We start from the raw sequence: 115,343 nt of genomic DNA, 5'->3' as shown, positions 1-115,343 counted from the left end.
CTTCACGCGGACAGCTTTACCTATGAAGCATATAAGGTGCAGGAAAGAAGCAAGCATGGACTGTCCGCATTTGCTGAGACAAAGGACGGGTTTGTATGCGTAAGCGGAACGGCAAATACGCAGCTTTTACTGCGTGAAAACCTTCCGGTTGAGTACGAACCAATCGGCGCACCGGACGCGGGCGATGCAAAGGCAATGCCGGTTCCGCAGGGGACAGTTACAAGCGGTAAGATCATAGCGCCCAGTCCCGTAAATGTGATCCGCCTTGACGCGCTTGCTGATGAAACGGATGCAGGCAGTATCGTCTACGAATATTCTTTGGATAATAAGTCGTGGGCTTCCATCGACCTGAATGATAATGTTGCGCTCCCAAAGGCTGCAAAAGAAATATATTTGAGGGCAAAGGTGCCGGATGGAGCAAGGCTTGTTTCGTGGCATCTGGAAGGATTCACCGGCACGGAGAAAAATGTCGAGGTCAGGCTGGTGCAGCCGCCTGTAAACGTCGTTGCGGCAGACTATGGAAAATATTACGAAGACCCGGCGCAGCGGAATTATATCCTGACGTGGGAAAACACGAATCCCAAAACGGAAACCGTCCAGTGTGCGGTATTCTTCAGCGTATACAAAAATGGCAAGTTGGTTGCCGAAATACCTGAGGAGAACGGAACAAGCTGCCTGGACCCGGAGTATGCAGAAGGCGCGGCTTACGAAGTATCTGTAAAGCATATTTATGGCGAGGTGGATGGGAATACGGTCACACTTTATCCGCACGAGAGTCTTAAAACAGCAGCCGAAACGGTACGGATCCCACCGCCGGAAAAACTTGACGTGGTTGAATTTACGGCGAACGAATATGAGCAATCCCAATACCTGAACGACCTGTACGGCGGAAACTATACGTTCTCTACCGAACCGTCCCCGCCCAAAGGAGAACGGCTCCTCAACGAAAAGCTGCTCGGTAAGAATAAATACTGCGCGATTGGTTTTGAACCGATCAACTTCAATAACGGCAATTTCTTTATGGAACAGGCAGATTTTGTATATGCCGACCTTGGAAGCGCGAACCTGAATATTGTGCGGACATATAACGCGCAGTCTGAAATGACGGACGGCCCGTTTGGCGGAGGCTGGGACACGGATTTCGCGCAGCATTTGATCCTTTTCCAGGATGGATCTTACGGATATGTAAAAGCAAACGGCGCGACGGTATACTTCACGCCGAACGGCGACGGGACATATACAGGAAACGATGATGATTTTCTTAGTTTTGAAGTTGACAATATCAATCACGAGATCAGAATAGAGGAACCGCAGGGCAAGACAATGGTTTTCACAACAACCGGGCTTTTGAAATCCATTGTGACCGACGAAACGAACGTCACCAAAATTGAGCGCGATGGCAAGGGGCTTATGACCGCTGTAATTGCTCCATCAGGCGCGCGGCTTGGCGTTACGATGGACACGGGCGGCCATATTACGGAAATCACGCTGCCCGGCGGCGCGGTTATGCAGTACGAATACAGCGGAACCGACCTTGTGAGTTTCACGGATGCGGACGGGAATACGAAGCGGTACGTTTACGACGGTCAGCACCGGATGACGGAGTGGTACGACGGCAACGGCGTACAGCAGGTATTTAATGAATACGATGAAAAAGACCGTGTGGTATTCCAGACAGACGCGCAGGCCGGAGAGTATCATCTGGAATATTCCCCTGATCATACAATAACGACAGATGCGCAGGGGCAAAAGACAGAGGTTTGGTTTGACGATCAAAAACGCGTTATAAAGCAGGTGGATGCGAATGGAAACGAAACCCTGACTTCATATGACGAAGATGGGAATGTATCGGGTATTACACAAGCCGATGGAACATTGATTGCCTACGAATATGATGGCAACGGCAACAAAACAAAAGAAATCTCACCGGATGGCAGCTTTGTATCGTTTGTATATAACGAGGACAACCTGCCGGTAGAATTTACGGATAAGGCGGGAAATGTCACAAAATATGAATACGACCCCAACGGCAATCAGTCAAAGCAAATAAATCCTGATGGGAGCGTCGTGCAATTCCAGTATAACGCCTATGGCCAGAAGATACTCGAAATTGACGCAGTTGGAAATAAAACAGAATATAAATACGAGGGCGCAAACCTTGTAGAGACCATTGACGCAAAGGGCGGCGTGACAAAACTTGCATACGATCCTGCCGGGCACCTGACGTCGAAAATCGACGCATCCGGTATGGTAACGAAATATGAATACGACGCGGCGGGGAACAATACGAAGATCGTTTTTGCGGACGGGACGTTTATGGCCTACGAATACGACGGCGCGGGGAACCAGATTGCCGCCGTCAATCCGATGGGCGAAACGACGCGGATGGAATACGACGGCATGAACCAACTGGTCAGGACGATCCTGCCGGATGGGAGCGTGCAGCAAGCAGAGTACGACTTCAACGGGAATGTGAAGAAGGTAAGCAATGCGCTTGGAGAAACAGCCACATATGAGTACGACGCGAACGGCAACGCCATATCCCAGACGGATGCGGCAGGGAACCGGACAACATTTGAATATGATTCTATGAACCGCATGACCGCGCAGATAAACGCTGCGGGCGCAAGGACGGTTTATGTATACGATGAATTGACCGGTAAGCTGGCAAAAACGGTGGACGCGGACGGGAATGAGACGCAATTTCAGTATGACGCAAACGGCAATCAGGTAAAGCAAATAAACCCGGACGGCACAACGGTTACAACGGAATACGACAGCTTGAACCGTCCCGTGAAGACAACGGATGCAAACGGCGGCGTTTCCACAATCGAATATAACCCGGACAGCAGCATTGCCGCGACGATAGACGCAACGGGCGCGAAAACGACCTTTGCATACGACGCAAACGGCAATGTAACAAAAGAAACGGACGCGCTTGGAAACAGCAAATCGACCAAATACGACGCGGCAGGGAAGATCATCTCTGTCACCAACCAGAACGGCGGCGTGTTCCGCTACGAATACGATCAGGCAGGGCAGCTTGCAAAAACCATCGACCCGCTTGGCAACACGGAAGAATACGAATACGATCAGGCGGCAAACCTCATAAAGACGACAGATGTCCGCAAAAATTCCATGCGCTTTGAATATAACGAAAACGGTCAGCAGATGGGCGCTGTACTTAAAAACGGCGGGAAAACGCACACGGAATACGACGGGGCGGGGCGTGTCACAAAGCAGACGGATGCGCTTGGTAATTCGACGCAGTACGAGTATAATGCGAACGGTCAGGCCACCAAGGTTACGGACGCGCGCGGGAACTCTGTTACAATGGAGTACGATTCGCTCGGCAATACGGTCAAAACCACGGGGCCGAATGGCATATCGATTGAAAATGAATATGACGAAACGGGCAGGCTTTTAAAGAGCTCCAATGAACAGGGATTGATCACAGAATATACGTATGATTCCATGAACCGCGTGACCGCGCAGACGGTGAACGGCAAAACGACGGAATATGCCTATGACGGAAACGGCAATGTGAGACAGGTAACGGATGCGCAGGAGCATGAACTGGAACTGAAATACGATAAGGCAAACCGCCTGACGCATATCATTTATCCCGACGGGACTTCGGATCGGTATAAGTACGACGAGCTTGGTCGCGTCTCAACTCTTTTGCCGCGGCAGGGGATGCCCACGCAATATACCTATGACGCAGTAGGAAATATCCTGACGGAACAAAACGGAAACCGCATTGCAACATATGAGTACGACGCAATGGGCAATATGACGGCAAGGGTGAACCCCGACGGTTCAAAAATATCGTATGCCTATGACGCGGCGGGAAATATGGTATCGCAGACAGACGCGCTTGGCAATGTCACGCAGGTTTCTTACGATGCGATGGACTGGGCGGAAAAGATTGCCTATGCGGACGGTTCTTCGTATGAAAACAAATATGACCTTGGCGGGAACGTCATCCAGAAGACTGATGCGGAAAACGCAAAAACGACCTTTGAATACGACGCCGCCGGAAACGTGACGAAAACAACAGACGCGCTCGGAAATACTGTTTCGTATGAGTACGACGCGCTCGGGAGCCTCACAAAGGTAACGGATGCACTCAGCCATGCGACGGGGTACGAATACGATTCGCAGGGCAACCTCTTGAGCGAAACGGACGCGCTGGGGAACGTGAAGAAATATGAGTATACGCCGGAGGGGTGGCTTACAAAAATAACGAACCCGGACGGAACGGTCACGACGTATACCTACGACGATCTTGGACAGATGACGGGCGAGGATTATAACGGCGAAAAACAGGTGAGGCACACCTATAACGAGCTTGGTTTGGTGACCGAAATGACAGGGCCGGAGGGGACGAGCAAATACCAGTACGACGATAAATCCCAACTGATCTCTGTTACGGGCGCATCGGGTGATGTGGTCGGATATTCGTATGACGATTACGGGCGCAAGACAGAAATCACCTACCCGGACGGACGCAAGGTGTCCTACCGGTACGACGATATGGACCGGCTGGTCGAGGTGCGGGGGCTTGACGGCGGGAAAACCACCTATGAATACGACGCAAACGGAAACCGGATCAAAACAAAGGCAGGCGGTATCCAAACCGAATATGGCTATGACGCGATGAACCGCGTCGTATCTCAAAGGGCGAGCGGCGAAACGAATATTTCTTTTGCATACGAATATGACAAAAACGGATATATAACGGGAGAAACGCGCACAGAAGGCGAAACTGTTTATACGCGGGACTATGGCTACGATCCGCTCGGACAGCTCACTTCCTTCAAAGAAAATGACTACAGCGAAAAGTATACGTACGACGCGGCGGGGAACATGACACAGAAGGTCGCAAACGGCGTGAAGAGCGAGATGGCATACAATGCGGCGAACCAACTGACAAAGTTGACATCCGCGAATGGCGCGGTAAACTATACTTATGACGCGAACGGCAACCTGACCGCCAAAACGCTGAATGGGAAAACGAGCACATATGCCTACGACGCGGCAGGGAAGCTGACGGATTACCTTGGTTACGACGGATATGAAGAAAAGTATACGTACGACGCAGCGGGGAACCGGATCGAAAAGAAAAGCAAGGGAACCAGCGCGCGCAAGACTCTGGAGGAGCTTGCGGAACTGGGCGAAAAGCTGGAGACGGAAACGAGTGAGGCTGAAAACCCGGACGAGTGGATCACAACAGAATATGTGAACGACATCAACACAGAGAATGCGCAGGTACTGATGGAGCGCACGGGCGGCAGGACGGTCTCGTATGAATACGGGCTGGAACGCCTTTCGATGTACGCACAGGACGGGCTTGCGGAACGCAAGACAGACTATGTATATGATGGGCGCGGAAGCGTGGCGCAGGAAATATCGTACAACAATGCGTGGTATAACTACCTGCTGCCGTTCACGCAGGATACGCAGGTGGAAAGCCACCGCTATACGCCGTTTGGGGAACAGATGACAGGCAAGGCCACGGGCTTTGGCTATAACGGCGAATACTACAGCGCGGAGACAGGGCTGCAATACCTGCGGATGAGGTATTACGAGCCGGACATGATGCGGTTCAGTCAAAAAGATATCATCCAGATGCAGGGCGCAGGCTCGGCGGCAATGAACCGATACACTTATGCGGCGAATAATCCTGTCAATTTCAGCGATCCAAGTGGAATGTTCTTTGAACAAATTGGTGATTTTTTTGGCGCGATTGCTGAGGGAGCGGCATGGCTTGGCGGAAAGATCGTTGAGGGAGCGGGCTATGTAGCGGGAAGCGTTGTTGGCGTATTCAACAAGGACGCAGGGGATTATATCAAAAACGGCAGCAGGGCTTTGGGCAACCAGATAGCGGATGCGGGAAAATCTGCAAGAGCAACGCTGCGAAATTCCGGTGCGGCAAAGGATAAGGCGATCAGTACATTTGCGAAAAATATATCTAAAGGCAAAAGCGTTGGGTATTCTGCAAGCCAGGCGCGTTCGTCTTATAATGCGTATGTACAGCAGAAAAAGGCCGAAGAAAAACAGCGTAAGACAAGCGTTGTAAGGGATATCTTCCCCGGATATGGGGTAGAATATGATGGGGATCGAGTGGGAATCCGCTACAATGGACAATTTATAGAGATAACGAGTCCGGCGCAGGCACAGGCAATTAAGGCCTGCATGGATGATCTTGAAAAAGCACAAGCAAATAAGGAGCTGGAAAAAGCAAGAGCAAGTGTGTCTGGAAATAAGGCATTAGTGTCAGATGGCGTACTACTATTAGGTACAGGGAATGGCGTTGGAGTTACACCGAGCTATACTTTTGGAGATACTAAAGACAGCAAAGATTTGACACGCGAAAAACTTGACGCTCTTGGAAAGCAATATGGGGCAACGCAAAATGCAGATGGAACATACTCTTTATCAGATGTTGCTCAGGCATATATCTCGAAAAATGGCAGCGCAGGAACATTCCATATTGGAGCAGGAGTTTCCGGTTCCTTTGGTGGCCTAGGTGGTCAGGCAACAATTCAACTAACTTTTGATGGTTATGGTAATGTTGCCATACAGACAACGGTTGGAGGTGGTTTAGGTATAGCAGCCACTCCAAGCGGTTCCGCTTTTATATTTGCTGGTGGTACGAATGCCGATGGTTATGAAGCTCTTGAAGGTCCGGGGATTCAAGCTGGTGTCAGTGGTGGAGCAGGCTTAGCTGGTGGCGGAGAATATATATATGGATATGATCCCAATGATCCAGATAATAAAATCTATGAAGGCGGCGAAGGAATGTTTGGACTTGGTGGAGGAGCTGAAGGCCATGCTTTTATATCGAATACTGAAACATTAACAAAATTTAATATTACTGATATACCAGGAGTAAAGAATACCCTTGATATGATTGAATTTTTTGCTGTGAAATAGTTTATGAGGTGTAAGTAATGAAGAACAAAAAGATAATATTTGCTATACTAATATGCTTATTGATAATATCAACTATTTTATCTCTGTTTTTATGGAGCAACATAATTTCTGACGGTAAGAAAATTGAGCAAACAGGATTCGTTGATTTTAGGAGACCAATAGCTTTATCGAATAATTTTGATGTTGATTCACGTGAAAATATTTACTTTGCTTCTCAATCGTCACCAATTATACAGATTTTTGACAAAAATAGTAAATATTTGTACTCTTTGGACCTTAATGAAAAGTTGGATCATAATGTTTATGGAGCAAAATATGTAAGAATACTTGATGATGATTCAATCGAGGTTTATATTGTTCGCTCAAAAGAAATAGCTAAATTTAATAAATTAGGTTTTTTAGTTGATGAAAAGATAATTGAAACGGGTGAATTTACATCGCTTTTACACAGTGTAATCCCTTCAAATTTCAGGGTGGAGAAAAATGGAATTTCTTATTATGCAAATCCACAAAACAATTTTTTTAGTTCGATATATAAACAGGATGTAGAAAAAAATACATTGTTTTTTAAAACTCCGATCGAAGAAGTTCTATTTATGCTTTTTCGCATGATAGCAATATGTTTGCTAATCATTGTAATTATATTTAAATTAGTTGACTATTTACGAAGCAAGAAGTCTAAAAATCACAAATAGTTTGAGTATATGCGGTATCCAAACCGAATATGGCTATGACGCGCTGAACCGCGTCGTATCCCAAAGGACGAGCGGCGAAACGAATATTTCTTTTGCATACGAATATGACAAAAACGGATATATAACGGGAGAAACGCGAACAGAAGGCGAAACTGTTTATACGCGGGACTATGACTACGATCCGCTCGGACAGCTCACTTCCTTCAAAGAAAATGACTACAGCGAAAAGTATACGTACGACGCGGCGGGGAACATGACACAGAAGGTCGCAAATGGCGTGAAGAGCGAGATGGCATACAATGCGGCGAACCAACTGACAAAGTTGACATCCGCGAATGGCGCGGTAAACTATACTTATGACGCGAACGGCAACCTGACCGCCAAAACGCTGAATGGGAAAACGAGCACATATGCCTACGACGCGGCAGGGAAGCTGACGGATTACCTTGGTTACGACGGATATGAAGAAAAGTATACGTACGACGCAGCGGGGAACCGGATTGAAAAGAAAAGCAGGGGAACCAGTGCGCGCAAGACCCTGGAGGAGCTTGCGGAACTGGGCGAAAAGCTGGAGACGGAAACGAGTGAGGCTGAAAACCCGGACGAGTGGATCACAACAGAATATGTGAACGACATCAACGCCGGGAACGCGCTTGTGCTGATGGAGCGCACGGGCGGCAGGACGGTCTCGTATGAATACGGGCTGGAACGCCTTTCGATGTATGCACAGGAGGGGCTTGCGGAACGCAAGACGCAGTACGTGTACGATGGGCGCGGAAGCGTGGCGCAGGAAGTCAGCTACAACAATGCGTGGTACAACTACCTGCTGCCGTTCACGCAGGATACGCAGGTGGAAAGCCGCCGTTATACGCCGTTTGGGGAACAGATGACAGGCAAGGCCACGGGCTTTGGATATAACGGTGAATACTACAGCGCGGAGACGGGCGCGCAGTACCTGCAAATGCGGTATTACGAGCCGGAGATGATGCGGTTCTCGCAGAAGGACGTCATCCAGATGCAGGGCGCAGGAAGTGCAGCAATGAACCGGTATGCGTATGCGGCGAACAACCCCGTCAATTTCAGCGATCCAAGCGGGATGTTCTTTGAGCAGATTGGGGATTTCTTCGGGGCAATCGCGGAAGGAGCGGCATGGCTTGGCGGAAAGATCGTTGAGGGAGCGGGCTATGTAGCGGGAAGCGCCGTTGGCGTATTTAACAAGGATGCAGGGGATTATATTAAAAACAGCAGCAGGGCTTTGGGCAACCAGATAGCGGATGCCGGAAAATCTGCAAGAACAACGCTGCGAAATTCCGGTGCGGCAAAGGATAAGGCGATCAGTACCTTTGCTCGCAATATATCCAAAGGCAAAAGTGTTGGATATGCTGCAAGTAAGGCGCGCTCGTCTTACAATGCCTATATACAACAGAAAAAGGCGGAAGAAAAACAGCGAAAGACAAATGTTGTAAAGAATGCCTTCCCCGGATATGATGTGGCCTATGACGGGGACAAGGTTGGCATTATGTATAACGGCGCCTTTGTTGAGATAACAAGCCCTGAACAGGCGCAGGCAATAAAGGCTTGCATGGACGATTTAGAAAGAGAAAAGAAAAATCAGGAGCTTGAAAAGGCACGGGCTGACGTTGCAGCAAACAAAGCGGATGTTGTCTCTGGCCCTAATGGAAAAGAAATTGATTACAGCGGAAGCGACAAACCCAATATTAATATCTTTAATGGCACAATATTTGATTCTTCATCCAATAAGGGGTATTCGCAACCGGGGAAGATTAATACGGCCTTAGGATATGGTGATGTATATGAAGTATTGGGAAAAGCAGTAGTGGATATTAATACTAGTAAATCAAGGTTTGAATACAATGGTCAAGAATACTTATTTCAGCATTGGCAAGGTAATTATATGGCAAATCTGCCGAGCGTTATTTCAGGAACCAGCGTAGTTACAGGCATTGAAGCAGGAATATATAGAAATGGAGAAGGAACGCCTACTTGGGGATATGGACGAGCTGAACCGGAAGACAAAATGGATATGAATTTGACATTATTTGATAAAAATGGTAATTCTATTATCAATGTCGATAGTAGAAAAGCAAATAGCAATGTCCCTGTTGAGTGGCAATATGGTTATACGATCGATGGACATGTTCAGTACAGAGAAACATATTCGGTGACTACAATATCACATGATGACTTTGATTTTCTTAATGCACTCAAAAATGGTGTCACAGATGGGGTTGCGCAAGGAAATTTGGAATTTGGTAACGTGGTATATAATTCAAATACAGGAAAATACGATTTGACATATACTTACGACCCTTACGGATTAAATTAGCAAAAGTGAAAAATTTCTTTGAAAAGTAGGAGAAAAATGGCATGAAATATCTAAAAAAAATTATCTTCATTACTATTTCGGTTATCTGTTTTGTTGTTTTCTGCTCTTGTTCTCATTATCTATATAAAAATGAGAGATTAAAAGAAGATGTGGATATTGGAGCCGATAATATGGAAAACAAAATGACGACAGCCGAATCAAATAGTTATTCTGTTGATAATGACGGCTTTACTACAATGGAAGATGGACGTTATTTCGAGCCCGCGGAAATACGTATTGCACCTGAACTATCGGAGATGGAAGGGAAATCTTTAGCAGAAAAAAGATATTATATTGATAAAGATGTTGAAAAGTCTGACGGAAATAGGGTTTCAAATATTTCTGTTGAAATTGTTCCACATGAGTATACTCAAGATGAAAGCCTGTTGTTACGGGATAGTATTACTGCATCAATAAATTCGCAAATAGAGAAGATGGATGAAAAAGCGGAAGTATCAATATCAGGTACTGATACTGAGAAAGGATATGACTTATTTGTTTATATTATTACCTTGCCTGATATGGAAGCAAGAATGTATTATATTTTAGGAGATAAGAAGGTTTGCTTAGTAAATGCAAGTGCTTATACTGATAATAACCCGGAAATTATATTCGATTCTGCATTGGATATAGTAAACAGTTTCACTTGGAGTTAAGATTGGAAGTAAATGTATCGAAAAATGGCTGCATATTTCTCAACAAAATACTGAATCATACTGAAACGAAAAATTTGATTGCTATTATGAAATGTGAATGGAGGTGCTTTAAATGGGCGCAACATTTGTAGCAATTTTACTGATTATTGCTTTTGTTTTAATTACAAACGGAATAATTCGTACAATAGCGAAAAAAAAGACTCAATTTCCCAAAGTCAACACCACTTTGTGGACAATCATCGGTGCATTGGTTGGCTTTGTTCTTATGGGAGCTATTTTTGTTTTTTTAGGCCCTAATAATAATAATCAGGAGATATCGCAGATTGTTAATTTACCCATGGTTTATTTAGTTATTAGTATATTATTATCATTTTTAGGAGTTCTTTTATTTATCTATGGTATTAAAAAAGAAATTAAGACAGTAATTGCGTTAAGCTCCTCAGTATTTGGTATTACTGCTATAGCGTGGTTTTTCACCGCTATATCAAATTTATTGGTATAATTACTTGTAAGATATTTATAATAGAACTAATTTCATAGCAAGCAAAAGCCATTCTTCGGGATGGCCTTTTTATGTTATCCATAATTTACTACTGGATTTTTTTTATGTGATTCCGAGTTCGGACGGACATCGTCAGGGATTTAACAATGAACTTCTATATTCCCTATCCTATTGCGATGAAAGCAGCGGCAAACTGTAATGCAGCTTTGGCTTGCTCATAGTGATTTACAGTAAAACCAGAAAAATTTAGCTCAAATAACAATTCGCGTAAGGAGAGCCTGTATTCGCGTAATTCCGATGGAATTGAGAACGCATCATTATTCTCATTTCCATCGGCGGAGGAACAGCTTATAAAGAGACTGGATCGCAATCTTCTGTACGCTGCAATTTTAAAGCTGCCGGAAAAACAGGCGCATCGGTTGTATGCACATTACTTTTTGGGCCTCGGCATCAATCAAATTGCGAAACAGGAAGGGGTTGACCGAACCACTGTTTCACACTCAATCAAGAGAGCACTTGAAAATTTGAAAAAATTTTTAATACAAGGTGCCACGTTTTAGCCGTTTTTTCTCTTGGTTTATGAAGGGAGTTTTTTATCTCCCTGCACCTTGAAAAATAGACGTTCAGTAAAATGAACGGCTCATAACCAATAGCTTGAATACGTTGCTGTATCACGAGCGAAGCAGGGGACACGCCAGGACTACCTGCGCCATACGGCGTCATAAGGATCGCATCCAAGGTACGAGCGATAAATGTTGCTTCTGTAATCTCCACTTGGCAATGGGGAAACGCGATAACTGATACAGCCTATAATGATACTCCCGCATAGTCGAGGTTCAGTCCCAGAGTGCGGTTCGGTGAAATGGATGGTGGAATTCCAGTGATGATCTTTGCCAGGATCAGTTCAAGCTATTGCCCGTTCGCTATGGGGAGTAGTGTCAAATAATAGCGTTTAAAATATATGGGAGAAGCAGCGGATTATGAAACAAAACGGTTTGCCGGAATAAATCCGCTGCTTTTCTATTCATGATAGAAGTGTGGTGAATGGGCATGGAAAGGAAAGAACTGACTAAAGCCAGGAAAGCAGAATATAAAGTCATTATACAATTTACAGATAATAGTAAAGAGACAAATAATATCAAGCAAAATATTTTCAAAATTATATTCGATGGATACGAGAAAAGAATAAATTCCTCATGCTGATTTTTTGAGTAGTTAGGTTGTGCCTATTACAATTTATATGTAGCCATTATTAGAAAAAAGTAGAAGGAGCCAATGAGGATGGAACGGTTTGATAAAATACTACGTGTAATTATTTTGTACAGGGTATCAACCAAAGGGCAATTATATAAAACAAATTCCTTTGATATGTCCAAAGATGAGATTCCAATGCAAAAAGAAGCTTGTCATAAATTTTTGAAAACAAAGCCAAACTGGACGCTTATTGATGAGATGTATGAAAAAGGCATATCTGGAAGCAAAATATCTGCTGTCAATCGTGATGCGATCCAAAGCCTGAAAGAACGTGCGCTGAATAAGGAATTTGATGTGTTATTAGTCTGGAAATTTGATCGCCTTGGTCGAATTGAAAGTGAAACGCCACAATTATTGCGATGGTTTGTAGTGGAAGCCGGTATCCAGATGTGGAGCGTGAAAGAGGGGCAGCGTGTCTTTGAAACGAGTGCGGATACGCTTGTGAACTATATTACTTTTTGGCAGGCTGACACGGAGAGCAAAAATACTGCCATCCGAATAAAACAGCGTATGGAGCAACTGAAAGAACAAGGATTGTATACTGGTGGCCCGATTCCACTTGGGTTTAAAGCAGTTCACAAAGGGAGAATCAATAAGAAGGGACATCCAATTCCAGACTTGGTTCCAGATAAAGAGTTTGGAGAAGTGGTGAGAACGAGGATATTCTATCGTGTTTTTAAAATGGGATATGGAGCATATATCATTGAGCGGGAGCTGCGGGAAGCAGGAATAACCGGACCGGAAGGAAAACCAATCTCCGTCAGTTCTATCAAGCGTATCTTGCGAAATAAAAAATATAGATGCAGTATTATTGAGAAAGCAGTCTTTGATAAGGTACAGGATATTCTGAACCAACGTTCGGATGCAAAAAGCGAATCCCGACAAATCAATATGCAGGCACGGGCAAGCGCCTTATTATCCGGTAATATTTTTTGCGGACACTGTGGGCATAGATTATCATCAAATCTTGACCGCTCCAGTAAGAACGCGGAACCGAGAATACGGTATGTGTGCTATCATAAAACTCAAAAAAAGTGTAATTGTGATGGTCAGTCCACATATAAGGCAAATATTGTGGACGAAGCGATAGAAAATGCGGTACGCGATCTTTTATCAAAAATAAAGGATCGTCCTAAAGAGAGTGTCATCAAAATGAGATATGAATCAAAAATGAGAGGATTGAAAGTTAAGGGTACAGAATTACAACACATTATAATAGAAGAAAAAAATAAATTGGAGAAATTGCAATATGAAATAGTTAAGTGCTTATCCGGGGATAGCGTTTTTGATTCCAACGACCTCAGTAAATTGATTGGTGAGCAAAAGGAACGTATCAGTCATTATGATAAGAATTTACGGGAAGTGGAAAAAGAAATCGCAAATAAAGCGGTGGCAATGCAATCTATTCTGCCTGCTTATGATAGGTTCAAGGGCTGGGCTGAAGAATATGAAAGCCTACCCTTAGAACAGAAAAGAGCGGTTCTATGTGAGCTGGTTGCAAGAATTGAATTGAAAAGGGGATATGAGGTGAAAATCATATTTAATGTAGAATATGAACAGTTTTGCCGAGATATGGGTGATGATATAAAATTGCTGAAAAGCAGTTAACTTGTGCTCTAAAATAGGATATATTGTAAAATGCTACTTACTGAATAAATCGTGTAAGAAAAGGATGAAGAATAATGGTATTTCGTCATAGTACACATTGCTTAGAAATTGGAAAATATTATATATTTCAACAGAGTATTATATGTATTTCATGATGTAATAGAGTTGCGTTTATAAGGTTTAATGTAGCTCGCATGCTAGAGCATTCGGCTGTTAACCGAAGGGTCGTTGGTTCAAACCCAACCTGGGGAGCCATTTCCGGTGGCGATAGCTAAGGGGATCCACCTGTTCCCATTCCGAACACAGAAGTTAAGCCCTTAAACGCCTAAAGTACTGCACTGGCAACGGTGTGGGAGGATTGGTAGCTGCCGGATTCTATTTAAAAAGCCTATGGATCATATCCATAGGCTTTTTTTGTTAATGAACTCTTTCATGGCAATAAGAAAAGCGAATTTGGAAACATGCAGGCGTGGCCCAAAAAGGGGAACGCCTTTTTTTGTGCCGTACGAAGAAAATTTCGAGGCATCCTGCATCATGATAACGGTGAATGGGGGAAGCATCATCCATCCTTGCCGCTTATCAAAAACAGGTAGTTACAACATCAAAACAGGTAGTTACAACATCTGGCGAGACAAAAGGATATGAAAAGTGATATTTAATGAATAGGCAAATCTGCGAAGGAAGACGAGGGAACAAGTGTACATTATACAGCTGTAATAAAGGGCAGATATGGAGGTAACTGTCGTGGGATGGATATGGATCGGGATTCTTATTCTGGTGATCATGGTAGGAGTCGCGGTCAAAATCAGGCTGCGGCGGAAGCTGGACGATATCGACGGGCTGAACGGCGTGCATGTGCGCGACGAAAACAGGGCGGAGGAAAACGTGATCGGCACGCTCGGTGACGACAGGCCCAAGAAGGAATATAGGAAGAATAAAGAGTGATTTTACCAGCCGAAGCACGCAGCGGATCGACGGTAAGGCGCTGATCGTGATCAGGAATTATTGAGTAAAGAACGCACGAAGGAGAAAGGCAAACATGAAAAAGCGAGTGAAGCTGAAAGTTGTATTATCCCTGCTGCTGGCAGTGGCGATCATTGCGGGAACGCTGCCCATCGGCGCGTTGGCGGAAAACGCCGCTGCCGCAACCGCAGCGGAAACGCCCGTGGGCGAAACGGAGCCGGCGCAGGAGCCGGGCGGGGAAGAATCCGCCAGTCCTGTCGCCGGAGCGGCGGAGACGGGCGAACCGGCGGAGAGCGAAGCGCCGCAGCCGGCGGCAACACCCTCGGCCGCGCAGACAAGCGAGCCCGGGGCATCTTCTTCGCCTTCGGTTTCGCCCAAAGAGGAAACGGCGCAGCCCTCGGCTTCCCCCTCGCCATCTCCTTCGGCGGCGCTGGAAAGCTCCATCAGCGGCACGGTGTGGAACGACGTGAACGCAGCAGTATCGCGTGGGCGTTAAGGCGAGCGTGATAGGCGGCACGGAGTATCTCGTTCCCGTCAAGAGCATCCAGGCAGGCGCGGACAACAAATTCGACGCGGATTTCAGCGCGGAAGAAGCGGCCGCCTACAGCGATACGCTCACGCTGGGCGCGGGCAGCGCCTTAGAACAGATCGACGCGGGCATGCGCGGAAAAGAGCAGATTGCGCCCATGGCCGCGACGGGCGCGTATGTCGTCACGGGCGGCGCGACCGGCACATTCAATACGCTGCAGGACGCGGTGGACGCCTGCCCGACGGGATCGGCCTGCACCATCACGGTCATGGCAAACGATCCTAATATCGGTAATGGTATACTCGTAACAAGTAAGACTATCACCTTGAAATCCGGCTCGGGCGGGCCGTATACCTTGACGCAGACAAATCGTGCCTCCTCTATCAGTGACCGTGATGGCCTCCATTTTTATGTTAGTTTAGGCGGTAACCTAACACTCGAAAACATTACGCTATCAGGAGCGGGGTTGACGAGCGGAAGTGGTTATAATGGCGGAATAACTGTGGACGCCTCGAATGCTTCTCTAGTGATGAACTCAGGCGCGACAATTACAAAATGCTATAGTAATACAGGCGCAAATGATGATGCTACTGTGTTTGTGGGAAGCAAGGCCTCTTTAAAGATGAACGGCGGTACGATCAGTAATAACGTGAGCAACAGGCAGGCTGCTGTGTATAGTTGTGACGGTTCTTTCACGATGACAGGCGGTAACATTATAAATAATCAGTCGAGCGGTATTGGCGGCGGAGTATTGGTGGCTGGTGGAACAACGAGTTCTTTCACGATGACAGGCGGCCGGATCACGGGAAATAGCGCGAAAGAAGGCGGCGGAATATATCCAAAGCACCAGCACCCTCACGGGTTCGGTGAACATTACGACCGTGACGCGGACAGTGGCGGGCTTTTCCCCGCAGGACGCGTCCTACAGCTTTGCCGGCTGGAACACGGCGGCGGACGGCAGCGGCACGTCGTATACGGAAGGGCAGACGGTTTCCATTTCCGGCAGCCTGACGCTGTACGCGCAGTGGAAGCAGGAGCGCTATATTGTGTACAAGGACAGCGCGCCCACCACGCCCATCGGTTCGTACCACTTGATGGCGGACGCGGTGGCGGCGTGCCCTGCTACGGGAGTGGGATACACCATCGTAGCCACGGAAAACGACACGGACATGAACGATATGGCTGGCGGGACAGGTGATAGAGTGATCATCCAGCCAAACCAGAAGATCACGCTGAAATCCGATGCGGGCGGGCCGTATACCCTGACGCAGGCGAAGTCAGCAAGCGGGTCGCCGCGCTACAATCATTTCTTGGTTAGCGCAAACGCATCCCTGACACTGGAAGACGTCGTCTTGTCGGGCATAGGGCTGCCGGTATCGACAGGATACAGCCACTTTAACGGCGGCGTGGTAGTAAGCACCGATGGCAGCCTGACGATGAATCACGGGGCGGAGATCACAAAGTGCCTCAACGGCCCGAACATGGGCGGCGCCGTAAGCATGGGCAGAGGTTCCGCATTTACCATGAACGGCGGTACGATCAGCAACAATGTCGGCCTGGGGGAAGGCGTTATATTAGTCAGTGTGGAATGTAATTTCACGATGAATGGGGGCAGCATCACAGGCAACACGGCCCTAGCTAGCGGAACCGTACTCGTTATGGATGGAACAGGCTCCGCCTCTGCGAGATTCACCATGACGGGCGGCAGCATTACCAATAACCACGCGCAATTGGATGCGTGGGGCCAAGGCGGGAAAGGCGGCGCTGTGGAGCTCGATTACAGCGCCGGCTTAAATAACGGCGAATTCACCATGACGGGCGGCAGCATCACGAATAATACGGCGGACCTCGAGGGCGGCGGTATTTATACAGCGTTTTACGATTACGCAAACCCCGCCAGCACGAGCAAGTACTCGAACATCAGCATTACCGGAAGCGCGGTGGTGAGCGGGAATACAGCGCTTGCGGGCCCGGCGATCACGCCGCCGGTCAACGCGGCGGATTTCACGACGCGCGCCACAAAGCCGTTCCCCGGAACGCTGCTGGATAACTACAATATCAACTACGTTTTCCACCCGGTCGTCACCTACCGGGCGAACAACAGCTCGGGCGCGACGTATGCCGATCCGGCGACGTACCTGTCGGGCGACACGGCGACGGTTCTCACCTACGCGGCGACAGGGTTCACTGTGGATACCGGCTGGGTGTTCGACCACTGGGAGGTTACGGAGGCCGTCACGGGAACCACGGCGAGCGTCCTGCCGGGCGATACGTTCACCGTCAACTACAATACGACGGTGGACGCGGTATATGAGCGCAAGACACACGATGTGACGGTGAGCGCTTCGGCGGCAGGCCCTTACGCCGACCGGACGAAGGATTTTGATTTCACCGTGTACCTCACGGACGACACGGGAACGCCGCTTTCGGGAACGTTTGCCTATACGGGCGGGACGATTGCCGGGACGGGGGCTTCGGCCCCGGCGGGCGGCACGCTGACGCTGGGTTCCTCGGGCGAGGCGGCCTTCCAGCTGCGGCACGGGCAAACGGTGACCATAACGGGCGTGCCGTTCGGCTACCACGTGCGGGTGGCGGAAACGCCGGCTGCGGGATACGCTTTTTCGTTCCGCGATAACGAGGACGCGGGGCCGACCAGCGCGGCCGATACCGGCGCGCGGGCCATGTCCGACGCGGACAGGCGGTTTGATTTCACAAACACGCGGACGGGGGCTGTGCCCACCGGCGTGACGGAGGACAGCCAGGGCGGGCCCGGCCTGCTGGCCGTGGGGATCGTTGGGATCGCGGCGCTCGCGGCAGGGCTTTTGATCGCGCGGCGGCGCCGCCGCGGGGAGGCGCGCTGATATGAGCGGCGCGGCGGAGGAATATATAACATGGTGTTATTCCATGTTCATATACCAATCATTCAAAACGAATTAAAAAAAGGAGAAAAGAAAATGAAACGGACAAAGACATTAAAAGTTGTTCTGGCGCTGGCACTGGCAGTGGTATTGTGCCTGGGCAGCATGACCTCGGCGCTGGCGGCGCCGGTCACAGGCGGTACGGAAGGAACGCCCCTGCAGGCGGCGATCACCAAGGTGCTGGAAATGCCGGACGGCACGACCACGCCGACGGCAAGCTTTACCTTTGACGTAACCAAGGTGAGCGTAGACGGCCTCACGGCTGCGGCAGACCTGGCGACGATGCCTGCGCTCGGAACCGTCGCAAGCGCGACAACAGCGACGCAGACGATCAGCTTTACAGCGGCTGACGCAGGTACGAGCGCGGCGGGGCTCAAGACCGTAAGCAAGGAAACGCCGGAGAGTATGTGTACCAGATCACAGAGCAGGCGGGTACTTATACAACGGCGACAGGCGAAACGATGACGTATTCCGCAGGGGATTACGAGCTGCACGTATACGTAGCGAACGGCACGACGAGCCCGTACGTATCCGACCTCAGCGTGATCGTGACGACGCCGGGCTCGACCACAGGCGGCGTAGCGCCGGGCGCAAAGGTAGACCCGACGCCGGGCACGGGCGGACTTTCGTTCACCAACGTATTCTCGAAAAACAACAGCGGTACGAACCCGGAGGACGGCGCGATCCTCGTGAGCAAGACGGTAACGGGCGCGATGGGTAACACGACGACACTGTACTTCGATTTCACGCTGACGGTCAACAAATCCGCGGTAGAGGCGGGCACGCCCGTATACGATGTATACGTGCTGGACAGCGCGAATAACGTAATCACGTCCACCAATCACACCGCAAGCACGATCATGACGGACGGCAGCGGGCACGACTACTTCCAGGTCACGTCCGGAACGGCGGAGACGATCCACCTCAAACACGGGGAAAAGCTGTCGGTGCACAACGCGCTGGTCGGTTCGCACTACGACATATCCGAGGCGGCATCGACAGGCTATACGCCGAGCGTAGATGTGACGACGAACGGCGGAACGCCGGTTACGACGCCCGGAACGCTGAACACGGCGCTTGGCGTAACGGCAAACCTGGTAGGAGAGAACGCGAACAAGGCGGACTACACGAACGCTTACCAGACGGTTACCCCCACGGGGATCTCTGTAAACAACCTTCCGTTCATGCTGATGATCGCGATCGCGGCAGGCGCGCTGGTTGCCTTCGTAGCGGTGAAATCGCGCAGGAAAGCGGATTCCAGGAACTGAGAAAAGCAAAGCAGAAGCATTGGAACACAAGTAAGGAAAGCGGGCCTGCCGGGGGCGGGCCCGCAAAAGTAAGGTAACTGGGGGAGTCCCATATGGGCAAGGCGGAAAAGATCAGCAGGAAGATCGATTACCCGGTCGTGCGGGCTAAGGGTAATATGAAAAAGGAGAAGTGAGAATATATGGGCATCCTACGAAAAGTGTGGAATAAGAGGGCGGCGGCTTTCGCGCTGCTGGTATGCCTTTTGACGCTGGGGTTGTTTCAAACCGCGAATGCGGCGCCGGCGAGCGCCAACGTGACGTTCACGGTAGACCAGGCGTTTTCGCAGCCGGCGGCGTCCTCGGCGGCGGATACGTTTACCTACGAGCTGCGGCCGCTTGCGGCGAGCAATCCCATGCCGGCGGGCAGCGCGGGAGGGACGTATACCTTCAGCATTTCCGGGAACGGCAGCGCGTCGATCGGGCCGATGAGCTACACGAGCACGGGAACATACGGCTACGAGCTCAGGCAGGCGCCAGCGTCGCTGCAGGGATACACGTACGACGGCGAGGTATATACGGTGCAGGTCTATGTGACGAGCGCCACGAGGGCGGATGTGGTCATCTACCGGAGCGACGGAAGCAAAAGCAGCGACGCCAAATTTACGAACGTATACAAGCCGCTTGCCAGCGATCCGAGCCTGATGGTGGATCCGCCGGTGCAAAAGACGGTTGCGGGAACGCCGTCCAAGGACGGCACGTTCGTATTCAAGCTGGAGGCGGGCAATAAGAGCAACCCCATGCCGGCAGGCAGTAAGGACGGCGTGAAAACCATGACCATCGTGGGGAGCGGCTCGGAGGATTTCGGCACGTGGAGCTATACCGAGGCCGGCGTATATTACTATTCGATCTCCGAAGTGAATGTGGGGGAGGACGGATATGCGTACGATACGGGCGTGTATACCATCACGGATAACGTGCAGGACGTGGCCGGCCAGCTTGTTTTGACGCGCACCGTGACCAACGATGCGAACAAGCCCGTAACCTCCTGCGGCTTTATCAACCAGTATACCGCGCCGGTGGGAGGAACGATTGACAACGGAACGGGGCCAAAAACGGGCGACGATTCTCTGACGGAGCTTTACACCGCCGCTTTTGCCGCGGGGTGCGCGGGATGTATTGTATGCGTGCTGATCCTCGTTTACAGGAAACGCCGCAAAAGACAGCCCGGCATGGGCGCGTAACGGGCGCGGCGGCAGGATAGAGCGCACACCGAAATGGCCGGATTCTATTTAAAAAAGCCTATGATTTTCATCAAAGGCTTTTTTACGATTTTATATCCTTTATAATACCGATCAACATCCCGTTGGTCGCCGAACGTTTTTCGTCCAACTGATCGAAATTCCGGGAACCCATGGATATGGAAATAGGGGCGGGCAGCAAAGACCATGGCGATATCTTGCCCGTTATAACCGCCAGCGGAAAGCGGAAATGGTCAAGCAGCAGGCCGAGGCTGGGTAACGGAGACGAACGCAATATAAAAGGGCTGCATGAACAGCCCTTTTGTCGTTTGGCCTTACTCTTCGATCCCGACCCATTGCTGTTTCTGGTTGCTTTCAAAAATCTTTTCGCACAGGATCATTTCGTGCAGGCCGTCCTCAAAGGTGGCGTATTGCCCCTGGAAGTTCTTGTCTTCCATGCTGTGGTAGACTTCCTTGAAGCACTGCTTGAACGCGTCGGTAAAGCCTTCCAGGTGTCCCAAAGGATAAGCGACCTTGTCTGCGCTCCTGGGGTGGATGGTAGCCGGGCCTTTTTCCAAAAATTCCTTGGCGCCGTCACGGTTGCCGATCCACAGGTTGTTGCACTCTTCACTGTGCCATTCGGCCGATTTTTTATAGCCGCCCAGCAGTACGTCGATCGCAACGGACTTGCCGGCGATGACCTGCGAGAAGAAAGCGCTGCCTTTGGCGCCGTTTGAAAAACGGAACATGACGCTGGCGTTATCTTCGGTATCGATGGGAACATCCTCGTAATCTTCCGGGGAAAATTTTTCCGTTGAGAAAGCGAGCACCGTTTTCTTGGGCTTTTTCCTCGTCTTATGGATGGTGGAAAAATCTGCGCATACGGCGGTGATCTTCTGGCCGCTCATGAATTCCACGAGATCCATCCAGTGCGAACCGATATCGGCAATGACGCGGGTATTGCCTGAATCCTTGGAGCTCAAACGCCAGCTGTAGTCGGTTTCGTACAGCAGCCAGTCCTGCGTGTAGGAACCGCTGATGGAGAATACGTCGCCGATGTAACCGTCCTCCACCAGGTTTTTGAGGTGGTTGGTCATGGGATAAAAACGGTTGTGGAAGTTGATCGCGCCGACAAGCCCGGTCTCCTTTACCTTGGCAACCATCTTGCGCGCGTCTTCAATGCTCGTGGTCATGGGTTTTTCGCTCAATACGTTCACGCCGTGATCAAGAGCGTACATGGCGATATCGAAATGGGTGTTGTTGGGCGTGCAGATGTGGACTGCGTCCAGCTGCATTTCGTCGATCATGGTTTTGTAATCTTCAAAATAGGCAGGCACATTCAGCTCTTCCGCAGTTTCCTGCGCCATGAATTTATCGGCCAGCGCTACCACGTCGATGTTGCCTAAACGGCGCAGCGTTTCGATATGGACTTTGCCGATAAAACCTGTCCCGACGATACCGACCCTGAATATTTTTCTCATAATAAATGTCCTTTCTTTCTGCAGATATTCTAAAGTGCTTTGCAATTTGTTATATCCATTATATGACTAAGATTAAATTGTATCAAGGTTATGCGGCAGATTTCGGCCAATATTTAATATATAACAAAAAAAATGCCCTGATACGGCGATTTTTTTATTCCGCTTGACCTTTTTTTCAACATGAAATATGGTATAATACTGTTTGGAGGAAGTATGGCGTGAAGTGCAGTAAATGTGGAACGACAATGTATGAGCGGGCATCAAAGAAATCAATCAATGCCACCAAAGTATATATTTGTCCTAAATGCAATAAAATAATATATGTATGGCCGGACGGCGATGTCAAGGAAGAAAAATAGGCGGGATCACGCCTAAGCGTTGCCCTCCAGCACGCCTAAGTGCAGGACGGAAGCGCTTTCCTTAGAGAGGCCGGACAGGATATAACAATCGTCGGTATCGACACGGATATCAATTTCAAAATAGCGGCTTAAGTGCCGGGCTTCCTCCGCGCAGGAGCGCAGGGGAACCGAAACAACAGATGCATCGCGGCCGTGGTGTACGCTGTTGATTTTTTTGCGCCCGCTGCCGTGCATGAGGATAAAGCGCCCGCCGGGGACAAGCAGGCGGAACAGTTTTTCGGCGAACAGGGCCTTTTCAAGGAAATGAGGGTAGGCGTTATAGATGACCGCCGCATCGTAGCGTGAACCTTCGTTAAGGTCATAAAAATCTGCGTGGCGGACATGGATCCGTTCATCCATGTTTTTTCTTTGGGCAATTTCCGCCATGCGCGCCGAGAGGTCGATCGCATCGACTCGCTTTGGGCAATGCTCCAGCAAATAGGGGAACAGGATGCCCGTGCCGCAGCCGACGTCTAAGATGCGCGCGTGGCGGGGCAGTCCGGCTACGGCGAGCATGGAGCGGAGTTTCTCGCTGTTGGCGCAGTTATACTCGTCCCACGTATCGGCAAGCCTGTCAAAAAAATTCTGTATTTGCGTCCTAGTCTGCATGTATGCCTCCCATGTCCGTTTTAAATGAACAATCGTTCATTTTAGCAAATGCGCGGCAAGCCTTCGCCGGCCAGCCCGTAAAGCACGCGCGTGCCGCCAAGCGAAGTATGCAGCAGGACGGGCGCGTCCTTTTCGCGTGTCACAGTGCCGATGATTTGGGCATTTTCGCCGTATTTGCTGCTGCGCATCACTGCAAGCGCCTGTGCCGCGTCTTCTTTTGCTACCACGGCGACCATCTTTCCTTCGTTGCCCATGGTGTAAGGATCAAGGCCCAGTATGCCGCAAAACGCGAGCACCTCGTCCGAAATGGGGATGTCCGTTTCGTTGAGCTCGATGCAGCAGCGCGAAGCGCGGGCAAATTCATTGAGCACGGTGGCAAGCCCGCCGCGCGTCACGTCGCGCATGGCCCTTACCCGGATATCTTGCTCCAGCAGCCCCGCTACCATGCCGCCCAGGGGGGCGCAGTCGCTGGCGATGGAGTTTTCGATATTCATCCGCACGCTGAAAATGGCCGCGTGATGGTCGCCTAAGTTGCCGGACAGCAGGATTACATCGCCTTCACGGCAATTTGCCGCGCTGATATCCACGCCGTCGCGTACAAAGCCGACGCCCGCGGTGTTAATATACAGGCCGCCTTTGCCTTCGACGACCTTGGTATCCCCCGCGACGATCCCAACGCCGGCTTCCCGCGCGGTATCCGCCATGGAGCATACGATTTTTTGCAGGTCCCCGGTTTCCAGGCCCTGCTCTAAGATGAAGCCGCAGGTCAGGTATTTTGGCTGTGCGCCGCTCATCAGCAGGTCGTTCACCGTGCCGCATATACACAGCCTGCCGATATCGCCGCCGGGAAAAAAGAGCGGGTCAACGACAAAGCTGTCCGTGGTGAGCGCGAGGCGCCCCGCGCCGGGTACGACGGCGGAATCTTCCATGCGCGAAAGCACCGGATCGTCAAATGTTTTTGCGAAAACCTCATCGATCAGCCGGGAAGTCGCCTGCCCTCCGCTGCCGTGAGCCATTGTGATCTTCATAAGTATCTATCCCCTGTGGTTGATAAAGTATTGGTAACAGCTGCCTTCGGAAGAAACCATACAAGCGCCCAATGGGGCCTGCGGGCTGCACGTGGCGGCGAACGAAGGGCACTGGGAGGGAAGGATCTTCCCCGTCAGTACCTGTGCGCAATGGCACTGCGCATTGGTATGGTCGAGGGTAAGGCCTGCGCTGCCCGCGTCGTAGTGCATATATGCTTCCCTGAGCTTCATGCCGGAAGCGGGTATGAGGCCCATGCCGCGCCACGCAGCGTCGCATGGCGCAAAATATTTTGCAGTGACCTCCTGTGCCTTCCGGTTGCCGTGCGCCGTGACGACGGAAGGGTAGAGGTTCAAAACGCCGGGCCTGCCGCGGCGGATGACCAACGCATAGATCGACGCGAGCAGGCTTGCGCCCTCAAACCCCGCGACGGCAAAGGGGATGCGGTATGCCTGTGACAGGGCGTTGAATGCGTCGCTGCCTGTGATGACACTGACGTGGCCGGGCGCCAAAAAGCCGTCGATGGAGCCGGACTGGCGGCACACCCAACCGACCGCCGCGGGCATCGTCTTGAGGGCAGTGAGCAGGCGGATGTTGGATATGCCCCGCTTTTCCGCTTCCTCAAGGAGCAGGGCGTAAGCAGGTGTCGTCGTTTCAAAACCGACGGCGGCGAACACGAAGGTGGTATCCGGTTCGCTTTGTGCAAGGACGAGCATATCGGCGGGAGCGTAGACCATACGGACGTCCCCGCCGTCCGCGCGCGCGTCGCTGAGGCTTTCGCGCGTTCCGGGCACGCGCAGCATATCCCCAAAGGAAACGACCGCATATCCCGGTTTTCGCGTCAATGAAACCAAACGGTCGATGTAGTCTGTGACGGTGACGCACACAGGGCAGCCCGGGCCGGAGACCAGGCGGATCTTTTCAGACAGCATGCCCGGGATGCCGTTCCTTGCGATCTGGGCGGTATGCGTGCCGCACACCTCCATCAGGCGCATAGGCGGCCCGTCGTATTCTTTTAAAAAGCGTTTGATCTCGTCTAGGCTGGTCATAGGTTTTCGATCTCCGCAAACAATTCCTCCAGGGATTGGTGCTCCTCCTGCTTCAGCTTTTGCAGGATACAGCCCGCATGCACCAACACATAGTCGCCCGGCTTTGCTTCGACAAGCCCGGCGCGCGCTTTGACCAGGTTACCGTGAAAATCCACTGTGGCGGTCGTCCCTTCTACGGAAACGACCTTGCCGGAGGTGGCAACGCACATAAAAATCTCCCCTTACTGTTCTTTGTTCAGGGCGGCAAAATATGCCTGCCCAAGCGATATCCCACCGTCGTTACATGGAACGGCGGAATTGATGTATACTGAAAAGCCGTCCTGCCCGAGCAGGGAAACGCACTGCTTTAAAAGAAGCTCGTTTGCGAACACGCCGCCCGAAAGCGCGACGCGGTTTTCGCGCGTACCGGCACGGATCGCGCGGCAGACATCGAGCGTCACAGCGGCCACGGCCTGATGGAAGCCGAGCGCAAGCGCGCGGACGTCTGCATTGGGACGGGCGAGCGCCAGCGCGCGGATGAGCGGCAGGCGGTCTATGATAAATGCGCCGCCTTTTTCCACAAAGCCCAAGGGAAGCGGGTAGGGCGCAATGCCTTGCTGCTGTGCCGCATGCGCGCAATTTTCAAGGGCAATGGCACATTCGCCTTCATAACTATTATAACATTTGAGGTCAAGGAGCGCGCTCACTGCATCGAACAAGCGCCCCATACTGGAGCTTTGGGAAAGATTGGCCTGGGAGCGGAGCGCGCTGCCGACCGTTCCAAAGCGGCTGTCCGCGCTGGAAAGGCCGCAGGCGTGCAGGTGGCAGAGGGCGTTGAGCCCGGCGTCCTGCGCGATTGGATCGCCGCCTGTGAGCGCAATGGGCGCAAGATATCCCGCACGATGCATGGTATCCGCCCGGCAAAGCAGGAATTCGCCGCCCCACACGCTGCCGTCCGTACCGCAGCCCGTGCCGTCGAAGGCTACGCCGATGCACGAGGAAAGGCTGTGCTCCGCCATGACAGACAGGATATGCGCATGGTGGTGCTGTACATATACAAGCGGGATATTCCGCTCTTCCGCCATTTTTTGCGCGATGGCGGCGGAATGGTAGGCGGGATGCAGGTCGCACACGATTTTCTGCGGCCGTATGGAAAACAAATCCTCCATGTGCGCAAAGCTGTCGCGGTAGTTTTGCTGCACGCCGTATTGTTCCATATCGCCCAGGTATTGGCTGAGGTACGCCCGCTCGCCCGCTGCGAGGCAAAAGCAAGCCTTTAGGTCTCCGCCCGCCGCAAAAACAGGGGACGGCAGCGCATCCGGCAATAAAACAGGAAGGGGGACATAGCCCCGGCTGCGCCGCACCAGCTGCGCCTTTCCGCAGGCGACGCGCGCCACGGAATCGTCCAGCGGGACGCGTATTTCGCGGGTGTTGTAAAGTACGCCATCCAGGTAAGGCGAGGACAGCGACAACATATCCTTATCCCGCGTGATAATGGGCAGCGAAGAGATGTTGCCGCTCGTCATGACGAGCGGGCCGCAGGCATCGGTTAGGAGCTGGTGCAAAGGCGTGTACGGCAAAAAAGCGCCGAGCTTGCGGCTGTCGCCGCTGACCGGATCACAAAACATTTCCTTTGTCTTGTCAAGCAGTACGATGGGGCGGGCAGGGGACAAAAGAAGCGCCTGCTCGTCCGCGCTTACATGGCACATGCCGCGGATGGAGCCGATATCCGCAAACATCACGGCAAAGGGCTTTTGATCGCGCTGCTTTAACCGGCGCAGGCGCCTGACCGCCTTTTCGCTTGTGGGCAGGCAGGCAAACTGGTAGCCGCCGATCCCCTTTACGGCAAGCAACGCGCCGCTGTTTAAGAGATCGGCCGCGCGCGTAAGGGCGGCCTCTTTTTCGTATGCGCCTGTTTCATCGCGCAAGATAAGCTGCGGGCCGCAGTCGTGGCAGGAGATCGTCTGGGCGTGTTTCCTGCGCGTATCGCCGGTATATTCCTCCGCGCAGGCAGGACACATGGGGAAATCCGCCATCGTGGTCGTTTCGCGGTCGTACGGCAGGTCTTTGATGATGCTGTAGCGCGGGCCGCAGGCGGTACAGCTGGTGAACGGATAACGGTAGCGCCGGTTTTGCGGGTCGCTAAGCTCTGCATGGCATTTTTCGCACATGGGCAGGTCTGCGGGGACAAGCGGCGTTTGCGCCGCATCCGCATCGCTTTTGACGATACGGAACGTATCGAAAGCCTGCTCGGGCAGGGGGATGCATGTGACGCTGATCACCTGTGCAAAGGACGGCGCTTGTGACTGGAGGCGATGGACAAAGCTGTCCATCGCCTCCTTTTGCGCCGTTGCAATGATTTTTACGATACCGCCGCTGTTGCGCACGCTGCCTGTGATATGGAGCTGCTTTGCCAGCCGCGCAACGAACGGGCGAAACCCGATGCCCTGTACCATACCGAGCACCGTGATCCCAAGCGTCATATACTATTCTCCTTCAATGCTGTCGATCGCCATTTCCTTGCCGATCTCACTGGGCTCGCCCTGTGTGTTGCAGTGCGGGCACTCGAAATGGAAGGGTTTGCGCACAAAAAGCTCGTGGCAGTTGGGGCAGCGCAGCATGGCCTTGACGGGACGGACGGAAATTTCCGCGCCCTCGCAGATCGAGCCCTGCGCGGCCTCTTCAAAGTGCATGGCGATGCTGTCGCCGGAAAACCCGGAGCTCTCGCCGATTACCAGGTTGATCTTCGTTACTTTTTGATATCCTTTTGCTTTTGCCTCGTCTACGGCATGTTCTATGATATGGATCGCTTCATGGTATTCGTGCATATTTATTTTTCCTCCGTTTGCTCTTTTTGCGGCGCTGCTTCCTCGGCTCCAGAAACGCCCTGCGCGAAATTGTCTTCATATTTTTCGCCTGCGGGCTGCGGATAGGCCGTCAGCATGTGCAGGCACTTTTTGGGGCAGCTCTCTACGCAGCTTGCGCACTGGATGCATCCAAACCGCTCGATCGCCCAGTTTTTCTGGGCCCGGTCAACTGTAATAGCATCTGTAGGACACTTCCTCGCGCACAGCCCGCAGAAGATACAGTCGCCGATATCGATGCTGATTTGGCCGCGCGTACGCTCCGGATAGACGCGGGGCACGGCGGGATAGTTGCGCGTTGCCGGCTTGCTGAACAAATTGCGCATCACGGTTTTTGTGAAGTTCATGATATTCATATTGCGTTACCTCTCGGTGCAGCTGATGCACGGGTCGATCGTCAGGATGAGGATAGGCACGTCCGCCAGCTGGCAGCCCTTCAGTGTTTCCAACATCCCCGGCAGGTTGGCGAAGGTGGGGGTGCGCACGCGCACGCGCTCCAAAAACTTGGTGCCGTTGGCTTTGGAATAATAGATCGCCTCGCCGCGCGGCTGCTCGACGCGCATCATGAATTCGCCGTCCGGCATGCCTTTGATCGGGATGGCGACCTCGCCGTCCGGGATCTTTGCCGCTGCCTGGCGGATGATGTCTATGGACTGGTATATCTCGCGGATGCGCACGTCGCAGCGCGCATAGCTGTCGCCCACGTCGCTGGTGATAGGCTCAAAATCGATGTCCGGGTATGCCGCATAACCCATCTTACGCGTATCGAGGGCAATGCCGCTCGCGCGCATGAACGGGCCGACGGCGCCTAAGTCGTGCGCCTGCTCCTTTGTGAGGAAGCCCACGCCCTTTAAGCGGCTGGCCACGGCGTAGTCGTCTAAAAACGCGCGGCATACAGGCTTTAGCTCTGCTTCGATATCGTCAAAGACGACAAGGAACTGTTTTAGCATACCTGCGTCCATATCCTTGCGCTGCCCGCCGATCTTATTGACGGAAAAGATGACGCGGCCGCCCGTCGAATATTCAAACATATCGAGAATCTTCTCGCGCACGCGCCACGACTGCATGAACAGGCTCTCGTAACCGAAGGCGTCCGCCAGCAGTCCCAGCCACAAAAGGTGGCTGTGTATGCGGGACATTTCGCACCAGATGGTTCGCAGGTACTTTGCGCGGGGCGGGAGCTCCAGCTCCATGATGCGCTCGATGGATTCGCAGTAGCCCATGCCGTGCATAAAGCTGCAAATACCGCAGATACGCTCCGCTACATATACATATTCCTGGAAATCTTTTTTCTCCACCAGCTTTTCAAGGCCCCTGTGGACAAAACCGATGGAAGGGATCGCTTCTATGACCTTTTCGTCCTCAAGCACAAGATCCAGGTGGATCGGTTCCGGCAGGACTGGGTGCTGGGGACCGAAAGGTACGATGCTGCGTTTAGGCATTGTGCTGTTCCTCCTGCTATTTAAAAGGCGATTTGTCCTTGATCCGGTAGAGATTGCCCTCGTAATCCAGGGTGATCATCTTGATGTGGATCCCGAACAGGTCGTGGATTTCGTTTTCGTATAAAAACGCGGGTTCGTAGATGTTGCTGATGCTCATGACCTCTGTGCCCGGGCTGATGTGCATGCGCAAATTCTTTAAGTCGTACCCCTTGGCAAAGGAATAGGTGAGCTCGTACCCGCCTTCTACCTTTGTGGCGCAGATCTGCACCAGGCGGTATCCGCCGTATTTCAGATTCAGCACGTCGGACACGAGGCTGCCCGGCCCGATCTTTACTACCTTGTTTTCCATATCACGCCTCCCTTTCTTCTTCGTCCTGCATGGCCTTGCGCTTTTCATCGAGCAGGGCGACCGCCTTGACGACGCCGTCGATGATGGCCTCCGGCCGTGCGGCGCACCCGGGGACGTAGATATCGACGGGAATGGTGGTATCCACTCCGCCGATGATATTATAACATTCTTTGAAGATCCCGCCGTTGCACGCGCAGATGCCGACCGCCACGACGACCTTCGGCGAGGGCATCTGGGAATAGATCTGCTCGACCACGGGCTTGTTTTGGTCGTTGATCCCGCCGGTGATGAGGAAGATATCCGCATGCTTGGGATTCCCCGTGTTGATGACGCCGAACCGCTCCACGTCGTAGACGGGGGTCAGGCAGGCGAGCACTTCGATATCGCAGCCGTTACAGCTGGAACCGTCATAATGCAGCAGCCACGGCGATTTGGAAACATTGAACATTTGATATACCTCTTTATTATGTATCGCGCTATTTCACAAGCGCGAGGATCAGCAGGTTGGTGCACCCGGCGACCAGCGTCACGAGCCATGCGGATTTTAACATGCTCTGCCACTTGACGCGCGGGAATACGTTGTCGACCAGGATTTCCAGGAAATAGGCGACGGCGCACACGCCGACGGCGATGAGTACGCTCTGCCACGGGCTGTAGACGACGAACAGGCCGACAACGCCCAAAAGGAAGATGTTTTCGTACCAGTGGGCGATCTCCACTAAGCCGAGGATGTTGCCCGACAGCTCTGTCGTGATCCCCTTGACCATTTCCTGGTGCGCATGGTGCGACGTGCTTAGGTCAAAGGGCGATTTACGGAATTTGATCGTCAGGATATACAGGAAACCGCCGAAGATGCCCGGCAGGTACATGATCGCGGGCGTATCGCCGGCGGCGATCGTGGAAACGCCGAAGCTCCCGGTGGCGACGTAAAAGCCGATGGCCACCAAAAGAACCATGGGTTCGTACGTCATGACCTGCAAAAGCTCACGCTGCGCGGCCATGGCGCTGAACGGGGAATTGGTGGAGCAGGCCGACATGATAAAGAATATCTCGGCCAGCGTCAGGGCAAAGAACACGAGCAAAAGGTCGCCGCCCCAGAAAAAGAGCGCGCCTGTGAACACGACAAACAGCAAAAACCCGACGACCAGGAAATCCTGTACGCGGTTGACGACAAGGGCCTGCTTTTTGAACAGCTTGGCTACGTCGTAGATGGGCTGCATCAGCGGGGGGCCCTGCCTTCCCTGCATGCGCGCGGTGATCTTGCGGTCGGCGCCCTGCAAAAAAGCCCCTAAGAAGGGCGCGAGTATGATGTACAACAGCATCGTTACAACCTGCCAGTTCATTACGCCGCACCTCCGATCGTCAGGATCATTAATATGACCATCGCCGCTGTGGAAAGGATGAGCGAAAGGTTGAGGATTTTACGCTCGCCGAAGAGGTCGGTCATATACCAGTTGGTAAGGTACATTTGCTTTGGTTTGCCGAACGAATCGGTAAAGCTGCGGTCGTCGCCCGTATTGACGCCGCCCATGTAGGAATGGACGTAGGTGTTGTTTTTGCTGATGGGCAAAAAGCGCACCGCAATGGGCAGCAAGGCCATCAATATGAGCATCATGACCATGATGGTCAGGTTGCCCGGCCCGATAATGGCGGGCATGGTGATGTGGAACATCCCGGAGAGGAACGGTTCGATAAAATACGTGGACAACAGCGGAAAGGTGACACACAATACGACCATGATCACGCTGTGGCACAAAAGCGAAAACCATTCGCTTTTCTTGGTGATGTTTTTGATCGGTTTGGAATTGTGGTGCATCGAAACGAGCGTGCCCAGCCACTTCGTCCAATAAAAGAACGTGGTCGCGCTGCCAAAGATCAGGAAGATCACCAGCAGGATACTGTTGGAATCGACAAAGGCTTTGAGGGCCGCCCATTTGGAGATCAGCATGCCGAACGGGGCTAAGAACATACCCGCGATACCGATGATCATCACATAAGCGAGCCGCGGGAGCTTGACGATCAGCCCGTGCATATCTTCGATGTTGCGGCTTCCAAGGCTGTTTTCCACCGCGCCGACAGATAAGAACATCAGCGATTTGGAAACGGCATGGAAGATCATCAGCAGGACGCCCGCCCACACGGCTTCATACATACCCACGCCTGCGCAGGCCGTAATGAGGCCGAGGTTGGACACCGTGGAATAGGCAAGTACCTTTTTGCCGTCGCTTTGCGAGATGGCCAGCAGCGAGGTGGCAAAAAACGTAAAGCCGCCGATCGTCGTCACCATCAGCCCCCCAAGGTTCCCGTAGAGGGCGGGGGATAACCGCAGCAATAAAAAGACGCCGGCCTTTACCATCGTTGCGGAATGCAGCAGCGCGCTCGTAGGCGTAGGCGCGACCATCGCGCCCAAAAGCCAGCCCGAAAAGGGCAGCTGCGCACTTTTGGTGAGCCCTGCAAACGCCAGGAGGATGACCGGTATGATGGCATATGTGACATTGGAGCCCAAAAGAACGAGGCTTTGCAAATCAGCGATGTGCAGCTGCAGCGCGCAGTATACGATGGCGATGGCAAAGCCGAGGCCGCCGAGAAGGTTCATCCACAGGGCCTTGAAGGAATTTTTGACCGCTTCTTCCGTCTGGTTGTAGCCGATGAGCAGGAAGGAGCACAGGCTCGTGATCTCCCAGAAAAAGTACATCCATGTGAGGTTGTTGGAAAACACGAGGCCGAACATGGCGCCCAGGAATACGAAAAGCATGGCGAAGAAAAACGAACGCCTGTCCTTATATTCGGAGTGGTGCGCCTTGTAATCTTTCATGTAGCCCATGGCATAGACGCAGATCAGGCAGCCGACCACGCCGATAATGAGGCACATGATGATGGTCAGGTTATCTGAAAAAATGTGCGCTGCGGGCTGCACGTCGCCCTGGCCGCCGAGCTCCAGCCATGTGATGAGCAGCGTCTGGACAACGGAAAGGATCGCGCAGTAATATTTGCGGTATTTGAAGCTATAATAGCAGATGAGCGCCATGAGCAGCCACTCGATGACCAATATCAGCGTATCGAGGGAGTGGGTTTCCGGCAAATAGGACACGGTATGGCCAATGGAAAGGCTTTGCGCCACGAAATAGATGACCGCAGCCACGATGATACCGCAGAATACGAACAACGTATTCCTGCGCACGGGAGTCCCCCTGCGCATGAAGGCCAGCACGAGCGCCGCCGCAAAAGGAAATAAAATCAAAAATGCAATAATCGTCAAAAGATTGCCCCCTCAAAATCAGTGTAACGGTCCTTGCGATTTTACTGGAAAATGCCGCATACTTATCTGATTTTACTATAATATAATATCAAGCCGCCCGCCTGAAAAGAGCGCCAGGCCGCTGCGGCTCATCGATGGTTTTTGCGAAAACCATATTAATACTACTGCACAATACTTGCGATGTCAATTAAAGTTGCAATTAAATAGGAAGAAAAAATCACCCGAAGAAACGGGCGCTTTATTTGAACTTTTTGGGGGATCATTATATAATGAAAACCAGTGATCGTAATACGAAAAAAGGCAGGATAAGGATATGGCGTGGATCATCGTTTTGGTTGTATTGGCAATACTTATTATAGCGGGCGGGGCCTATGTGAAGAACCGCCGTTATGGGAAAAAGACGCGCGGGAGCATGCAGGGAACCTACTGCCCGAAAGCGCAAAAGGATGCGGACGGCGAAAAACCGTACGCGACGCAGGGGACGAAGCCGGAAAACATGGGCTTTGTGACGCGGCTTTGTGTGGACGGCAAGGAAGTCCCGGTGGATTCTTACAGGCGCGCAGTGCCCATAAACTTTGGCGAAGGGGACGAATACACACAGCTCGAGGGTATCGTTACCTTCCGCGGCAATAACTACAGGGACACGGCCAGCTATGGCAGAGCGGTGATCAGGGAAAGAAAGCTCGATCCCGATTATTGGCACATCAAGACAGGCTTCCTGGAAAAAAGCGACCTAAGCAAGGGCAAGGGTTCGGCCGTTTGGTCGGGCAGCGGATGGACAGGACAGCCGCTGATCGTGCGCTGGGACGAAAAGACGCGCAGGGTCATGAACCTTTACCCTGAAAAAAAGGAAAAGGACGGGCTTGTCGAGGCGATCTACGCGACGATGGACGGGAACGTTTATTTTATCGACATCGAGGACGGGACGCCTACGCGCGACACGCTTACGCTCGGCTTGCCCTTTAAAGGCGCCGGGGCGATCGACCCGCGCGGCATCCCCATGCTGTTCGCGGGCGCGGGGGATTCGTTGCCCGATTCTTACGGCGAGGCGGGATATGCGCGCGCCTTTTTCTGCAGCCTGACGAATTTTGATACGATGTACGAGCTGGGGGCAAAAGACCCCTTCTCGCCGCGCATCTTCCATGGGTATGACAGCTCCGCGCTGGTGCACGCGCAGACGGACACGCTTTTTTACCCGGGCGAGAACGCGGTCATCTATTCGATGAAGCTGAATACCAAATTCGACAACGAAACGGGCAAGCTCACGATCGATCCGTCGGAGATGGTCAAGTGGACGTACAACACAAACCGTACCTGCGAGGAAAGCTTCTGGTGGGGCATGGAGGATTCCGCCGTCATCTGGAAGCAGTATATGTACATCGCGGACAACGGCGGCAACATGATGTGCATGGATTTAAATACCATGCAGCTCGTGTGGACGCAGGATACGCTCGACGATACCAACGCCTCTCCCGTGTTCGAGGAGGAAGCGGACGGGAGCAAGTACCTGTATGTGGCGCCGTCGCTGCATTGGCAGAAAAACGCTTCCAGCAATACGGGAAAGATATCGATCTTCAAACTGAATGCGATCAACGGCGAGGTCGTATGGGAAAAACCGTACGACGTGCACACCGTATATGGCGTATCCGGCGGCGTGCAGGCAACACCCGTGCTGGGCAAGGGCAGCATTTCGGATTTGCTGGTCGTGCCGGTGGCGCGCATGCCGTATAAACCGAACGGGGTGCTGGTCGCCCTCGATAAGAAGACGGGCGAGGAGCGCTGGGTATTCGATATGAAGGCGTACGCGTGGAGCTCGCCTGTAGCGGTTTACGCACAGGACGGTACGGCGTATATCGTGCAGTGCGACAGCAAGGGCAATGTATACCTGATAGACGGCCTCACAGGTAAGGTATACGACAAGATCAACGTCGGTGCGAACGTGGAAGCGTCGCCCGCGGTATTTGAAAACACGATCGTGGTCGGTACGCGCGGCTCGCAGATCGTAGGGATTAAAATAAGGTAAGGAGAACAATATGGCAAAGTATTCTATTGGTATCGATTATGGCACGCTTTCCGGGCGCGCGCTGCTGGTCAATGTGGAAACGGGCGAAGAGATCGCGACGAGCGTATACGACTATCCGCACAAGGTGATGGACGAAGCGCTTCCCAGCGGGAAAAGGCTGGGCGTGGATTTCGCGCTGGAGCACCCGCGCGATTACCTCGATGTGATCGAAAAGACTGTGCCGGCTGTCCTTCGTGAAAGCGGCGTTTCGGCAGACGACATCATCGGCGTGGGCGTGGATTTTACATCTTGCACGGTGATGCCGGTCAAGGCGGACGGTACGCCCGTATGCTTCCTTCCCGGATTTGAGGACAACCCGCACGCGTATGTGAAGCTGTGGAAACACCACGCCGCGCAGGACAAGGCGAACAAATTGAACGAAATCGCCGCTGCGCGTGGGGAAAAGTGGCTGGCGCGCTATGGGAACAAAATATCTTCGGAATGGGTGATCCCCAAAATATGGCAGATACTCTCCGACGCGCCGGAGGTATACGAGGAGATGGATCGCTTCATTGAAGCGGCGGACTGGCTGGTGTGGCAGCTGACGGGAAAGGAAACGCGAAACTCGTGCTGCGCGGGTTATAAGGCGATCTGGCATAAACAGGACGGGTACCCGTCCAAAGAATTTTTTGCGGCGCTTGACCCGCGGCTGGAAAACGTGGTGGAGGAAAAGCTGGGCACGGATATTTTGCCGCTGGGAAGCCGCGCGGGCGGTATCACGGAAGAAATGGCGGCTAAGACGGGCCTGCGCGCAGGAACGCCTGTGGCTGTGGGCAATGTGGATGCGCATGTGTGCGTGCCTGCGGTAGGGATCGACGGCCCGGGCAAGATGCTCGCGATCATGGGCACATCGACATGCCATATCCTGATGTGTGAAAAAGAATGCAGCGTGCCGGGAATATGCGGTTATGTGGAAGACGGCGTGATGCCGGGGCTCGTCGGCTATGAGGCGGGACAGTCTTGCGTGGGCGACCATTTTGCATGGCTGGTAAAAAACTGTGTGCCGCCGCGTTATTTTGAAGAAGCGGAAAAGGAAGGGCTGGATATCCATGCGTACCTGCAAAAGAAGGCGGGCGAGCAGAAACCGGGCGAAAGCGGGCTGCTGGCGCTTGACTGGTGGAACGGCAACCGCAGCGTGCTGGTGGACGTCGACCTGACGGGGATGATGCTCGGCATGACGCTGACGACCAAGCCGGAGGAGATGTACCGTGCGTTGGTGGAGGCGACGGCATATGGAACGCGCAAGATCATCGAGAATTTCGAGGAGAACGGCGTGCCTGTGGATGAATTCTATGCATCCGGCGGGATCGCGGAAAAGAGCGCGTTTGCGATGCAGATTTATGCGGATATCATCAAAAAACCGATCAGGATATCGGGCAGCGCGCAAGGGCCGGCACTGGGAGCCGCGATCTTTGGCGCAGTGGCGGCAGGAAAAGAAAACGGCGGGTATGACAGCGTCTACGATGCGGCGCGCGCGATGGGTAAATTGAAGGACGCCGTCTATACGCCGAATGAGGAAAACACAAAGACATACGACAAGCTTTACGCGGAATATGACGTGCTGCACGATTATTTTGGCAGGGGCGGCAACGATGTGATGAAACGCTTGAAAGAGATCAAGAAAGGCGCCCAAAATGCTTGAAGGATTAAAGAGGGAAGTATATGAAGCGAATATGCTCCTCCCGAAATACGGACTGGTCACTTTTACATGGGGCAATGTGTCCGGTATCGACAGGGAAAAGGGCTTATTGGTGATCAAGCCGTCCGGTGTGGAATATGGAAAATTACGCGCCGAGGATATGGTGGTTGTGGATCTGGAGGGAACGGTCGTGGAAGGAACCTTGAATCCGTCCTCCGATACGGATACGCACATCGCGCTCTACAGAAATTTTGAAAGCATCGGCGGGATCACGCATACGCATTCGCGCTGGGCGACGGCATGGGCGCAGACGGGCAGGGGCCTGCCCGCGTATGGCACGACGCATGCGGATTATTTATATGGCGAGGTGCCGTGTACGCGCGCATTGACCGCAGAGGAAATCCAGGGCGAATATGAGCGGAACACGGGAATGGTCATCGTGGAGACGTTCCGGGGGGCTGGGATCGATCCGGCGATGATGAACGCGGTGCTCGTCAAAAGCCATGGGCCGTTCGTCTGGGCGGAGGACGCCGCCAAATCGGTGGAAAAAGCGGTTGTGCTCGACGAGGTGGCGATGATGGCGTTTGTGGGCGAAAGCATCATGGGCGGCGCGATGCCGCCGATGCCCGGCGAGCTGCTGGACAGGCATTACCTGCGCAAGCACGGGAAAAACGCTTATTACGGGCAACAAAGGAATAAAGATTGAAAAGAGGCTGCCATATGGCAGCCTCTTTTTTACTTTTTCAATTGTTTGGCGCGCCGCCGCATGAACGCGGGGATGAGCGCGTCGATGATCTTATAGCGGAGCATGGGGAAGGGCTTTGTTACTGTGTTGAAAAGCTTAAAGCACTTAAAATAAGCCCCCCAGCCTTCCTCCATCGGTAGATCCGCCCATGGCGTCATCTTAAGGTAACGGAGGAAATCGTTGGCGTATCTGTGCGTATTGCCCGCCCGCCACGGCCGTTCCTCGCCGAGGTAATGGACGATCGCCGGGTTTGCCTTGGCGTCGTCGTATTGCCGCTGCGTGATGTACGCAGCGGGAGCCGCGAGTTTTTGCAAGGTACGGTAGGGGTAAAAATCAAAGGTATTACAGTAGTTATACTGCGGGGGCAATGCACAGATCTCGCCGGAAAGCGAGCCGTTGATCGCGTCCTGGTCGGGGGCAAAAAGCTTTCCGCCGCGCTCCTTGTAAAAGGCAAGGATGCGCTTTCCCGTTTCCTCTTCGCGCCATTTCTTAAGGTCGATGAGCAGCACCCCCGAATTGAAATAAGGATTGCTGCCCATGCCGAGGGATTCGCGCCGGGAACGCGTGACCGTTGGTTCGATACAAGCGCCGACCACGCTCTTTCCCATATCCGTCTGCCACAGCGCCGAAAGGCTCGTGCGCACGATGGTATCCCCGTCGAGGTACAAAACGCGCTTTACTTCTGCGGGCAGGAGTTTATCCAGTATGAGGCGGGCGACAACGATGTTGCTCCAGCCGAGGGTATCGATATCAAAATCGAGGTGGTCGCGCACATCGCCGATCTCGATGATGGACAGGGAACGGCCGTATCGCTGTGCAAATTGCCCGAGCTTTTCCTTGTTTTCGCCGGTAATCCCCGACGATGCGATGTAAATGTGCACATCGGCAGCATCCCTGTTGTTTTCAAAAACAGAGCACATGGACGCAGCGACCTGCGGCACGAATTTATCGTCCGTCGTATAAAAAACATTCATGTCATTCGTCTCCAAATTCCAGCACGGCGGGATAATGGTTGGTGCGCTCTTCCTCGGGCGGCAGGGTCATATAGTCGCCGAATTGCAGCGTGAGGTGCGGATGGGGATCGCGCGGCATGCTGATCGTCGTATCTTCAAAGGGCATTTCCTGCGGCGGGAACAGATCGGACTTCAGAAAATACATTTTGTCCGGTGCCATGCCCGAAAAATCCGTCACATAGGTATCCTCAATGTCCTCATACATGCGGGCCGCCTTTAAGTAACGCCGGTACAAGGATTTTTTGGAAATACGGAACAGCTTTAATATACCGTGCACCGTATGCGCGGCGGCGGACGCAAGAGAGCGTTTGGCGCCGGTCAAAGTGTCCGGAAGCTTAACTTCTCCATAGTCGCGCATGACGCACATGCGCGCCCAAAACCATGCTTTTTTGATCTGCTTCGCCCGCTTCTTTTCGTCCATGGCGAGCACGTCGTAAGGAAAGATATCGAGGAATATCCCTGACGTATAGGTGCGGTTGGTGTCCGTCGCTTCCAAAAATACAGTCCCGCGTTTGGAAAGTTTGGCAAAGGGCAGGACATAACCGTCCGTGTTTTCGATGGTCAGCAGGTCGTATTTATCGCCCAGCTCATTCGGCGCGACGGACAGGAAACGTTCGTAGTCGCTGCGCAGCATGCATACGTCGATGTCGTCGTCCCATGGGATGAAACCCTGGTGGCGGACTGCGCCGATGGCCGTGCCGCCAAAGGCAAAATAAGGAATGCCGTACTTTGCGCAGATCGCCTTGAAATCTTTGAGGATGTCAAGGATCACGCCCTGGACCCGCTTTAAGGTCTGTGGATCATATTCGTGTGCCATATGGATAACCCCAATCTTTTTTGTTACAGAATGGTTTTATTATATGCTATTTAGATGTTGAATTCAAGAAAGGATGGGTTATTCAGCTGTTTGCGCCAGCGCGCGGGCGTTACGCCGAATTCCTTTTTGAATGCGCGGTGGAAATTGCTTAGATCGTGGAAGCCGGAGCCTTCGGCGACCTCTTGTATGGTGAGGGCTTTGTTCTTGAGCAGTGCGCACGCCTTTTTGAGGCGCATGTGCAGCAAAAGCTCGTTGAAGGAACGCCCGGTGTTTTTCTTGACCATGCGCTGCAACCCGCTTGTGCTGTAGTGGAATTTTTCCGCCGCAGAATTGAGTGTTGCGCTTTTAAAATGGTCGGTCATGTAATTGAGCACGCCGATCATGTCGCCGGACGTTTCTTCCGTCCCGCTGAACCCGAAATCGCTTAAGTGGAAGCGCAGAAGGCGCACGCACAGCCATTCAAACTGGATATTTAGCAGCCGCGCGGAATAATCGTCCTGCGACAGGCTGTCCAGGTACATCTGGTAGATCCAGCCGCGCAGGTCGCTGTCACCCGCGGTCTTGAAGTGCAGGTAACCGCCTTGGTGGTTACCGTAGATGATGTGCGCAAAAAACGCGGACAGCAGGTCGTTGTGATTGAGCAGCGACAAAAATACCGTGTCGAACGTCGAGCGGCGCGCAATGATGTGGAACACGATGCAGTCGTCCTCGAAGATGTCCATGCGGTGATAAGTGCCCGGCGCGTGCAAAAACAAATCCCCCTCGCCGATCTCGTAGGGCGTATCGTCGATGTATTCCGTGCAGCTGCCCTGGTAGACGTACACAAACTCGATGAATTCGTGGCTGTGGTTTTTGACGGGCATATAGCGCGGATGCAGCTGGATACTCACGTCCGCGCCGCCGGGGATCATGATGTCTTCCTCGAAGCGGTTGACGCTCTTGGAAAAATTCGCGTACAGCGTCGTTTTGTCTTCACGGAACGCGCGCACGTCAAAATCCCGTACCGTATCGATGGACAGGCCTTCGGAGAGCAGCGGGTCTAAATCCAGCCCCTGCTCGTAAAAATATTTGCATAGTTGTTCGTTTGGCGTAAGCGGAATATGTATCATCGCAACATCGCTCCTCGTAACCAATATACCACAAAAGTTGCCCCGATATGCAATATTTCATCTTTCTTTTTACTGATATGATGTAGACAGAAAGAAAAAAGGGAGGTTTCCACATGATCAAAAAAGCAAATACCGTAAAACTCAACGTAAAGCCGGTGTTTATCGCGCTGGTACACAAATATTTCTATGAGGGGCCGTGCCGCTTCGGCAAGGGCGACGCGCTTCAGCCCGGATATGACGCGATCATGGAACGCGAGATGTACAAGCAGTTCTGCGAGGACGTGAAAAACTATATGCCACAGGAGGTCAACATCTTAGAGCCCGTATATGTGGAGCGCTATGACGACTGGAACCAGGAAGACGAAATGTACGAAAAAATCATGGAGGACAATGACCGGACGGATCTTTATTTGTTCCGCACGTACATTGGCCGCAATGAGATCGTACTGGAAATCGCACAACGCACCAAAAAGCCTGCTGCGGTAGTCCCCACCGCGTGCTGCGAGGTACTCGCGCTTTCGGCCGCGCTTTCGAGCCGCGGCCTCGAATTCTACGCGGCGCGCACATGGCCGGAGCTGGCGACCGACCTGAAGGCGCTGCGCCTGCGCAAGGTGCTTCACAACACGAACGTACTTTTGAGCTCGCGCTTCAATTCGACGATGTCGTTTTCCAGCGTGGACACGTTCCGCTCCTTAGACGATGTGACGGCAAAGCTGGGCGTGAAATTCCGCTACAAGAACATCCACGAGCTGTTAGACCAGATGTCGCCGGCGGTTGAGGGCGGCAACCCCACCACGCCGGGCCGCGAAACGCCCGATTTGACGGAAGAGGATATGGCGGAAGTAAAACGCCTCGCGGACGAGATGACGCGCGATGCGAAGGAAGTACATGTAGACAGGGAATTTTTGGAGAAGTCGCTGATCGCGTATGTGACGGTCAAAAAGAACCTCGATATGGCGGACTGCAACGCGTTTACCGTGCCGTGCCCGGACGTATGCTCTACGCGGCGCATCAACGAACAGCAATTCACGTTTTGTATGACACATTCGCTCTTAAACGAGCAGGGCATCCCGTCGGCATGCGAATATGATATCAACGCGCTGCTTTCGATGATGCTGCTTACGGGCGTTTCGTATAAAGCGCCGTACATGGGAAACTGCGTACCGCTCCCGATGGAGAACGGCAAATTAAACCGCGACGCGGTCGAAAGCTCGTTCTTTGTACACGAGGAAGACTTGGACGCGATCGAAAAGCGCGGCGGGCTTAACGACCTTTACGTGGTCGAACATTCCGTGCCCAACCGCAAGATGCACGGCCTTGACGGGGAGCAGGCAGATTTCGCCATCCGCCACTTTGCATATGAGCAGGGCTTTGGCGCGGTGCTGCGCTACGATTTCAACAAGGACGTTGACCAAGTGATCACGATGGCGCGTTTTTCGCCCGACGTGAAAAAGCTGTTCGTGGGCAAGGGAACGATCGTTGGCGGCGGCGGTTATGATTACGACAACTGCAACACGGCGGTATACTTCAAGCCGCAAGACCAAAAGACGTTCTATGACGCGCAGAAATATGTGGGCAACCACATGCCCCTCGTATATGGCGACTATACGCAGGAGCTGAAACGGCTGGGCGAAATCTTAGGACTGGAAGTCATCGAGGCATAGGTAAAATGGACGTGAGCATCAAAGAAAGGCTTTTGCAATCAAAGGAGGCCGCTGCGCGCACAGCGGCGGCCATCCTTGCAAACAGTGCGCCGACAAAGGAGTTTTTGCACGAACACCTGCGGCAGTATTTGGAGCGTAAATTTATGCTGGAGGAAGGCGAATGTGCATCGGACGACATTGACGAGCTTTCAAAGGCGAGCATAGCAAAAAGCTTGAAGATCAGCAAGGAGCTTTTGAAGGAGGTCGACCTTGCGACCAGCTGCGAGGGAGCCACGTCCGCGACCATCAAGAAGGTACTGTTTTTTATGGCGGTGCAGCGGGAGCTTGGCATCAGGCTTTCGCCGGACGACATCGCGCAGGTAAGGACGCTTAAAGACCTGGCAGGACTGGTTTTGCCCGCGCTGTGCGCGAAGGGGTGAAGGAAATGGGCACAATGGAAGGTTGCAGGAAGGATTTCCCCATATTGGGGGAAAAGGTGTACGGGCGGCCGCTCGTATACCTCGATAATGCCGCGACGACGCATGCGCCGCGGCAGGTGCTCGATGCGGTGCGTGCCCATTATGAACACGAGCACGCCAATGTACACCGCGGCATCCATTACCTGAGCGAACGCGCAACGCAGAAGATGGAGGAGGCCCGCGGCGCGGTGGCGGCGTTTATCGGCGCGCACAGCAGCAGCGAGGTCATCTTTACGCGCGGCACGACGGACGCAATCAACATCGTCGCGGACGGCATACAGCCGGACGTCGGCGAGGGGGACGAGATCGCCGTATCCGTACTGGAACACCATTCCAACTTTGTGCCGTGGCAGCAGCTTTGCAAACGCAAAAACGCGAGGCTGCGCGTGATCCCCGCGCCGGACGGAGAGATCGACATGCAGGCATACCGCGGGATGCTTAAAGAACGGACGAAGCTGGTGGCGGTCACGCAGGTATCCAACCTGACAGGCACGGTCATGCCGCTTGCAGGGATCATTTCCCTGGCGCACGAAAAAGGTATCCCCGTTTTAGTGGACGGCGCACAGGGCGTAAGGCACGCGGGCACAGATGTGAGCGCGCTGGACTGCGATTTTTATTGCTTTTCCGGGCACAAGATGCTGGCGACGACAGGGATCGGCGTATTGTACGGGAAGCGGGAACAGCTCGAGCGGCTTATGCCCTCGCGCTTCGGCGGCGGCATGGTGGACGTGGTGACGGTGGGCAAGACGACGTTCGCGCCCCTGCCCGCGCGCCTGGAGGCGGGAACGCCCGATTTTGCGGGAACGGTCGCGCTCTGCGCGGCGGTGTCGTACATACAGCAGCTTGGACGCGAAGAGATCGGCAGGCGGGAAAGCGGGCTGCTCGCCTATGCGGAGCATAAGCTTGGACAAATCGAGGGCTTACATATCTTGGGACAACCGGTAAAAAGGGAAGGGGTACTTTCCTTTTGGATGCAGGGAGTCCATTCGTATGACATGGCAAGCATGCTCGACAAGCTGGGGATCGCGGTGCGCTCGGGCAGCCATTGCGCGCAGGTCGCGCTGCAAAGCTTTGGGCTTACGGAGGTGACGCGCGTCTCGCCCGCGTTTTATAACACGGAGGCGGAAATCGACACCTTGTGCACGGGTATTGAAAAATCGGCGGCGATGCTGCGCAAATGGGGAGGCAGGCTATGACGATCAGGGAAAAAGAACAACGATTTATCGACGATTTCAATGAGCTTGGAGACTGGTTTTTGCAGTATGAGTACCTGATCGAGATGATATGCGGCATGGCGGAGCTGCCCGAAGCATTGCGCACGGATGAAACGCGCGTGGCGGGCTGCCAGTCGGGCGTATGGCTCGCGATGGAATTTAAGGATGGCAGGGTGAGGATACGCGCGCACAGCGACGCGCTGATCATCCGGGGCATCCTCGCGGTGGTGGTATCGCTGCTTGACGGACGCACGCCGGAGGAGATCTGCGCCTATGAGATGCGTTTTATAGACGAGACGCCGCTCAAGGAACAGATGTCCACCGACCGTTTCCGCGGCATGGCGGCGGTGGTCTGCGAGATCAGGGAATTTGCGGCAAAACAACCAAAGTGAAGAATGGGAACAGGCATGGGAAAAGCTTGTTCCTTTTATTTTTTCATGGTATATTGTGAAGGAAAACAAGCATTGGTAAAAATAATACGGACAGGAGCTTTCGGGCAATGGGATTGAAACTGGAAACGATGTGTATCGTTTTGGATTCGGGCGATGCGGAGGAACTATCAGGGTTTTATGAAAAATTACTTGGCTGGAAACGGCAGGACTATACGCCCGGCGACGAATGGATCGTGGTGAACAGCGGCAAACGGGACGGGACGCCGGAGCTGATCTTCCAGCAGGCCGAGCATTATACGAAACCCGTATGGCCCGCCGCCGAAGGCCGGCAACAGCAAATGGTGCATCTGGATTTCCATGTTGACGACCTGGAGGAAGGCATAAGGCATGCGATCGCTTGCGGCGCGCAGCTCTCGCCCGTTCAATTAGAGGATGAATGGCGCGTGATGCTAGACCCCGCGGGACATCCTTTCTGCATCCTGCCCAAAAGATATCCGAACGCCGATTGAAGCTGAATGGTTAAAAAGCCGGCCTGGAAAACAGGCCGGCTTTTTATATGCTGTTGGGATCGAGCAGGGAGAGGGACAGGTTTTGTTTGCGCGCATACTCTACCGTGTAGCCGGTACCGCCAGCGGACTTGCCATCCGACAGTGCGACGAGGCAGCTCGCGTGGTCGACCATGAAGCGGTTGCGCGCGAGATAGCAGCCGTCGGTATAGCGCTGCTGCAAAGTGATGACCTTATGGGCGCGGGCAAGGATGGCATCGTACTTTTGAAGCGCCTGCTTTGGCCATCCCTTTGTTTGCGCGGCGTGGGGCAGCACGCAAACGAGCCGGACGGGACGGGCAAGCACAGCGTCGATCTCTAATACGTGGGAGGCAAACAGCATATCCGCGCCCTGCGCCATGCCGCAAAGGAACGTATCGCAGCGTTCGTCCAGTATCCGTGGGAGAAGGAGGTCCGTGAGCCGTGAACGTAGCCGCCGGCACCACGCTTCGTCCGTGAGGAGGGGAAGCTTGTGCGGGCGCGGGCCGCTGAAACAACAGGTCGTTTCTTTCTTAATGTTTATATCCATTTGATTCACCTCAATAATAGTATATCACATTTTGCTAGTTATAAACTAGCAAAATATTCCATGAGTTTAGCATAAAATGATATTGAGGGACATTGCATGGAAGATAGATTCAAATCCTATTTTAAACAAATTGGAAATAACATAAGAAAATATAGGAAAGCAAAACATTGGACGCAACAAGAGCTTGCCGATGAGGTTGGAATGAGCCGTGGCTATCTTAGCCAGATTGAGGCATCTACCAACAAGGCAATGTTAAGTGTCTATATGTTAATTGCGATTGCAGAGGCGCTTGATATTGCGCCAAGAGAGTTGCTATAAAAATAATAAAAACCGGCTTCCGAGGGGAGCCGGTTTTTTTGGTATCATTCTTTTTCTTCGGATTCGTATTTTTTTGCTTCGCTTGTTTCGCGCTCGCGTTCGCGGTGCTTTTCGATCTCTTCTTTAAGCTGCGCGCGCTCCCTGCTGTTTTCAGCCTCGTATGCGTCGCGCCCTTTGCGGATCTCGTTATTATGAACCGCAGAGCGGTGTCCTTGCTCGGTCATGGCGTATCTCTCCTTTAAGGAACGTTGGTTTTATACATAATACACGGATCGCATTGTTCCTAAACAGGCAAAAATTGAATTAACGTTAAACTAAAATGACTTGTCCGGAATAAACACGCCACGGGAGAAAATTGCGGCGGGTTAATGGGAAAGTCTGGAACATGCCCATGCATCGCACTTCCACGCACGCGGGGATCGGTACCTGTGCCGCCGTTTGCATATCGAATATTTTTCCAAAGTCTGTTATACTACCAATATGGAAATACACGGGAATATACAAGGGATCAGAAACAGCGTGCTTGCGGAAATGGAGCAGCTATACGAACATAAGATGGCGCCGCAGGAATTTGTGTCCGGGGAGCTGCTCTTTCATATGGCGCGTTTCACGCAGGAGCTCAATAAGGAGATATCCGTCTTTTTGTCGCGGGGCGGCAAGGTGATGGACGTTTCCGTCGGCGACAGCGGCAGCGTGAAAATGCCTTATATGCGTGCGCGGCGCAGCTTTTTGGGCCTAAACGGTATCCGCGCCCTGCATACGCATCCAAACGGCAGCCCCATGCTCTCGGATGTGGACATCGGGTCTTTGAAATCCTCAAAATTCGACGCGATGGCGGCGATCTCCGTAAAGGATGGGAGAGCGACGGCGATGACCGTCGGTTTTTTGGGCGATAAGCTGGACGAGGTGGAGATCGCCGGGCCGTTCAGGCCGGGGCGGATCCCGCAGCGCGCACTGATGAACGAGATCGCCCTGGCGACCCAGCGCATCAGTGCGCTGGCCGCGATGAAGGAGACGGGGGAAGAAACGGAGCGCGTGATGCTTTTGGGGCTCAACGCCCCCCCTGCAAGCATGGAAGAGCTGCGGCGGCTGGCGATTACGGCGGGTGCGGAAATCGTCGCCATCAAGACGCAGCAGCGCGAACGCGACCACGCGTATTACATCGGCAAGGGAAAGGCGCGGGACTTATCGCTTATGATCGCGGCGATGGACGTGGACACGGTGATCGTCAACGACGAGCTGACGCCGCTGGAAACGCGGAATTTAGAAGAAATGTTCGGCCTGAAGGTGGTCGACCGTACGACGCTGATCCTCGATATTTTTGCCAGGCGCGCCCGTACGCGCGAAGGCAGGTTGCAGGTGGAGCTGGCGCAGCTCAAATATGCGCTGCCGCGTTTGCAGGGAGAGGGAACGGCGCTTTCGCGCTTAGGCGGCGGGATCGGTACGCGCGGCCCGGGCGAAAAAAAGATCGAGGTAGACAGGCGGCGCATCCGCCGGCGTATTTTCGAGCTGACGCAGGAAGCGGAAAAGATCAGGGAGCAGCGGGAGCTGCGGCGCAACGCCCGCAGGGAAAAGGATGTGGCGGAAGTCGCGCTGGTCGGCTATACCAACGCGGGGAAATCCAGTATCTTAAATTACCTGACAGGCGCGGGCGTACTTGCGGAGGACAAACTGTTTGCAACGCTTGACCCGGTGACGCGCAAGGTCGATTTGGGCGAGGCGGGCGAAGTCGTGTTCACAGATACGGTGGGCTTCATCGAGAAGCTGCCGCACGACCTTGTGAGCGCGTTCCGCTCCACGCTGGAGGAAGTAAGGAACGCGGACGTGCTTTTGTGCGTGACAGATGCTGCGGGAGAGGATGCGTATGCGCAGATGGAAGTGGTGGACGAGGTGCTGCGCTCTTTGGAGGCGGACGACAAGCCGCGCATTACCGTGATGAACAAGAGCGACAAACTGGACGGGGACGTTCCCAAAAACGACGCGCATACGGTGTATGTTTCCGCGCGTACGGGCGCGGGGATGGACGAGCTGCTCGCGCGTGTCGCGTCACTTTTGCAGCCGCAGTTATACAGCTTCTGCGGAAGGATCGGCTATGAGCGCGGCGACCTGCTTGCGCTTGTAAGCAAGCACGGCAAGGATGTGCAGCTGGAATATGAACCGCGGCATATCGCCGTTACGGCAAAGCTGCCAAAGGACATCATCCGGCGCCTGGGCGGGGAAAAAGGACGCGGGCAAAGTTGCGGAAAACCATGATTTTTGATATGATAGAAGGGATAAGGAAAGGCGGAAAACGATGGAATTCAGGGAAGAGCTAAAGCATGGAAAAGTGAGCGCGCTAAAGGGCGTCCTCTGGACGCTCGCTATTGTGGCGGTCATCTTTTTCGGCCTGTTCGCCACAGCGTTCCTGCGTTTTTGGCTGGGCATCAACTGGCCGCAGTTCGTGCTGTACGGCGGCGTGGTGGTGATCGGCTTTTTCCTGATCAAATACCGCATGACGGATTATGTGTACGTCGTGCAAAAGGGCAAGGTATATTTCGGGCGCAAGGTGGGCGCGCGGGAAAAGGAGCTTTTCTCCATGCCTGTGCGCGATATCGCGGCTATGGGGCCGTATGCGGCGATGCAGGGGCGCATTGCGGGCAAAAAGCAGCGCAAATTCACGTTTTGTAAAAAGAGCGAAACGTTTGTGCTGGACGCGGGGGACGTCGCCATCCTTCTGAGCCCGACGCAGGAGCTGAAGGAAAGACTGGAGGACGGGTCATGAACACGCCTATTGTGGATATGCTGCATGAGGTCGCAGGAAAATCCGGGCCGCGTTTCTGTATGCCGGGGCACAAGGGAAAGCCCGGCTTTTTGCCGTCTGAAGTCAATTGTTATGATATCACGGAGCTGCCGGGCGCGGACAACCTGTATATGCCGCAGGGCGCGATCGCAAGGTCGCAGGAGCTGTATGCGGCATCGATCGGCGCGCGCGAAAGCTTCTTTTTGGTGAACGGAAGCTCTGGCGGCATCCATGCCGCGCTGCTGAGCGTGCTCGCGCCGGGGGATAAGGTGATCGCCGCGCGGGATTTCCATTTGAGCGCGGTGAACGCATTTGCGCTTGCGGGCGCAAAACCGGTGTTTGTGCATCCTTCCGCGCAGGATACGCAGCTGCCGTGCGTGGTGAGCGTAGAGGACATAAAGCGTGCGGTCGGCGCGCATCCGGACGCGAAGGCCGTTTACCTGACGTACCCCAACTATTATGGGATGTGCGTGGATTTAAACCGCATTTGCGCGATCGCCCATGACGCGGGGATGCAGGTGGTGTGCGACGCGGCGCACAGCGCGGCGTTCGATTTTTCAGAGTTGCTGCCCGTTTCGCCTGCGGCAGCGGGATGCGATATTTGGGTGGCGAGCTTGCACAAGACGCTCAAAGCGATGAACCAGTGCGCTGTGCTGTGCGTCGGTGAAAATGCAAAGATCGGGCACGAGACAGTGCAGGCGAGGCTGAACATGCTGCAGACCACGAGCCCGTCGTACGTGCTTTTGGGCTCGAGCGACTATGCGCTGGGCTATATGCGCGAGCACGGGAAGGCGGCGCTTGGCATGACGGTCAATCTGGTGGAGGACAATATGCGGCGCTTGGAGGCGCTGGGCGGATACCGCTGCGTTTTGCAGGACGTACCGCGCCTTGCGGGCGCTTTTGACCGGGACGTTCTGAAGCTGGTGATCGATGTGACGGATCGGGGGGTGAGCGGCTTTGCGGCGGCGCGGATATTGCACCAAAACGGGGTCGAGGTGGAAGCGGCGGATATTTCCAACATCGTGCTCATCTGCACGGTCGCGGACGGCGCGGAGGATTTTGACCTGTTGAAGATGGTGTTGAAAAATATCAAGGGTTCCAATTATAATATACGCGCTGGGGAGACGGCGGACGACCTCGCGGCGATATACGGCGCGCAGCCCGCGGCGGATATACGCGAGGCGGTGTTCGCGCAGCGCAGGCGAATGGAGCCGCGGGAAAGCGTGGGCTATATCGCGGCGGCGAGCGTGGGGGCATACCCGCCGGGCGTGCCGGTGATCGTACCTGGGGTTAAGGTCACGGAACGGATGATCGATTATTTGAACCGCTTGAAATACAGCGGCTACCAGCTTTTCGGCATGGACGGCGGCATCGAGGTCGCGTGTTTGTGAGCGGAAGGTAAGCATACAGAAAGGCAGAAAAGACGAGTTGAAGGGTTTATTTATTACGTTCGAGGGCGTGGACGGGTGCGGCAAGAGCACGCAGATGCGCTTTTTATCCGAATACCTGATGGAAAAGGGGATCGCGCCGGTGCTGACGCGCGAGCCGGGCGGGTGCAACATCGCGGAAAAGATACGCGATTTGGTACTGGATATTGAAAACAAGGAAATGTATGACCGGACGGAGGCGCTGCTTTACGCGGCAGCACGTGCGCAGCACGTGGGGGAAGTGGTGGGCCCCGCGGTAGAAAGCGGGAGGGTCGTCCTGTGCGACCGGTTCATCGATTCTTCGCTCGCCTACCAGGGCGTAGGGCGCGGCCTGGGAATCGAAGCGGTGATGGACATCAACTGCTTTGCCATGGGCGATTGCATGCCTGACAAGACCTTTTTCCTGGATTTCCCGCCGCACCTGGCCTTTGAGCGCATGAGCAAAAAGCGTGTGCACGACAGGCTGGAAACGCAGGAGGAGGAGTTTTATATCCTGCTTTACAACGGCTTTGTAAAGCTTGCGGAGATGTATCCCGAGCGGATCGTCCGCATCGACGCCTCGGGCAATAAGTTCGAGACGCAGGAGATCGTACGGGCAAAGATGGACGAAATTTTGAAGGAACGCGGCTTTTTTGTATGAACGAAGTATTTGAGAACGCAATCAAAACGGGAAAGATTGCGGGGGCATACCTGATCGCGGGGGCGTCGGCGCAGACGACGCTCGCGGAGATCGACGACTTCCTGATGCATGTATACTGCCGGACGCACAGCGCCTGCGGGACATGCCCGGGGTGCCTTAAGTATGCGCATAAAAACCATGCCGACGTGACGTATATCGAAGCAAAGGGCAGCATCAAGATCGACGATGTGCGCGCTGTCCCGGCGGAGGTTGCAAACAAGGCCTACGAGGGCGGCTATAAGGCGGTGGTGATCGCGCAGGCGGACACCATGACGCCGCAGGCGCAGAACGCTCTTTTGAAAGTGGTGGAGGAACCGCCGGAAAATACCGTATTCGTGATGGGGGCGCAAAATATCAAAAACATATTGCCTACCATATTGTCGCGGTGTATAATTTTAAAGACGCCGTTATCGAAAGAAGCGGCGGAAGAAAAGCTTAGGGAAGGGCAAAAACTGCCGACCCTGAAAGCGCGCGTACTCTCGGACGCGGCGGGTGGGGATTACCATCTGGCGCTTGCGTTTTTGCAGGATGGTTTTTTCGACGTGCGCGACGACATGATATTGGCCATCAATCGTCTGTGGACGGCAAAAAATATGGCGACGAGCGCGACGCTTGCCCTTTTCTTAAAGCATGAAACGGCAATATCGTTGTGCCTTGACGTGGCGCTGCGTTACATTGCGGATGTGCTGGTCTATAAGCATACCGGCGATGCGGGGCATATCGTCAACCAGGACAAGCTGCCAGAGATCGCGCAGCACGCACGCCTGAGCGACTACGTTCTGGTCAACACACAGGAAAAAATTTATGATTGCGTGGTAAAGCGCGCCCAGTGTGCGGGGCTCAATACGAAGCTCGCGCTGGAGAGCATGCTTTTTCATATATTGGAGGTAATTTTATGAGTTCAGTAATAGGAGTGCGATTCTCCGAAGTCGGGAAGATCTATTATTTCGATCCCGGCGACCTTGAGATAGAATCAGGCGATAAAGTGGTGGTGGAAACGGCACGCGGCGTCGAGTTTGGCGAAGTGGTGCTTTCCCCGCGGGAAATGACGGAAAAAGAGATCGGCAGGCCGCTGAAAAAAGTAGTCAGGAAAGCGGACGAAAAGGATTTCAGGAAGCTGGAAAAGAACAGGAAAAAGGAAAAAGAAGCGTTTGATATCTGCATGGAAAAGATAGCCAAGCACAAGATGCAGATGAAGCTGATCGACGTGGAGTATACCTTTGACGGAAGCAAGATCATTTTCTACTTTACGGCGGAAGGCCGCGTCGATTTCCGCGAGCTGGTCAAAGACCTGGCTTCAATCTTCAAAACGCGCATCGAGCTCCGGCAGATCGGCGTGCGCGACGAAGCCAAGAAGGTAGGCGGGCTGGGGCCGTGCGGGCGGCCGTGCTGCTGCAGCGCTTTTTTGGGGGACTTCCAGCCGGTATCCATCAAAATGGCCAAGGAACAGAGCCTGTCGCTGTCGCCGACCAAGATCAGCGGGCTGTGCGGGCGGCTGATGTGCTGCCTCAACTACGAGCAGGAGCATTACCACCAGATGCGCAAGAAGCTGCCGCGCGTGGGCGCGATGGTGACAACGTGCGACGGTGAAGCGTGCGTGGTCGATACGAACGCGCTGACCGAAAAAGTACGCGCCAAGCGCATATTGCCTGACGGCACGTTCGAGCTCAATGAATACGACCTTGCGGACATCAAGGTAAGCAGGAATAAGCAGGCGGGAGGCAAGGCGCGCCCCGAAGAAGAAGCCGTGATCGACGAGGAAATGAAAAAGCTGCTGAAAGACTAAAAAAGTGTTGCTTTTTTGCGATGAAATGTTAGAATAAGAGTGTTAATAATTATGGAGGTGAGCGAACATGGCATATAAAATTTCTGAAGGCTGCATTTCCTGCGGCGCTTGCGCGGCGGATTGCCCGGTTGACGCGATTTCCGATGGCGGCGAACGCTATGTGATCGATGCGGATACGTGCATCGACTGCGGCGCATGTGCTTCTACATGCCCGGTTGAAGCGATTTCCGAGGCGTAATCGAGGTCACAAAACGAGTAATGAAGAAATCTGCCCAAAAGCAGGTTTCTTTTTTATTGCCCGCGCGCGGCATGCTTTATGGTATAATAGGCGCATGGAACGAATCGACGATTTACAGCTGAAGGGGCTCCGGATCATACAGGACAGCGAGCTTTTCTGCTTTGGCACGGATGCGGTGCTGCTGGCGGATTTTGCTTCGCCCAAAAAAGGCGCGCGCATCGCAGACCTTGGCACGGGCACCGGGATATTGCCGCTGCTTTTGTACGGCAGGCAGCCGGATATCACGGTAGACGCCATCGAGATACAGGAAAAGCTGGCGGCGACCGCGCAAAGGAGCGTGGAATTAAATGGACTTGAGGGGCGTATCCGCATTGTGCAGGGGGATTTGAGGGACGCGCACCGGCTTCTTGGCAGCGATTATGACATGGTGGTCGTGAACCCGCCGTATGACAAGGCTACGGCAGCGATCCCGAGCATGGACGAGAGCCACCAGGCCGCAAGGTTTGAAACGAAGGTCACATGGGAAGAAATCTGTAAGGCGGCGGGCCGGCTGCTCCGCCCGGGCGGTAAGCTGTGCCTTATACACCGCGTATCGCGGATGGCGGAGATATTTGAAACGCTGCGCGCATGCAGGCTGGAGCCAAAGGAAATGCGGCTGATACACAGCCGCCTTGGAAGCGAGGCGGTATGTATGCTTTTAAGCGCGGCAAAGGACGGGCGGCCATCCCTTAAGGCGCTGCCGCCGCTCGTCGTACACGAAGCGGACGGGAGCGAAACAGCGGAGGTCAGGAAGATATACCACAGGAACGGGGAAGAATAGGCATGGGCGGAAAATTATCCATTGTAGCAACGCCGATCGGCAATCTGGGCGATATCACGCTGCGCGCGCTCAAGACGCTTGAGCAGGCGGATCTTGTCGCGGCGGAGGATACGCGCCATACGGTCAAGCTTTTGAACCATTTTGAGATCAAAAAAAAACTGGTGAGCTTCCATGAATACAGCAATGAAGCGCGCTATGGCGAGCTGGTCGGGGCGCTGCGCGAGGGAAAGCACATCGCGCTGGTATCGGATGCGGGAACGCCGGTGATTTCCGACCCGGGATATGGGCTTGTCAAAAGGTGTGTGGAAGAAGGGATCGAGGTGGAAAGCCTGCCGGGCGCGTGTGCGGCGGTCACGGCGGTGACGTTGTGCGGAATGGATTGTTCGCGGTTTTCCTTTTATGGATTTTTGAACACCAAGTCCGGGGTGCGCAAAAAGGAGCTGGGGGAGATACGGGACGCAGGCAAGCCGTGCGTTATATACGAAAGCCCCAACCGTATCGTAAAGACGTTAAAGGACATCTGCGAGGTATGCGGCAAGGACGTGCGGGTTTGCGCCTGCCGCGAGCTGACGAAGGTATATGAAGAGGTCGTGCGGGGCACGGCAAAGGAAGTCCTCGACGTGTTCGCCGACCGGGAGGCGGTGAAGGGCGAGTTTGTGTTGGTGGTGGGCGCGGCGCGGCATGTGCGGGAAGCGAGCGAAGAAGAGATCGTGCGCGCATTACAGGAGAGCCTTGCGCGCGGGATGACAAAAAAAGACGCCGCAGCTTATGTTGCGGCGCTTTTGGGCGTTCCAAAAAACAGAACGTACCAGATCCTCCTGGATTTATAGGAAAATACGGCTATTTTACCTGCTCCTGCATTTCTTCGATGCAGTGCGAGCATACGTTCCGCCCTTTGTAGACCTTTACGTCTTCCATACTGTCGCAGAAAATACAAGCGGGCTGATATTTTTTGAGTAAAATATAGTCGCCATCCACGAAAATTTCGACAGGGTCTTTGCAGTTGAAACCAAGTACTCGGCGCAGTTCAATGGGGAGTACGACTCTGCCGAGGGAGTCGAGTGGCCTTACGATTCCTGTAGATTTCATGTGTTTTACCTCCTATAACGAACGTGTTCATCTTAACAAATAAACAGGTTTTCGTCAATGTAAGTCTATGGTGGTTATGGGAAGGAAACCCTGTAAAAAAATGGCGGTTTTATCAAGAATTTGACGGTTATGAAATTGCTTTACAGAGCCAAAAATTTAATATATTAAATTGATTTTACTTGTATTTGCACGGGAAATGGTGTAGAGTGTTATATCATACTGACACACATAAGTTTATTGCGAGAGGGTAACATGAAAATAATTTGTTCAGCAGTATTCAGCGACCTGCCGCGGCAGGAGCTGCAGGACAGGACGGCAGTCATGATCGATGCGCTGCGTGCGTCCGCCACGATCATCACGGCGATCTCCAACAAATGCGACAGGATCGTGCCCACGGAAGAGGCGAACGAGGCGGCTGCGATTAAAAAGATATCGGAAGGCAACGTCCTTTTGTGCGGTGAGATCGCGGCACAGAAGGTGAGCGGTTTTGATTTGGGCAATTCCCCCTTGGAATTCACAGAGGACGTGGTTGCGGAAAAGATCATTATTTTCTCGACGACCAACGGGACGGTGGCCATCAAGTCCATGGCCGCGGCGGAGGATGTATTGATCGGTTCGTTCATCAACGCGGAAGCGGTCGCGAAAAAGGCGCGCAGCCTGGAAAACGACATCGTACTGGTATGCGCCGGAACGAAGGGCAAATTCTCGACAGACGATATGCTGGCGATGGGCTGTATCATCGACCGCCTGCTCCGGATCGACGAAACGCTGGAAACGGACGATATGGGCAAGGTTGCCCTAAAGCTTTACCATGACGCGAACCACGACATCCTGTCCGCGCTTGAGGGAAGCACGCATTTTGAGTATTTGAAGCAATTGAAGCTTTATGATGACCTGGAATATTGCACGCGCGAAGATACGCTGGGCGTGGTTCCGGTCTATCAGGAGGGCGTTATCATAAAAGGATAACCGGAGGAATAAAAGGACGTGGCGTACGCTGCGTTTTTTTATGCGGAAATATTTGTATTACATAAGATAGTACACTTCTGGAAAGCGCATAACAGAAAGCTTTTTTGACACGCTATTGAAAACATGGATATAAAAATATATAATGTTACCTATGTACAATATGCGCGCGCTTCCCTGCTTTGGCCGCCGGAAACGGCTATAGCAGGGCGTGTGGCGACGAAAAGGAGCACAGACAAGTATGAGTGAAAAATTTTACATCACGACGCCGATCTATTATCCGAGCGACAAGCTGCACATCGGCCATGCGTATTGCACGACCGCGGCAGATTCGATCGCGCGCTTCAAGCGCCAGACGGGCTATGACGTCATGTTCCTCACGGGGACGGACGAGCACGGCCAGAAGATCGAGAAGATCGCCATGGAAAAGGGGATGTCCCCCAAAGAATATGTGGACGGCATCGTGGCGCAGATCAAGGCGCTGTGGGAGCTGATGAACATCACGAACGATGATTTTATCCGTACCACGGACAAACGCCATGAGCAATGCGTACAGAAAATTTTTCAGAAGCTCTACGACCAGGGCGATATCTATAAAAGCGAATACGAGAGCTGGTATTGCACGCCGTGCGAGGCATTCTGGACGGATACGCAGCTCATAGACGGGAAATGCCCGGACTGCGGGCGGCCCGTGCAGCGCGTCAAGGAGGAAAGCTATTTCTTCCGTGCGTCAAAGTATGCGGACAAGCTGATACAGCACATCAAAGACAACCCGGAGTTCATCCAGCCTGAATCGCGCAAAAATGAGATGCTCAACAACTTTTTGCTGCCCGGGCTTGAAGATTTATGCGTATCGCGCTCGTCCTTCCGGTGGGGCATACCCGTTCCCTTTGACAAGGACCACGTGATGTATGTATGGATCGATGCGCTTTCCAACTATATTTCGGCGCTCGGCTATTTATCGGACGACGACAGTATGTTCCGGAAATATTGGCCGGCAGACCTGCATTTGGTGGGCAAGGAGATCGTGCGCTTCCATACGATCACATGGCCGACGATTTTGATGGCGCTCGGCCTGCCGCTGCCAAAGCGCGTGTACGGACACGGCTGGCTCACGCTGCAGGGCGGGAAGATGAGCAAGAGCCGCGGCAACGTGGTCGACCCGGTCGTATTGGTCGGGCGGTACGGCGTGGACGCGATCCGCTACTTCCTCATGCGCGAGGCGCCGCTCGGAAGCGACCTGATGTTTTCCAACGAGCTGCTGCTTACGCGTATCAACGCAGACCTTGCGAACGACCTTGGGAACCTGCTTTCGCGCACGGTCGCGATGGTCGACAAATACTTCGGCGGGGAGATTCCCGCTGCGGGAGAGGCCGAAAAAGACGACCGCAAGCTGATCGATTTTGCAAGCGGGCTGCCCGGGCGGTTTGAAGCGCTGATGAACGAATGGAAGGTGTCCGAAGCACTGGGCGAGACGTGGCAGTATGTGGGCATGCTCAATAAATATATTGACGTTACCATGCCGTGGGCGCTTGCAAAGGACGAGGGGAAAAAACCGCGGCTTGCGAGCGTGATGTACCACCTGGCGGAGGGGCTGCGCATTATTTCCGTGCTGATCGAGAGCGTGATGCCCGAAACAGCGGTTAAGATGCGCGAACAATTGGGTATTGATAATTGTGGGCCCCTTAGTTGTTGGGACAGCATTTTGGAATACGGGCAGCTGCGCGCGGGGATCAATGTCATGAAGGGCGCGCCCATCTTCCCGCGTATCGAGGTAGATAAGGAGCTTGCGGAGCTGGATAAACTGATGGCGGCGGCGCAGGAGCCGCCCAAAGAGGAAAAGAAGCAGGAAGGGCCGCAGCAGATCACGATCGACGACTTTAAGAAGGTGCAGCTTAAGACCGCAAAGGTCATCCATTGCGAAAACCTGGAAGGGTCTGACAAGCTGCTTAAGCTGACGGTCAAGTGCGGCGGCGAGCGCAGGACGATCGTTTCGGGGATACGCGAAAGCTTTTGCGCGCAGGATATGGTCGGCAAGACGGTGGTGATCGTGGCGAACTTAAAGCCCGCAAAGCTGCGCGGCACGCTTTCAGAGGGGATGATCCTCGCCGTGGGCGATAACCCGGATATCGCACTTGTGACGGCTGACAGTGAGGATGGGTTGACCGTTGGATAATGGAATGAAATTGTTCGATACACATGTACACCTTCTGAGCGGGCATTTTGACGAGGACAGGGAAACGCTCATCGCAAGGCTCGCGGGGCAGGGGATCGAATATGTCGTGGAAAGCTCGCCGGACATTGCGGACAGCATCCGTGCCGCGGGGCTCGCAAAGGAGCACCACAGCGTCTATGCGGCGGTGGGCGTGCATCCGCACAGCGCGTCGGAGTGGGACGAAGCTGCCAAAGATGTGCTGCGTTCCCTAAGCAAAGAAGAAAAGGTGGTCGCGATCGGCGAGATCGGGCTCGATTACCACTACGATTTTTCCCCGCGGGATACGCAGAAACGGGCATTTTCCGAGCAGGTTAAGCTGGCGATGGAGCTTGGCCTGCCCATCGTGGTGCACAGCAGGGAAGCGACGCTTGACACACTGGCTATCTTAAAGCAATACCCGGGCGTGCGCGGGGAGCTGCACTGTTTTTCCGGCAGCGCGCAGACGGCGGAGGAGCTTGTGAAAATGGGCTTTTACATCGCCTTTGGCGGGGCGCTTACCTTTAAGAACGCACGCAAGACGATCGAGGCGGCGCAGGCCGTGCCCATGGAGCGGCTGCTGCTTGAAACGGATTGCCCGTACATGACGCCGGTACCGCTGCGCGGGAAACGCAACGAGCCTGCCTATGTACGCTATGTGGCGGAAAAGATGGCGGAGGTAAGGCAGCTGCCCGTAGAAGAGGTCGCACGGATCACCCTGGAAAACGGGAAGCGGTTTTTCGGGATAGAATAACGGACGCGCGAGGGCGCGTGGAATGGAAGCGAATTTGGATACATATGTTTATAAGCTAGGCGACGTCAATTATATCAATTTGACGAACAGGTGCACGAACGACTGTGAATTTTGCCTGCGCAGGACGGGCGACGGCGTTGCCGGATACGACCTGTGGCTCAAACAAGAGCCCACGGCGGGCGATATCATAAAGCAGCTGGAAAAGGACAAGACGGACGTCGTTTTCTGCGGTTACGGCGAACCAACCATCCGCATAGACGAATTAAAAGAGGTGGCGGCGTACGTCAAAAATTACGGCGGTCATACGCGCCTCAATACCAACGGGCACGCGAGCGCCTTTCACGGCAGGGACATCGCACAGGAGCTGGCGGGACTGATCGACGAGGTGTCCATCAGCCTAAACGAGGCGGATGCGCGCAAGTATGAAGCGGTGGTACACAGCCGCTATGGAGAGGACGGGTTCCGTTATATGCTCGATTTTGCACGGGACTGCGTGAAATACGGCATACACACGACGCTTTCGGTGGTGGATGTGATCAGCCCGGAGGATATCGAGACGTGCCGCAGGATCGCGCAGGACGTGGGCGCGCACTTCAGGGTGCGGCACTATATTTCGTAGAAAGTAAAAGAGGCTGCAGCGTCGCAGCCTCTTTTTTATACTGTTTTTATGCTACGGGCTCTTTGACGGGCGCGCGGCGCGTTAATAGCCAGCCCAAAAAGAGGAAGAGGACGGCTGCGAGCGCGAAGAACAGGGCGGCGTTGAGGGTTTGGGTCATCCAATCGCCAAAGGAGATAAGCGCTTTCGTAATGGGATAGAGTGGATTCCCAAGATCATAACCAAAACTAAAAACGTTGGCGAAAAATATGATCAAGCCGGCCGGCACGCCGATGGAAACGGCTACCCTTGCCGGGTTGTTCATCCGGTAGTATGCGCCCGCGATGAAGTAGCCGAGCGCGGCGATACACAGGTAGACCATGGCAAAGAACAGGAGCAGCACGAAGAAGGAGCCGGAAAACTGCGAGCTTGCGCCGGACACCCCGAAAAAGCCGGGGATCGCGTCGAACAGGATGCTGAGAAGCGCAGTTACCGCGGAGGCTACCAGGGCAAACAGCAGGAAGCTTAGAAAATGCGTACGGCGGGAAACGCCGTTGGCAAGGGCCAGACGCAGGTTTTCGGCAAAGCTCGCCAGGCCTAAGATCAGCAAAAAGACCACCGCGATGGGCAGGGTCGCCATGTTGAAGCGCCCCATCGCGGGACTGTCGGAGTTGATGGTCACACCCACCACGCTGACCCCGCTGTCGGCGGCTATTTGCGTACCGGAGACAAACAGGATGGAGCCTGCGAGTGTGGCTGCCGCTACGATCAGGTAAAATACCAGGAAAGCGAGGCGGTTGGATTTGTATTGCCAAAAAAACATTTCTTTCAGTCTCATGTTGACGTCCGTCCTTTCTTATGCGTTGGTCAGGTGGATAAAGAGCTGCTGGAGGTCGAGCGGCGTAACCGCCAGTGCGGGGGGGACGTCCGTGCGTTCGCCGAGGATATGGGCAAGCATCAGCCCGCCTAATTCCTGCGTACCGAGGATGTTTTTGCCCTCGCACCACGCGCGCACCGCGTCCCTTTGACCGGAAACGGTAAAGCCCATCCTCTGGATATCCTCGGTTTCCCGGTCAAGGAGGATTCCGCCGTCTTTGATGATGATAACGCGGTCGATGATGCCCGCTACTTCCTCGATCAGGTGGGTGGAGAGGATAACCGTACAGGGATTCTGTGCATAGCGTGTCAAAAGCTCGTCGTAAAAAAGCTGCCTGTGGTTCGCGTCAAGGCCCAGTACCGGCTCGTCGAACAGCAGGTATTTGGCGCCCGACGCCAGCGTCAGGATCAGTTTGAAAATGGAGCGGTAACCCGTTGAGAGCTTGCCCGATTTTTTCCTGGGGTCGAGGGAAAACTTTTGCGCCAGCATATAGGCGTAATCCATGTCAAAGCCGGGATAAAAAAGCTTTGTCCATTCAAAGATGCGCCGCACGGGGATGGAAGGGTCGTAAAGCGTATCTTCGCTCATGTAGGAAACGAGGGACAGCGCCTTGTCGTTTTCCATGACCGGCATACCGTCCGCGTAAATGAAGCCCCCGGTGGGGAACAGGCGGTTGGTCACAAGGTTTAAAAGGGTGGATTTGCCCGCGCCGTTGCGCCCGAGCAGTCCGTAGATGTGGTTTTCTTCAAAGGAAAGGTTCACGCGGTCGAGCGCCGTTAAGTCCCTGAACTTTTTGGTCACGTTTTTCAGTTCGATCATTTTTTTGCCCCTTTCGCGATCATATCGATCAATTCTTCAGGGCTGATGCCCAATTTTTCCGCTTCGTTTAGCAGGCTTAAGACGAAATCCTCGTAAAAGGATTGCTGCCGCTTTTTACGGATGGCCTGCGCGGCCCCCTGTTTTACAAACATACCGACACCTCGTTTCTTGTATAAGATACCGTCGTCCACCAGCAGCGCCATGCCTTTTAAAACGGTGGCGGGGTTGATATGGTAGAGCGTTGAAATCTCTGTTGTGGAGGGTACCTGCGTTTCTTCGCCGAATGCACCGGAGAGGATGGAGTCTTCGATCTGCGCGGATATCTGCAAGTAGATAGGGGTTTCGCTTTCAAAATCGATCTTCATTTCGTCCTCCTTAGCATAATTGGTTCGTTACTCATGTAACTAACTATATAACATGTGGAGACATTTGTCAAGGATATGCGGAAAATAAAAAAGAACCGCGTAGGCGGTTCTTGCGATCCCGTACGGGGAAGGGGCTTTACAGCTCCTTTTGCAGCATCAGTATTTCCTCGCCGTTCAAAATCTCGCTCTGCATGCTGTCGCTCGCAACGAAGCCGAGGTGTTCGCGGTAGATCTTGAGCGCGCGGTAGTTGGACGGGTCTACGTTCACTTCCACCATCTTGATGCCGAAGGTTTTCATATCGGCAAAGGCGATATTTAAAAGCGACGTTCCAAGGTTGGGGTTTGCCTGCGGGTCTAAGATGTTGATGCTGTGCAGGAAAACCTTGTCCGGGTTATCGAAGTTGCGCATGAAATAGACAGCGCCTAAAATTTCGTCATATTCTACGGCAACGTATACGCGCGCGTGGCGGAGCATGGCGATCAGGTCGAACACGTCGAGGCCGCCCGCTTCATAGGACGAGTTTTCGATCTGGATCAGCTGTTCCACTAAGTCGAAGTCCCGCTCTTTTATATGGAAATATTCAATTGCCATAATACTTGATTCCTCCAATAGGGTCATTTGATAGTATAAACTATTCTTAAGAATTATACCCAGAAACGGCAGGTTTTGCAATAGCTACCTTTGCAAAAAGGAAGGCAGGTCTTGCATGACGCGCTCGCCGTATTGGGCAAGGCGCGCGTCTTTTTCAGGGTATTTGCCGCGCAGCAGAATTTTTTCCGCAAGGCTGAAAGCGTCCGCAGCCCCGACGATGATATGGTCCAGCAGGTCGATATCCAGGGCATCCATGGCGAGCAGGATACGCTGGGTAGTCTCGATATCCTTTTTGCTGGGCTGGGGATTGCCGCCCGGATGGTTGTGCGCAACGATGACCTTGTCGGCGCCCGAGCGGATGACGCTTTCCGTGATATGGCGGACATAAACGGGGGCCTGCGTCGCGGTGCCGCGGCTCAAAAGCTCGGTATGCAGCACGGCGCAGTGCGCGTCCAGGCACACCACATAAAACTGTTCCTCTGTCTTGCCCTCAAAAAGGCCCTGCACATAACGGATCGCCGCGTCGATGGATTTTAGGCGCACCGTTTTCCCAGCGGGCGCTGAGGCTTCCCGCAGCATGAGGCTGCCCACAAGGGAGATCAGGATGGCGCTTTGCTCGCCGATGCCGTCGACATGGGCGATGTCCCGTGCGTCCGCACGCAGCAGGCGCCCTAAGCTGCCGAATTTTTTCAGTAAGGTATGCGCAAGCGCATTGGTATCGCGGCGCGGGATAGCGTAAAAAAGCAAGAGCTCAAGCGCTTCGTGGTCTTCAAAGGCGCTAAGCCCCTTTTGCAGGTAGCGGTTTTTGAGGCGTGCGCGGTGCCCGTCATGCAGTGAAATAAGACTTCCCTCCCCAATAAATATGGATATTCCGGTATTTACATAGTTCGCCGCCCGTGCGTCCCATTCCTGTAAAGAGGATAAAAAAGTATGTATTATAAACGGATTTTCTGCTATAATAGATACGCATTCGATATGTATTCGTTTGCCTAAATGTCAGGAGAAAACAGAAATGTTGGAATTTACGCTTGCACCACGCAAAAATGAAATGGTAGACGCGCTGAAAACGATCCTTGGGATCCCGAGCGTGAAAAGTGAAGCGCAGGGGAACATGCCTTATGGAAAGGGCGTTTTTGACGCGCTGATCAAGACGCTGAACCTCGCGGAACGGCTGGATTTTGACAGTGTGAATTTCTTTTCCCATCTGGGATATGTGGAATACGGCGACGGGGACGAGATGCTCGCCATTGTGACGCACCTGGACGTTGTCCCGGCAGGCGAGGGCTGGACGGTGCCCCCCTTTGAAGGGACGGTAAAGGACGGCCGTATCTATGGGCGCGGCGCGATCGACGACAAAGGGCCTGCGATCGCGGCGCTGTTTGCGCTGTCGGCGATCAAGGAAAACTGCATCAGCCTCAATAAACGCGTACGCATTATCTTTGGCTGCGATGAGGAAAGCGGCTGGGCGGATATGGATTTTTATAAGAAAAACGGCGGAGAGATCCCGACGATGGCGATATCGCCTGATGCGGAATTTCCCATTGTGAACGCGGAAAAGGGCTTGCTGCACCTGACGCTGCGGCGAAAGGCATACGACTATGCGCCGGGCGGTGCGCTCGTCTTAAAGGAGATCCGCGCGGGAGAGCGCGTGAACGTGGTGCCCGCGCTTGCGGAATGCACGGTCGGCGGGAACACGGAGGCGCTGGGCGCCATGATCGACATTTTCAACGAGGATTCGCCTGTCAAAATCACTTCTGCGCCCTCCGGGGACGGGATGATCCTGCAGGCGCACGGCGTGTCGGCGCACGGCTCCAAACCGGAGGACGGCAAAAACGCGCTCATGTACCTGATACAGTTTTTGAATATGCTGCCCTTAAAAAAGAACGTGTGGAGCGACACGGTTTACGAGCTGGCCGCGCTCATCGGCACACAGACGGACGGCACGGCGCTGGGCATCGCGCAGGAGGATTTTTCCGGTGCGCTTTCCTTAAACGTCGGTTATTGCAAGGCCGAGGGGGACGGGGTCGCGATCGGCGTGGACATCCGCTATCCTGTAGGCGGCGACAAGGACGGCATTTTAAAGCAGGTAAGGGAAAAGCTTGCGGGCTTTGAGGTAGAGGAAACGTTTTCGCGTCCCTCGCACTATGTAAGCGAGGATTCGCCCCTTGTTGCGGGGCTCAAGCAGGCGTATGAGGAAGTGACGGGGGAAAAGGCATACTGCATCACCATGGGCGGCGCGACCTATGCGCGCGCGTTCCCCAATTCCGTGGCTTTCGGCGCGCTGTTCCCGGGGCAGGAGGGGACGGAGCACCAGCCGGATGAATATATTGAAATCGATTCGCTCGTAAAGGTAGCGGATATCATAGCAAACGCCATATTGGTGCTTTGTAAATAGCAAGCAGCGAAGGAGTTTTTAAATGAAGTGCTTAACAAGTGACGAATTACGGCAAATGTATTTGGATTTTTTCAAGAGCAAGGGGCACGCGGTCATCAGGAGCGCGTCGGTGATACCCGAAAACGACCCTACCGTTCTTTTTACGACGGCGGGCATGCATCCGCTCGTCCCATACCTGCTGGGGCAGAAGCACCCGGCGGGCACAAGGCTGACGGACGTGCAGAAGTGTGTGCGTACGGGCGATATCGACGAGGTGGGCGATGAATCGCACTGCACCTTTTTTGAGATGCTGGGCAACTGGTCGCTGGGCGATTATTTCAAGAAGGAAGCGATCGCATGGAGCTATGAGTTTTTGACGAGCGAGCAGTGGCTGGGCATCGAAAAGGACAAGCTTTACTTCACGTGCTTCGCGGGCGACGAGGACGCGCCGCGCGACATGGAGGCATATGACAGGTGGCGGGAGATGGGCGTAGAGGACGACCACATCTTCTTCCTGGGCAAAAAGCACAACTGGTGGGGGCCGGCGGGCATTACGGGGCCGTGCGGGCCGGATACGGAAATGTTCATCGACACGGGAAAACCTGCCTGCGGGCCGGACTGCAATCCGTCGTGCGACTGCGGGAAATACCTTGAGATATGGAACGACGTGTTCATGGAATATAACAAGCAGGCGGACGGGACGTTTGTGCCGCTGGAGCAGAAAAACGTGGATACGGGCATGGGACTTGACCGTACGATCGCCATTTTGCAGGGCAAAAAATCCGTATACGAAACGGACGTGTTTGCGCCCATCATCGCGAAGATCGAGGAGCTGTCCGGGAAAAAATACGAGGGCGCGGACGAAGAGACGAGAAAAGCGTTCCGTATCGTGGCAGACCATATCCGCTGCGCGACCTTCATGATCGGCGACGAAAAAGGCATCACGCCGTCAAACGTCGACCAGGGCTATGTGCTCAGGAGATTGCTGCGCCGCGCCATTCGTTTTGCGGGCAAGCTGGGGATCGCGGAGGGCAACCTTGAAAAGATCGCCAAGGTCGTGATCGACAAATACGCACACGCATATGGGGAGCTGCGCGCCAATGAGAAAAAGATACTCTCAGAGATCGGAAAAGAGGAAGGACGCTTCCAGAAAACGATCACGCAGGGCTTAAAGGAATTTGAAAAAGTAACGGCGAACCTCGCGGCAGGCGATGTGATCGACGGCAAAAGCGCGTTCCGGCTGTACGATACCTTTGGTTTCCCCATCGAATTTACGCTGGAACTGGCGGATGAACGCGGCTTTAAGGTGGATAAGGAAGGCTTTGATAAAGCTTTCGAGCATCACCAGGAGCTATCGCACGCGGGGGCGGAGCAAAGGTTTAAGGGCGGCCTTGCGGACACCAGCGAGCAGACGGCGCGGCTGCATACGGCGACGCACCTTTTGAACGCGGCGCTCAGAAAGCTTTTAAGCGAGGATATTGTGCAGAAAGGTTCTAACATTACGGCGGAGCGTTTGCGTTTCGACTTCAATTTTGACCGTAAGGTAGAGCGCGAAGAGCTTGATAAACTGGAGGAATACGTCAACGAGGCGATCGCCGCCGGGCTTGACGTGGTGGAAGAGGAAATGACGGTGGACGAGGCCAAAGCGCAGGGCGCGATGGGCGTGTTCGATTCCAAGTACGGCGAACTGGTGAAGGTATACACGATCCCCGGGTATTCCAAGGAAATCTGCGGCGGGCCGCACGCAAAGAACACGGCGGAGCTCGGCCATTTCAAGATCAAGAAAGAACAGAGCAGCAGCGCGGGCGTGCGCCGTATCAAGGCTGTGCTGGATTAAGAGGGAAAAAGAAAAGGGCTGCCCCTAAAGGACAGTCCTTTTTGTTATGGGAATAATCGATCCGTAGCCGTGATGTGATGTTTGCATCCGACGTCTTTGCAAGCGCAGCGCGCAGACTCGGAATGCAAATAGCCATCTCAGGCTGCGGTAACTACGTCGATAGGAAACAGGCCGAAAGTTTGACGGGCACTACATGGCATACGCGCTTTTGACGCAGGGCAGCCGTACTAACCGACGGAGTGCATGCGGTCGAACGGCCAGATGACAAACGTCGCGTGGCCTACGATCTCGTCCTTGTCGATCGGGCCGATGTAGGCGGTGCGGCTGTCGAGGGAATGCGCGCGGTTATCGCCCATGACGAATACGGTATCCTCCGGCACGACCACAGCTTCCATGTCCGCGTAAGGGTCGCTGCTGGTATAAGTTTCCGCCAAAGGCTCGCCGTTGCGGTATACGGTGCTGTTTTTTACTTCGATCGTATCGCCGGGCAGGCCCATCACGCGCTTGACGTATGTTCCGTCCATATTGGGGTAGTGTACGATGATGATATCGCCGTATTCGGGCAACCCAAAATAGCGGCTGACCTTTTCCACGGCGAGGCGCTCGTCCGATTCGAGCGTCGGCTGCATGGAGGCCCCGTCCACAAGGATGATCTCAAAAAAGAACGCACGCACGACAAAGGCGATGATGATAGCGGCGATAATGGAGATGACCCACCCCCATACGGCGCGCGCCTTGCTTTCGGTGCGCGGTACGGCACGCACGGGCTTGCGTTTGCGACCGAACTCGTCGTATTCCAAAAGATCGCCGTCGATGGGCTCAAAGTACGAATCGTCCTGCTCGGCGGGATCGTAGCCTTCTTCGTAAAAATCCTCGTCCGTATCGTAATACGGCTCCGCGTAGGGAGCTTCCTCGTCGACACGCGGTGCGTTTTCATACAGGTATTCTTCCCCGGGGCGGGTATCGTAGCCCTGCGGGGGCACGACGATCCGGCGGCGGTAAGCCGCCTTTTCTTCCGGCGTATAAATATTTTCTTCCTGTTCGTTGCCAAAGCCGCCGAAATTGGAACGATCCTTCGGGCGGCGGGGCCTGCTATTTGCATTTCCCAATTCTCTGCTCATGTAGGTACAACCTTTTTCAGTCTTTTTATAAATGTCTCGTAATCAAGCATCACGATGCGCCCGCATGTTTGGCACCTGACCTTGACGTCCGCGCCCGTGCGGACGACGACCCAGCGCGTCCCCCCGCAGGCATGCGGTTTTTTCATTTCAACGATATCGTTACAGTTAAATTCCTGTTTCATACATATTCCTATAGTGTATAAGGACTGCCTGTGCGTATACCCTTTCTATTATACATGATTTTATTTTGAAAGCCTAGGAGAAAATGAGGCTTGCATATAAATTTGGGGAAAGCTATAATTATAGTTGGTCGGAAATGCTTTTAAACTACGGAGGTGAGATTTACGTGGACGCAGACCCTAAACGAACGCAGAATATAACGTCAGGCAGCGGTGTGCGGACAGCGTATTTTCGCCCGTGATACCGCCTGCCCAAGGAAAGCAGGTGAAAGGCAATGATCAGGATTTTCAGTACGGCGCAAAACAACAAATTCAGGGAGATCGACAGCATCGAGCCGGGCGCATGGATCCATTTGCTCGACCCGTCCGAGGAGGAGATCGTTTCCGTGAGGGACGCGCTCCATATCGAGGACGAGTTTATCCGTGCGGCGCTCGACAGTGAAGAAGCGGTGCGTATCGACGTGGAGGACGACCAGACGCTTGTGTTGGTCGATATCCCGGTCGTCACTTCGGAGCGCAACTCATTCGTGTATACGACGCTGCCGATGGGCATCATCGTTACGGCGGACAACATCATTACGGTATGTTTGGAGGAGACTTCCATTCTGGAGGATTTCTGGAACCAGAACATCCGCGGCGGGTTTGATACCTGCAAAAAAACACGTTTTTTATTACAGATATTATATAAGAACGCAAGCAAATATTTACAGTACCTGCGGCAGATCGACAAGGCCTCTACGCAGGTGGAAAACGCGCTGCACAAATCCATGAAGAACAGCGAGCTGATCCAGATGCTCAAGCTGGAAAAATCACTGGTGTATTTTTCCACCTCGTTGAAGTCAAACGAGGTCGTGCTGGAAAAAATGCTCAAATCGCGCGTCATCAAAAGCTACCCGGACGACCTTGACCTTTTAGAGGACGTTATCGTCGAAAACAAGCAGGCCATCGAGATGGGCACGATCTACCGCGACATCCTTTCGGGAACCATGGACGCGTTTGCGAGCGTGATCTCGAATAACCTCAATATCGTGATGAAGATCCTTACATCACTGACGATCATTTTAGCGATCCCTACGCTGTTCGCGAGCCTTTGGGGCATGAACGTACCGGTGCCCTTTGCAGCGGAGCCGCTCGGCTTTTTGTGGGTGATCGTGATCGCCGGCATATGTTCGGGCGCGGCGGCCTATATCCTCTGGAAAAAGAAAATGTTTTAGGTATGGGCAAATGGCGCCGCAGCCTTGTAAACGGTTTCGATAAATGTTACAATAGTGGTGCGAAATTTTGTAATAGTATCGAGTAAGGTTGATTATATATGAATGAAAAAATTGTGATAAAAGGCGGGATCCCCCTGAAGGGAACCGTAGATGTGACCGGCGCGAAAAATGCCGCGGTCGCGATTTTGCCTGCAACCATACTGGCAAGGGGAACCTGTGTCATTGAAAACCTGCCGAGGATCGCAGACGTCCTGATCATCAAACGTATCCTCGCCGAGATCGGCGCGGAGGTGGAGTTTGACGACGACGGGACGATGACGGTCGACACGACGAATATCAATACAAGCAACGTAACCATGAACCTCGTAAAGCGTATGCGCGCATCGTATTATTTGCTGGGCGCGCTTTTGTCGCGTTTTGGCGAGGCGCAAATCAACCTGCCGGGCGGCTGCGCGATCGGCGAGCGGCCCATCGACCAGCACATCAAGGGCATGGAAGCATTGGGCGCGGAGGTCAGGACGGAATACGGGATGCTCAAGGCGAAGGCTCCAAACGGCCTTGTGGGAAGCGACGTATACCTTGACGTGGTCTCGGTAGGGGCGACCATCAACATCATGCTGGCGGCGGTATGCGCAAAAGGGCAGACCTCCATTGTAAACGCGGCCAAGGAGCCGCATGTGGTGGACGTTGCCAACTTCCTCGTATGCATGGGCGCGAAGATCAAGGGGGCGGGCACGGACGTGATCCGCATTACGGGCGTGGAGAAACTGCACGGCTGCAACTATTCCATCATCCCCGACCAGATCGAAACGGGCACGCTGATGATCGCCGCAGCGGCAACGCGCGGCGACGTGGTCATCAAGAACGTGATCCCCACACATATGGAAGCGCTGTCTGCGAAAATGGTGGAGATGGGGATCGACGTGCAGGAAGGCGCGGACTTCATCCATATCAAATGCGACAAAAAACCCAAGGCGGTCAAGATCAAGACCATGCCGTACCCCGGATTTCCGACGGACTTGCAGCAGCCGGCTACCGTGCTGCTTTCGACGGCGGAGGGCACGAGCATGATCGTGGAGAGCATCTTTGAATCCCGCTTCAAGCATATCAGCGAGATACGCCGTATGGGGGCGAAGGTAACGACGGACGACCGCGTGGCGGTCGTGGAAGGCGTGGAAAGGCTTACAGGGGCGCCGGTACGGGCGACGGACCTGCGCGCGGGCGCAGCGCTCATCGTTGCCGGACTGATGGCGGACGGCGTGACGGAGATCCACAACATCAAATATGTCGACAGGGGATATGACCACATCGAGGACAAGCTCAAAAAGCTGGGGGCGGATATCCGCCGCGAAGAGGTCATCCGCGAGGAAGCCGACGACCTGTATTGAAAAGGGAAAAATAAAAGAGAATACCATGGGTATTCTCTTTTTTGTATGGCGATATCACAAGGCGGCTACCGCCCCGCGCAGCGCGGCGATCTCGCCCGCGTCGTCCGATACGTACAGTTCAAAATCGAACGATTTGGTTTCATCCGGTTCGATGTACATCAGTATACCGTTTTCACGCGCGTGTGCGCGGCCCATGGGCGTATATACGCCTGGGTTGATGCCGAGGGCATAGTCGCCCGCCATCATGGATTTCCATTCCGTCATGAAGGGCAGCTGCACGGTATTGTATTTGAGGGCGGCCGCCAGGCCGAGCGCTTCATTTTCCACCAGGGCGATGGTGTCGCCGTCCGCGTTGCCCTTGAGTTTGCAGAAGAAACATTCCTCCGGGCGTCCCGCGCTGGGCGCGTCCATCTGGTAGCGGGCGCCAAAGCCGCCCTGGGCGATCTCGTCGCGCGGGGTACATTCCAGCTCCGCCAACAAGACCTTCGTGTGCTCGCTGATGAGGGGATAACCGAAGTTGAAGTGGTAAAGGAGCATGAACGGCTGCTTTTCAAAGCCTTCGTTCCGAATCTCGTCGTGGATGGAGATCTTGTTTTCGCCATAGCCCATGCGGATGGTGCGCTCGCACACCAGGTGCTCCGCATATACCTCGCTTTGGCGCAGCTTGCCGCGCACGACGATCTGGGGAGCATCGCCGTTTTTGCCTTCCACAGTCGCACAGACCTCCTCCGCGGGAGTGCAGGGCATCGGGCCGTGCAGCCCAAGGCTCCTGCCAGCATCTTCGCAGGGGGCGCCCATATGCGTCATGCCGCAGGACATCATCATCCCGCCGAAGAAGTTTTTGTAAAACCCATCCTTGCCGTTTTCCACATAGTAGGCGGGGGCGACGACGCCCGTATGGGAGAGGAAACTTAGGTTAAGGCCCTTGTAGGCCACCTCGCCGAGGGAGAGGCCGCGGTCGCAGACCACCTCCGCCTGCAGCTGTCCGCCGTTTTTGAGGCGCAGCAGCCTGACGCCGTTTTCCTTGCCGTCCAGCAGCATTTCGCTGCGCACGCCGAATGTCTGGTAATCGTGCCCGATGTAGGGCCGTGTTTGCTGGTAATTTCGATTCATAGCATACCTCCGTTTTAATGGGATTGACTTTACCTTAAATAGATTATAATATAAAATTGCAAGAAAGAAAAACGTTTTTTTATGAAAGGGGAAATAACCATGGCAGTTTCAAAGGAGAAAAGGGAAGAGATTAGGCAAAAAGCGCTGGAATACTATGAGAAAGCGCACATCTATTTGACGGAGGAGGAAAAGGAGAACCTTGAGATCGCGGATATGGGGCTCGGCCGCATTGACGAATTCGGTATCCAGATCCATATTTACATCAATACCAAACGCTATGCCGCCAAGGAAATGGTGCTGCTGCCCGGCCAGATCTGCCCGGAGCAATGCCACCCGCCGTTTGAGGGGGACGCCGGCAAGGAGGAAACCTTCCGCGTGCGCTATGGGACGCTTTATGTATACACCGAGGGGGAGGATACGCCGCGAGAAGAGGTCAGGGCGAAAATACCGGAGGATAAGAAGGGCTGTTTCCATGTATTCCACCAGCTTATATTAAAAAAAGGCGAACAGTTTACGGTAAAGCCCAATACGGTACACTGGATCTGCGGCGGGGAGGAAGGCTGCGTGGTCAGCGAATTTTCCTCGTATAACAGAGATGACCTTGACATTTGGACAGATCCCCAGATCAACAGGATGGACGGCGTCACGCACAAAGAAAGCTGAAAAAGTATATTGACAATCCGAGAAAGGCACGTTATGATAAAGAAGTAAAAGGTTTTTCTGAAAATTTGGTTTAAAAATCCGTAAAAACGCTTATATATGAAACAGAAGCTTTATTTTTTTATATATTAGAAAAACGTTTTACCATATATCAGATCACTCTTTTCAGGGAACCAAAGAAATTCAGGAGGTATGAAAATGAAAACAGAGTACAAGGACACTTATGCGATCCCGGTAGACCGCGACGCCGTATTCGACACGGACAGCGAGGCGTATGCAAGATGCCAGCGGCTGCGGCACCAGGTCGTGAATGCGAAATCTTATATCTGCATGGAACGTGCGCGGCTGATCACGCAGTCTTATAAGGAAACGGAAGGCCTGCACCCGCTGATGAGGCGTGCAAAGGCTTTTGAAAAGATATTGGCCGGCATGTCGGTCTATATTTTGCCGGACGAGATCATCGTGGGGCACCAGGCGGGCAAACAGCGCAGCGCGCCGCTCTTCCCGGAATTTGCGGTGGAATGGATCGACGAGGAGATTGAAACATTTGAAGGCCGCCCGCAGGATTCGTTCACTCCCCTTAAGGAAGAGATCGAAGAATACCGCAGGGATATCGTACCCTATTGGAAAGGCAAGACGATGTCCGACCGCATCCAGTCGTACATTACGGACGATATCCGCCTGGAGCGTTACGACGCGAACGTTTTCTCGCTCGGCCTGCACGAGGACGGCGGCCTGGGCCACGTATTGCTCGATTATGGCATGCTGTGCCGCGAAGGGCTGGGCGGACTGGCAAAGAAATGTGAACAAAAGCTGGCTGGGCTCGACATGACGAAGCCGGATTCCCTCGACAAGCGCCTATGGTACGAATCAGCGATCAGCTTCTGCAAGTCGACGATCATGTTTGCGCACAGGTACGCGGACAAGGCGCTTGAGATGGCCGGGGAAGAAAAGGACGCAAAGCGCAGGGAAGAGCTAGAAAGCATCGCAAAGGTATGCCGCCGCGTGCCGGAGTTCCCGGCTGAAAGCTTCCATGAGGCGCTGCAGTCGCTTTGGTTCTGCCAAGTGGTACAGCAGATCAACGACAACGGCGTATCCTATACGTTGGGGCGTTTTGACCAGTATATGTATCCGTATTATGCGGCGGATATCGAAAACGGCGTGCTCGGCAAGCAGCAGGCGCAAGAGCTTCTGGAAGCCTTCTGGGTAAAGGTCACGGAACCGATCAAGGTGTACCGTGAAGCGGACGCGAGGATCCACGCGGGTTATCCGATGGGGCAGAACCTGGTGATCGGCGGCATTAAGCGCGACGGCACGGACGGTACGAACGACCTTTCATACCGCTGCCTGGAAGCGCATACGCACATATTGCTGATGCAGCCGAATTTCTCAGTCCGCCTGCATAACGGTACGCCGGACGAATTTATGGAAAAGGTCGCGGAGGCGATCCGTATGGGTAACGGCATGCCGCAGATCTTGAACGACGAGGTATATATCGAAGCCATGCAGCGCCTGGGCGTGACGCTCGAGGATGCGCGCGACTATGCGCCGGTCGGCTGCGTGGAGAACGCGCCGCTTGACGCATGGCACAGGGGCAACGGCGGATATTACAACGTGGCGAAGATCGCCGAGCTGGCTTTAAACGACGGCGTATGCAATATTTGCCACAAGCAGGTGGGCCCGCACACAGGCAAGCCGCAAGACCTGAAAACATTCGACGATGTGAAAAAGGCATATGAGGAGCAGATGGCCTATACCACCACGCTGTCGGTACGCCTGAACGCGATCGTGGACGAGGTGCAGGCAGAGCTGATGCCTATCCCGCTGACGTCCCTGCTCATCGGGCCGACGTGTCTTGAGCGCGGCACGGACGCGCTCAAGGGCGGCGCGAAATACAATTGGACAGCGCCGCTCGGCCTGGGCGTTGCCAACGCGGGCGATTCGCTGTACGCGGTCAAGAAGGTCGTCTATGACGACAAGAAATATACCATCCAGGAGCTGTGCGACGCGCTCAACAAGAATTTTGAGGGCGAGGAGCCGATGCGGCAGTACCTTTTCAACCGTGTGGAAAAATTCGGCAACGATGAGGAAGAAGTGGACGCGATGGTGCACTATGCGGCGGATGTATTCTTCGATTCCCTGGAGGGATATGAAGGATACCACGGCGGCCCCTTCGTCGGCTCGTTCGTACCGGTCGCGGCAAACGTTGCCTTTGGCTATACCACGGCGGCAACGCCGGACGGCCGGCTCGCAGGCACGATCCTGGCGGACGGTGTTTCGCCTTCCAACGGCGTGGACAAGCACGGCCCGACTGCGGCGCTCAAATCCGTATGCTACGGCCTTGACCACCTGCGCTGCCCGAACGGCGTTATCTTCAACCAGAAGTTCAACCCCACGGTCATCGCGGGCGAGGAGGGCTTAAACAAGTTTATGAGCCTCATTCGTTCGTATATCAAGATGCGCGGCGGACATGTGCAGTTCAACATCGTTTCGGCGGACAAGCTGAAAGAAGCGCAGGAGATGCCGGACAAATATAAGAGCCTGGTGGTGCGTGTGGCAGGGTACAGCGCGTTTTTCAACGAGCTTTCGAGGGATGTACAGGATTCCATCATCACAAGGACGGAGAACGCGACGATCTGAAAAAAAAACGGGACATGGTCCAACGGAGGGGAAACATAAGGTATGGAAGCTTTGATATTCAACGTGCAGGGCTACAGCATCCACGACGGCGGCGGCATCCGCACGATCCTGTTTTTCAAGGGATGCCCGCTGAAGTGCCAGTGGTGTTCCAACCCGGAATCGCAGAAATTCGAGCCGCAGTTCGAGTTTAACGAGGCCGACTGCATGGGCTGCGGCCTGTGCGTGAAGGAATGCCCCACGCAGGTGAGGAAAGCGCCGGGCGTATATGTGGAGGGCTGCGACGGCTGCCATGTGTGCGCGGACGTATGCCCCACGGCGGCGCTGAAGATCGACGGGAAAAAATATGACGTGGAGGGCGTGCTTAAGCTGGCGCTCAAGGACAAGGCGTTTTATGACCAATCGGGCGGCGGCGTGACCTTTTCGGGCGGCGAAGCGCTGTGCCATGCGGACTTCATCAGCGAGCTGACGGACGCACTGCACGCAGAAGGCGTGGACGTGGCGATCGAGACGTGCGGGGCCGTCCCGTGGGATAAGATCAAAACGGCGGTGGAAAAGATCGACACGGTGCTTTATGACGTCAAGCACATGGACAGCGCCCGGCACAAAAAATTTACCGGCATGGGCAATGAGCTGATCTTGGAAAACGCGCGGAAGATCGCGCAGGCGAAGGGAGACGGCATGGTCATCCGCGTCCCGCTCATCGGCGGCGTGAACGCGGACGAGGAAAACATCCGCAGGACAGGGGAGTTTGCAAAGGAGATCGGCCTTCGCGAAATACACCTGCTGCCTTACCACCGTTTCGGGGAACCGAAGTACAGGAAGATCGGCAAGGAATATGCGGGGGAAGCCTTCCGTACGCCCACGGACGAGCAGCAGGAAAAACTGTCCAAAATGCTGGAAAGCATGGGGATCACAGTCGTCATCGGGGGCTGACGGAAAATAGAACACCAGCAAAAAGAGCCTTGTTAAGGCTCTTTTTTGCTTCCACGAAAAGGAAAAAAGACAAAAATATTACAAATGTAAAACGATTATATAAAAATAAAAAAATTACCCCGAAATACGAAAATTAATGTTGACATGAAAAGTAGCGTATGATAACATGTACTTGTTAAACGATTTACCAACCGTTTAACGGGCTCCAATAAAAAATCCAGAGAAAATTAAGCATTATATAAAGAATAATTCCAGAAAACGCAAAAAAATTTGTGAATGAGGGGTAAAAACGCCTGTTAATTTTCATCGACGCGTTTTTTTTAGAACATTAAGTAAAAGGATTTACCAAATGCGTTACCCTATGAAAGCCCTTATGGCGGGTCATCCACCGGCAATGCAATAGCGCATTTGCCCCACCTGCCGCAGGCATTTCATAAAAATAAAAACAAAGGGAGCCACGAAAAACGTGGCAGCAAAAGGAGGAAAAGATGAAGAAAGTTTTATTCGCGGTACTGGCAGTAGTGTTATGCATTTCTCTGGTAGCATGCTCTACTCCGGCGGCGGGGGAAAGCCCTGCGGCTTCCGAATCCCCGGCGGCGCAGGAAACGCAGGAACAAGCGTCGCAGAGCGCGCAGGCGACGACGGAGGCATCCGACGGCGAACAGGGCACGGAGGCTGCATCCGAAGGCCGTCCGCTTGCAACGGTGATCGATACGGACATGAGCGTCCTTGCGGGGAAAAAGGTTGGTTTTGCGGAACGGAATACCAACGGCGCATGGCTGATCGCACAGCTTAACAACATGATCGAGGTCGCGGAAAAATATGATATCGAGCTTGTTTACACGGACGCTGACGACGACCAGGCAAAGCAGATCTCCGACGTGGAGGACCTGTGCGCGCAGGGCGTAGACTGCATCGTTTACCCGCCGATCGAATATGAAGCGGGCCAGGCGGCGCTGGAAGTTGCGAAAGAACACAATATCCCGGTATTCCTGCTCGGCAACGACTGCGCCAAAGCGGACGACCAGTTCGTAGCGGGCACATTCTTCGACTATGAAGTGGACGGCGGAACATGCGGCGAATGGCTGGTTGAGAACAAGGACAGCGCGAAGATCGTAGAGATCCAGGGCATCCTCGGCTCCGACCCGGAAATGGGGCGTTCCAAAGGCTTTGCCGACGCGATCGCAAAGGGCGGCGACAGCTATGAAGTGATCGTGCAGCAGACGGGCAATTTCCTGATGGACGAAGCGCAGACGGCTATGGATAACATCATCCAGTCCTATGAGGGACAATTCGACACGGTGTATTGCCACACGGACGAGATGGCGCTGGGCGCGATCGCATCCCTGAAAAACGCGGGCCTTACAGGTATCACGGTACTGGGCATCGACGGCCAGACACCGGCGGTACAGAAGATCATCGACGGGGAGATCTCCGCGATCGCTACCTGTGACACGCAGAACGGCGAGCTTATTTACTCCATGATCGCCGCTTACTTCAACGGCGAAAACCTGACGAAGGAAACGACGATCCCGTCCGAGATCATCGACAGCAAAAACGCATCCGAAGCACTGACAAACGGGATGGCCTTCTAAGGAAAAACAAGACACCTAAGGGAATGGGCCCAAGCTGTTCCCTTTCTTTATCCTCTTAAAGGCGGCGGGCCGCCGTGGAAAACGGCGGCCCGGCCACAGGGGGGCAGCAGGAACAGTATAGGAAAAGTGAAGAAACGGCAAGGAGGCTTTATAATGTCAGAGGAAAAATCGATATTGCTTGAGATGAGGGGAATCTGCAAGTCGTTTATTGGTGTAAATGCCTTAAAAGGTGTAGACCTTGTTGTAAGGGAGGGCGAAGTACACGCGCTGGAGGGAGAAAACGGCGCGGGAAAATCCGTCCTGATCAAGATTTTGACGGGACTGCACCAGCGGGACGCGGGAACCATCCGGTTTGCAGGACGAGAAGTGAATTTTACGTCGCCTGCGCAGGCGCAGGCAGCGGGCATACAGCCGATCTACCAGGAACTCAATACCGCGCCGTCCCTAAGCATCGCGGAAAATATGTTCTTGGGAAATGAGATCAAAAAGAAAAGCGGTTTTATCGACTGGAAGGAGACGAACAGGCGCGCAAGGGAGATATTGAAGGAATTCAAGATCGACGTTGACGTGACGCGCCCCATCAGTACGCTTTCCGCAGCGATGCAGCAGATGGTCGCGATCGCGACGGCGGTATCGCAGGACGCGAAGCTGGTCATCATGGACGAGGCGACGTCCTCCCTTGACGACAATGAAGTTTCGTCGCTGATGGATATCGTGCGGCAGCTGCAGGCGAAAAATATCGCGGTGATCTTCATCACGCACAGGCTGAACGAGATCTATGAGATCTGCGAGAAGGTCACGATCTTAAAAGACGGCGAATATATGGGATGCTACGACGTTGCAAAGCTCGATAAATTGAGCCTGATCTCCAAAATGATCGGGCGGGACGCGTCGTCCATCGTGAACTTCCGCAAGGAATTCAACGAGGATTTAAAGAACAGCACGGCAATCTGTGAATTTAGGAAGGTATCTGACGGCGACAAACTGCGGGGCGTGAGCTTTGAGCTCAATAAGGGCGAAGTGCTCGGCCTTGCGGGGCTTTTGGGCGCGGGCAGGACAGAGATCGCCAACGCCCTGTTCGGCTGCTCGAAGATCGAGGGCGGCGAAGTCATCGTCAAGGATAAGGAAGTCAAGTACCGCGGCGTACGCGACGCGCTGCGCGACAAGATCATCCTCTGCCCGGAGGAACGCAAGCGTGACGCGGTATTCCCGGATATGTCCATCAAGGACAACATCACCATGTCTATCTTAAAGGAAATCAGCAAATGCGGGTTTATCGACAGGAAACGGCAGGATGAGATCGTTGAGGAATACATTGGGAAACTGAAGATCAAGACCCCAAGCGGCAAGCAGCTGATCAAATTTTTGTCCGGCGGCAACCAGCAGAAGTGCATCATCGCGCGCGGCCTGTGCGCGAACCCGGACATTATCATCTTAGATGAACCGACGCGCGGCATCGATGTGGGCGCAAAGATGGAGATCGAGATGCTCATCCAGCAGCTGGCAAAGGAAAACATCAGCGTGATCATGATCTCTTCTATTTTGGAAGAACTGGCAAGGGACTGTGACAGGGTCATCATTATCAGGGAAGGCGAAGAAGTGGGAGAGCTTTTAAGCGAAGAGATCACGGAGGACAATATCATCCAGCGTATCTCGGAGGCGCACGCCATGTAACGGCGATCATTCGGAGGGGTAAAATCAATGGAAAATTCAAATACGGAATTGCAGAAGATCCAGGATTTGAGCAACCGTGCCCTAAAACGCAGCGAGTTTGCGAAAAAGTATGGGGCGCTCATGGTGTTCGCGGTTCTTCTCATCATCAACCTTTGCATCACAAAGAACTTTGTCAGCACGACGACGGTATGGAACCTGATCATCCATTCCACGACGGTCATGTGCGTGGCGATGGGCATGACGTTCGTCATCGCGGTCGCGGGCATCGATATCAGCGTGGGCGCGACCATGGCCCTGTGCGCGACGGTCGTAGCCATGATGGCGGAGGCGGGAATCCCGTTTATCGGCTGCCTGGTTATCGGGCTGCTTTTGGGCGCGGGCATCGGGGCGTTCATCGGCGTACTGACAGTCAAATTCAAGATACAGCCGATGGTGCTGACGCTTGCCATGATGATCATTTTGCGCAGTGTGGCGCGCATGGTCAGCAATGCAAAAACAGTACAGGTCTTAGACGAAACATTTTTGGCGATCTCCGGCACATCGTTTGGCGGGGTGCCGGTCCAGCTCATTTATGTGGCGGTGTTTGCGGTGGTGTTCTTTATCATCGCGGAACGCACGGTGTTCGGTAAATCGGTGGAGGCCATCGGCAACAACGCCACGGCGGCAAAGCTGTCGGGCATCCATTCCGACCGCATCGTGATCGGCGTATACCTCCTGCTGGGCGTGCTTACGGCGCTGGCGGGCGTGATGGCGGTATCCCGTACGCAAAACTGTAACCCCAGCTCGGTCGGCTCGGGCATGGAGATGCAGGCCATCGCGGCAGTCGTCATCGGCGGCACGTCCATGGCGGGCGGCAAGCCGCGTATCCTAGGTACGGTCGTGGGCTGCTTTATCATTTCCATCATCACCATGACGGTCAACATGAACGGCATCGATACTTCGTGGTCGATGCTCCTGGAAGCGGCGATCATCATCCTCGCGGTATATATCCAGTCGGATAAAGGGAGCAAGGGGCGCAAGGTCAAAACGGCCAAAACAACTGCGGCAAAGGGGGCGTAAAAAAATGCAGGAAAATAAATTGAAACATTTTATCAGCGGAAACGCAACGCTTGTCGCAGTGATCGTGATCATGGTCGTCGCGTCCATTGCGTTTGAAAACTTCTTCTCGGTCAGCAACATCACGAACCTGTTCAAGCAGGCAAGTATGATCGGGATCATGGCCATCGGCGTGACGTTCGTCATACTGACCGGCGGCATCGACCTTTCGGTCGGTTCGATCTTCGGTTTTTCGTCCGTGATCGTCGGATTGGTGGCGGCACAGTGCGAAATCCCGTTCGTGATGCTGGTCGCGGCGATCGGCGCCTGCGCAGGGCTGGGCGCTCTGACGGGCTTCTGCGTCACGAAGCTCAAGATACAGCCGTTCATCGTCACGCTGGCGATGATGTCCGGCGTGAAGGGACTGGGCCTGCTGATCACGCAAGGGGGTAAATCGCTGTCGGTTTCTGTCGCGTCCTTCAAAGTGATCGCGACGGGTACGGTCGGCCCCATTCCCATCCCGGCGATCATCATGGTGGCGGCCTTCATCGTTGCGGCGGTCGTAGCCAAATACACGGTATTCGGGCGTGACTGCTACGCCATCGGCGGAAACGAGGAAGCAGCGGTCATGAAAGGGATCCCCGTGAACAAAGTGAAGTTCTTCACTTACCTTTTAAGCGGCGCGTGCGCAGGGCTTGCGGGCGCGATCGTGGCGGCGCGTACCTATTCGGGGAACATCCTTTTAGGCGACGGCTATGAAATGGACGTGATCGCGGCTGTCGTACTGGGCGGGACACTCCTGTCCGGCGGGCGCGGCAAAGTCTTAAACTCAATGTGGGGCGCAATGATCATCACGATCATCGGCAACATCATCAACTTAAACCAGATATCCTACCTCTGGGAAGGATGCATCACAGGAGGCGTGCTGCTGGTCATACTGGTACTGCAATCGAGGATGACAAGCAAACAGCATATGATCACGCAGAATTAAAGCCCCTTATCCAAGGCAATATGCCCGGCACGATCGCCTCGCATTATAGCCTGATAAGGATACCCCCCGGGCAACGGCACGGGGGGTATTTTTATGCGCCTGAATCGCGCGGCGGGCTTGATGTTGGGGATAGGGCGGTTTATAATGCAATAGGTATGTTATTTTAAAGGATGGAAAGGAAAGCAAGTGAAAAGTATATTCCAGGTCGGTATCGTTTTGGCGGTGTGCCTTGCCGGCGAATTGTTAAGCATCGTTTTACCGCTGCCCATACCGACCAGCGTACTCAGCATGATCCTGCTCTTTATCCTGCTGCTCGTAAAAGTCATCAAAATACGCCACATCGAGCAGTTTGGGGATTTCCTGCTCAAAAACATGGCTTTTTTCTTCATCCCGTCAGGGGTGGCGGTCATGAATGAATTCGGCCTGTTAAAGGATAACCTGGTTCCGTTCCTCGTCATCTGCTGTGTTTCGACGGTGGTCACGTTTTTGGTAACGGCATATACGGTAAAGGGCGTGATGGCGCTGCAAAAAAGGATGGGAGGGACGCGGCATGAATGAGTTTTTAAGCTCGCCTTTTTTTGGCGTGGCGCTTTCTATCGCCATGTACGCGCTCGGCGTATGGATCAACAAAAAAACAAAGTCGCCCATCGCCAACCCGCTGATGATCGCCATCATCCTTGTGATCGTCTTTTTGACGGTGTTCAATATCCCGCTTGAGGAATATAACAAGGGCGGGGATTTTATCGGCTTTTTCCTCGTCCCGGCGACCGCGTCGCTGGCTCTCGCGATCTACCGCCAGCTGTGGCTGCTGAAAAAGAATTTCCTGCCCGTGATCGTTGGCTGCGCGGCAGGCTCGCTGGCCTCCATGGGCAGCGTATATGGCCTGTGCCAGTTGTTTGGCGTGGGGGCGGAAATGACCTCTTCACTCCTGCCCAAGTCTGTGACCACGCCCATCGCGATGGATGTGGCCGCACAGCTCGGGGGCACGCCGCCGATCACGGTGGCGGCCGTCGTAGTGACGGGCATCGTCGGCGCGATTGCCGCGCCGGGCATGATCAAGCTGTTCCGCGTAAAGAACCCGGTCGCTTCCGGGGTTGCCATCGGCACGTGTTCGCACGCGCTGGGGACTACAAAAGCGCTCGAGATCGGCGAGGTGGAAGGCGCAATGAGCGGGCTTGCCATCGGCGTCGCGGGCGTGCTGACCGTGATATTCGCGATGATTATCGGTTGATTTTTCGCAAGACCTCGCCATAGGGATGTGGTTCGTCTACGTTTGTTATTCGTGCGGATCGATCCCCTTGAAGAATTCTGCGAAATCAACCTTGTATATCTGCTGCAATGCGACTAAGTCCGTCACTTTGATGTTGCGTGCTCCGATCTCGATCATGGAATAACCGCTGCGGGAAATATTACTCCCAAGAGTTTGCATCCTGCTCACAAGGTTGTTTTGTGAAAACCCTTTTTCGGCCCGCAGCCTTTTCAGGTTTTGGTTAAAATCCGCATTTTGAATCATCTTTTGCATAGCAATTTTTTTTCCGTAAAGTATATCTTATATTATAGACGGAGATGTACTACACTGCCACTGGAACGTTGCAACTATTAAATTATGTGAAAAATAATTTCAAACATTCAGACAAAAGAGTATTGGAATGCCTGGAACAGAATGTGGAGGGGCTGGAGAAGGCCGCCGGTCACGGCGGCTTTATTCTTGCCGCGGATGAATCCGAACAATCCGTGAATAAGGGGCCGCGCGGTTTGATTTTAGGCGGTGGGCATGATAAAATAATACGATGGCAAAACGGTTTGGAAGGAAGAAAGAACATGGCGGATAAATTACTGGCGATAGACGGGAACAGCCTGGTGCACAGGGCTTATTGGGCGCTCCCCACGACGATGATGGATAAGGAAAAGCGGCACACGAACGCGGTGTACGGCTTTTTTACCATGCTCTTTCGGATCGTGGAGGAATACCGGCCCACGCACATCGCCGTTGCCTTTGATATGAAAGAAAAGACGTTCCGCCACGAGGCTTTTGCGGAATACAAGGCGGGGCGGCGCAAAACGCCGGACGAGCTGAACGAACAATTCCCCATGTTAAAGGATGCGCTCGATATGGTGGGCGTACGCTATACGGAGCAAGAAAGCTTTGAGGCGGACGATATTTTGGGCGCGCTCACCAAAGAGGCGGGACGGCGCAAGATGGAATCGTACATCTTCACGGGCGACCGCGACGAGCTGCAGCTGATCGGCGAGCATGTGAGCGTGGTGCTCACCAAAAAGGGCGTGTCCGAAACAAAGCTGATGACGCGCGAGACCCTGATGGAGGACATGGGCATCACGCCCGGGCAGGTCACCGACCTAAAGGGGCTGATGGGCGACGCCTCGGACAACATCCCCGGGGTCGCGGGCGTGGGCGAGAAAACGGCGCTCAAGCTTTTGGGCGAATACGGGACGGTGGAAAACCTGTACGAGCACATCGAGGAGCTGCCCAAAAACAAGCTGTACGAGAAGCTTGTGAACGGAAAAGAATCCGCGTTTTTATCCAAGCAGCTGGCGACCATCCACTGTGACATGCCGCTTAGGGCAACGCTGGACGATTTTGCGTTCGGCGGCTTTTCGATGGACGGGCTGCGCGCGATGAGCGAGAAGTACAGCTTCGGTTCGTTTTTGAAGCGTTTCTCCATGGAGGCGGAGAAAAAGGAAGTAGAAGTAAAGGCAGTGGGGCTTAATGACCTCGGCATATTAGAGGACGCGGTCGAGCTGGCGCTGTATTTTAAGGGCGGGCTGCATTTTGCGGTGGACGGCGAGAGCGAATACCTGATCCCGCAGAAGGAAACGCTGCTTGACGAGGGATACGACCTCGCGGATATTTTAAAAACGGTGATGCCGCTGCTTGCGGGCAAGAGCATCGTCGCGCACGATTTAAAGGCAATGGAACATTTTTGCGGGGACGGGCGTCTTACTGGCGGCACGTATTTCGACACGATGCTGGCGGACTGGGTATTAAACCCGTCATATCCCAAGTATGACATGGAAAGCGTGCTCGCGAGGTCGGAGTTGCCGGCATGTGCCGCCGGACTGTTCGCATTGGCGCAGCGGCAGCGGGGGCAGCTGGAAGAAAAGGAGCTGGACGGGGTCTATTACGATATCGAGCTGCCGCTGTTGAAGGTGCTGTACGGCATGGAGGAAACGGGCGTTCTGGTTTCGGATGAAGAACTTAAGAAGCTGGGGGAAAAATACGACGCGCAGATCGAAGAACTGACGGCGCGCATTTACGAGCTGGCGGGCGCAGAGTTCAACATCAGCTCGACCAAGCAGCTGGCGGAGGTGCTTTTTGAAAAGCTCGGCCTGCCGGTGGTAAAAAAGACGAAAACGGGATATTCCACGGACGTGGAGGTGCTGGAAAAACTGGAAGGCAAGCACCCGATCATCCCTTACATCATGGAATACCGCACGCTCACCAAGCTGAAAGGTACGTATGTGGACGGCATCCGCGGCCTGATACGTGATGGCATGATCCATACGACGTTTTTACAGACCGCGACGGCAACGGGGCGGCTTTCGAGCGTGGAACCGAATTTGCAGAACATCCCCATCAAGTCGGCGATGGCAAACGACATCCGCAGCGCGTTTCCCGCGCCGGAGGGCTGCACCATCGTATCGGCGGACTATTCGCAGATCGAGCTGCGCATTTTGGCGGATATCGCGGACGATGGGCATTTGAAAGACGCGTTTTTAAAGGGGCAGGATATCCACGCGCGCACGGCGGCGGAGGTGCTCGATAAGGACATCGAAGCCGTGAGCAAGAGCGAACGCGCGAGCGCGAAGGCGGTCAACTTCGGCATCGTCTACGGCATCAGCGATTTCGGGCTGGCGCGCAATTTGGGCATCACGCGTAAAAAAGCGGCGGACTACATCGCGCGGTATTTTGAAGAATTTCGCGGTGTGAGGGCTTATATGGACGAGATCATCACGCGCGCGCACAAGGATGGTTTCGTGCGCACGCTGTGCGGGCGCATCCGCTATATCCCGGAGCTTGCATCCGGCAACTACAACATCCGTTCGTTCGGCGAGCGGGCTGCGCTCAACACGCCCATACAGGGCAGCGCGGCGGACATCATCAAGATCGCGATGAACAGGGTTTCCGATGCGCTGCACAAGGGGAATTTTGAATCGAAGCTCGTATTGCAGGTGCACGACGAACTGATCCTGTACGCCAAAAACGACGAGCTGGATCAGGTGAAAAAGCTGCTTGCGGACTGTATGGAGCACGCGATGAAATTGAGCGTGCCGCTGGCCGTCAATGTGGCGGAAGGGAAAACATGGGCGGAAGCGAAGTAAAAAAACGCGTGATCGGCCTGACGGGAAACAGCGGGTCGGGCAAGAGCAGCGCAGCGGCATATCTTGGGCAGCTGGGCGCGCACGTGATCGACGTGGACCGCATCGCGCGCGAGCAAAGCGATCCGGGACGACCCGGCTGGGCTGCTGTGAAACAAGCGTTCGGCGAAGGGTTTTTCCGGGCGGACGGCTCGCTTGACAGGCACAAGCTGGGCGAATATGTGTTTTCGCGCCCGGAGGAGCTAAAGCGGCTCAACGCGCTGCTGCATCCGCTGGTCATGGAAGAAGTCAGGGAGCGCATGGCGGCGGCCGGCGGTACGGTGGTGCTCGACTGCGCGCTCTTGATCGACACGGGGCTCGATTCGCTGGCGGACGAGGTATGGGTGGTGGCCGCAGGGCGGGACAGCAAGTTGGGGCGTATCAAAGCGCGCGACGGCATCAGCCACGAGCATGCGCAAAACAGGCTGGCAAGCCAGCTCGATGAGAAGGAACTGGAAAAACACGCGGATGTTGTGATCGAAAACAACGGGACGCTTGATGAACTGAAAAAACGGGTGAGGGAACAATTTTATGGGAAGAGCGAATAGCAGGAAAGGGCCAAAAAAGGCGGTGGTCATCGCCGTTTGCGTGGTCATTGCCGCGGCGGCGGTGCTGGGCGGGCTTTTTGTCTTTGGAGACTTGAACTGGCAGGCGAAATATCCATTGGAATATGAGGGGCTGATCGTGAAGTACGCGGATGAATACGGACTCGATCCCTATTTTGTGGCGGCGGTCATCAATACGGAGAGCGGGTTTGACGCGCAGGCGGTTTCAAGCGCGGGCGCGATGGGCCTGATGCAGGTCATGCCGGAAACGGGCGAATGGATCGCCGGGAAGCTGGAAATCGGCCCTTTCCAGGCGGAGATGCTGCTCGACCCGGAAACGAACATTGAAATGGGCTGCTGGTACCTGGGCTTTTTAAAGGAGCGTTTCCCAAATGAGGAAACGGTCATGGCGGCGTATAACGCAGGACACGGCAAGGTGCAGGAATGGCTTTCGGACGCGCAATACTCGGCGGACGGCGCCGCGCTCGACTCCATTCCTTTCAAGGAAACGGACAATTATGTAAAAAAGGTAACGAAAGCATATGAGGAATACAAAAAACATTATGAACTGGGCTAAACGTTTTGCGGCGGCAGGGATCGCCGCGGCGACGTTGTTTTTGTGCGCGTGCGCGAACCTGAACGGCACGGCCTCGCCTGCTTCTTCCAGTGCGGGGCCGTCTGCGGCGGCGACCGCTTCTGCGGAGGCGGTCGCGCAGGAAGGCGGGGAGCTGTTTATCGCCATGCCCCAGGGCGCAGTGGACTTAGACCCGCTCAGCGCAACGGATGAGGACCTGATCAACCTGCTTTCGCTGGTTTACGATACGCCCGTGCGCCTCGGCGCGGGCAGCCAGCCGCAGGCGGGGCTTGCGGAGTCGTGGGAGGTGGATGAAACGGGAACGGTGTATACCTTCCATTTCCGCCAGAACCTGACGTTTGCGGACGGGACGACTCCCTTTAACGCAAGCGACGTGGTGTACAGCCTGCAGCGCGTATTGGCGGCGGGCGGGACGGCCGACCCGGCAGCGCCGCAGCCGGAAGGGAGCACACCGCCGGAGGGAAGCGGGGAGCCGGGGGAAAGCGCGAGCCCCAGCCCTGACCCTGAAGAAAGCACAAGCCCGGAGGAAAGCGCGGGCCCCAGTGCTGCGGGCAGCGACGGACAGGTCGAGCTGCCGCAGACCAACCGCTATACGCAATACAACAGCCTGCTTGCAAACTATGAGCAGGTGGACGATTATACGCTCCGGCTGACGATGACCAAACCCGGGCGCGAGGCGCTATACCTGATGACCTTCCCGGTGGTGAGCGCGACGCTGTATGAAGCAAGCGAAACGCCGGTCGGCACGGGGCCTTACCGGGTGGACAGCTATGAACCGGATGCCAAAATGACGCTCGTTAGGAACGAGGGATGGTGGGGCGAGAAGCCGTACATCGAAAAAATCGTGGCCAACGCGGTGAGCGGTTCTGACCAGAAGATCGAAAAGGTGGATTCCAGTATCCTCGACTTTATCACCACGGACGTGCTTTACGCGGGCAAATACAAGCTCGCAGGCAAAACGCAGGTCGTGGATTATATGACGAATTATTACGACTGCCTGGTTCCCAACCTGGGGACGGACGTATTGGACGACATCAACGTGCGGCAGGCGATCTCCTACGCGATCGACAGGCGTGAAATCATTTCCACGGTGCTCCTGAACCACGCGGTTCCCGCGAATATGCCCATTGCGCCTGATTTTTACGCGTACGACAGCAAGTACAAACAGGACGACGACCTGAAAACGGCGCGCGACTACCTGCGGGCGTCCGGTTATAAAACGGATGAGGAAGAAGAAGGCAATACGCTTGCCTTAACGCTGATCGTGCCGTCGGAGCGCGACGCCTCTTACCGCGTGGAAGCGGCCAAGGCCATCAGGAAGCAGCTGGCGCGCGTGGGCATCGAGATCACGATCGAGGAGCTGGCGCCCGAAGAATTTTTGTCGAGGCTGGATACAAGGAATTACCAGCTGGCGTTCGTGAGCTATTACTTGGACGAAAACCCGGAGCTTTCGTTCCTGTTCGACAGCGGCGGGTCGGGCAACTATAACGGCGTATCCAGCCAGGAGCTGACGGACGCGATCGCCGCCTGCTCAAACGCGTTTGGCGAAGAGGAGGTAAAGGCGGCGTACAGCGAGCTGCAACGGCTGCTGATGGAACGCGTGCCGCAGATCGGCCTTTATTTCCGTATGAACTCCATTATCTGTGACGAAGCGGTCACCGGCATCACGGGTGCGCGCCAAAACAGGGTTTTCGAGGATGTAAGCAAGTGGTTCATCGACTTAAAACACTAATGTGCTTACGACGCGCGAGTTTTGTTTATCTATGGAGAAAAGAAAACTGAGGAGAAAACATATATGGATGAATTCAACGGTACGATGATGCAGTATTTTGAATGGTATCTGCCGTCCGGAATGTTGTGGCGGCAGGTAGCTGAGGAGGCGGAGAGCCTTGCGCGGGACGGTATCACGGCGCTGTGGCTGCCGCCCGCGTATAAAGGCAGCGGCGGTGAGAACGACGTAGGATATGCCGTGTACGACCTGTACGACCTGGGGGAATTTGACCAAAAAGGCACGGTTCCGACAAAATACGGGACAAAGGAAGAATACGTCAACGCGATCGGCGCGCTGCACGACCATGGCATACAGGTATACGCGGATATCGTACTCGACCATATGATGGGCGCGGATGGGACGGAGACGGTGCGCGCGCGCGAATATAACCCGGAGAACCGGCAGCAGAGCATCGGCGAGGACAAAGAGATCGTCGCGTGGACGAAGTTCGATTTTCCCGGACGGAACGGGCAATATTCGGATTTCAAATGGAACCACACGCATTTCGGCGGCATCGACTGGGACGAAAAGGAACAGAAAAAGGGGATATTCAAGTTCCACGGCAAGCAGTGGGAGGACGAGGTGGACGACGAAAAGGGAAACTTCGATTACCTGATGGGCGCGGACGTGGACTTAAGCAATCCGGAGGTCGTGGAGGAATTGAAGCGGTGGGGCAACTGGTATCTGGACATTGCCCCGGTAAACGGCTTCCGCATGGACGCGGTCAAGCACATGCGCTTTTCTTTTTACAGCGACTGGCTGGATACGCTGCGCAGGGAAAAAAACCGCGAGCTGTTTTCCGTGGGGGAATACTGGAACGGCGACCTTGCCGCGCTCAAGAATTACATCGACACCACGGAGGGCGCGATGTCGCTGTTCGACGTGCCGCTGCACTTCCGCTTTTTTGACGCGGCCAATTCCGGCGGCGCCTTTGATATGCGCACGATCTTAAACGATACGCTGACGCAGAATAACCCGATGCGTTCCGTGACCTTTGTCGATAACCACGATACCCAGCCGGGGCAGTCGCTTGAGTCGTGGATTCCGGATTGGTTCAAGCCGCTTGCCTATGCGCTGATCCTGCTGCGGCAGGAAGGCTACCCGTGCGTCTTTTACGGCGACTATTACGGGATCCCGCACGACGGCGTGGAGCCTATGCGCGAAATGCTGAGGCCGCTGGTCGCCGCGCGGCGTTACCGCGCCTACGGCAAGCAAAACGATTATTTTGACGACCCGAACATCATCGGCTGGACGCGGGAGGGCGACGAGATACATGGAAATTCAGGACTCGCGGCGCTGCTGACAAATGGCAGCGGGGGCGTAAAGCATATGTATGTGGGCGAAAAATTTGCGGGCAGCAGGTTTTTTGACTGCACAAAAAACCGCCCGGACGAGGTCGTAGTTGGCGACGACGGGTGGGCGGATTTCTTTGTAAACGACGGAAGCGTTTCCGTATGGGTCAAAGCGGCGGAAGAGGCGTAAGCCTTATTCGCCCGCAGCCCTTGTGATAGCGACGAGGTGTTCGTCGTCGCTTAAGGCGAAGATGTCGGTACGGCCGGGGTTGAAGGACAAAAACGTATGGCCTTTCATGCCTGTGCCATTATCGTCCGTGCCGGTAGGCATACCGAATATGGACGCGGCGTATACGGCGTCCCCGATGGTTACGAGCACAGCGCGGTGTTCCCATGTGGCCTCGCCGCCGAAGGACGTTAAATAGGCGCTATAATCGTCCGCTGTTTTGGCGGTGACCTGCGCGCAATTTAAACCGCCGGTGCGCTGCATGGTGTACGTCGCGCCGGTGTTGTAATCGGTGATGGCAATATCGCTGCCCTCGGGGATCAGCGCGCCGACCGCCTCCCACGAGCCTAAGGCGCCGTGCGTTTTTACGCTGCCGTTGTAGGCCGGGCCGGAGGTGCGCTTGATGCGCGAATTCGCCGGGGCGCGCTTGGCCTCGTCCGAAAAGAGCAGGTCATAGGTATCCGAGCCGATCTGCCCGTCGGGCGCGATGCCGTTTTGCTGCTGGAAGCTTTGTACGGCGGACACGGTGAGTTCGCTGAATTTGCCTGTCGGACGGTAGTTGAGGTATCCGAGGTCGCGCAGGCGCTGCTGCACGAGCGCGACTTTATCGCCGCGGTCGTTTTGGGATATGACGCTGTCTGCCGCCATGCCAAAGGCCGGGACGCAAAGGAGCGCAGCGAGCAGGATCAAACAAAAAAATTTTTTCATCATGACATTATTTTACCAAAAAAAATAAAAATTGCAAATGAGTTTCCAAGGCAGGCGCTTTTGGATATAATAGGACTATGATAAAAATTACGGATATCAAAGAAGGGAAACGCAATAAGAACAGGGTCAACCTGTATACGGAGGACGGCTTTTTGATGGCCGTGTACCTCGATACGGCGATCGCCTACCACATCAAGGTCGGGGCCGAGCTTTCCGAAGGGGAGCTGGCGGACTTGAGGAGCGAGGACGGCGACAAATACGCCGCGGGGATCGCGATGGAATTTTTGTCGTACAAGATGCGCACGGAACGCGAGGTGCGCAAAAAACTCAAAGCCAAAGAGGTCGACGGGGAATCGATCGACCGCGTGGTCGGACAGCTTGCGGGATATGGATATATCAACGACGAGGCGTATGCGCAGGCGTACGCGCAGGAGCTGATGCAAAAATACGGGCAGCGCGTCGCGGTGAGCAAGATGATGGAAAAAGGGATCGACCGCGCGCTGGCGGAAAAAGCCGCCCAAGATGCCGGCACAAGCGAAAGCGTGCTGGACGGCTATATCGAAAGGCTGCGCTGCAAATACCGCGGGGAAGAACCAAACAAGGCGAAACAAAAGATTATACGCGCGCTGATGGGCAAGGGCTTTGAATACGAGGATATCAAAAGCGCGCTTGCAAGGACGGAAGAATGAGGGAATCGATCATCGACGTATTGTTCCGCGCGCAGGACTTTGTGTCGGGCGAGGAGCTGAGCGAGCAGCTCGGCGTGTCGCGCGCGGCCATCTGGAAGCACATCAAAGAGATCCGCGCCGAGGGCGGGGAAATCGAGGCGCATACGCGGCGGGGCTACCGCCTGCAAAAGCTGCCCGACCTTTTGAAGCGCGAATATGTTTCCCTTTATGAGGAAATGCCGGGCGTGAACTATGTGTGGATGGAGGAAGTCGATTCCACCAACGAGCAGGCCAAACGCGCGGCCCGCTGCGGCGCGCCCGCAAAGAGCGTCTTTATAGCGGAACACCAGGGGAGCGCAAAGGGAAGGCTGGGACGCGGCTGGGATTCGCAGCGCGGCGCGGCCATTGAGACGACCATACTGCTGCGCCCGCAGTTTGCGCCGGAAAAGGCGCCTGCGATCACCTTTGCGGCGGCGCTGGGGCTGCTTTGCGCGGTGCGGCGGGTGTGCGGCATAAACGCGCTCATCAAGTGGCCGAACGACATCGTATACGAAGGGAAAAAGCTGTGCGGCATCCTGACCGAGATGGCGGCGGACATTGACCATGTGGAATATATCGTGTGCGGGATGGGGCTTAACGTCAACCAGGAAGATTTTCCGGGCGACGTCAGGAAGCGCGCCGTATCCCTGCGCATGGCAACGGGGCACGAGTTAAGCCGGCAGCGGCTGTGCGCTGCGCTTATCAACGACGTATTTGCTTATTGCGGGCGGTATACCAGCGAAGGGATCGCTTCGGTTTTTGACGAATATTGCGAAAATAGTGCTATAATAGGAAAAGAGATCCGTATCGTATGCGCAGGAGGGACGCTTACGGGCGTCTGCGAAGGGTTTTGTGAGGACGGCGCGGTCATCGTACGCGTCGGGCAGGAAAGAAAGACGTTCCGCGCGGGGGAAGTTTCGCTGCGCGGGATGGCGGACTATGTTTAGAGGGAAGATATTCCGTATGTTAAACGGGGGACAAACGATATATGTATAGTGGAAGTATAACGGATGTGCAGGGGCTGCTCGTCGGCCATGCGCAGGACACGATAGGGATGACGGGCGTGAGCGTCGTGATCGCACCAAACGGGGCGGTGTGCGGCGTCGACGTGCGCGGCAGTGCGCCGGGTACGCGCGAGACGGATTTCATGGCGCAGGCCAAGGCCGTACAAACGGCCCAGGCAGTCTTGCTTGCGGGCGGCAGCGCATATGGGCTTGCGGCGGCGGACGGCGTGATGATCTACTGCGAGCAGCAGAAGATGGGCGTACATACCGCCGAGGCGGTCGTGCCTATCGTACCGGCGGCGGTGATTTATGACCTCGGCTTTGGCAGGAGCGACATCCGCCCCAACGCGGGCATGGGTTATGCCGCGTGCATCAATGCGGGAACCAAAGTCCCGCAGGGGAGCATCGGCGCGGGCATGGGCGCAACGGTCGGCAAGGCGCTGGGCATGGCGCACGCGCAAAAGGGCGGCGTCGGTACGGCCAGCATCATATTGCCCAAGGGCGTTGTCGTGGGGGCGCTGGTATGCGTCAACGCGTTCGGGGACGTGGTGGAACACGGCGAGGTACTCGCGGGTGCGCAAAAAAACGGGAAGCACATCGGTACGTCGCAGTATTTGATGGAAAACGCGGTGGATATGGGAAGAATGATGGGACAGAACACGACGATCGGCGTGGTGGCGTGTAACGCCGCGCTTGACAAGGACGGTGCGGCAAAGCTGGCCCAGGTGGCGCACGACGGGCTGGCGAAGTCCATCGATCCCATCCATACGATGCTCGACGGGGACACGATGTTCGCGCTTTCATACGGGAATAAGCAGATGGATGTGAACGCCCTGGTCACAGCGGCGGCGGAAGCGACGCGCAGGGCGGTGATCAACGCCGTACTGGCTGGGATGGGCAAATGATCGGGGGCATCGGCATCGACAGCATCGAGATCGGCCGCGTGGAAGAGGCCATCCGGCGCGAAGCGTTTTTGAGGCGCGTGTTTACAGAAAGCGAGCGGGCGTACCTTGCAAAAAAGGGGCTTGCCGCACAAAGCGCGGCGGGCATGTTCTGCGCCAAGGAGGCCGTTTTAAAGACGATGGGGCTGGGCATCACGGACGGGCCTTTAACGGATATCGAGGTGCTGCACGAGAAAGGCGGCGCACCGTATGTGAAGCTTCACGGAAAGCTCGCGGACAGGTGCCGCGGCAGTAAGGTTTTTTTGAGTATCACCCACACGAGGGAATATGCAAGTGCGTTTGCGGTGCTGGAAAGGGAGGGCTGAAATATGCATATCACACTGACCCCCGCACAGATGCGGGCAGTAGACAAATACATGATCGAGGAAAACAGGATACCGGGCATCCTGCTGATGGAGAACGCGGCTTACAGCGTGTTTGACCGCATCCGGGAGGAAACGGAGCCGTGCAGCGTGCAGGTGTTCTGCGGGACGGGCAACAACGGCGGCGACGGGCTGGCCGCGGCGCGTATTTTGCGGGCGAACGGGTATGACGTGACGGTTGTGATGGCCGGGAAAAAAGAAGACCTGAAAGGGGACGCGCAGGTTAACTACGCGTTTTTTGAAACGCAGGACGAGGGTCTGCTGTGGTTAGGCAGCGCTGCGGAGCTGGAAGGGCTCGGCGAGGCGGAGGTCTATGTGGACGCGCTGTTTGGCACGGGGCTTTCGCGCAGCATAAGCGGGCTGTACGCGGATATCATCGATTATTTGAACGGGCGCGACGCGCTGATCGTGAGCGTGGATATCCCGTCCGGCATAAACGCGCAGACGGGCGCTGTTATGGGAACGGCCGTGCGCGCGGATATCACGGTGACGTTCCAATACCCGAAGATCGGGCATTTCATGTTTCCGGGTAGGGAATATGCGGGCGAGCTGTGTATCGCCAAAATCGGCGTGGACGACGGGTGCGACGTGCCGTTGCAGGCAAACGTATGCGCTTATGAAAGCGACGACGAGGATATGTGCCTCGGCACAAGGCCCCTTGATACGAACAAGGGAAGCTATGGACGGCTGCTGCTGTTCGCGGGAAGCGCGGGCATGGCGGGCGCCGCCGTGCTATGTGCGCGCAGTGCTTCGCGTGCGGGCGCGGGGCTTGTGGCGGCGGCTTCCACGGAGCCTGTCGTCAACGTAATGCAAATGAACGTGCCGGAGGCGGTATGCCATACGCTTGCGGGCGGGATCGACGGAGAACTTTCCAGCCTTGCGATCACGCAGGTCGCGGGACTGGCGGAGGGCAAGACAGCCATCGCCATCGGGCCGGGGCTGGGGCGTTCTGAGGCCGCCGCGGAGCTGGTGGAAGAGGTCGTGTGCAACTATGACATGGCCAAGGTGGTCGACGCGGACGCGCTTTTTGCACTCAGCGAGGACATGGGTATTTTGGATAACAAGCGCGGGGACGTTATTTTGACGCCGCACCCCAAGGAATTTGCGGCGCTTTCCGGCATGGATGTGGGGCAGGTGTTGGAAAACCCATTGAAGCATGCGGTGCGTTTTGCGATGGAACACGACGTGGTGCTGGTGCTCAAGGGAACGACGACGGTGGTCGCAGACCCGTTCGGCAACGCGTCGCTTTTGTGCGCGGGCAGTCCGGGTATGGCGAAAGGCGGCAGCGGCGACGTGCTGACGGGCGTGATCGCTTCCTTTGCGGCGCAGGGCAAGGACGCATACGAGGCGGCGCTGATGGGCGTATATGTCGCCGGTATGGCGGGGGAATACGCAGCGGAGCACGAAGGGGAATATTCGATGACCCCCATGGACACGGTAAACCACATCGGCACAGCCATCGAAGCGATGCTGGTGGATTATGTGGAAGCGGATACGGTGGGCAGGACGGATAAAACCGCCCGGCCGGGAATACAGGAACCGGAGGACGAAGAACCCGAAGGGGAAGAAAATCTGTTTGCGGGCGAGCCGGAGCGTATGGATGAAAAGCAGCGGGAGGAAGTCCCGGCGTTTTTGGAAAAGTATATGGACGAGCCCACGGCAAAGCATGCCAAAATAGCGGAAGGGCAGGAAGAGCTTGTGCGCGCGGAAGAAAAGCTTGACGGGCAGGAGCGGGAGGTTCTCGCAGACGAACTGGAAGAAAGGGAATTCGCGGAAGCCGAAGATGAGGAAAACCAGGTGACGCAGGAAATGAAGCGGGAGATCCTGGAGGAATTGAAAAATACAGGCGACAGGCCGCCGGCGAGGCGCAAGATCGGCTGAATCCAATAGGAGGAAGGATAAGAATATGGCAGGATTTAAAACGGTCAGGCCGGAAGCGTTTGACCAGAGCGTATTTCAAATGATCGGCAAGGACTGGATGCTCGTCACAGCGGAAAAGGACGGCAGGGTGAATTCCATGACTGCTTCATGGGGCGGTCTCGGCGTGATGTGGGGCAAAAACGTGGCTTTCGTGGTCATCCGTCCGCAGCGCTATACCAAGGAATTTGTGGACGGGGCGGAAACGTTGTCCCTCTCGTTTTTGGGGAACGAATACCGCAGCGAGCTCAATTACTTCGGCACGGTATCCGGACGCGACGAGGACAAGATTGCGAAAACGGGCTTCCACGTCGCCCACTGGGAAAAAACGCCTTACTTTGAGGAGGCGAACACCGTCATCGTGTGCAAGAAGCTGTTCGCGCAGCCGTATGACCCGGCATGCTTTTTGGACGGCGGCGGAACAGACGCGAAATGGTATCCGGACAAGGATTACCATACGCTGTACATTGCGGAGGTACAGGAAATACTAAAGCGGGACTGATTGGAAAAAGCCGGGCGTAAGGCCCGGTTTTTTATACCGTTTTTGCGGAAGGTTATTGACATATGCCGGAAAAGGGTTATAATATAATTGGCATATGCCAATAACGGAGGTGATGGGTTTGTCACGGCCTCAAAAATGCCGCCGCGTTTGTGCGGCTCCGGGGTATACGGAATTTGCGCCGCACGGCGGCTGCGCCAAACAAGCGGTAACAATGGCGCTGGATGAATATGAAGCCATCAGGCTGATCGACCTGGAGGAAATGACGCAGGAGCAATGCGCGGAGCAGATGGGCGTCGCCCGGTCGACCATCCAGGCGATTTACACCAGGGCGCGCAAAAAAATAGCGGAGTGCATCGTCCATGGCCGCCGTTTGCAGATCGACGGCGGGGATGTGCGGTTTTGTGAACACCGCGGCGATACCTGCGGAAAAAGCTGCTGCCGCCGCTGGCAGAAAACGTGAACCGCTGTCGGAAGAACAGGCGGGGAACAGGATCTTGACTTTTATAAAGGAGAATATCAAATGAAAATTGCAGTGACCTATGAGAACGGAGAAGTGTTTCAGCATTTCGGCCATACCGAGAACTTTAAGTTGTACAGTATCGAGGACGGAAAAGTCGTACAAAGCGTTGTGGTGAACGCAGGCGGGGAAGGACACGGGGCTTTGGCAGGCTTCCTGAAAGAAAAAGGCGTGGATACGCTCATCTGCGGCGGGATCGGCGGCGGTGCAAAGCAGGCGCTGGCCGAAGCGGGCATCCGCTTGTACGGCGGCGTTTTGGGGGAAGCGGACAAGGCGGTCGAAAGCCTGCTGGCAGGGGAACTGGCTTATGATCCGGACGTGGCCTGTTCGCACCACGGCGAAGGGCATGACCATGAAGGCGGCCATTTGTGCGGACACCATACCTGCTGATACCGGCGGAAATACAGGATACCCCCAGCCATGCCGGGGGTATTTTTTATTGTTTCACAACCCCTTGTGTTATTCCGCGAGGAAAGAAGCATAGCCGGGATGCCGTTCAAACCATAACTGCGCGAAATGGCAGGTTGGCTTTGCTTTTTTGCCGCTCCTTTTGAGCTCGTCTATGAGCGCGAGCATCAATTTATCGCCCATGCCCTGTCCGCGCAGGGACGGGTCCACATAAGTGTGGCTGACGTCGACGATGCCGCCGCCGGCGTCCGGGAACGAAACAAAGGCAAGGATTTTGTGGTTTTCACCCTCAAGGTAAATACGGTCTTTGGAATGGGAAAAGGTCATGGTTTTGGCCCTCCGGATGTGTATTTACTATCAGTATAACACAAACAGGGCGGCGGAAAACGGAAGAAGCGCAAAAGCGAATACGTTTTAGCGGCTGGCTGAATCGGACTTTCGATTTTTTTGGCTTTACAGAACGATTGCTGCCTGCTATCCTATTCACAGCGGATCAATAACGTTCATCATGGTTTAAAGGAGAATCGTTTTATTATGACGAAGCGTTTTAAATGGCGCGGTTTCAGCCCATCGCAACTGCTTGTATTTGGCTTTGGGATCATGATCCTGATGGGGACGATCCTTTTATCTTTGCCCATCGCCACCAAAAGCGGGTTGCCGATCCGTTTTCTGGACGCTTTGTTTACCGCGACCTCCGCTGTCTGCGTCACGGGCCTGAGCGTCTTTAACATCGGCGCTACGCTTTCCGTTTTTGGCCAGGTGACGCTGCTGGTATTGATCCAGCTGGGCGGGATCGGCTTTATGACCATGACCTCTATGCTGTATATGATGCTGGGCAAGCGCTTTACGCTGCGCGACCGCCTGGTTTTGCAAAGTTCCATGGACGACCCGCAGCTGCAGGGGATCGTCAAGATGGTGCGCGACATCCTCTTGATGACCGCAATCATCGAGGCGGGTGCGTTTTTGATTTTTGCGGTTCGTTTCGTACCCATGTTCGGGGTCGCGAACGGCCTTTATTACAGCCTGTTCCAGTCGGTATCCACATTCTGTAATTCCGGGTTCGAGCTGTTCGGCGCGGGCACGAACTTAAGCCTGTTTGCGGGCGACCCGCTCGTTATGGTCACTACCATGTGCGTTATGGTGCTGGGCGGGATCGGCTTTTATGTCATTTTGGATTTTTACAGGAAGGCCAAAAATAAAAAGCACCATTTGAGCCTGCATACCAAGGTCGCGGTGAGCGTCAGCGTTATCCTGACGTCCGTGGGCTTCGTGCTTTTTTTGCTCCTCGAATACAATAACCCGCGCACGCTGGGGGCGGAAAACGTGTCCGCGCCGGGCAAGGCGATGCTGGCGCTGTTCCAGTCGGTCTCCGCACGCACCGCAGGCTTTGCGGCCATCCCGCAGGACGGGCTTATGCCCGCATCCAAGATCGTGACCGCGGTGTGGATGTTTATCGGCGGGTCGCCCTCCAGTATGGCAGGAGGCATCAAAACGACGACGATCGCGCTTTTGTTCCTCTTTATCATGGCTATCATCCGCGGCAAGGAAGATGTGGTCGTTTTCAAGCGCACGGTGCGCAAAACGATCGTACTGCGCTCGGTCGTCACCACGGCGCTGGGCGTGGTTTTCGTATGTGTGGCGATCGGCATCGTTTCGCTCATCGAATACGACAACCCGATCACCCTCTCGGACACGGTTTACGAGGTGGTTTCCAGCTTCGGTACGGTGGGGCTGACCTCCGCCAATACCGCCCATTTCACCGACGCCAGCCGGATTGTATTCATCATATTGATGTACGGGGGGCGCGTGGGCATCTTTACATTCACGATGGCGTTGGCGGCGCGGCTGGAGCGGCCGGACGCGCGGATACGCTATCCCAAGGACAGTATCATGATCGGGTAGGGAACCTTGAAAGGCTTATTCTAAGGCCAAACAAAAACCGTTCCTGCCAGGAGCGGTTTTAATGCGGCAACATGCTTGATCCAACATGGCGACCGCGCGCAGGGCAACATAGAAGCGGTAAATATTTTTGGCGGAGGAAAGGCTGTTCTCTTTATTTCAATTCCTTTGCTTTTATGAAGCTATTACACTTTTTGATACCCTCCTCCAAGCGGCGGATGCCTTCCTTGATGTGCGGCGTATTTACACCATAGGATTTACGTAGGACATCCAATGCAGAATCGACAGAGGATTCCAAAGTTATCAATGCACTTATCAACTTTATGGTCAATATAGTAGTATCGCCATCTTCAGAGATGACAGTATTTTTATCTTTATACATAATGACTCCTCCATGCAAATTATAAACCAAACACAATATATACGCAAGTGCGTATACGCCCCTGCGGATAAAAAGTTAAAATCGCCTTGAGGGTGATTGAATGAATATCAAAGACGCGATCGTAGCCAGATTTCAAAAGTTATGCGTGCAGGAGGGGATCAAGCTGAATGAATTAGCGACTAGAGCAGGTATCACGCCTTCTACGGTTTACAGTATGATGGATAGCCGCAGGCGGGATTTGTCAGTCCTGACAGTCAAAAAGCTTTGCGACGGACTTGAGATGTCGGTTGCGGATTTTTTTGACGATGGGCTATTCAGGAATCTGGAACAGGAAATAAAGTGATTCAGATCCAAAAAAGACTGCAATTGCAGTCTTTTTGGATCTGAATGGTGATATAGCATATTATTAAAAAGGAATACAGAAGCAGCCAAACAGTAGTTGCCCTTTACAAGATACAATTATTTAAATTGCTCCGTTACCAATCTGTCAAACTGATCCGTCTTGACCCAATAGTTATAGCCTCGGACTAATTTGATAAAACCCCTATCCCTAAGGCGATAAAAAACAGTTTTCATAGAATTTTCTGATTTTATTCCTGTAATGACTCGGCCAATGCCATTTTTTATCGAATCATGCGTTTGCAAATATTCTACGATTATTTCCTCAGGAGATGCAAGTTTCTCATGGCGGATAACAACAAGGACAGATGTATCTGTTTCAGTTATTATTGGAGGTTTTAATCTTAATTTTTCCATTGCCTCAAAAGCAGTATTTAATCCTTCTCCAACATCTTTGTTGGGAGCACTTGGAAATTTATTGACAAGACGAACTATTTTAGGGTTTCGCGCAGTTTGAGAGTCGAGAATATTGCTGATTGTTACATATCCAGGAAGTTTGCCAGGGCTCTCAACTTCAACCCGATTATCAAAGATCCGTATTTGAATATCGGTTGCTATACTATAGTCTCTATGTAAAACGGCATTTGTAATAATCTCATGTAAAGTTTCATCCGGATATTCTATTGATTCAAATCCGATCCCCAGCTTTTTGATACCCTCGATTATTTCTTTGACTTTTTTTACCGCGTCATAGATTTGCGTATAAACTGACCCTTCAATTGTTAGGGGTTGGCCATCTAAATTATCTCGATCAGCCACAAAGCTTGTCTTGTATCTATATAATTTGATGGCGGATCTTTTTGGAAGAAAAATTTGAGGTTCATCGGTAAAGAGCATTACTCCTGCAACCGTGAGCGAATGATCCCTAACTAACTTTTGTTTAATAAGCCACTGTGTTTTTTCGATATTAGGAACAACATTTGAAGAAAAAAAGTCCATTATTTTTGAGGCAGTGGCATCAACAAGCATAGCTTCAGGAATACTTTCATTTTCGAATTGAGCAATTCCTTTATCTAACTCAAGTCGACGTAGTTTTTCTGGAGTATTGGCAGGATCGTTTTGCGCATTATGACGTACATATGCTGTACCATCCGTTGCATATACAATTGCAGCAGTTTTCATTACAGTTAATTGCAAAATGTATGAGTTCATAACTGGATGCTTAAGAAATGTTATTGCATAAAAATTTTCGAGTGGAGCAAGTTCAAGTAACATTTGTACAATTCCATTTGCTTCCTCAATACTAGCAAATCCATTATACGTACGTTTTTTGGTACGAGTCTCCTCCTCAATACCAATATAAATATCTCCCCCACTAGCATTTGCAAATGCGGATACTGTTTTTGATAATCTTGAAGGTTTTATATCTTTCGATTTTAATTCATTAAAATAATTTTCTCCAAGATGTAATACCTGATCAAAACGATCTGGAATTAAACATTCAGTTTCATAATTCATATGCATAAACTCCCCTAGAATATTAATTATGTATCACAACTAAATATATTATAGCATAGATTTTATTTTACAATAATAATAACACAAGTATTTGTTTGAATAGAACGAAGTAATGCATAAAATAGCGGCAGTTAAGTGGAAAGAGAATTTAGTATTCATAGATTATGAGGTTTTGAATTGTGGCTGTTAAATTTAATAATAAAAAACCGCTTAGAAAGCTGCATATATAGCCTTCTAAGCGGTTTTCTTGGTCTGGGTGACAGGAATTGAACCTGCGACCTCTTGAACCCCATTCAAGCACGCTACCAAACTGCGCCACACCCAGATATTCGGTTTTACAAGGACTTTTCTATTCTATCATATTTTCATGTTTTTGCAAGCCCTTTCTTCCTGATAAAAATGACGAAAATGGTATGAATGTATAGTGCGCGGACGTACGAAGTGGTATACTATACATAAATTCAAAATGGAGCAAAACGATTATGAAGACTGTTGCATTGGTGGGCACCTTTGATTCCAAAGGCGCAGAGTATTTGTATGTGAAAGGGCTGCTGAATGATGTGGGGATCGACGTATTGACGATCCACAGCGGCGTTTTCAGGAGCGCGTTTACGCCTGACGTCAGCAACGCGGAGGTGGCGCAGGCGGCAGGGGAAGACATCGCGGAGCTCGCGCGGGCAAAAGACCGCGCGCGGGCGACAGCGGCGCTTTCAAAGGGGATCGAAATTTTATTGCCCAGGCTTTTTGGCGAAGGGAAATTCGACGGGGTGCTTTCGTTCGGCGGGTCGGGCGGTACGTCCATCGTAACGCCGGGCATGCGCGCGCTGCCCATCGGCGTACCCAAAATCATGGTTTCTACGGTCGCGGCGGGCGACGTTTCCGTATATGTGGGCACAAGCGATATCATCATGTATCCGTCGATCGTGGATGTAGCTGGCTTAAATTCGCTTTCTATGAAAATTTTCTCCAACGCGGCGCACGCGATGGCGGGTATGCTGAAATTTGAGGCGGCGCAGCAGGTGGAAAAAAAGCCGCTGGTCGCAGCGACGATGTTCGGCGTGACTACGCCGTGCGTTGATTTTGCGCGCGAATACCTGGAAGAACGCGGCTATGAGGTGCTGGTGTTCCACGCGACGGGCGCGGGTGGTTTGGCGATGGAGAACCTGATCGCCTCCGGTTTTTTCGAGGGGGTGCTCGACCTCACGACGACGGAATGGTGCGACGAGCTTTTCGGCGGTATCCTCGCGGCAGGGAAGGAGCGCATGGATGCGGCGGCACGCTGCGGCGTACCGCAGGTGGCGTCCGTAGGCGCGCTCGACATGGTGAACTTCGGGCCGCAAAGCAGTGTGCCGGAAAAATACCATGGACGCAATTTTTACCGCCACAACCCTACGACGACGCTCATGCGTACGACGGAAGAGGAAAACAGGCAGCTGGGGCGCGTGATCGCCGGGAAGCTCAACCAGAGTACAGGCCCGGCGGCTTTGATGCTGCCGCTTCGGGGCGTTTCCATGATCGACAAAGAGGGCGAGCCGTTTTATGGGCCGGGGGAAGATGCGGCGCTGTTTGAAGCGATCCGCGAAAATATCGACCCGGACAAGGTCGAGCTGATCGAGATGGATCATCATATCAACGACGCGGCGTTCGCGAGGGCTGCCGCGCAGAAATTAATCGACGAAATCAATAGCAAAAAGGAGAGGTAATTATGCAAAGACAAGAGATCATCCGCAGGTTAAAGGAACAGGGCGCACAGGGAAAGATCATCCTCGGCGCGGGCGCAGGCACGGGTATTTCGGCGAAATTCGGCGAGATGGGCGGCGTAGACCTGATCATCATTTATAATTCCGGGCGTTACCGCATGGCGGGGCGCGGGTCGCTCGCGGGATTGCTTTCCTACGGCGACGCGAACCAGATCGTCGTGGAAATGGGCAGCGAGGTGCTGCCTGTCGTCAAGGATACGCCGGTCATGGCGGGCGTATGCGGAACCGACCCTTTCCGCCTGATGGACGTTTTCCTAAAGCAGCTCAAGGAGCAGGGTTTTTCCGGCGTGCAGAATTTCCCGACGGTGGGGCTCATTGACGGGATGTTCCGTGCAAACCTCGAGGAGACGGGCATGGGCTATGACGTGGAGGTGGACATGATCCGCAAGGCGCGCGAGCTCGACCTGTTTACCTGCCCGTATGTGTTCAACGAAGAGGACGCGAGAAAGATGGCTGGAGCGGGCGCCGACTGCCTGGTGGCGCACATGGGGCTTACCACCAAGGGTTCCATCGGCGCACAGACGGCGCTGACGCTGGACGATTGCGTGACGCGCGTGCAGGCGATTTGCGACGCGGGACGCGCGGTCAACCCGGATATTTTCGTGATCTGCCACGGCGGCCCGATCGCAGAGCCGGAGGACGCACAGTACGTGATCAGCCGTACGAAAGGCGTGGACGGCTTCTTCGGCGCGTCGAGTATCGAGCGCTTTGCCGCGGAGGTGGGCATCCGCCAGCAGGCAGAGGCGTTCAAGAATATTAAAAAATAAGCTTTTGGCGTATCGCGGGGAAGGGCGCTGCCGAAAATGCGGCGCTCTTTTTTGCACATAAAAGATGAAATGTGGTATAATTACATAATTAACCAATGGTTACATAATTAATGAAAACAATGTCTAAGGGGGAGAAAGATGAAAAAGAAACACCTGGCAGCGCTGCTCCTTGTATGCGCGTTGTTTTTGTTTGCGGGATGTGCGGCAGCGCCGCGGCAGGAGGGGATGGATATCTCCGGGACGTATGTCGGCAAGGAAACGTATATCGCGCAGAACCCGGACAATGAGGGCGGGCTGCCCGACGTACTGACCTTTGACTGGGTATGGACGCTTGAAAAGGGCGAAAACGGCCTGTACCGCGTAACGTTCGAGCACGAAGCCACGCCGGCTGTCGGCAAGATCGCGGCGATGGACGCGGTGAAAACGGGTATCAACAATGTGCCGCTGACAAACGGCAGCATCGGCATACCGAATTATGTGTACCTGGCATTCGAGGAAAAGGACGGGCAGATGACCGCATACGGTACGTTCAACGTATTGCAGTCTACCGGGGAAGTGGACGTGCGCGTGGTCAGCCTTGTGCGGGTGGGGAAGTAAGCCCGGAGGGCAGCGGTTTGCCCGTCATATACATGGTATAGGTGCAGGTGCACACCACATGGTTGCCTTCGTTGAAGATTGTCACGTCGCATACGCCGATCTTGGCGCCGCAGTGCATCTCTCGCGCGACTGCTTTCAGTTTGCCGCCGGACGTGGGGCGGATATAATTGATCGCGCTGTTTAAGGTGACGCACAGGCTGCCGTGCGAGATGAGCGCGGTGCCCGCCGCGACGTCCGCAAGCGTGAAAAGCGCGCCGCCGTGCATGGTGCCCATGAAGTTGGTGCGATCCGGTGCAAAGTCCATTTCCGCTTCGGCGAACCCCTTGCCAAGTTTTGTGAGCCGTATCCCGTTTTTTCTGCTGAACATATCGTGCCCGTTGAAGTAATCGATAAATTCCTGATGATCCATAGGTGTCCTTTCCTGTTTGCATAATCAAAAAAGGCGGGATACCTGTACCCCGCCCGGCCTTTAATCTTCAAAGAATACCAATTGCTGTTTGTTGACGTCGCCCGAGCCGAGCGTGACGACGATGTCGCCCGGCTGCCAGTTTTTGAGGAGGTAATCCTTGATTTCCGCAAACGTCGGGATATACAGGCAGATGGCCGAATTGGCGTTGACCGCCGCGACCACGTCGCGCGCGTGGATGCCCTGCGTATCCGTGTCGCGACCCGGATAGATGTCCGGCATGATGACCTCGTCGGCGTCTTTGAAACACAGCGCGTATTTGTCTTTTAAGGTGCGCGCACGGGTGTATGAGTTACACTGGAACACCACCCAAAGCTTGTTGTGCGGAACCAGCTTTGCGGCCTCCAGGCACGCTTCGATCTCGCTGGGGTGGTGCGCGTAGTCGTGGAAAACCTTCACGCCGCTGCGTTCGCCCATGAACTCGAACCGCCTGCCTGCGAGCTTGTAATTTTTGAGCGCGCGGATAGAGGTCGCCGCGTCCACGCCGAATACTTCACAGGCAAAGGCTGTGGCCGCGAGGGCGTTGCGCAGGTTGTGCAGGCCAGGCACGGTAAGCTCGAGCCGTCCCAGCTTTTCGCCGTGATACATGACGTCGCCGCTGCCAAAGCCGAACTCGTTAAAAGAGACGTTATCCAAATACCAGTCGCTCTGCCCTCCGTTGTTGTAGGTCACGATACGGCAGGACGCATGTTCCTTCAGGCGGTAGGCAAGCTCGTCCGACTGGTTTAAGAGCAGGACGCCGTTTTCATCGAGCTTTTCGATAAACTCGACAAAGGTGTTGAAGATATCGTCGATGTCGCGGTAGCAGTCAAGATGGTCGTCGTCGATGTTGTTGACGAGGATATGCGTGGGGTGCAGCGTCAAAAAGCTGCGCACGTATTCGCAAGCTTCGGTGATGAACGCATCGCCCTTGCCGATCTTCACGCCGCCGTCCAGGAAATCCACCATGCCGCCCACATGCACGGTAGCGTCCTGCCCCGTGTTTTGCATGATGAGCGCCAGCATGGAAGTGATCGTCGTTTTGCCGTGGCAGCCCGCGATGCAGGCGACACGCTTATAATGCGCGGAAATGAGGCCCAAAAGCCGGGAGCGCTCGAGCATGGGGATGTCGTGGCTTGCGGCGTACGCATATTCCGGGTTGTACGGCTTGATGGCCGCGGAATAAACCACGAGGCCCGCGCCGTGTACATTTTTTTCATCATGCCCGATGGTGACGGGGATGCTGCGTTTTTTGAGCTGGGCGGTGAAAGCGGACTCCTTCATATCGGAGCCGGTGACCATGAACCCGTTTGCGTGCACGATCTGCGCCAGCCCGCTCATGGAGCAGCCTCCGATCCCGATAAAGTGGATCGGTTTGCCTTGTAAGGCCGAAAAATCTATATCCATTTTGTTCTCCCGTTAAAATTTCGCCGTATACAATAAACGGCGTATCTATTATACTGAATATGTAATATTTCTGCAACTAAAACCTGCGCATGGGGGGTAAGCATGGGAAACAAGAAACAAAGGATAGCGATGATGTGCGCATTACTCGCCAAAAATCCAAACAAATTGTATTCCCTGAATTATTTTCAGGAGATGTTCGGTGCGGCGAAGTCCAGCCTTTCGGAGGATGCGTCGGTCGTCAAGCAGGCGTTTTGCGACGCGGGCATCGGCCGCGTGGAAACGGTGGCGGGCGCGCGCGGCGGGATCCGCTATGTGCCGCATATGCCCGCGCAGGCACAGGAACGCTTTAAGCAGGAGCTTGCGCGGAAGATGTCGGATACGTCGCGCATCCTGCCCGGCGGGTATATGTTTTTGGTCGATCTTTTCTGTACGCCGTATTACGTGGACGGCATGGCGCAGATCATTGCGGAATGGTTCATGGACAAGAAGGCGGATTTTATCGTCACGGTGGAAACAAAGGGCGTGCCCCTCGCCATGAGCGTGGCGCGCATCTTAAACCTGCCGCTTGCCATTGCGCGCAGGGAGAGCAAATTAACGGACGGCTCCGTCGTTTCGATCAATTACCTTTCCGGCTCGTCGCGGCGCTTGCAGACGATGTCGTTATCCAAAAGGCTCATCCGCGAGGGGGGGCGCGCGCTCGTCATCGACGACTTCATCGGCGGCGGAGGGACGATCAAGGCGATCAGCGACATGCTGGGCGAATTCCATATTTCCGTGGTGGGGACGGGCGCGGCCATCGTCAACCGCTATCCCCAGAAAAAGAGGATCAGCGACTATAAAACGATATTCGTCCTGGAGGAATTGAGCGAAACGAAAATCGAGTTTTCGACCTGATGAACACAAAAAGGAACGCCGGAAAAGCTGTCAATGGACGCAAATATTGATTTTTAGGAAATTCTGTGATAGAATAACAAAAAAATTAAATAAATTCAGAATGTTTTTTTGTGCAATATACTTTGCTGTGGTATAGGCATGAATGGTATCAGTCATAGACAAGACAAGGTGGAGGATTGAATATGAACATTACAGACATTCGCATCAGAAAGATCGACGGCACAGGTAAAATGAAGGCAATCGTTTCTGTCACCTTTGATGACATGTTCGTGGTCCACGACATGAAAATCATCGAGGGCGCGAGCGGGCTTTTCATCGCTATGCCCAGCAGGAAAACGCCGAGCGGGGAGTATAAGGATATCGCACATCCGATCAACTCTGAGACACGTGAAATGATCCAGCAGGTGATACTGAAGGAATATGAAAATATGCCTGAAGACCAGACGGATACGTTCGGCACGGAGGACAGCTATTGATTCACAGCGAAAAGAAAGAACCCTTGTGCGGGGTTCTTTTTTTGCGTATAATGAGATGGGTAAAAAACCGGTTTGAAACCGTTTGAAGGAGATTTTCAATATGGGTAACAAATATGCGGCGGTGATCCTTGCGGCGGGCGAAGGCACGCGGATGAAATCCAAAACGCCGAAGGTACTGCATGAGATCGCCGGGCTTTCCATGCTCGAATGGGTGCTGCGCGCTTCCAAAGGGGCGGACGCGGAAAAGTGTATCGTCGTGTGCGGCAGGGGCGCGGACGAGCTGAAAGAAAGGTTTGGCGACAGCGTATTGTACGCGGAGCAGGCGGAGCGCAAGGGCAGCGGGCATGCCGTGATGTGCGCGTCGCACTTGCTGGAAGGGTTTGAGGGCTATACGCTGATCATCGCGGGGGACATGCCCCTGCTGCGGCAGGAGACGGTCGCGGCGATGGCCGCGGCGGCTCAGGCGGGCAACTACGCCTGCACCATGCTGACGGCGGAGCTTGACAATCCGTATGGATACGGGCGTATTCTGCGCAACGAATTGGGCGATGTGGTCGCCATCGTGGAGGAAAAGGACGCGACGGATAAGCAGCGCGCCGTGCGCGAGGTCAACGCTTCGTGTTATTGCGTATGCACGCCGCTTTTGCTGGAATGTTTGAAGGAGCTTAAGCCTGCAAACGCGCAGGGGGAATATTATATCACGGACATCGTGGGACTGCTCAACGCCAAAGGCGAGAAGGTGGGCGCTTATGTCGCGCCGGACGCACGGGAGTGCATGGGCGTCAACGACAGGGCGCAGCTTGCACAGTGCGCGCAGGTACTGCGGGCGCGCATCGCAGAGCAGCACATGAAAAACGGCGTGAGCATGGTGGATCCCCAAACGGTATATATCGACGCGGACGTCAAGATCGGCAGGGATACGCTGATCTATCCTGGTGTGACGCTGCAAAGCGGGTGCGTGATTGGCGAGGACGTCACGCTGTACCCGGGCTCGCGCATTGCAAACAGCGTGATCGGCAAGGGGACGACGGTGCAGAATTCCGTGATTTTGGACGCGACGGTCGGCGAAAACACGACGGTCGGGCCGTACGCGTATGTGCGCCCGGGCTCTGGTATCGGCGATGGGTGCCGCATTGGGGATTTTGTGGAAGTGAAAAACTCCAACATCGGCAACGGCACGAAGGTATCGCACCTCACGTACATCGGCGACGCGGATTTCGGCGAGCGCATTAACGTGGGCTGCGGCGTGGTGGTCGTCAATTACGACGGAAAAAAGAAATTCCGCACGAGCGTGGGCGACGGCGCTTTCATCGGCTGCAACACGAACCTTGTTTCGCCGGTCAGCGTGGGCAGGGAAACGTATATCGCCGCCGGCTCGACGATCACGGAGGACATACCGGACAAGGCCTTTGCCATCGCCCGCTCGCGGCAGACGGTGAAAACGGGCTGGAAGGATAAGAGGAAGTAAGCGTGTTTTTTGTGTTTGGATTGGGAAATCCGGGATTAAAATATAAGAATACGCGGCACAATGCGGGCTGGTGCGCCGTAGACGTGCTGGCAAAGCGGCACGGCATCAAGCTGAAAAAAACGAAGTTCGACGCGCTCGCGGGCCAGGGCATGATCGGCGGGCAAAAGGTCATTCTGGCAAAGCCCACGACCTTTATGAACAACAGCGGCTACGCGGTGGACGGGATGCTCGACTATTATGATGCGGGGCTTGAAAACCTGATCGTGATGTATGACGATATCGATATCCCGTTCGGGTCGCTGCGCATACGCGACAAGGGCAGCGCGGGCACGCACAACGGCATGCGCTCGATCCTGGGTTATACGAAATCGGGCGATTTTACGCGTATACGCATCGGCATCGGCAAGCCACGCTCGAACCTGGTGGGGCATGTGCTGGGCAAATTCGAGAAGGAAAAACGCGGCGACGCACAGGCGCTTTTCGAGCGCGCTGCGGACGCGTGCGAACGCGTGATTACGGACGGCGTAAACTCCGCCCAGGCGGAGTTTAATAAATAGGGAGTGGCGGCTGTGCGGTAGGAAACAGGCCGCGCCTGCCATGTGTTATCTGCCTACTTGCTCAGACAACAGACGCGCTGCGCGCCGTCTAACTCGCATACGGCAGATAACACGATGCCGCGCGCTATGTCTTGTTATATGCGTGATCTAAGGCTGCGGTAAGCTTTGTTAATAGGAAGCGTGTCGGCTGGCGGCAACAAAGACTGATAGGAAGCATGCGCGAAGCGATTGCTTACAAGAGGAGACATCATTTGAACGATACGATCAGCCCGCTGATCGAAAAGAGCGGGGCATTTGAAGAGGTTTTGCAGTGTGTCCGAGGGGGAAAATTGCCCTGCTCGGTTTTTGGCGTTACCCAAAACGCAAAACCATACTTTGCGCAGGCGTTAAGAAAGAGCGCGCACAGGCAGGTGCTGTGCATCACGGCGACGGAGCAGGGCGCGCGCGATATGGCGGCCGCGTCGGGCGGCGTGCTGTTCCCGGACGACGATTTTTCGCTGCGCAGCGTGGAGGCCAAGGGCAGGGAAGAAGAGCTTGTACGCGTGGGCATCCTCAAAAACACCGCGCGCAGCAAGGGCACGGTATTCCTTTCCGTGCGCGCGTTTTTGAGCCGCATGATGCCGCCGGAACGCTTTGCGGCCTCGTGTTTCCTGGTAAAGGCAAGAAAGCAATACGAAATGGACGCTTTGATGGAGGCGCTCGCGCAAAACGGGTATGAGCACGCGGGCACGGTCTATTCCAGGGGCGAATTTGCCCGCAGGGGCGAGATCCTCGACGTTTTCCCCCCGGACAGCAAGCGCCCGATCCGCGTGACGTTTTTTGACGACGAGGTCGAGAGCATCCGTTTTTTCGACAGCGAGACGCAGAAATCGGAGGGCAGCCCGCTGGAGGAATACCTGCTGCCGCCCGCGCGGGAGGTCGTGCTGGACAGCGGGGCAAAGGAAAAGCTGTGCGCATACCTCGAAAAGCAGGAAAACCGCGAGCTGGCGCAGCGGCTTGCGGTGGCGGTGGAGGAATACGGCAATTTTGACAATTCGGATACCTTTTTGCCTGTGATGTTCCCGCCGGCGTATATTACGGACTATTTCCCGGAGGCGCTTTTGCTGTTCGACGATTTTGAATATGTGTACGCGGAAGCAAAGCGGCTCAAAACCGAATTCGACGACGCGTGCGCACGGCTGGTCAGGGAAGGCGAGGCGTTTTCGGCCCAGTGCGAAAGCATCGGCACGTTGACGCCCGTATTAAAGCAAAAGGAAGGATATATCCTCGACATGGCGGGCGGCAGGAACGCGCGGTTGAAAACCGTGTGCGAGGCGGATATGCAAATGCGCGCAGCGCCCGGTTATAACGGGCGCATCGATATGCTGGCAGGGGCCGTTAAGGACCGTTTGAAGCACGGTTACGCCGTCGTTTTGTGTGCGGGCGGAAAGGCGCAGTCCTTAAGCGAGGCGCTGAAGGAATTCGACATCATTGCGCCCGTTGCGGAAAAGCCACAGGAAAAGGGCGTGTTTATCAGCGGGGAATATGTCGCGTACGGCTTCGAGATCCCCTCGGCACGTACCATCGTTTTGGGGCTCAATGACATTTACGGGCGTGTGCGCAAGAAGGCTGCGGGCAAAAAAGCGCCGAGGCAGGGGAGCGAGGAGGATATCTTCAGCGACCTTAAGCCGGGCGATTTTGTGGTGCACGACGTACACGGCAAAGGGAAATATTTAGGGCTCAAAACGCTGGAAGCAGGCGGCAACGTCGCCGAATATATGGAGCTTGAGTACCGCGGCGGGGATAAGCTTTACATCCCCACGGCGCAGATCGACCGCGTACAGAAATACATCGGCAGCGAGGATGCGCCGCCGCAATTATCCAGGCTGGGCGGCAAGGAATGGGAGAACGCCAAGACAAAGGCGCGTGAATCCGCCTTAAAGCTTGCTTTCGACCTGGTGGCGCTGTACGCGCAGCGCTTTGAGAGCAACGGGCATGCGTTTGCGGAGGACACGGTATGGCAAAAGCAATTCGAGGACGCGTTTTTATACGAAGAAACGGACGGGCAGCTTAGGAGCATCGAGCAGATCAAGAAGGATATGGAATCGCCGCGCGTGATGGACAGGCTGCTTTTGGGCGACGTGGGCTACGGTAAGACGGAGGTGGCGATGCGCGCCGCCATGAAGGCGGTGATGGACGGCAAGCAGGTGGCGGTGCTCGTACCGACGACGTTGCTTGCGCGCCAGCACCTGAAAACGTTCCGCGAACGGTTCGCGGATTTCCCCGTGACCATTGCCGGGCTTTCCCGTTTTTCCAAGTCCCTCCACAAGGAGGTGCTTGCCGACCTCAAACGCGGTAAGATCGATATCATCATCGGTACGCACCGGCTGCTGTCAAGCGACGTGCATTTCAACGACCTGGGCCTGTTGATCGTAGACGAGGAACAGCGGTTCGGGGTCTCGCACAAGGAAAAGATCAAGCTGATGCGGCAGAGCGTGGATGTGCTGACGCTGTCGGCAACGCCTATCCCGCGCACTTTGGAGATGTCCATGGTGGGCATCCGCGACTTAAGCACCATCGATACGCCGCCCGCCATGCGAAAGCAGCCGTATTCGTATGTGATGCGCTATTCGGACGGGCTTTTGGCAGACGCGATCATGCGCGAGATAAACCGCGGCGGACAGGTCTATTTGGTATGCAGGCAGATACGCGAAATGGATAAGCTGATCGCAGACGTCAAACGCAACGTGCCGCAGGCGCGGGTCGCGGCGGCGCACGGGCAGATGGGCGAGGCGGAATTGGAACGCGTGGTCGGCGGGTTTATCGACGGGGAATACGACGTGCTGGTATGCACGACCATCATCGAAAGCGGTATCGATATCCCCAGCGTGAACACGATCATCGTGTATGAGGCGGACAAGTTCGGCCTGTCGCAGCTCTACCAGCTCAAGGGGCGCGTGGGGCGTTCGGACAAAAATTCGTATGCATACTTTACCTACCTGGGCGACGGCAGCATGAAGGAAAACGCGGCCAAGCGAATGGCGGCGATCCGCGAGTTCACGCAGCTTGGAAGCGGTTTTAAAATCGCCATGCGCGACTTGCAGATCCGCGGCGCGGGCAACCTTCTGGGGCCGGAGCAGAGCGGACACATGGCGACGGTGGGTTATGCGATGTACTGTAAGCTGATGCGCGAGGCGGTGGCGACGGCGAAGGGCAAGCACGTGAAGGCGGAGGTGGATACGGCGGTGGAGCTGAACGTCCCGGCGTATATCCCCGACCGATACATCAAAAACCAGACGGACAAGATGGATATCTACAAGCTGGTATCCAAGATCAAGAGCGTGGGCGACGCAAAGGCGGCTTCGAGGGATATTGCCGACCGTTACGGCAAGGTTCCCAAGGAGGTCAATAACCTGATCGTGGCGGCGACCATCAAGGCCTACGCGTCTGCGGCGGGCATTGCCAGCGTGATCAAGAAACGCGACAGCATCGAGCTGAAATATGACGAGCAGGTGCAGCCACATGTAAAAAAACTGTTAAAAATCGTCGAATCGCATAAAGATCGTGTTATACTGAGACCGTCGGCGCCGCCGGTTATCGTTTACAAGACCAAAAAAGATATGCAGTTAAGCGGCTTCCTGGAGTTTTTGAGCCAGCTTCGGCTGAGGTGAAAAGGAACCGGGCTGCGACGTTTTTTTAATATTTCGTTGCGCAGACGGGGATGGTGCTGTATAATAAGTTCGTTATTGTTTAGAAAGGATACTTGTTTAACATGAATAAATGGAAGAAAGTACTGGGCGTGGCGCTCGCGGGCGTGATGTGCGTTTCCCTCGCGTCGTGCTCGATGGTACAGATCAACAAGGAGCGTGACGCGGCGCAGGTCGTTGCGGAAGTGAACGGCGCGCAGGTCACGAAGGGGCAGGTCGACGAGTCAACGGAGGCGATGCTCTCCATGTACGGGATGACGACAGATACGTTCACGCAGCAGTACGGCGCAGACCAGCTCGCCTCCATGCGCACGAGCGCTTTGCAGACGCTGGTGCAGAACGAAATGCTTTACCAAAAGGCGATCGAGGATGGCTTTGTGGACGAATCGGACGAAAACAAGGCTGCGATCAAGGCAGAGCTTGAAGAGTCGCTTAACAGCCTGAAGGAATCCATCAAGTCGAGCGTGGAAGCGGACGAGACGGTTGCGGAAGCGGACAGGCAGGCGAAGATCGACGAACAGATGGAGCAGTTTGTCACGATGTACGGCTACGACGATATGGACCAGAGGGTGGCAGACCGCATCAAATCCGACGCGATCAGCAAGGAAACGGAAAAGATCAACGGCGAAGTCTCGTATACGGAAGAGCAGGCCAAGACCTTTTATGACGAGCAGGTAGCGGAGCAGCAGCCCAAGGTCGAGGAAGACCCGTCAAGCTATGCGACCTACAGCAGCTCGGGCATCGCGGTCGTCAACCCGGCGGATGCGCGCTATATCAAGCATATCCTGTTCCAGATACCCGAAGATGTGCAGACGGAGATCAAGGAGCTGCGCACGAACGGCGACGACGCCGGTGCGGACGTGAAGCGCGACGAAGCGCTTGCGGACATCAAGGCCAAAGCGGACGAAGCGCTTGCACGCGCGAAAGCGGGCGAGGATTTTGACGCGCTCCTCGAAGAGCTGGGCGAAGATTCCGGCATGAAGAGCGAGCCGGCAAAGACGGAAGGATACCTTGTTTATAAAGGTTCCGGCATGGTCAGCGAATTCGAGGAAGCGGCGCTTAAGCTGGCGGAGGGCGAAATTTCCGGCCTGGTGGCAACGGACTTCGGCTACCATATCCTAAAGAACGTTAAGGATGCGGGCGGCGTGATCCCGTTTGACGACATCAAGGAAACGATCATGGAAAAGAAGCTGTCCGAAGCACAGAATACGCACTTAAACGAGGTCTATGACCAGCTTTCGGAGCAGTACAACGTGAAGACATACACGGACAGGCTGTAATCGACCGGTACATAACCAGTTTTCTGGAGGAACAAAGGGGAGTTTGCGCAGGGCGCAGGCTCCCCTTTGTGTATGCGGCGGTTGAAATCCGCGAGGCAGGGGGCTATAATTTGAGGGAATCTAAAAAAAGGCGGGAACAAAGGATATGATAAAGATAGTCGGCTGTACGCCGGAATTTGACCTGCTGCCGCTGCGCGCGGTGCAGGCGATCAGAGAGGCGGATACGGTTGTTTTGCAGAGCGAGCGGACGGCGTGCGCGGAAGGGATCCGCAGGGAAAATGAAAGGATCGTGGCGCTGGACGACCTCTATGAGCAGGCGGAGGATTTCGAGGCGTTGTTTTTGGCGGGCGCGCAGCGTGTGTTAGAGGCGGAAAAGGGCGGCAGCGTCGTTTTTTGCACAGTGGGGGATCCGTTTGAAAACGGCTTTTTAAGCGAATTGGAAAAAGAGGGCGCTTCGCTTGCGTATGTGGCGGGCGGCTATGGCGAAGCGGCCGCCATAAGCGCGGCGGCACAGCGCATGGACGTAAGCGGGTATACTGTGCTCTGCGCGCGGGAAATAGACGCGCTGGGCATCGACACGGGAAAAACAGTCGTTTTGACCGGTGTGGAAAATTTGCTGGTAGCGGAAGGTGTAAAGTGTGCGCTTTCTGATTATTATAGGGAAGATACGCAGGTACTGTTTTATGCGGACGGAAAGGCATCGTGGCTGGATTTTTATGATATTGACCGCATAACGCAGTGGAAGGAGGGCGGCATATTGGTACTGCCGCCGCAGCAGCTTGTGGGCAAGGAGCGCTACGGGCTTTACGACCTGGTGCGTATCATGAAGATATTGCGCGGGGAAAACGGCTGCCCGTGGGACGCGGAGCAAACGCACAAGAGCCTGCGGCAGTATATCCTCGAGGAAGCGTATGAAACGGTGGACGCGGTGGACGCAGGCGATATGTTCGCGCTGTACGACGAGCTGGGCGACGTGTTTTTGCAGGTGGTGTTCCAGTCGGAGGTCGCGCGGCAGTGCGGCGAATTTGATATCGACGACGTGGCAACGTCCGTGTGCGCCAAGATGATAGGCCGTCATCCGCATATTTTTGGGAACGCGACCGCGGATACGGCGAACGAGGTGTTTTTAAACTGGGAAGCGATCAAGCGGAAGGAAAAACAGAACGAAGATTTCGTATCCGTGCTGCGCGACGTGCCGCGCTCGATGGGGGCGATGATGCGCGCGTATAAGCTGCAGAAAAAGGCGGCGGGCATCGGCTTTGACTGGAAGGACGCCGCGGGCGCGATGGAAAAAGTGCGCGAGGAGCTTTTGGAATGGGAAGCGGAGATCGGCAGCGGCGACGCGGAC

The 115,343-nt window shown here is 54.2% G+C and carries 107 protein-coding genes, 1 tRNA gene and 1 rRNA gene (2 of these 109 only partly in view); 74 read left to right on the top strand and 35 right to left on the bottom strand.

The genetic code is table 11. The features are described from left to right. From BN6471_RS12965 to BN6471_RS11980, 14 genes are all read left to right on the top strand, one after another. On the top strand, window positions 1–6,939 hold the 3' portion of the coding sequence (locus BN6471_RS12965; protein WP_066649470.1) for an RHS repeat-associated core domain-containing protein. Its footprint begins 2,835 nt before the window's first position; 6,939 of the gene's 9,774 nt are visible here — the last part of the coding sequence; the start codon falls outside the window, past its left edge; it ends in the stop codon at window positions 6,937–6,939. Window positions 6,940–6,956: 17 nt separating this feature from the next. Further along, window positions 6,957–7,634, top strand: coding sequence for an NHL repeat-containing protein (locus BN6471_RS12045; protein WP_066649467.1), 678 nt, complete (start codon window positions 6,957–6,959; stop codon window positions 7,632–7,634). Between the two features lies 1 nt (window position 7,635). Further along, window positions 7,636–9,981: an RHS repeat domain-containing protein gene (locus BN6471_RS12040; protein WP_066649459.1), complete on the top strand. Its 2,346-nt coding sequence runs from the start codon at window positions 7,636–7,638 to the stop codon at window positions 9,979–9,981. A gap of 41 nt (window positions 9,982–10,022) precedes the next feature. Then, window positions 10,023–10,676 carry a hypothetical protein gene (locus tag BN6471_RS12035; RefSeq protein WP_066649458.1) on the top strand — a complete coding sequence of 218 codons (654 nt, stop codon included), beginning with the start codon at window positions 10,023–10,025 and terminating at the stop codon, window positions 10,674–10,676. A gap of 112 nt (window positions 10,677–10,788) precedes the next feature. Beyond that, window positions 10,789–11,178: a hypothetical protein gene (locus tag BN6471_RS12030; protein ID WP_066649456.1), complete on the top strand. Its 390-nt coding sequence runs from the start codon at window positions 10,789–10,791 to the stop codon at window positions 11,176–11,178. Window positions 11,179–11,456: 278 nt separating this feature from the next. Further along, the gene (locus tag BN6471_RS13335; protein ID WP_074025777.1) at window positions 11,457–11,738 is read left to right on the top strand and encodes a sigma-70 family RNA polymerase sigma factor; all 282 of its coding nucleotides are present in this window, start codon (window positions 11,457–11,459) and stop codon (window positions 11,736–11,738) included. 721 nt (window positions 11,739–12,459) lie between these two features. Beyond that, complete coding sequence (locus BN6471_RS12025) at window positions 12,460–14,040, top strand: recombinase family protein (RefSeq protein ID WP_066649453.1); 1,581 nt, start codon at window positions 12,460–12,462, stop codon at window positions 14,038–14,040. A gap of 257 nt (window positions 14,041–14,297) precedes the next feature. After that, window positions 14,298–14,414 (top strand): 5S ribosomal RNA (rrf, locus tag BN6471_RS12015). Between the two features lie 370 nt (window positions 14,415–14,784). Continuing rightward, entirely contained in the window at window positions 14,785–14,985 is a 201-nt protein-coding gene (locus tag BN6471_RS12010; RefSeq protein WP_066649450.1) for a hypothetical protein, read from the top strand. A 94-nt stretch (window positions 14,986–15,079) separates the two neighbouring features. Further along, window positions 15,080–15,499, top strand: coding sequence for a hypothetical protein (locus BN6471_RS12005; RefSeq protein ID WP_066649447.1), 420 nt, complete (start codon window positions 15,080–15,082; stop codon window positions 15,497–15,499). A 914-nt stretch (window positions 15,500–16,413) separates the two neighbouring features. After that, window positions 16,414–18,393: an InlB B-repeat-containing protein gene (locus BN6471_RS11995; protein ID WP_066649442.1), complete on the top strand. Its 1,980-nt coding sequence runs from the start codon at window positions 16,414–16,416 to the stop codon at window positions 18,391–18,393. Between the two features lie 93 nt (window positions 18,394–18,486). Next, window positions 18,487–18,915: a hypothetical protein gene (locus BN6471_RS11990; RefSeq protein ID WP_066649440.1), complete on the top strand. Its 429-nt coding sequence runs from the start codon at window positions 18,487–18,489 to the stop codon at window positions 18,913–18,915. Further along, complete coding sequence (locus BN6471_RS11985; RefSeq protein ID WP_147554030.1) at window positions 18,858–19,718, top strand: DUF7601 domain-containing protein; 861 nt, start codon at window positions 18,858–18,860, stop codon at window positions 19,716–19,718. The genes BN6471_RS11990 and BN6471_RS11985 overlap by 58 nt, the downstream gene beginning before the upstream one ends. 179 nt (window positions 19,719–19,897) lie before the next feature. Further along, window positions 19,898–20,938: a Spy0128 family protein gene (locus BN6471_RS11980; protein WP_066649435.1), complete on the top strand. Its 1,041-nt coding sequence runs from the start codon at window positions 19,898–19,900 to the stop codon at window positions 20,936–20,938. Window positions 20,939–21,270: 332 nt separating this feature from the next. Here BN6471_RS11980 and BN6471_RS11975 read toward each other — a convergent pair whose 3' ends face one another. From BN6471_RS11975 to BN6471_RS11915, 13 genes are all read right to left on the bottom strand, one after another. Then, window positions 21,271–22,416 (bottom strand): Gfo/Idh/MocA family protein, encoded by a 1,146-nt coding sequence (locus tag BN6471_RS11975; RefSeq protein ID WP_066650142.1) that lies wholly within the window; start codon window positions 22,414–22,416, stop codon window positions 21,271–21,273. Window positions 22,417–22,787: 371 nt separating this feature from the next. After that, window positions 22,788–23,423 carry a class I SAM-dependent DNA methyltransferase gene (locus BN6471_RS11970; protein ID WP_066649434.1) on the bottom strand — a complete coding sequence of 212 codons (636 nt, stop codon included), beginning with the start codon at window positions 23,421–23,423 and terminating at the stop codon, window positions 22,788–22,790. A 41-nt stretch (window positions 23,424–23,464) separates the two neighbouring features. After that, window positions 23,465–24,451: a hydrogenase expression/formation protein HypE gene (gene hypE / locus BN6471_RS11965; protein ID WP_066649433.1), complete on the bottom strand. Its 987-nt coding sequence runs from the start codon at window positions 24,449–24,451 to the stop codon at window positions 23,465–23,467. A gap of 6 nt (window positions 24,452–24,457) precedes the next feature. Further along, window positions 24,458–25,498, bottom strand: a complete 1,041-nt coding sequence (hypD, locus tag BN6471_RS11960; RefSeq protein WP_066649432.1) for a hydrogenase formation protein HypD — start codon at window positions 25,496–25,498, stop codon at window positions 24,458–24,460. Further along, the gene (locus BN6471_RS11955; protein WP_066649430.1) at window positions 25,495–25,707 is read right to left on the bottom strand and encodes a HypC/HybG/HupF family hydrogenase formation chaperone; all 213 of its coding nucleotides are present in this window, start codon (window positions 25,705–25,707) and stop codon (window positions 25,495–25,497) included. Before BN6471_RS11955 ends, hypD begins: the two co-directional genes overlap by 4 nt. A 12-nt stretch (window positions 25,708–25,719) precedes the next feature. Continuing rightward, window positions 25,720–27,960 (bottom strand): carbamoyltransferase HypF, encoded by a 2,241-nt coding sequence (gene hypF / locus BN6471_RS11950; RefSeq protein ID WP_066649428.1) that lies wholly within the window; start codon window positions 27,958–27,960, stop codon window positions 25,720–25,722. 3 nt (window positions 27,961–27,963) lie between these two features. Next, a complete protein-coding gene (locus BN6471_RS11945; protein WP_066649425.1) occupies window positions 27,964–28,305 on the bottom strand; it encodes a hydrogenase maturation nickel metallochaperone HypA/HybF in 342 nt (113 codons plus the stop codon). A gap of 2 nt (window positions 28,306–28,307) precedes the next feature. Beyond that, a complete protein-coding gene (locus BN6471_RS11940; RefSeq protein ID WP_082903475.1) occupies window positions 28,308–28,697 on the bottom strand; it encodes a 4Fe-4S dicluster domain-containing protein in 390 nt (129 codons plus the stop codon). Window positions 28,698–28,703: 6 nt separating this feature from the next. Then, complete coding sequence (locus BN6471_RS11935; RefSeq protein ID WP_066649423.1) at window positions 28,704–29,783, bottom strand: hydrogenase large subunit; 1,080 nt, start codon at window positions 29,781–29,783, stop codon at window positions 28,704–28,706. A gap of 16 nt (window positions 29,784–29,799) precedes the next feature. Further along, on the bottom strand, window positions 29,800–30,132 hold the full coding sequence (locus tag BN6471_RS11930; protein WP_066649421.1) for an NADH-quinone oxidoreductase subunit C: 333 nt from the start codon (window positions 30,130–30,132) through the stop codon (window positions 29,800–29,802). Window position 30,133: 1 nt separating this feature from the next. Further along, entirely contained in the window at window positions 30,134–30,580 is a 447-nt protein-coding gene (locus BN6471_RS11925; protein WP_066649419.1) for an NADH-quinone oxidoreductase subunit B family protein, read from the bottom strand. 28 nt (window positions 30,581–30,608) lie between these two features. Further along, the gene (locus BN6471_RS11920; protein WP_066649417.1) at window positions 30,609–31,475 is read right to left on the bottom strand and encodes a respiratory chain complex I subunit 1 family protein; all 867 of its coding nucleotides are present in this window, start codon (window positions 31,473–31,475) and stop codon (window positions 30,609–30,611) included. Beyond that, the gene (locus BN6471_RS11915) at window positions 31,475–33,391 is read right to left on the bottom strand and encodes an NADH-quinone oxidoreductase subunit 5 family protein (RefSeq protein ID WP_082903474.1); all 1,917 of its coding nucleotides are present in this window, start codon (window positions 33,389–33,391) and stop codon (window positions 31,475–31,477) included. Before BN6471_RS11915 ends, BN6471_RS11920 begins: the two co-directional genes overlap by 1 nt. 313 nt (window positions 33,392–33,704) lie before the next feature. On the opposite strand from BN6471_RS11915, the gene BN6471_RS11910 reads away from it, so the two are divergent. The 3 genes from BN6471_RS11910 to BN6471_RS11900 are packed head-to-tail and all read left to right on the top strand — an operon-like array spanning window position 33,705 to window position 37,798. Next, window positions 33,705–35,414, top strand: a complete 1,710-nt coding sequence (locus BN6471_RS11910; protein ID WP_066649415.1) for an outer membrane protein assembly factor BamB family protein — start codon at window positions 33,705–33,707, stop codon at window positions 35,412–35,414. A gap of 10 nt (window positions 35,415–35,424) precedes the next feature. Further along, the gene (locus BN6471_RS11905) at window positions 35,425–37,095 is read left to right on the top strand and encodes a ribulokinase (protein WP_066649413.1); all 1,671 of its coding nucleotides are present in this window, start codon (window positions 35,425–35,427) and stop codon (window positions 37,093–37,095) included. Beyond that, window positions 37,088–37,798, top strand: a complete 711-nt coding sequence (locus BN6471_RS11900) for an L-ribulose-5-phosphate 4-epimerase (RefSeq protein ID WP_066649410.1) — start codon at window positions 37,088–37,090, stop codon at window positions 37,796–37,798. The genes BN6471_RS11905 and BN6471_RS11900 overlap by 8 nt, the downstream gene beginning before the upstream one ends. A gap of 29 nt (window positions 37,799–37,827) precedes the next feature. On the opposite strand, the gene BN6471_RS11895 is transcribed toward BN6471_RS11900, so the two are convergent. The 3 genes from BN6471_RS11895 to BN6471_RS11885 are packed head-to-tail and all read right to left on the bottom strand — an operon-like array spanning window position 37,828 to window position 40,776. Beyond that, the gene (locus BN6471_RS11895) at window positions 37,828–38,811 is read right to left on the bottom strand and encodes a glycosyltransferase family 8 protein (RefSeq protein ID WP_066649408.1); all 984 of its coding nucleotides are present in this window, start codon (window positions 38,809–38,811) and stop codon (window positions 37,828–37,830) included. Between the two features lies 1 nt (window position 38,812). Then, the gene (locus tag BN6471_RS11890) at window positions 38,813–39,667 is read right to left on the bottom strand and encodes a LicD family protein (RefSeq protein WP_066649406.1); all 855 of its coding nucleotides are present in this window, start codon (window positions 39,665–39,667) and stop codon (window positions 38,813–38,815) included. Between the two features lie 50 nt (window positions 39,668–39,717). Then, on the bottom strand, window positions 39,718–40,776 hold the full coding sequence (locus tag BN6471_RS11885; protein ID WP_066649403.1) for an AraC family transcriptional regulator: 1,059 nt from the start codon (window positions 40,774–40,776) through the stop codon (window positions 39,718–39,720). A 113-nt stretch (window positions 40,777–40,889) separates the two neighbouring features. Between BN6471_RS11885 and BN6471_RS11880 the strand changes: the two genes are divergently transcribed. The 5 genes from BN6471_RS11880 (at window position 40,890) to BN6471_RS11860 (ending at window position 45,013) form a co-directional block, all read left to right on the top strand. Continuing rightward, window positions 40,890–42,440 carry a fucose isomerase gene (locus tag BN6471_RS11880; protein WP_066649400.1) on the top strand — a complete coding sequence of 517 codons (1,551 nt, stop codon included), beginning with the start codon at window positions 40,890–40,892 and terminating at the stop codon, window positions 42,438–42,440. An 11-nt stretch (window positions 42,441–42,451) separates the two neighbouring features. Continuing rightward, entirely contained in the window at window positions 42,452–42,859 is a 408-nt protein-coding gene (locus BN6471_RS11875; protein ID WP_147554029.1) for a hypothetical protein, read from the top strand. A gap of 5 nt (window positions 42,860–42,864) precedes the next feature. After that, window positions 42,865–44,094: an aminotransferase class V-fold PLP-dependent enzyme gene (locus tag BN6471_RS11870; RefSeq protein WP_066649394.1), complete on the top strand. Its 1,230-nt coding sequence runs from the start codon at window positions 42,865–42,867 to the stop codon at window positions 44,092–44,094. Next, complete coding sequence (locus BN6471_RS11865) at window positions 44,091–44,504, top strand: SufE family protein (RefSeq protein WP_242861862.1); 414 nt, start codon at window positions 44,091–44,093, stop codon at window positions 44,502–44,504. Before BN6471_RS11870 ends, BN6471_RS11865 begins: the two co-directional genes overlap by 4 nt. Before the next feature lie 107 nt (window positions 44,505–44,611). Beyond that, window positions 44,612–45,013, top strand: a complete 402-nt coding sequence (locus tag BN6471_RS11860) for a VOC family protein (RefSeq protein ID WP_066649387.1) — start codon at window positions 44,612–44,614, stop codon at window positions 45,011–45,013. Window positions 45,014–45,056: 43 nt separating this feature from the next. Here BN6471_RS11860 and BN6471_RS11855 read toward each other — a convergent pair whose 3' ends face one another. Next, window positions 45,057–45,578, bottom strand: coding sequence for an SLOG family protein (locus BN6471_RS11855; RefSeq protein WP_082903473.1), 522 nt, complete (start codon window positions 45,576–45,578; stop codon window positions 45,057–45,059). A gap of 96 nt (window positions 45,579–45,674) precedes the next feature. Here BN6471_RS11855 and BN6471_RS11850 point away from each other — a divergent pair, with 96 nt between their 5' ends. Beyond that, on the top strand, window positions 45,675–45,896 hold the full coding sequence (locus BN6471_RS11850) for a helix-turn-helix domain-containing protein (RefSeq protein WP_066649385.1): 222 nt from the start codon (window positions 45,675–45,677) through the stop codon (window positions 45,894–45,896). A 44-nt stretch (window positions 45,897–45,940) separates the two neighbouring features. Here BN6471_RS11850 and BN6471_RS11845 read toward each other — a convergent pair whose 3' ends face one another. Continuing rightward, window positions 45,941–46,120: a hypothetical protein gene (locus BN6471_RS11845; RefSeq protein ID WP_066649384.1), complete on the bottom strand. Its 180-nt coding sequence runs from the start codon at window positions 46,118–46,120 to the stop codon at window positions 45,941–45,943. Between the two features lie 214 nt (window positions 46,121–46,334). On the opposite strand from BN6471_RS11845, the gene hflX reads away from it, so the two are divergent. The 9 genes from hflX (at window position 46,335) to rsmI (ending at window position 54,455) form a co-directional block, all read left to right on the top strand. Further along, window positions 46,335–48,149, top strand: coding sequence for a GTPase HflX (gene hflX, locus BN6471_RS11840; protein ID WP_082903472.1), 1,815 nt, complete (start codon window positions 46,335–46,337; stop codon window positions 48,147–48,149). A gap of 40 nt (window positions 48,150–48,189) precedes the next feature. Then, entirely contained in the window at window positions 48,190–48,657 is a 468-nt protein-coding gene (locus BN6471_RS11835) for a hypothetical protein (protein ID WP_066649383.1), read from the top strand. After that, a complete protein-coding gene (locus BN6471_RS11830; RefSeq protein ID WP_066649382.1) occupies window positions 48,654–50,066 on the top strand; it encodes an aminotransferase class I/II-fold pyridoxal phosphate-dependent enzyme in 1,413 nt (470 codons plus the stop codon). Before BN6471_RS11835 ends, BN6471_RS11830 begins: the two co-directional genes overlap by 4 nt. A 37-nt stretch (window positions 50,067–50,103) precedes the next feature. Then, window positions 50,104–50,742 carry a dTMP kinase gene (tmk, locus tag BN6471_RS11825; RefSeq protein ID WP_066649379.1) on the top strand — a complete coding sequence of 213 codons (639 nt, stop codon included), beginning with the start codon at window positions 50,104–50,106 and terminating at the stop codon, window positions 50,740–50,742. Continuing rightward, a complete protein-coding gene (locus tag BN6471_RS11820; protein ID WP_066649370.1) occupies window positions 50,739–51,680 on the top strand; it encodes a DNA polymerase III subunit in 942 nt (313 codons plus the stop codon). Before tmk ends, BN6471_RS11820 begins: the two co-directional genes overlap by 4 nt. After that, entirely contained in the window at window positions 51,677–52,567 is an 891-nt protein-coding gene (locus BN6471_RS11815; RefSeq protein WP_066649367.1) for a PSP1 domain-containing protein, read from the top strand. The genes BN6471_RS11820 and BN6471_RS11815 overlap by 4 nt, the downstream gene beginning before the upstream one ends. Window positions 52,568–52,634: 67 nt before the next feature. Further along, window positions 52,635–52,805, top strand: a complete 171-nt coding sequence (locus BN6471_RS11810) for a DUF362 domain-containing protein (RefSeq protein WP_066649364.1) — start codon at window positions 52,635–52,637, stop codon at window positions 52,803–52,805. Between the two features lie 94 nt (window positions 52,806–52,899). After that, window positions 52,900–53,625, top strand: coding sequence for a tRNA1(Val) (adenine(37)-N6)-methyltransferase (locus BN6471_RS11805; protein WP_066649362.1), 726 nt, complete (start codon window positions 52,900–52,902; stop codon window positions 53,623–53,625). 2 nt (window positions 53,626–53,627) lie between these two features. After that, window positions 53,628–54,455: a 16S rRNA (cytidine(1402)-2'-O)-methyltransferase gene (gene rsmI / locus BN6471_RS11800; protein WP_066649356.1), complete on the top strand. Its 828-nt coding sequence runs from the start codon at window positions 53,628–53,630 to the stop codon at window positions 54,453–54,455. Window positions 54,456–54,465: 10 nt separating this feature from the next. Here the strand turns inward: rsmI and BN6471_RS11795 are convergent, their stop codons facing one another. Further along, the gene (locus BN6471_RS11795; RefSeq protein ID WP_066649354.1) at window positions 54,466–54,714 is read right to left on the bottom strand and encodes an AbrB/MazE/SpoVT family DNA-binding domain-containing protein; all 249 of its coding nucleotides are present in this window, start codon (window positions 54,712–54,714) and stop codon (window positions 54,466–54,468) included. Window positions 54,715–54,966: 252 nt separating this feature from the next. Between BN6471_RS11795 and BN6471_RS11790 the strand changes: the two genes are divergently transcribed. The 4 genes from BN6471_RS11790 (at window position 54,967) to BN6471_RS11775 (ending at window position 59,244) form a co-directional block, all read left to right on the top strand. Then, complete coding sequence (locus BN6471_RS11790) at window positions 54,967–55,683, top strand: 2-phosphosulfolactate phosphatase (protein ID WP_066649351.1); 717 nt, start codon at window positions 54,967–54,969, stop codon at window positions 55,681–55,683. A gap of 238 nt (window positions 55,684–55,921) precedes the next feature. Further along, window positions 55,922–57,856 (top strand): methionine--tRNA ligase, encoded by a 1,935-nt coding sequence (gene metG / locus BN6471_RS11785; protein ID WP_066649348.1) that lies wholly within the window; start codon window positions 55,922–55,924, stop codon window positions 57,854–57,856. A 4-nt stretch (window positions 57,857–57,860) separates the two neighbouring features. Beyond that, window positions 57,861–58,625: a TatD family hydrolase gene (locus BN6471_RS11780; protein WP_066650133.1), complete on the top strand. Its 765-nt coding sequence runs from the start codon at window positions 57,861–57,863 to the stop codon at window positions 58,623–58,625. A 22-nt stretch (window positions 58,626–58,647) separates the two neighbouring features. Continuing rightward, the gene (locus tag BN6471_RS11775) at window positions 58,648–59,244 is read left to right on the top strand and encodes a TatD family nuclease-associated radical SAM protein (RefSeq protein ID WP_066649345.1); all 597 of its coding nucleotides are present in this window, start codon (window positions 58,648–58,650) and stop codon (window positions 59,242–59,244) included. A gap of 46 nt (window positions 59,245–59,290) precedes the next feature. On the opposite strand, the gene BN6471_RS11770 is transcribed toward BN6471_RS11775, so the two are convergent. From BN6471_RS11770 to radC, 5 genes are all read right to left on the bottom strand, one after another. Further along, window positions 59,291–60,058 carry a hypothetical protein gene (locus BN6471_RS11770; protein WP_147554028.1) on the bottom strand — a complete coding sequence of 256 codons (768 nt, stop codon included), beginning with the start codon at window positions 60,056–60,058 and terminating at the stop codon, window positions 59,291–59,293. Window positions 60,059–60,076: 18 nt separating this feature from the next. After that, window positions 60,077–60,916, bottom strand: coding sequence for an ATP-binding cassette domain-containing protein (locus BN6471_RS11765; protein ID WP_066649340.1), 840 nt, complete (start codon window positions 60,914–60,916; stop codon window positions 60,077–60,079). After that, window positions 60,913–61,281 (bottom strand): GntR family transcriptional regulator, encoded by a 369-nt coding sequence (locus tag BN6471_RS11760; RefSeq protein ID WP_066649338.1) that lies wholly within the window; start codon window positions 61,279–61,281, stop codon window positions 60,913–60,915. Before BN6471_RS11760 ends, BN6471_RS11765 begins: the two co-directional genes overlap by 4 nt. 136 nt (window positions 61,282–61,417) lie before the next feature. Beyond that, entirely contained in the window at window positions 61,418–61,873 is a 456-nt protein-coding gene (locus BN6471_RS11755) for a GNAT family N-acetyltransferase (RefSeq protein WP_066649336.1), read from the bottom strand. 84 nt (window positions 61,874–61,957) lie between these two features. Next, complete coding sequence (gene radC, locus BN6471_RS11750; RefSeq protein WP_082903469.1) at window positions 61,958–62,707, bottom strand: RadC family protein; 750 nt, start codon at window positions 62,705–62,707, stop codon at window positions 61,958–61,960. 178 nt (window positions 62,708–62,885) lie between these two features. On the opposite strand from radC, the gene pepV reads away from it, so the two are divergent. After that, window positions 62,886–64,268, top strand: a complete 1,383-nt coding sequence (gene pepV, locus BN6471_RS11745; protein ID WP_066649330.1) for a dipeptidase PepV — start codon at window positions 62,886–62,888, stop codon at window positions 64,266–64,268. Between the two features lie 22 nt (window positions 64,269–64,290). After that, window positions 64,291–66,084, top strand: coding sequence for an alanine--tRNA ligase (locus tag BN6471_RS11740; protein WP_066649327.1), 1,794 nt, complete (start codon window positions 64,291–64,293; stop codon window positions 66,082–66,084). Window positions 66,085–66,311: 227 nt separating this feature from the next. Here BN6471_RS11740 and lepB read toward each other — a convergent pair whose 3' ends face one another. After that, on the bottom strand, window positions 66,312–67,205 hold the full coding sequence (gene lepB / locus BN6471_RS12710) for a signal peptidase I (RefSeq protein ID WP_082903468.1): 894 nt from the start codon (window positions 67,203–67,205) through the stop codon (window positions 66,312–66,314). Next, complete coding sequence (locus BN6471_RS11730) at window positions 67,202–67,387, bottom strand: DUF951 domain-containing protein (RefSeq protein ID WP_066649324.1); 186 nt, start codon at window positions 67,385–67,387, stop codon at window positions 67,202–67,204. Before BN6471_RS11730 ends, lepB begins: the two co-directional genes overlap by 4 nt. A 272-nt stretch (window positions 67,388–67,659) precedes the next feature. On the opposite strand from BN6471_RS11730, the gene BN6471_RS11725 reads away from it, so the two are divergent. Both BN6471_RS11725 and BN6471_RS11720 read left to right on the top strand, forming a co-directional pair. Continuing rightward, window positions 67,660–68,598 carry a magnesium transporter CorA family protein gene (locus BN6471_RS11725; protein WP_066649313.1) on the top strand — a complete coding sequence of 313 codons (939 nt, stop codon included), beginning with the start codon at window positions 67,660–67,662 and terminating at the stop codon, window positions 68,596–68,598. 98 nt (window positions 68,599–68,696) lie between these two features. Further along, window positions 68,697–69,986 (top strand): UDP-N-acetylglucosamine 1-carboxyvinyltransferase, encoded by a 1,290-nt coding sequence (locus BN6471_RS11720; RefSeq protein WP_066649310.1) that lies wholly within the window; start codon window positions 68,697–68,699, stop codon window positions 69,984–69,986. A gap of 54 nt (window positions 69,987–70,040) precedes the next feature. Here BN6471_RS11720 and BN6471_RS11715 read toward each other — a convergent pair whose 3' ends face one another. Then, on the bottom strand, window positions 70,041–71,099 hold the full coding sequence (locus BN6471_RS11715) for an aldose 1-epimerase family protein (protein ID WP_066649307.1): 1,059 nt from the start codon (window positions 71,097–71,099) through the stop codon (window positions 70,041–70,043). A 99-nt stretch (window positions 71,100–71,198) separates the two neighbouring features. Here BN6471_RS11715 and BN6471_RS11710 point away from each other — a divergent pair, with 99 nt between their 5' ends. The 9 genes from BN6471_RS11710 (at window position 71,199) to BN6471_RS11670 (ending at window position 81,858) form a co-directional block, all read left to right on the top strand. Continuing rightward, entirely contained in the window at window positions 71,199–71,762 is a 564-nt protein-coding gene (locus tag BN6471_RS11710) for a D-lyxose/D-mannose family sugar isomerase (RefSeq protein ID WP_066649304.1), read from the top strand. 195 nt (window positions 71,763–71,957) lie between these two features. Next, window positions 71,958–74,399, top strand: a complete 2,442-nt coding sequence (locus tag BN6471_RS11705) for a glycyl radical protein (protein ID WP_066649301.1) — start codon at window positions 71,958–71,960, stop codon at window positions 74,397–74,399. A 42-nt stretch (window positions 74,400–74,441) separates the two neighbouring features. After that, a complete protein-coding gene (locus BN6471_RS11700; protein WP_066649297.1) occupies window positions 74,442–75,332 on the top strand; it encodes a glycyl-radical enzyme activating protein in 891 nt (296 codons plus the stop codon). A 488-nt stretch (window positions 75,333–75,820) separates the two neighbouring features. Further along, complete coding sequence (locus BN6471_RS11695; protein WP_066649294.1) at window positions 75,821–76,927, top strand: substrate-binding domain-containing protein; 1,107 nt, start codon at window positions 75,821–75,823, stop codon at window positions 76,925–76,927. A gap of 153 nt (window positions 76,928–77,080) precedes the next feature. Continuing rightward, the gene (locus BN6471_RS11690) at window positions 77,081–78,601 is read left to right on the top strand and encodes a sugar ABC transporter ATP-binding protein (protein WP_066649290.1); all 1,521 of its coding nucleotides are present in this window, start codon (window positions 77,081–77,083) and stop codon (window positions 78,599–78,601) included. A 27-nt stretch (window positions 78,602–78,628) separates the two neighbouring features. After that, window positions 78,629–79,660 carry an ABC transporter permease gene (locus tag BN6471_RS11685; RefSeq protein WP_066649287.1) on the top strand — a complete coding sequence of 344 codons (1,032 nt, stop codon included), beginning with the start codon at window positions 78,629–78,631 and terminating at the stop codon, window positions 79,658–79,660. A 4-nt stretch (window positions 79,661–79,664) separates the two neighbouring features. Next, a complete protein-coding gene (locus BN6471_RS11680) occupies window positions 79,665–80,627 on the top strand; it encodes an ABC transporter permease (protein WP_066649285.1) in 963 nt (320 codons plus the stop codon). A 186-nt stretch (window positions 80,628–80,813) separates the two neighbouring features. Next, window positions 80,814–81,185 carry a CidA/LrgA family protein gene (locus BN6471_RS11675; RefSeq protein WP_066649283.1) on the top strand — a complete coding sequence of 124 codons (372 nt, stop codon included), beginning with the start codon at window positions 80,814–80,816 and terminating at the stop codon, window positions 81,183–81,185. After that, on the top strand, window positions 81,178–81,858 hold the full coding sequence (locus BN6471_RS11670) for an LrgB family protein (RefSeq protein WP_066649280.1): 681 nt from the start codon (window positions 81,178–81,180) through the stop codon (window positions 81,856–81,858). Before BN6471_RS11675 ends, BN6471_RS11670 begins: the two co-directional genes overlap by 8 nt. A gap of 45 nt (window positions 81,859–81,903) precedes the next feature. On the opposite strand, the gene BN6471_RS11665 is transcribed toward BN6471_RS11670, so the two are convergent. After that, on the bottom strand, window positions 81,904–82,149 hold the full coding sequence (locus BN6471_RS11665; RefSeq protein WP_066649277.1) for a helix-turn-helix domain-containing protein: 246 nt from the start codon (window positions 82,147–82,149) through the stop codon (window positions 81,904–81,906). 299 nt (window positions 82,150–82,448) lie between these two features. Here BN6471_RS11665 and BN6471_RS11660 point away from each other — a divergent pair, with 299 nt between their 5' ends. The 5 genes from BN6471_RS11660 to BN6471_RS11640 all read left to right on the top strand — a co-directional run bounded on the left by BN6471_RS11660 (window position 82,449) and on the right by BN6471_RS11640 (window position 89,397). After that, window positions 82,449–84,968, top strand: coding sequence for a DNA polymerase I (locus BN6471_RS11660; protein ID WP_066650119.1), 2,520 nt, complete (start codon window positions 82,449–82,451; stop codon window positions 84,966–84,968). Then, the gene (gene coaE / locus BN6471_RS11655; protein ID WP_082903465.1) at window positions 84,950–85,552 is read left to right on the top strand and encodes a dephospho-CoA kinase; all 603 of its coding nucleotides are present in this window, start codon (window positions 84,950–84,952) and stop codon (window positions 85,550–85,552) included. Before BN6471_RS11660 ends, coaE begins: the two co-directional genes overlap by 19 nt. Further along, the gene (locus tag BN6471_RS11650) at window positions 85,536–86,126 is read left to right on the top strand and encodes a lytic transglycosylase domain-containing protein (protein ID WP_066649275.1); all 591 of its coding nucleotides are present in this window, start codon (window positions 85,536–85,538) and stop codon (window positions 86,124–86,126) included. Before coaE ends, BN6471_RS11650 begins: the two co-directional genes overlap by 17 nt. After that, complete coding sequence (locus tag BN6471_RS11645) at window positions 86,113–87,876, top strand: ABC transporter substrate-binding protein (RefSeq protein ID WP_162270209.1); 1,764 nt, start codon at window positions 86,113–86,115, stop codon at window positions 87,874–87,876. The genes BN6471_RS11650 and BN6471_RS11645 overlap by 14 nt, the downstream gene beginning before the upstream one ends. A 63-nt stretch (window positions 87,877–87,939) precedes the next feature. After that, complete coding sequence (locus BN6471_RS11640; RefSeq protein WP_066649271.1) at window positions 87,940–89,397, top strand: alpha-amylase; 1,458 nt, start codon at window positions 87,940–87,942, stop codon at window positions 89,395–89,397. 3 nt (window positions 89,398–89,400) lie between these two features. Here the strand turns inward: BN6471_RS11640 and BN6471_RS11635 are convergent, their stop codons facing one another. Continuing rightward, window positions 89,401–90,144 carry a peptidoglycan-binding domain-containing protein gene (locus BN6471_RS11635; RefSeq protein ID WP_066649266.1) on the bottom strand — a complete coding sequence of 248 codons (744 nt, stop codon included), beginning with the start codon at window positions 90,142–90,144 and terminating at the stop codon, window positions 89,401–89,403. A gap of 74 nt (window positions 90,145–90,218) precedes the next feature. On the opposite strand from BN6471_RS11635, the gene BN6471_RS11630 reads away from it, so the two are divergent. From BN6471_RS11630 to BN6471_RS13190, 8 genes are all read left to right on the top strand, one after another. Next, on the top strand, window positions 90,219–90,830 hold the full coding sequence (locus BN6471_RS11630; protein WP_066649264.1) for a RecX family transcriptional regulator: 612 nt from the start codon (window positions 90,219–90,221) through the stop codon (window positions 90,828–90,830). Continuing rightward, on the top strand, window positions 90,827–91,795 hold the full coding sequence (locus BN6471_RS11625; RefSeq protein WP_066649262.1) for a biotin--[acetyl-CoA-carboxylase] ligase: 969 nt from the start codon (window positions 90,827–90,829) through the stop codon (window positions 91,793–91,795). Before BN6471_RS11630 ends, BN6471_RS11625 begins: the two co-directional genes overlap by 4 nt. Before the next feature lie 41 nt (window positions 91,796–91,836). After that, complete coding sequence (locus BN6471_RS11620) at window positions 91,837–92,757, top strand: P1 family peptidase (RefSeq protein WP_066649260.1); 921 nt, start codon at window positions 91,837–91,839, stop codon at window positions 92,755–92,757. Next, complete coding sequence (gene acpS, locus BN6471_RS11615; RefSeq protein ID WP_066649257.1) at window positions 92,754–93,119, top strand: holo-ACP synthase; 366 nt, start codon at window positions 92,754–92,756, stop codon at window positions 93,117–93,119. The genes BN6471_RS11620 and acpS overlap by 4 nt, the downstream gene beginning before the upstream one ends. Window positions 93,120–93,122: 3 nt before the next feature. Continuing rightward, the gene (locus BN6471_RS11610) at window positions 93,123–95,057 is read left to right on the top strand and encodes a bifunctional ADP-dependent NAD(P)H-hydrate dehydratase/NAD(P)H-hydrate epimerase (RefSeq protein WP_066649254.1); all 1,935 of its coding nucleotides are present in this window, start codon (window positions 93,123–93,125) and stop codon (window positions 95,055–95,057) included. Between the two features lie 25 nt (window positions 95,058–95,082). Further along, window positions 95,083–95,595 carry a flavin reductase family protein gene (locus BN6471_RS11605; RefSeq protein ID WP_066649251.1) on the top strand — a complete coding sequence of 171 codons (513 nt, stop codon included), beginning with the start codon at window positions 95,083–95,085 and terminating at the stop codon, window positions 95,593–95,595. Between the two features lie 118 nt (window positions 95,596–95,713). Then, window positions 95,714–96,055 (top strand): DUF134 domain-containing protein, encoded by a 342-nt coding sequence (locus tag BN6471_RS13195; RefSeq protein WP_066649248.1) that lies wholly within the window; start codon window positions 95,714–95,716, stop codon window positions 96,053–96,055. A gap of 60 nt (window positions 96,056–96,115) precedes the next feature. Continuing rightward, on the top strand, window positions 96,116–96,502 hold the full coding sequence (locus BN6471_RS13190) for a NifB/NifX family molybdenum-iron cluster-binding protein (RefSeq protein ID WP_066649245.1): 387 nt from the start codon (window positions 96,116–96,118) through the stop codon (window positions 96,500–96,502). Between the two features lie 69 nt (window positions 96,503–96,571). Here BN6471_RS13190 and BN6471_RS11590 read toward each other — a convergent pair whose 3' ends face one another. Then, entirely contained in the window at window positions 96,572–96,847 is a 276-nt protein-coding gene (locus tag BN6471_RS11590) for a GNAT family N-acetyltransferase (RefSeq protein WP_066649242.1), read from the bottom strand. Between the two features lie 207 nt (window positions 96,848–97,054). Between BN6471_RS11590 and BN6471_RS11585 the strand changes: the two genes are divergently transcribed. Continuing rightward, window positions 97,055–98,422 carry a TrkH family potassium uptake protein gene (locus BN6471_RS11585; RefSeq protein ID WP_066649239.1) on the top strand — a complete coding sequence of 456 codons (1,368 nt, stop codon included), beginning with the start codon at window positions 97,055–97,057 and terminating at the stop codon, window positions 98,420–98,422. A gap of 151 nt (window positions 98,423–98,573) precedes the next feature. On the opposite strand, the gene BN6471_RS11580 is transcribed toward BN6471_RS11585, so the two are convergent. After that, window positions 98,574–98,801, bottom strand: coding sequence for a hypothetical protein (locus BN6471_RS11580; protein WP_066649237.1), 228 nt, complete (start codon window positions 98,799–98,801; stop codon window positions 98,574–98,576). Window positions 98,802–98,901: 100 nt separating this feature from the next. Between BN6471_RS11580 and BN6471_RS11575 the strand changes: the two genes are divergently transcribed. Continuing rightward, window positions 98,902–99,144: a helix-turn-helix domain-containing protein gene (locus BN6471_RS11575; RefSeq protein ID WP_066649235.1), complete on the top strand. Its 243-nt coding sequence runs from the start codon at window positions 98,902–98,904 to the stop codon at window positions 99,142–99,144. A 116-nt stretch (window positions 99,145–99,260) separates the two neighbouring features. On the opposite strand, the gene BN6471_RS11570 is transcribed toward BN6471_RS11575, so the two are convergent. Both BN6471_RS11570 and BN6471_RS11565 read right to left on the bottom strand, forming a co-directional pair. Next, window positions 99,261–100,658, bottom strand: a complete 1,398-nt coding sequence (locus tag BN6471_RS11570) for an ATP-binding protein (RefSeq protein WP_066649232.1) — start codon at window positions 100,656–100,658, stop codon at window positions 99,261–99,263. 248 nt (window positions 100,659–100,906) lie between these two features. Further along, window positions 100,907–100,983 (bottom strand) — tRNA-Pro (locus tag BN6471_RS11565). Between the two features lie 157 nt (window positions 100,984–101,140). Here BN6471_RS11565 and BN6471_RS11560 point away from each other — a divergent pair. The 3 genes from BN6471_RS11560 (at window position 101,141) to BN6471_RS11550 (ending at window position 103,782) form a co-directional block, all read left to right on the top strand. Beyond that, window positions 101,141–102,361: a Tm-1-like ATP-binding domain-containing protein gene (locus BN6471_RS11560; RefSeq protein WP_066649230.1), complete on the top strand. Its 1,221-nt coding sequence runs from the start codon at window positions 101,141–101,143 to the stop codon at window positions 102,359–102,361. A gap of 2 nt (window positions 102,362–102,363) precedes the next feature. Then, the gene (locus tag BN6471_RS11555; protein WP_066649228.1) at window positions 102,364–103,185 is read left to right on the top strand and encodes a phosphoenolpyruvate hydrolase family protein; all 822 of its coding nucleotides are present in this window, start codon (window positions 102,364–102,366) and stop codon (window positions 103,183–103,185) included. A 138-nt stretch (window positions 103,186–103,323) separates the two neighbouring features. Continuing rightward, window positions 103,324–103,782 carry a hypothetical protein gene (locus BN6471_RS11550; protein ID WP_066649226.1) on the top strand — a complete coding sequence of 153 codons (459 nt, stop codon included), beginning with the start codon at window positions 103,324–103,326 and terminating at the stop codon, window positions 103,780–103,782. Here the strand turns inward: BN6471_RS11550 and BN6471_RS11545 are convergent. Then, window positions 103,757–104,191, bottom strand: a complete 435-nt coding sequence (locus BN6471_RS11545) for a PaaI family thioesterase (protein ID WP_066649224.1) — start codon at window positions 104,189–104,191, stop codon at window positions 103,757–103,759. The two genes, BN6471_RS11550 and BN6471_RS11545, sit on opposite strands and share 26 nt — an antisense overlap. Before the next feature lie 60 nt (window positions 104,192–104,251). After that, window positions 104,252–105,634, bottom strand: coding sequence for a UDP-N-acetylmuramate--L-alanine ligase (gene murC / locus BN6471_RS11540; RefSeq protein ID WP_066649221.1), 1,383 nt, complete (start codon window positions 105,632–105,634; stop codon window positions 104,252–104,254). Between the two features lie 102 nt (window positions 105,635–105,736). Between murC and purR the strand changes: the two genes are divergently transcribed. The 7 genes from purR to mazG form a co-directional block, all read left to right on the top strand. After that, window positions 105,737–106,528, top strand: a complete 792-nt coding sequence (gene purR, locus BN6471_RS11535) for a pur operon repressor (RefSeq protein WP_066649218.1) — start codon at window positions 105,737–105,739, stop codon at window positions 106,526–106,528. Window positions 106,529–106,710: 182 nt separating this feature from the next. Next, window positions 106,711–107,004, top strand: a complete 294-nt coding sequence (gene spoVG, locus BN6471_RS11530) for a septation regulator SpoVG (protein WP_066649216.1) — start codon at window positions 106,711–106,713, stop codon at window positions 107,002–107,004. 100 nt (window positions 107,005–107,104) lie between these two features. After that, window positions 107,105–108,472, top strand: coding sequence for a bifunctional UDP-N-acetylglucosamine diphosphorylase/glucosamine-1-phosphate N-acetyltransferase GlmU (glmU, locus tag BN6471_RS11525; RefSeq protein ID WP_066649213.1), 1,368 nt, complete (start codon window positions 107,105–107,107; stop codon window positions 108,470–108,472). A gap of 2 nt (window positions 108,473–108,474) precedes the next feature. After that, on the top strand, window positions 108,475–109,029 hold the full coding sequence (pth, locus tag BN6471_RS11520) for an aminoacyl-tRNA hydrolase (protein WP_066649210.1): 555 nt from the start codon (window positions 108,475–108,477) through the stop codon (window positions 109,027–109,029). A gap of 251 nt (window positions 109,030–109,280) precedes the next feature. Further along, entirely contained in the window at window positions 109,281–112,679 is a 3,399-nt protein-coding gene (gene mfd / locus BN6471_RS11515) for a transcription-repair coupling factor (RefSeq protein WP_162270208.1), read from the top strand. A 101-nt stretch (window positions 112,680–112,780) separates the two neighbouring features. Then, complete coding sequence (locus BN6471_RS11510) at window positions 112,781–113,995, top strand: peptidylprolyl isomerase (protein WP_066649206.1); 1,215 nt, start codon at window positions 112,781–112,783, stop codon at window positions 113,993–113,995. Window positions 113,996–114,140: 145 nt separating this feature from the next. After that, window positions 114,141–115,343, top strand: the 5' portion of a protein-coding gene (mazG, locus tag BN6471_RS11505; RefSeq protein WP_066649204.1) for a nucleoside triphosphate pyrophosphohydrolase. 213 nt of this gene lie beyond the right edge of the window; the window shows 1,203 of its 1,416 coding nt (coding positions 1–1,203); its start codon is at window positions 114,141–114,143; its stop codon lies beyond the right edge, outside the window.

Origin of the sequence: Christensenella timonensis (assembly GCF_900087015.1) — a bacterium.
Taxonomy (GTDB): Bacteria; Bacillota; Clostridia; order Christensenellales; family Christensenellaceae; genus Christensenella; species Christensenella timonensis.
The sequence above is the reverse complement of the archived record's forward strand: the minus strand, read 5'-3'. Positions and strand labels throughout refer to the sequence as shown.

Excerpts from the sequence above, each read along its gene's own strand:
- BN6471_RS11860 (WP_066649387.1), top strand. The coding sequence starts at position 44,612 with ATGGGATTGAAACTGGAAACGATGTGTATCGTTTTGGATTCGGGCGAT.
- BN6471_RS11715 (WP_066649307.1), bottom strand. The coding sequence starts at position 71,099 with ATGAATCGAAATTACCAGCAAACACGGCCCTACATCGGGCACGATTAC.
- hypE (WP_066649433.1), bottom strand. The coding sequence starts at position 24,451 with ATGAAGATCACAATGGCTCACGGCAGCGGAGGGCAGGCGACTTCCCGG.
- BN6471_RS11685 (WP_066649287.1), top strand. The coding sequence starts at position 78,629 with ATGGAAAATTCAAATACGGAATTGCAGAAGATCCAGGATTTGAGCAAC.
- BN6471_RS11870 (WP_066649394.1), top strand. The coding sequence starts at position 42,865 with ATGGGCACAATGGAAGGTTGCAGGAAGGATTTCCCCATATTGGGGGAA.
- BN6471_RS11755 (WP_066649336.1), bottom strand. The coding sequence starts at position 61,873 with ATGGCAATTGAATATTTCCATATAAAAGAGCGGGACTTCGACTTAGTG.
- BN6471_RS11510 (WP_066649206.1), top strand. The coding sequence starts at position 112,781 with ATGAATAAATGGAAGAAAGTACTGGGCGTGGCGCTCGCGGGCGTGATG.
- BN6471_RS11830 (WP_066649382.1), top strand. The coding sequence starts at position 48,654 with ATGAACACGCCTATTGTGGATATGCTGCATGAGGTCGCAGGAAAATCC.
- BN6471_RS11980 (WP_066649435.1), top strand. The coding sequence starts at position 19,898 with ATGGGCATCCTACGAAAAGTGTGGAATAAGAGGGCGGCGGCTTTCGCG.
- BN6471_RS11835 (WP_066649383.1), top strand. The coding sequence starts at position 48,190 with ATGGAATTCAGGGAAGAGCTAAAGCATGGAAAAGTGAGCGCGCTAAAG.
- BN6471_RS12030 (WP_066649456.1), top strand. The coding sequence starts at position 10,789 with ATGGGCGCAACATTTGTAGCAATTTTACTGATTATTGCTTTTGTTTTA.
- BN6471_RS11560 (WP_066649230.1), top strand. The coding sequence starts at position 101,141 with ATGAAGACTGTTGCATTGGTGGGCACCTTTGATTCCAAAGGCGCAGAG.
- BN6471_RS11790 (WP_066649351.1), top strand. The coding sequence starts at position 54,967 with ATGAAAATAATTTGTTCAGCAGTATTCAGCGACCTGCCGCGGCAGGAG.
- purR (WP_066649218.1), top strand. The coding sequence starts at position 105,737 with ATGGGAAACAAGAAACAAAGGATAGCGATGATGTGCGCATTACTCGCC.
- BN6471_RS11695 (WP_066649294.1), top strand. The coding sequence starts at position 75,821 with ATGAAGAAAGTTTTATTCGCGGTACTGGCAGTAGTGTTATGCATTTCT.
- BN6471_RS11770 (WP_147554028.1), bottom strand. The coding sequence starts at position 60,058 with ATGAGACTGAAAGAAATGTTTTTTTGGCAATACAAATCCAACCGCCTC.
- acpS (WP_066649257.1), top strand. The coding sequence starts at position 92,754 with ATGATCGGGGGCATCGGCATCGACAGCATCGAGATCGGCCGCGTGGAA.
- BN6471_RS12025 (WP_066649453.1), top strand. The coding sequence starts at position 12,460 with ATGGAACGGTTTGATAAAATACTACGTGTAATTATTTTGTACAGGGTA.
- BN6471_RS13190 (WP_066649245.1), top strand. The coding sequence starts at position 96,116 with ATGAAAATTGCAGTGACCTATGAGAACGGAGAAGTGTTTCAGCATTTC.
- BN6471_RS11945 (WP_066649425.1), bottom strand. The coding sequence starts at position 28,305 with ATGCACGAATACCATGAAGCGATCCATATCATAGAACATGCCGTAGAC.
- BN6471_RS11690 (WP_066649290.1), top strand. The coding sequence starts at position 77,081 with ATGTCAGAGGAAAAATCGATATTGCTTGAGATGAGGGGAATCTGCAAG.
- BN6471_RS11625 (WP_066649262.1), top strand. The coding sequence starts at position 90,827 with ATGAGGGAATCGATCATCGACGTATTGTTCCGCGCGCAGGACTTTGTG.
- BN6471_RS11925 (WP_066649419.1), bottom strand. The coding sequence starts at position 30,580 with ATGTTCAATGTTTCCAAATCGCCGTGGCTGCTGCATTATGACGGTTCC.
- BN6471_RS11895 (WP_066649408.1), bottom strand. The coding sequence starts at position 38,811 with ATGAATGTTTTTTATACGACGGACGATAAATTCGTGCCGCAGGTCGCT.
- BN6471_RS11880 (WP_066649400.1), top strand. The coding sequence starts at position 40,890 with ATGATCAAAAAAGCAAATACCGTAAAACTCAACGTAAAGCCGGTGTTT.
- BN6471_RS11630 (WP_066649264.1), top strand. The coding sequence starts at position 90,219 with ATGATAAAAATTACGGATATCAAAGAAGGGAAACGCAATAAGAACAGG.
- BN6471_RS11900 (WP_066649410.1), top strand. The coding sequence starts at position 37,088 with ATGCTTGAAGGATTAAAGAGGGAAGTATATGAAGCGAATATGCTCCTC.
- BN6471_RS12045 (WP_066649467.1), top strand. The coding sequence starts at position 6,957 with ATGAAGAACAAAAAGATAATATTTGCTATACTAATATGCTTATTGATA.
- BN6471_RS12035 (WP_066649458.1), top strand. The coding sequence starts at position 10,023 with ATGAAATATCTAAAAAAAATTATCTTCATTACTATTTCGGTTATCTGT.
- BN6471_RS11640 (WP_066649271.1), top strand. The coding sequence starts at position 87,940 with ATGGATGAATTCAACGGTACGATGATGCAGTATTTTGAATGGTATCTG.
- BN6471_RS11990 (WP_066649440.1), top strand. The coding sequence starts at position 18,487 with ATGAAACGGACAAAGACATTAAAAGTTGTTCTGGCGCTGGCACTGGCA.
- BN6471_RS11580 (WP_066649237.1), bottom strand. The coding sequence starts at position 98,801 with ATGTATAAAGATAAAAATACTGTCATCTCTGAAGATGGCGATACTACT.
- spoVG (WP_066649216.1), top strand. The coding sequence starts at position 106,711 with ATGAACATTACAGACATTCGCATCAGAAAGATCGACGGCACAGGTAAA.
- BN6471_RS11650 (WP_066649275.1), top strand. The coding sequence starts at position 85,536 with ATGGGAAGAGCGAATAGCAGGAAAGGGCCAAAAAAGGCGGTGGTCATC.
- lepB (WP_082903468.1), bottom strand. The coding sequence starts at position 67,205 with ATGAGCAGAGAATTGGGAAATGCAAATAGCAGGCCCCGCCGCCCGAAG.
- hypF (WP_066649428.1), bottom strand. The coding sequence starts at position 27,960 with ATGACGCTTGGGATCACGGTGCTCGGTATGGTACAGGGCATCGGGTTT.
- BN6471_RS11605 (WP_066649251.1), top strand. The coding sequence starts at position 95,083 with ATGGCAGGATTTAAAACGGTCAGGCCGGAAGCGTTTGACCAGAGCGTA.
- BN6471_RS11815 (WP_066649367.1), top strand. The coding sequence starts at position 51,677 with ATGAGTTCAGTAATAGGAGTGCGATTCTCCGAAGTCGGGAAGATCTAT.
- BN6471_RS11940 (WP_082903475.1), bottom strand. The coding sequence starts at position 28,697 with ATGAATATCATGAACTTCACAAAAACCGTGATGCGCAATTTGTTCAGC.
- murC (WP_066649221.1), bottom strand. The coding sequence starts at position 105,634 with ATGGATATAGATTTTTCGGCCTTACAAGGCAAACCGATCCACTTTATC.
- BN6471_RS11590 (WP_066649242.1), bottom strand. The coding sequence starts at position 96,847 with ATGACCTTTTCCCATTCCAAAGACCGTATTTACCTTGAGGGTGAAAAC.
- BN6471_RS11905 (WP_066649413.1), top strand. The coding sequence starts at position 35,425 with ATGGCAAAGTATTCTATTGGTATCGATTATGGCACGCTTTCCGGGCGC.
- BN6471_RS11635 (WP_066649266.1), bottom strand. The coding sequence starts at position 90,144 with ATGATGAAAAAATTTTTTTGTTTGATCCTGCTCGCTGCGCTCCTTTGC.
- hypD (WP_066649432.1), bottom strand. The coding sequence starts at position 25,498 with ATGACCAGCCTAGACGAGATCAAACGCTTTTTAAAAGAATACGACGGG.
- BN6471_RS11930 (WP_066649421.1), bottom strand. The coding sequence starts at position 30,132 with ATGGAAAACAAGGTAGTAAAGATCGGGCCGGGCAGCCTCGTGTCCGAC.
- BN6471_RS11890 (WP_066649406.1), bottom strand. The coding sequence starts at position 39,667 with ATGGCACACGAATATGATCCACAGACCTTAAAGCGGGTCCAGGGCGTG.
- BN6471_RS11660 (WP_066650119.1), top strand. The coding sequence starts at position 82,449 with ATGGCGGATAAATTACTGGCGATAGACGGGAACAGCCTGGTGCACAGG.
- BN6471_RS11620 (WP_066649260.1), top strand. The coding sequence starts at position 91,837 with ATGTATAGTGGAAGTATAACGGATGTGCAGGGGCTGCTCGTCGGCCAT.
- coaE (WP_082903465.1), top strand. The coding sequence starts at position 84,950 with ATGGGCGGAAGCGAAGTAAAAAAACGCGTGATCGGCCTGACGGGAAAC.
- BN6471_RS11795 (WP_066649354.1), bottom strand. The coding sequence starts at position 54,714 with ATGAAATCTACAGGAATCGTAAGGCCACTCGACTCCCTCGGCAGAGTC.
- BN6471_RS11935 (WP_066649423.1), bottom strand. The coding sequence starts at position 29,783 with ATGCCTAAACGCAGCATCGTACCTTTCGGTCCCCAGCACCCAGTCCTG.
- BN6471_RS11865 (WP_242861862.1), top strand. The coding sequence starts at position 44,091 with ATGACGATCAGGGAAAAAGAACAACGATTTATCGACGATTTCAATGAG.
- BN6471_RS11670 (WP_066649280.1), top strand. The coding sequence starts at position 81,178 with ATGAATGAGTTTTTAAGCTCGCCTTTTTTTGGCGTGGCGCTTTCTATC.
- glmU (WP_066649213.1), top strand. The coding sequence starts at position 107,105 with ATGGGTAACAAATATGCGGCGGTGATCCTTGCGGCGGGCGAAGGCACG.
- BN6471_RS11610 (WP_066649254.1), top strand. The coding sequence starts at position 93,123 with ATGCATATCACACTGACCCCCGCACAGATGCGGGCAGTAGACAAATAC.
- pepV (WP_066649330.1), top strand. The coding sequence starts at position 62,886 with ATGTTGGAATTTACGCTTGCACCACGCAAAAATGAAATGGTAGACGCG.
- BN6471_RS11855 (WP_082903473.1), bottom strand. The coding sequence starts at position 45,578 with ATGGATATAAACATTAAGAAAGAAACGACCTGTTGTTTCAGCGGCCCG.
- BN6471_RS11720 (WP_066649310.1), top strand. The coding sequence starts at position 68,697 with ATGAATGAAAAAATTGTGATAAAAGGCGGGATCCCCCTGAAGGGAACC.
- BN6471_RS12005 (WP_066649447.1), top strand. The coding sequence starts at position 15,080 with ATGAAAAAGCGAGTGAAGCTGAAAGTTGTATTATCCCTGCTGCTGGCA.
- BN6471_RS11805 (WP_066649362.1), top strand. The coding sequence starts at position 52,900 with ATGGAACGAATCGACGATTTACAGCTGAAGGGGCTCCGGATCATACAG.
- BN6471_RS11555 (WP_066649228.1), top strand. The coding sequence starts at position 102,364 with ATGCAAAGACAAGAGATCATCCGCAGGTTAAAGGAACAGGGCGCACAG.
- BN6471_RS11575 (WP_066649235.1), top strand. The coding sequence starts at position 98,902 with ATGAATATCAAAGACGCGATCGTAGCCAGATTTCAAAAGTTATGCGTG.
- BN6471_RS11975 (WP_066650142.1), bottom strand. The coding sequence starts at position 22,416 with ATGAGAAAAATATTCAGGGTCGGTATCGTCGGGACAGGTTTTATCGGC.
- BN6471_RS11570 (WP_066649232.1), bottom strand. The coding sequence starts at position 100,658 with ATGAATTATGAAACTGAATGTTTAATTCCAGATCGTTTTGATCAGGTA.
- BN6471_RS11705 (WP_066649301.1), top strand. The coding sequence starts at position 71,958 with ATGAAAACAGAGTACAAGGACACTTATGCGATCCCGGTAGACCGCGAC.
- BN6471_RS11820 (WP_066649370.1), top strand. The coding sequence starts at position 50,739 with ATGAACGAAGTATTTGAGAACGCAATCAAAACGGGAAAGATTGCGGGG.
- BN6471_RS11845 (WP_066649384.1), bottom strand. The coding sequence starts at position 46,120 with ATGACCGAGCAAGGACACCGCTCTGCGGTTCATAATAACGAGATCCGC.
- BN6471_RS11680 (WP_066649285.1), top strand. The coding sequence starts at position 79,665 with ATGCAGGAAAATAAATTGAAACATTTTATCAGCGGAAACGCAACGCTT.
- BN6471_RS11730 (WP_066649324.1), bottom strand. The coding sequence starts at position 67,387 with ATGAAACAGGAATTTAACTGTAACGATATCGTTGAAATGAAAAAACCG.
- BN6471_RS11645 (WP_162270209.1), top strand. The coding sequence starts at position 86,113 with ATGAACTGGGCTAAACGTTTTGCGGCGGCAGGGATCGCCGCGGCGACG.
- BN6471_RS11725 (WP_066649313.1), top strand. The coding sequence starts at position 67,660 with ATGATCAGGATTTTCAGTACGGCGCAAAACAACAAATTCAGGGAGATC.
- BN6471_RS11910 (WP_066649415.1), top strand. The coding sequence starts at position 33,705 with ATGGCGTGGATCATCGTTTTGGTTGTATTGGCAATACTTATTATAGCG.
- BN6471_RS11775 (WP_066649345.1), top strand. The coding sequence starts at position 58,648 with ATGGAAGCGAATTTGGATACATATGTTTATAAGCTAGGCGACGTCAAT.
- BN6471_RS11760 (WP_066649338.1), bottom strand. The coding sequence starts at position 61,281 with ATGAAGATCGATTTTGAAAGCGAAACCCCTATCTACTTGCAGATATCC.
- rsmI (WP_066649356.1), top strand. The coding sequence starts at position 53,628 with ATGGGCGGAAAATTATCCATTGTAGCAACGCCGATCGGCAATCTGGGC.
- BN6471_RS11710 (WP_066649304.1), top strand. The coding sequence starts at position 71,199 with ATGGCAGTTTCAAAGGAGAAAAGGGAAGAGATTAGGCAAAAAGCGCTG.
- BN6471_RS11850 (WP_066649385.1), top strand. The coding sequence starts at position 45,675 with ATGGAAGATAGATTCAAATCCTATTTTAAACAAATTGGAAATAACATA.
- BN6471_RS11545 (WP_066649224.1), bottom strand. The coding sequence starts at position 104,191 with ATGGATCATCAGGAATTTATCGATTACTTCAACGGGCACGATATGTTC.
- BN6471_RS11970 (WP_066649434.1), bottom strand. The coding sequence starts at position 23,423 with ATGCAGACTAGGACGCAAATACAGAATTTTTTTGACAGGCTTGCCGAT.
- metG (WP_066649348.1), top strand. The coding sequence starts at position 55,922 with ATGAGTGAAAAATTTTACATCACGACGCCGATCTATTATCCGAGCGAC.
- BN6471_RS11765 (WP_066649340.1), bottom strand. The coding sequence starts at position 60,916 with ATGATCGAACTGAAAAACGTGACCAAAAAGTTCAGGGACTTAACGGCG.
- BN6471_RS11885 (WP_066649403.1), bottom strand. The coding sequence starts at position 40,776 with ATGATACATATTCCGCTTACGCCAAACGAACAACTATGCAAATATTTT.
- BN6471_RS11810 (WP_066649364.1), top strand. The coding sequence starts at position 52,635 with ATGGCATATAAAATTTCTGAAGGCTGCATTTCCTGCGGCGCTTGCGCG.
- BN6471_RS11920 (WP_066649417.1), bottom strand. The coding sequence starts at position 31,475 with ATGAACTGGCAGGTTGTAACGATGCTGTTGTACATCATACTCGCGCCC.
- BN6471_RS11585 (WP_066649239.1), top strand. The coding sequence starts at position 97,055 with ATGACGAAGCGTTTTAAATGGCGCGGTTTCAGCCCATCGCAACTGCTT.
- BN6471_RS11700 (WP_066649297.1), top strand. The coding sequence starts at position 74,442 with ATGGAAGCTTTGATATTCAACGTGCAGGGCTACAGCATCCACGACGGC.
- BN6471_RS11780 (WP_066650133.1), top strand. The coding sequence starts at position 57,861 with ATGAAATTGTTCGATACACATGTACACCTTCTGAGCGGGCATTTTGAC.
- BN6471_RS11740 (WP_066649327.1), top strand. The coding sequence starts at position 64,291 with ATGAAGTGCTTAACAAGTGACGAATTACGGCAAATGTATTTGGATTTT.
- BN6471_RS11955 (WP_066649430.1), bottom strand. The coding sequence starts at position 25,707 with ATGTGCGTTGCCACCTCCGGCAAGGTCGTTTCCGTAGAAGGGACGACC.
- BN6471_RS11550 (WP_066649226.1), top strand. The coding sequence starts at position 103,324 with ATGAAAAAGAAACACCTGGCAGCGCTGCTCCTTGTATGCGCGTTGTTT.
- BN6471_RS11665 (WP_066649277.1), bottom strand. The coding sequence starts at position 82,149 with ATGCAAAAGATGATTCAAAATGCGGATTTTAACCAAAACCTGAAAAGG.